Raw genomic sequence first — 88,229 nt, 5'->3', positions numbered from 1 at the left:
GGCCGCCCGCGCGTGCCCCCCCCCGCCCCCCCCGCGGGTCGGGACGTGTCGCCGCTGCGGGGCTGCTGTCGGCTCCGGGCAGGTCCCGGGCCGCCTCCCCTCGCCCCCGAGGGGAGGCGGCCTCCGTCACGTCATCCGGGCGACTCCTCCGGCACGGGGTGGTCGGGGTTCGGCGAACCCGTGTGCGGCGCGCCCCGGCGCCCCGTTCCGGCCTCGTCCGTGTCGGGGACGTCGTCGTCGGCGCCGGTGCCGGTGCCGGTGCCGGAAGCGGTGTCCGCTTCCGTGTCGGCTCCGGTTCCCTCGGCCGGGGCGTCGTCGTCGGCTCCGGCGGCCGCCTCCGATCCCGAGTCGTCCGCGCTGTGCGTGCGGGCGTTCTCCTCCCCCGCTTCGCGCTCACTGCCGGTGCGCTCGTCGTCGGCGGCCTGCTGGGCCGCGCCGGGGGCGACCTCCCAGGGGTCCTCGCCCGCCCCTGCCTGCTGGTCGGGCAGGTCGCGCGGGACGCCCACGCCGTTCTCACCCGGCCCTTCGAGACGGTGGTCGCTCACCGGACTCTCCCTCCGTACGGGGTCGGTTCGTGGACGCCCGTACACGTACGGGCGTGCGGCGAGTACCACCGCCGCGACCTGCGAAACCTCGGCGCGGGGCCCGCCCCCGCACGGTCCCGCCGGGGTGCGGCCGGACCCGGCCGGGGCAGCGGAAAACCGTTCGCTCCCCGTCCCGGCCGCTCCCTACGCTGGCGCGGGACCTGGGACGTTCAGGCCCCGTGATCACGGAGAAGGACCCATGAGACCGCTCACCGAGCAGGACATCCGCAGCTCGTTCATCAACTGTTCCAAGGGCGAGGCCAAGCGCCTGACGGTCCCCCGGGACCTGGCCGACCGGCCCTGGGCGGACCTCGACTTCCTCGGGTGGCGGGACCCGGGGGCGCCCGACCGCGCCCATCTGGTCGCCGAGCGCGACGGCCGGCCGGTCGGGGTCGCCCTGCGCTTCCAGCCCGCGCGGCGCGGGTTCCTGCACCGCAGCATGTGCTCGCTGTGCCTGACCACCCATCCGCGCGGCGGGGTCTCCCTGATGACCGCCCGCAAGGCCGGCGCGGCCGGCCGGGAGGGCAACGCGGTCGGCGCGTACATGTGCACCGATCTGGCCTGCTCGCTGTATCTGCGCGGGCTGCGGGTGCCGGAGTCCGGGGGCCGGTTCGAGGAGAGCCTGACCCTGGAGGAACAGATCGCCCGTACCACGGGACACCTGTTCGCCTTCCTGGACCAGCTGCGCGCCTGACCCGTCCGCCGCGCTCCGCTCCCCCGCCCGGCTGCCCTCACCGGCCGGAACGTTCGAGGCGGGTGGGGAGGGGGAACCGTCCGAGGATGCGAGAGGTACGTGAGATGGCGGCGCCGGCCGTGCAGTTCGTCAAGCGGCGCCGGGACCCGGTGGCCGTGCAGACGTTGCGTTCGACCGCCGCCGCGACCGTCGCCTACGTCATCGCCGTGCGGCTCAGTCCGGAGGCCGCGCCCCTGACCGCGCCGCTGACCGCGCTGCTGGTGGTGCAGGTGACCCTGTTCTCCACCCTCACCACGGGCGTGCGCCGGGTCAACGCCGTCGTGGCCGGCGTGGTCGTGGCGATCCTGTTCAGCCTGCTGGTCGGTCTGACCTGGTGGAGTCTCGGCCTGCTGATCCTGGCGTCGCTGCTGGTGGGGCACCTGGTGCGGGTCGACGAGTTCGTGCCCGAGGTCGCGATCAGCGCGATGCTGGTGCTCGGGGTGACACACCACGGCGACACGGCCTGGGCGCGGATCGTGGAGACCCTGATCGGCGCGGTCGTCGGCATGGCCTTCAACCTGCTGCTCGCGCCACCCGTGTGGGTGGAGGAGGCCGGGGGGTCCGTCGAGGACCTGGCGCGGCGGGTGCGGCAGCTGATGCTGCGCATGGGCGAGGAGGCCGCCGGCCGGACGCCGGTGGACCGGGCGGTGGCCCGGCTGCACGAGGCGCGCCGCCTGGACCACGACATCGTCGAGGTGGACGCGGCGCTGCGGCAGGCCGAGGACAGCCTCAAGCTCAACCCCAGGGTCCGTGAGGGCCTGCTGCACCGGGTGGTGCTGCGCACCGGTCTGGACACGCTGGAGATCTGCACGGTGGTGCTCCGGGTGCTGGCGCGGACCCTGACCGACCTCGCCAAGGAACGCGAGACGGAACCGCTGTTCGACCCGGAGACCGGCGCGACGCTTGCGCAGCTGCTGTCCGAGATCGCCGACGCCGTGGTCAGCTTCGCGGTGCTGGTGACCACCAGCGTGACTTCCAGCGCCGAGTCCGCGGAGGAACGTCTCGCCGCCGAGCTGCGGCAGGCCGCCGCGACCCGGGACAAGCTGGCCGAGCTGCTGCTGGACGGGGTGCAGCGCGACCCCCGCCAGTGGCAGCTGCACGGGGCGGTGCTGACCGAGGTGAACCGCATCCTGGACGAGATGGACACCGAGCACCGGACGCGCCGGCTGTTCGAGGAGCTGGACCGGCACTCCCGCGAGCGGCGCGAGCGGGCCCCGCGCCTCACCCGGCTGTGGGACCGGCTGTGGGGGAACCGCGGGGGCGGTGGCCGTCGTTCTTCCTGAGGAGACCGGCACGGGCGGGCGCCCGGGCCGAGGGGCGACGAAGGGGGCGTGCGGATGACCGACGGCACCGTGCGGATCGACGGGAACACCTTGCGGCTGCCGGGCGGCGTGGTGGTGCGGTTCATCCGCACGCTGCGCCTGCCGGAGACGGGCACGCATCCGCTGCCGCCCGGGCTGGGCGAGTTCCCGGTGCGGCGGGTCGAGGACCACGCGGACACCGTGCCGCGGGAGTGGCTGTCCCGGGGCGGGGTGATGCTGCCGGTGTACCTGCGGGAGGCCATGTGGCTGAGCTTCGCCGGGACGAGCGAACCGGCCGCGTTGCAGGTCGGCGTGGGCAAGGTGTGCGCCGTCTCCGGCCGCCCGTGGAGCGGCCGGCTGGCACGCGACCCGCAGAACTACGTCGTGCTGCCCCGCCAGCCGTGGCTGGACGGCATCAACTCGGGCAAGGGCACGGTCCGCCAGTTCGTGGCGGTGCCGCTGGGACTGGGAGCCACCGTGGAGGGCCAGGTCACCGGCGAGGAGGTGTGGGGCGGCGTCCAGTTGCAGTCCTTCCCGCTGAACGACGGGGAGCTGGCCCGCTACCGGGAGGCGGAGCGGCGGCGTTCGTCGGCCGGGTACGGCTACGGGATGATGGCCGCGGCTCCCGCTCCGGGGGCCGTGGGAGCACCGATGGCGGCGCCCGGCGCGGCCCCGGGGGGCGTGCGGCGGCGCGCCGCGACCATGGGGCTGGGCGTCGGCGGCTCGATGCGCCAGGAGGTGTACCGGGACGAGCGGCGCCTGGCGGACTGGGCCGAGCGGCCCTCGGGGCGGGTGTTCGTGCACCTGGTGACGCCTCCGGAGTGGCGCCGCATCACCGGTGAGACGCCGCCGCCGTCCCCGGTGGACCGGGCCGCCTACACCAGGGCCGGGCTGCCCTGGTTCGACTACTACGACGAGGACGCCCGGGACCTCGACCCGGCCGACGCCCTGGAGGGGGTGAAGCCGGTCGGTGACTGGATCGGGGACGACCACGAGCCCTGGCACCCGCCCGCTCCCCACCAGGTGAAGCCGCTGGGGGACACTCCGGGGGCACCGGTGCGGGACGGGGACTGGTAGCAGGGACCGCGACCGGCGAACGGACCCGTGGCGGTCTGGCACCGTGGCGGACGGGACCGTGGCGGGCGGACGGGGCGGCGGACGGCGGAGGGCGGAGGGAGCGGCGGTTCGTGACCGGGGCGCCGGGACGGATGGCAGGGGCCCAGGCGCTCGGTCGGCCGCGCCGGTCCCGTCTCCCTCTCCTCCCCCTCACCCTCCCCCTGGTCCGGGTCCGCGTCAGCCCTCGCGGTCGGTGCGCTGCCGTTGGAGCGGCCGGGGGCACGAGGCCGCGGCGGCCTGGCTGAGCAGGACGTGCACCCGTTCGGTGAGTTGGGCGACGTCGTCGGCCGGCGCGTGGAAGGGCAGGCGTACGTCCCCGTCGGAGCGCACCCGCTCGATGCGCAGCGTCAGCCCGTGCCGGTCGAGGGCGAGCGGCTGGACCCGGACGGCGCCGTGCAGGCTCGCCGGGTCGACCAGCCGGGTCAGCCGTTCGACGGCGTCCGGGTGGCAGTCGGCGAGGTGGGTGAGCAGCCTCGGCTCGGCGGTGGCCAGCGGGTCCGGCGCGGCCTCGGCGAACTCGGCCGGGTCGACGAGCACGGTGCCGGAGAGCTGCCGCAGGACGATCCGGGTGGGTTCGAGGGTGAGCCGGTCGTCCTCGGTGGAGAGGCGGCCCGCGAGCCACAGCCGGGCGCGGATCCGGCCCCGGACCGGGACGGGCGCCGCGTCGGCGAACTCCAGGACCGCGGACGGTTCCCCCCGGGGCGCACACACGGCGGCGGCCGCCAGGACGCTGTCCGCCGGCGCCTCCAGCAGCAGCCGCCCGTCGTCGGTCACGCTGTGCGCGCCGACCAGCTCCTCCCGGGCGGCCTCCGCGGTCACCGTGCAGGACCACGCGGCGGCGAGCACCGAGCGGGCCCGCTGGGCCGCGCCGGGAGCGGCCGTCCAGCCGTGCGTGTCGTCACCCATCCTCGAACCTCCTCTTAGGTAAGCCTTGCCTAACCTACCCAAGATCGAGGTGAGCGCCAACCACCGGGGCCGGTTCTTCCGCCAGGACCACCGGAGGCCCGTTCTTCCGGGAAGCGGTCAGGGCGTCAGCACCCCGAGCAGGGCACGGGCGCACAACTGCTGCACCTGTTCCCGGCCCAGTTCCGCACCGCGCAGCCACTCCAGGCACACCGCCGTGGTGAAGGCCAGCCAGCCGCGTACGGCCAGCCGCGTCTCGGGGCGCCGCCGGAGCATCGGCCCGAACTCCGGGTCCGCGGCGAGCGCGGCGAGGATCTGCCGCTCCTGCGCGGCCAGGGCCCGCCGGTAGACCCGGCGCACCGCCTGGTCCCCGGCCGCGTCCGCGCGGTGGAAGGCGCGGTAGCCGTGCGCGTGCTCCTGGACGTACTCGAGGTAGGTGCCGAGGCCGGCGGCGAGTTGCTCGCGGACGGGGACCCCGGGGACCGCCGCCGTCATGCGCAGCATCCGTTCGCTCTCGCGTTCCACGACCGCGGCGAAGAAGTCCCGCTTGGTCGGGAAGTAGTGGTAGAGCAGGCCCCGCGAGACACCGGCGATCTCCGCGACCTGCTCGATCCACACCTCGTCGTACGGACGGTCGGAGAACAGCCGCGCGCCGACCGCCAGCAACTGCTCCCGGCGCTCCGTGGTGGAGAGCCGTCGGCGGGTGCGCCCACCCTCGTTCGCGGCCATCCCCGCACTCTACTTGACGCCCGTTCAGCGACCGGACCAGACTGAACCGGCCTATTGAACTCGCGTACAACACGATCCACGGACGCTCGCCCGGTCGAAGGAGATCGCGTCATGGCGGAGACGACTGAGGGGGCCCGGCCGCTGCCGAAGGGGTTCCGCAGCGCCGAGCACGGCTGGCCCGGACTGCACCGCATCCCCCATCCGCCGTACCGCCTCCCCCTGGTCGGCGACGTCGTCGGCGCGAGCCGCCGCACCCCGTTGCAGGACACCCTGCGCTACGCCCACCGCCTCGGTCCGATCTTCCGGCGCAACGCCTTCGGCAAGGAGTTCGTGTTCACCTGGGGGGCCCGGCTGGTGGCCGACCTGGCGGACGAGACGCGGTTCGCCAAGCACGTCGGGCTGGGCGTGGCCAACCTGCGGCCGGTGGCGGGCGACGGTCTGTTCACCGCCTACAACCACGAACCCAACTGGCAGCTCGCCCACGACGTGCTCGCCCCGGGCTTCCACCGGGAGGCGATGGCCGGCTACCACCCGATGATGATCGACGTGGCGGAACGCCTCATCGACCACTGGGACCGCGCGGCGGCCGGTGGCCGGACGGTGGACGTGCCCGGCGACATGACGAAGCTGACGTTGGAGACCATCGCCCGGACCGGCTTCGGGCACGACTTCGGGTCCTTCGAGCGGCCCCGTCCCCACCCGTTCGTCACCTCGATGGTCGGCACCCTCACCCACGCCCAGCGGCTCAACAGCGTGCCCGGGCCGCTGGTGCCCCTGCTGCTGCGCCGGGCGGGTCGCCGCAACGCGGCCGACATCGCCCGGCTGAACCGGATCGTCGACGAGGTGGTCCGCACACGGCGGGCGGAGGGCGGGGGCGACGGCGACCTGCTCGACCGGATGCTGGACACCGCGCACCCGGACACCGGCGAGCGCCTGTCGGCCGAGAACGTGCGCCGCCAGGTGATCACCTTCCTCGTCGCCGGCCACGAGACGACCTCCGGCGCGCTGTCCTTCGCCCTGCACCACCTCGCCCGGCACCCGGAGGTCGCGGCCCGCGCCCGTGCCGAGGTGGACACGGTCTGGGGCGGGACCGGGGTCCCCGGGTACGCACAGGTGGCCCGCCTGCGCTACGTCCGCCGGGTCCTGGACGAGTCGCTGCGCCTGTGGCCGACGGCGCCCGCCTACGCCCGGGAGGCGGTGGCGGACACCGTGCTGGCCGGGGAACACCCGATGCGGCGGGGCGCCTGGACACTGGTGCTCACGCCGATGCTGCACCGGGACCCCGAGGTGTGGGGCGCGGACGCCGACCGGTTCGACCCGGACCGCTTCGAGCCCCGGGCGGTGCGCTCCCGGGCCCCGCACGCCTACAAGCCGTTCGGGACGGGGGCGCGCGCCTGCATCGGGCGGCAGTTCGCGCTCCACGAGGCGACGCTGGTCCTCGGCCTGCTGTTGCGCCGCTACACGCTGCACCCCGATCCGGACTACCGGCTGAAGGTCACCGAGCGGCTCACCCTGATGCCGGACGGCCTGCGGCTGCGCCCGGAGCGGCGGACGGCACCCGCCGTGCCCCGGGCCCGGGACGGAGCCGGCGCCCCGTCAGACGCCGGCTGTCCAGTGCGCGGGGCGGGTGACTGAGCCCGGCAGCTTCGTTCCCGCACTCCCCCGGGCCGCCCGCACCTGCGGCTGGGTCAGGAAGAGCGCGCCGGTCAGGTCGGCGTCGGTGAGGTCGGCGTCGCGCAGGTCGGCACCGATCAGGTCGGCCCCCCGCAGGTCCGCGCCGGTGAGGTCGGCGGCGATCAGCAGGGCCCCGCGCAGGCTGACGCCCCGCAGGTCGGCGCCCTTCAGGCGGGCGCCCACCAGATCCGCGCCCCTGCGGTCCCTGCGGCGTCCGCGCACGCCCTTCCGGGCCAGTTCGCTGGCCCGCAGCAGCAGGACGTCGACCTCCCGGCGGTGGGCGCCGACATCGAGGGCGGCGAGGTCCTCGGGGGTGCCCAGGGTGAGACGTTCGATCTCCGCCCGCGCCCGGCGCAGCGCTTCGTGCACCGGGCGGGCCGCGGGCAGGGCCAGGGCCTCGGTCAGGTACCACAGCAGTTCGTGCAGCCGGCGGACGACGGGGAACACGTCGAACATCCGGCGGGCCCGCTCCGGCGGACCGGCGCGCCAGTCCTCGCCGCCGAAGGTGACCAGGGAGACCTTCTGGCCCGCGCCGAAGCAGTCGTAGACCGTGCAGCCGGGGAACCCCTCCTGGCGGAGCCGGTCATGGATGCCGCAGCGGTGGTCGGTGCGCAGGTGGCCGCAGGGCGTCCCGGCCGCCTTGTCCACGGCGAAGTCGGCCGAGGCGGTGAACGGCAGGGCCACGCAGCACAACCCGAAGCACCGGGCGCAGTCCCCGCGCAGTTCCGGCACGTCGGCCGCCTGTTCTCGCATGACCCCCAGCATACGGAGGAGGGAGAAGGCGGCGGCCGGGCGCCGGCCCTTGGCTCACCCCGCTCGTTCCGGCAGCGCGAGCCGGGCCGTGCGGTCCGGGTCGGCCAGGATGTACAGGCCGGTGACACGGCCGTCGGCGACGGTGACGGACAGGACCGAACGGATCGTTCCGTCGTCGTCCACGCTGACCAGGCCGAGCCCGTCGTTGACCCGGACCGTCCGGGCCGCCGCGTTGAAGCGGGCGAACAGCAGCGCCGACTCGGCCACCGCCTTCGCGCCCCGCAGGACCTTCGACCCGGCCGCGCCCCGGACCAGGGCACCCGCGTCGGCCCGCAGCACCACGTCCGGGTGGAGCACGGCGAGCAGGGCCTCGAAGTCGCCGTCGCGCGAGGCGGCCACGAAGGCGTCGAGCGCCTGCCGCTGCCGTCCGGGGTCCGGGTCGGCGGCCGGTCGGGCCCGCGCGACCCGGCGGCGGGCCCGGGAGGCGAGCTGCCGGGTGGCGGCGGCGTTGCGCCCCACGACGGGGGCGATGGCGTCGAGGGGCACGGCGAACAGGTCGTGCAGGACGAACACCAGCCGCTCGTCGGGCGCCAGCCGGTCCAGGACCACGAGCAGGGCCACGCCGACCGCGTCGGCGTTCAGTGCCGCCGCCTCCGGGTCCTCGGGACCGGCCAGGGGCCGCAGCACCGGGTCGGGCACGAACGTCTCCTCCATGGACCGCTCCCGGCGCGCGGCGCGTGAGCGCAGCAGGTCCAGGCAGATGCGCCCGGTCACGGTGGTCAGCCAGCCGCCGAGGTGGGTGATGGAGTCCGGCCGGTCCGTGCGGGCCAGCCGGAGCCAGGTCTCCTGGACGGCGTCCTCCGCCTCGGCGAGGGAGCCGAGCATCCGGTAGGCGACCGCGCGGAGATGTCCGCGGTGTTCCTCGAAGCGGCGGGCCAGCACGTCCGGGCCGTCGTCCGCCGATGTCACAGCTGTCACCCTTGCCACCCCTGTCATCTCTGGCGCCTCTGGCACCTCTCGCACCTCTGGCACCTCTGTAGCGCTGTCACCGGTGTCACCGCGTCACCGCCGTCACCGCCGTCACCGGCGTCACCGGGGGAAGAGTTCGAAGGCGACCGCGGGACGGCCGCCGAACCGTTTGCCGGTCTCCTCGGCGAAGGACAGCAGGAAACCGCGCACGTACGTCTCCGGGTCGTCGTCGGTCAGCGCCTCGAGGTAGGCCCGGTGTTCCAGCAGGGAGGCCACCGCGCGTTCCATCCCGTCGGTGGCGTCCACCGCGTGCGTCGGCGTGCCCGACCCGGCGACGGCGACGGCGACCCAGCGGACCCCGTCCCAGGGTTCGAGGCCCTGCTCGGCCAGCTCGGGGAAGATCCACCGGTTGCCCGCGTCCCCGGCCGCGTCCAGCACGGCGCGTCCGACGGCCACGTGGTCGGGGGTGTTCCAGTGGTTGCCGCCCCAGGTGTCCCGGTGGTTGAGGGTGACGACCAGCTCGGGCCGGTGGCGGCGGACGGCGGCCGCGATGTCCCGGCGCAGCGCCGGGCCGTACTCGATGGTGCCGTCCCGGTGGTCCAGGAACTCCACCTCCGACACGCCCACCACCCGGGCACTTGCCCGCTGCTCGCGCTCCCGCAGCGGGCCGCAGCGCTCCGGGTCGAGCGTGTCGATGCCCGCCTCGCCCCGGGTGGCGAGCACGTAGGTCACCTCGCGGCCGGCGTCGGTCCAGGCGGCGACGGCCGCCGCGCAGCCGTACTCCAGGTCGTCCGGGTGGGCGACCACGGCGAGGGCACGCTGCCAGTCGTCGGGCATGGGCTGCAGTTGACGGGTCGTCGGCTCTGTCATGCTCCGCAGACTAGGGGGTGTCGTCCTGTCCGTCTGCCGTGCGACGCCGTGCACGCGCTCTCGCCGCACCGGGGCCACGAGGGCAGGCCTTCCGGCCGCTCAGACGTCGTCGCGGGCCAGCGCGAGCAGCCGGTCCAGCACGCGCGGCCCGCCCGCGCGGACGCCGTCGTGCTCGAACTCGTCGGTGACCCAGGTGCGCAGACCGCGCACGGCGCGTGCGGTGGCGAGCGAGTGGGCGGTGTCGACGTACAGGTCGTCGTGGTAGACGGCCGCGGCGACGGGGACCTCGTTGGCGGCGAGCCGGGCCGGGTCGTACAGGGGCGTCCAACCGGTGCGTGCGGCGAGGAGTTCGGCGGTCTCGCGCAGCGGGCGCAGGGCCGGGTCGCAGTCGAACATCCAGGGGTGCACGGTCTCCCCGGTGAACAGCAGCGGCTCGTCGCCGGCGAGCGTCTTGGCCGCGTCGAACCGCGGGAACTCGGCCCGTACCCGCTCCGCCGACCAGGCCGTGGGCCGGTCGTCCTGGGCGTAGATCGACTCGTGGATCAGCGCGTAGAGGGGGTGCGCGGCATAGGACAGCAGGCCCTGGACCTGCTCCTGGAAGGCGTCGGAGAGGGCGGGGCCGGCGGGCGTGCGGACGAAGGCGTGCTCGAGCAGGTAGTGCAGGCGGTGGCTGCCGTCGCCGCTGCCCAGGAGGACGCCGAGGGTCTGGAACGCCTCGACGGTGAGGCGGTAGCCGGACGGCAGGACCACGTCGTGGGTGAGGAGGTGGTCGGCGATGCGCCGGGCCCGTTCGACGTCCTGGGGGTAGCGGGCGTAGTGGGCGGCGACCTTGCGCTCCACGCGGGGGTAGGCCGCCCGGTACACGTCGTCGGCGTGGGCGTCGAGGGAGGGCAGCCCACCGGTGATCAGTGCGGCATCGAGGCCCTCCGGCGCGGTGGAGAGGTAGGCGACGGTGCAGAAGCCGCCGAAGCTCTGCCCGAGGACGGTCCACGGGGCGCCGCCGGTGACCCGCGGCCGGATCGCCTCGCAGTCGCGGACGATGGCGTCGGCGCGGAAGCGGGCGAGGTAGTCGGCCTGCTCGGCGGGGCCGCCGCGCAGCGGGAGCGTCTGCCGGTTGGCGGGGGTGGAGTGGCCGGTGCCGCGCTGGTCGAGAAGCAGGACGCGGTAGTCCTGCAGGGCCCGGCCCAGCCACGCCTGCCGGCCGATGAAACGGTTCGCCCCGAAGCCGGGGCCGCCCTGGAGGTACAGCAGCCACGGCAGGTCCCGGCCCACCCGGTCACGGGCGACGACCTCCCGCGCGTACAGCTCGATCGTCTCCCCGGCGGGGTCGTCGTGGTCGAGGGGCACGGTGAAGCGGTGGTCGGTGAGGACGACACCGGGCTGACGGTAGGTGACGGTCAACGTTGCTCCAGGGACGGACGAATGAGCGGGCCGCGCCCCAGTCCAGCACATGTTCCTGCGGCCAACGAGCCCGGATCATGACATTCTTCCGGCCGCCAGGCCGACGGGGCCTGGTGGCCGTCGCGGGGCAGGGCGTCGCGGACCCAGGAGGCGGCGGCCGTGTCGGCGGTCCGCCACCGGGCCGGGGCGGCATCGTGTCGGGGCTGCACCGTGCCCGGGGCAGCATCGTGCCGGGGCTGCACCGTGTCGGGGGCGGCACCGTCCCGGAGCGCGGCAGGGTGCCGTGGCGGCACCGTGGCGGAGCGGCGTGGTAGCAGAGGGGGGCAGGGTGCCGGGGGCTGTGCCGCCCCGGACCCGGTGCGGCGGACCGTTGTCATGGCCGCCCTGCGGCCCGTTGCCGTGCCCCGCCGCCCTCCCGGCCGGTACGGGCCGGGAGGGCGGTGGGGAGAGCGGCGGCGGGCCCCGGCGGGCCCGCCCGCTGCCGCCTCGCCCAGGGCGCACGCGGTCTGCCCCCGCCACGCGCCCGGGGACTACCCTGCAGGCGCCCGCCGATCGACCCGCGACGATCGAACCGTGAGGAGCCGCGATGCGTGTCGCCCTGTTCCTGACCTGCGTCAACGACACGCTCTGTCCCGGGACCGGCCGGGCCGTGGTGAAACTGCTGTCCCGGCTCGGCGTCGACGTGGACTTCCCGCTGGGGCAGACCTGCTGCGGGCAGGCCCACTACAACACCGGTTACCGGCACGAGGCGGAGCCGCTGGCCCTGCGGTTCGCCGAGGTCTTCCGTGACTACGAGGCGGTCGTGACACCGTCGGCGTCGTGCGGGGCGATGGTGCGGGAGCTGTATCCGCGGATGGGCGAGCGGGCCCGCGCTGAGGGCCGCGGGGACGTCCTGGCGGCGGCGCTGGCACCGGTGGTGCCCCGGACGTACGAGCTGACCGAGTTCCTGGTGGACGTGCTCGGCGTCACGGACGTCGGCGCCTGGTACCCGCACACCGTCACCTACCACCCGACCTGTCACGGCCTGCGTTCCCTGGGGCTGGGTGAGCGGCCCCGCCGACTGCTGGAGGCCGTGAAGGGGCTGGAGCTGGTGGAGCTGCCGGGCGCCGAGGAGTGCTGCGGGTTCGGCGGCACCTTCGCGGTGAAGAACGCCGACCTGTCGGCGGCGATGGGCGTGGACAAGGTGCGCCACGCCGAGTCGACGGGCGCCGAGGTGCTGTCCGCGGCGGACAACTCGTGCCTGGTGCACCTGGGCGGCACCATGACCAGGCTGCGGTCCGGGATGCGGCCGGTGCACCTGGCGGAGATCCTGGCGAGCACGGAGGAGGACCCGGTCGTATGAGCCGCACGTTCCTGGGCATGCCGACGGGCTCCCCGCACGCCGGTCCCCCCGCGTTCCCGGAGGCCGCCCGGGCCGCCCTGCGCGACAGCGGGCTGCGGGGCAACCTCCGGCACGCCACGCACACCATCCGCGCCAAGCGCGCGACGGCCGTCGCCGAGCTCCCGGACTGGGCGGAACTGCGCGAGGCGGGACGACGGATCAAGGACCACACCCTCCGTCATCTCGACCACTATCTGGTCGAGTTGGAGGACGCGGTCACCGCGGCCGGCGGCACCGTCCACTGGGCCGCCGACGCCGAGGAGGCCAACCGGATCGTGACCGGGCTCGTACGGGAGACCGGCGAGAGGGAGGTCGTCAAGGTCAAGTCGATGGCCACCCAGGAGATCGGACTGAACAAGGCGCTGGAGGCGGCCGGCATCCGCGCCTACGAGACCGATCTGGCCGAGCTGATCGTGCAGTTGGGCCGGGACCGGCCCTCCCACATCCTCGTCCCGGCCATCCACCGCAACCGCGGCGAGATCCGGGACGTCTTCGCCCGCGAGATGGCCGCCTGGGGACGCCCGGCCCCCGACGGCCTGACCGACTCCCCCGCCGAACTCGCCGAGGCGGCCCGGCTGCACCTGCGGGAGAAGTTCCTGCGCGCCAAGGTCGGCATCTCGGGAGCCAACTTCGCCGTCGCGGAGACCGGCACCCTGGTGGTGGTCGAGTCCGAGGGGAACGGGCGGATGTGCCTGACCCTGCCGGAGACGCTGATCTCGGTGGTCGGCATCGAGAAGGTGGTCCCGACCTGGCGGGACCTGGAGGTGTTCCTGCAGACGCTGCCCCGCTCGTCGACCGCCGAGCGCATGAACCCCTACACGTCGACGTGGACGGGGGTCGCGGACGACGACGGCCCGCGCGTCTTCCACCTGGTCCTGCTGGACAACGGCCGCACCGACGCCCTCGCCGACGAGGTGGGCCGCCAGGCGCTGCGCTGCATCCGCTGCTCCGCCTGCCTCAACGTCTGCCCGGTGTACGAGCGGGCGGGCGGTCACGCCTACGGGTCGGTGTACCCGGGCCCCATCGGTGCCATCCTCGGCCCGCAGCTGCGCGGCACCGCCGGTGAGCTCGACGCCTCGCTGCCGTACGCCTCGTCGCTGTGCGGGGCGTGCTACGACGTGTGCCCGGTCGCCATCGACATCCCCGAGGTGCTGGTGCACCTGCGGGAGCGAGTGGTGCAGGGCGGGACGGCCACCCGGGACGGCAACACGGTGGTGCTGCGGCCCGCCAAGAGGCATGCGGCCGAGCGGGCCGCGATGCGGGCGGCCCGCTGGGCGCTCGACCGTCCGGGTGTCCTGCGCACCGGCCAGCGTCTCGCCTCCCGCACCCGCCGCTTCCATCCGCGCACCCTGCCGGGGCCCGGCCGCGCCTGGAGCGGGACGCGGGACCTGCCCCCGGTGCCGGAGGAACCGTTCCGGGACTGGTGGCAGCGCACGCGCGGCGGGCAGGAGGGGGCACGGTGAGCAGCAGGGAGCTGATCCTGGGCCGGGTGCGGCGCGCCCTGGCGGACGTCCCGGCGGACGACGCACCGCCCGGGGACCCCGCCCGGTACGAGCGGGCGGTGCGCCGTGCCTATCGGCGCGGGCCCGGGGAGCGCACCACCGGGCGGACGGTCGACCTGCTCGCGGAGCACCTGGCCGACTACCGGGCGCTGGTGCACCGGTGCGGGGCCGATGCCCTGCCCGGTGTCGTCGCGGGTCTGCTCGCGGCGCGCGGGGCGCGGTCGGTGCTGGTCCCGCCCGGGCTGGACGAGCGCTGGCTCGCGTCCGCCGACGGGGTGAGCCGGGTGGCGGACCGGGCGGAGAGCACGGCGGCGGACCTCGACCGGGTCGACAGCGTGGTGACGGCGTGCGCGGTCGCCGTCGCCGGGACCGGCACCATCGTGCTGGACGGCTCCCCCGACCAGGGGCGACGACGGATCACCCTGGTCCCCGACCACCACATCTGTGTCGTCCGGGTCCCCGACCAGGTCGTCCCGTCCGTGCCGCTGGCCCTGGAACGCCTCGACCCGGCCCGGCCGCTGACCTGGATCTCCGGTCCGTCGGCGACCAGTGACATCGAGCTCGACCGGGTGGAGGGCGTGCACGGACCGCGCACGCTGGAGGTCGTGCTGGTGGGGTGATGCGCACGCGCCGGCCGCGCGGCGGTGTCGGTCGGCCGCCGGGTCGGCCCGCTCGAGATCCGGTGGGCCGGGGTCGGGTCGGCCCGGGCGGTCGCCCGCCCGGTCTCAGCCGGTCCTGCGGGCGGTGAGCAGCAGGTACTCCCAGTCCAGGACGGTGCGGCCGTCCTCGCCTCCCCGGTCGTGCCGCCGGCCGAGGTCGGCCAGGTCGCGGTCGAGGGCGGCGGCCCGGTCCGGGGTGTCTGCGAGGGACGCGTACACGCTGATCACCGGCCCGTAGCGGGACTTGAAGAAGTCCCGGAATTCCTCGGGGGAGGTGAAGCGGTCCACCACGACCGTGCGGCGCTCCGCCGTCACGTCGGTGACCCGGTCGCCCAGCAGCTCGCGCACGTGGTTCTCGTCCCCCCACAGGGGAGGCGGCTGCGCCCCGGGCGGGGGCGGTGGGGCGTACGGCTTCAGCGTCCCGAGCATCCGGCCGATGAACCCTTCGGGTGTCCAGCTCACCAGGCCGAGGGTGCCGCCGGGCCGGCAGACCCTCGTCAACTCGTCGGCGGCGGCCCGGTGGTGCGGGGCGAACATGACGCCCACGCAGGACAGGACGGTGTCGAAGGACGCGTCGTCGTAGGGCAGCGCCTCGGCGTCGGCGGTCTCCCAGCGCAGCCGGGCACCCCGTTCCTCCGCCGCCTTCCTGCCGGCCTCCAGCAGTTCGGGGGTCAGGTCGGACGCCACGACGTCGGCACCCGCCAGCGCCGCCGGGATCGCCGCGTTGCCCGTGCCCGCCGCGACGTCGAGCACCCGGTCGCCCGGGCCGACGCCGCACGCCTCCACGAGCGTCGCCCCGAGCCCGGGGATGAGTTCGGCGGCCACCGAGGGGTAGTCGCCCCGGGCCCACATCGCCCGATGCTTGGCCTTGAGCGCACGGTCGGCCTCGGTCGTGTCCATCACGTTCGTCATGAGTGTTCTCCTGCGGACGTTCTCGGCGTGGTCCGGGGGCGGGCCGAGGACCGGGCCGGCATCGACCGGAGCGGCCGTCGGACCGGTGCCCGACGAGCGGCGGACGGCATCCGCCCAGTAACGGAACCAGTTCCGGCCCCGGCCGCTCACCCACGGCGCGCGGGCGTGTGAGCGCGTCGTACGGGTCGCACGGGTCGGCACGGACCGTGAACGGGCGCCTGCGGGCGCCCGCGGACACTTGCGGACCGGGAACGCCGCTCGCGCGCCCGGCAGCCCGCACGGGGCAGGGCCGCTCAGTCCGCCTTGGCGTACGTCTGGGCCATGCCGCCGGCGAAGTCGTACACGACCACCTGCTCGTCGCCCACGACCCACGCGTCGTGTCCCGGCGGGCAGACGAAGACGTCGCCGGGGCCCACCTCACCCTCGGCTCCGTCGTCCATCCGGATGTGCAGACGGCCCCGCACCACGTAACCGTTGTGGTGGACCTCGCAGCTGTCGGTGCCGGCGATGGGTCCCACCGACTCCGACCAGCGCCACCCCGGTTCGAAGGTCGCCACGGCGAAGTCGAGTCCCGTCATGTGGACCGCTTCGAGGTGCCCGCGGGGAAAGTCACGCCGCTCGTCCGGCTTGTCCAGCGTCTTGACCTCCATCATGGCCCTTCTCCTTCCGGCCGTCGCTCCGCGCGGCCGGGTCCGGCCTCCGTACGCGCCACGTCGGCACCGGCACGGCCGGGCCCATCACCCCATCGTCCGCCTGTCCACCGGGGGCCGCCATTCGGGTGAAGCGCCCCACCGGACCACCGACCCACCCCGCCGTACCGCCGCACCGCCGCACCACCGCACGGCCACGGCCCCGACCGACCGGCCCCGCGGGCGGGGCGTGCCCGTCAGGCGCGCGGGCCGCAGAGCCGGGCGAACCGTTCGGCGTCCACGTTGCCGCCGGAGAGGATGACCCCCACCCGTTCCGGCAGCGGCCCGACGCGGCCGGTGAGCAGGGCGGCCAGGGGGGTGGCACCGCTCGGTTCCAGGACGATCTTCAGCCGTTCGAAGGCGAATCGCATCGCGTCCCGGATCTCGTCGTCGCCGACCAGGACCACGTCGTCGAGGAGCCGTCGGTTGACGGCGAACGTCAACTCGCCGGGGGTGTGCAGTGCCTGGCCGTCGGCGATGGTGTGCGGGACCGGGATGCCGACGCGCCGGCCCGCCCGCAGGGACCGCAGCGTGTCGTCCCCGGCCTCCGGTTCGACACCGATCACCCGGGCCTGCGGGTGCCGGCCCTTGACGGCGGTGGCCGATCCGGCGATGAGTCCGCCACCGCCGACCGGCGCGATCAGCACGTCCAGGCCGCCCGTCTCGTCGAGCAGTTCGAGGGCTGCCGTCCCCTGGCCGGCGATGACGTCGGGGTGCTCGTACGGGGGGACGACCGTCAGCCCGCGCTCGGTGGCGAGGGACTCGGCCAGCGCGACGCGGTCGCCGGTGTAGCGGTCGTAGGTGACCACCTCGGCCCCGTACGCCTCGGTGGCCGTGCGCTTGGAGCGCGGGGCGTCCTCCGGCATGACGATGACGGCCCGGGTGCCGAGTTCCCGGGCGGCCAGCGCGACGGCCTGGGCGTGGTTGCCGGACGAGTAGGCGGCGATGCCCCGGGACAGCTGCTCGGGGCTGAGGCGGGAGGCCGCGTGGTAGGCGCCGCGGAACTTGAAGGCACCGCCCCGCTGGAAGTTCTCGGCCTTCAGGTGCACCTCGGCGCCCACGATCGCGTCCAGGGTGCGGGAGCGCAGGACGGGGGTGCGGTGGGCGACGCCCCACAGGCGCTCCGCGGCGGCCTGGACGTCGTCGAGGGTCACGGGCGGGGCGGTGGTCGTCACGCGGTACCTCCGGGTGGGGTCGGGCCGGGTTCCCCGGCCGTGCCGCGGGCCCGGGAGAGGTAGGTGTAGGCGGAGGCACGGGAGATGCCGAGCCGGGCGGCGACCTGTTCGACCGCCCGGCGGACGGTGAAGACGCCGCGCTCGTCGAGATCGCGGAACAGCCGTACCCGTTCGGTGCCGTCCAGTTCGGCCCAGTCGCGGTGTCCGCGGGCCGCCCGGGCGTCGACGACGGCCTCCACGACGGCGTCGATGCCGTGGGCGAAGACGGTCGTGGGCGGCTCGGCCCGGTCGTTCGGGCCACCGGTCAGCGCACCGAGCATGCGCTGCACCCGGTCGAGCGCGGTGACGTCGACGTTGACGCACAGGGCGCAGAACACCGCGCCACCGGAGTCCCGCAGCAGCATCGTGGAGGACTTCAGGAGCCGGCCGGACGGGGTGCGGGTGCGGTAGTTGAGGTCGTCGGCCGCCTCGTCCCCGCGGGCGAGCAGCCGCATGCCGATCTCGCTCATCGCCCCGCCCACGGCCCGTCCGGTGACCGAACCGGCCACGGCGACCACCGAGGCGTCGGGGCGGCGGTAGTCGTGCAGCACCACCTCGCAGACCGGCCCGAAGGTGGCGGCCAGGCCGTGGACGACGGGGGTCAGCGCGGCGAGGACGGCGTCCCGTTCGGCAGCCCGGCCCTCCCCGGGACCGGGGGTGCCAGGGGCGTCGGGAGTACCCGGAGCGTCCCGCGCGCCCCGGTCCCCCGGTGCGTCATCGGCGTCCGGCGTTTCCGGGGCGTCCGGGCGTTCGGACACGCGCACCGCGTGCTCCGCGCCCATCTCGTCGGCGGAACGCATCGGCATGTCCTCCCTCCGCACGGGCACCCGGCGGCTCCCGGCCGTACGGCCAGACTAACCGTCCAACCGCTGGACGGACAGTCCAGCGACGAGCCGGGCGCGCGAATTGTTGCGCGGAGTGATGCTTACCTCGTCCTTACACGGGCACGCGGAGTGGTGCCCGAACCGGGCATCCGAACGGAAGGAGTTGCCGTGTCGTTCCTCTGGGCCATCATCGCGGGGCTGATCATCGGTCTGCTGGCCAAGCTGGTCGTCCCTGGGCGTCAGCCGATCCCGCTGTGGCTGACCGTCATCCTGGGCATCGTCGGAGCCGTGGCCGGCAACGGACTGGCCAGCGCGTTCGGCGTGCGGGACACCGGCGGCATCGACTGGATCCGCCACATCTTCCAGATCGGCATCGCGGCCGTGCTCATCGCGCTCATCACCCCCATGTGGGCCCGGCGACGCGCCTGACCCCGTCCCGACCACAGCCCCGTCCGGCACATCGGACGGGGCTGTCGCCGTTCCCGGCCGGCCCGGCCGGCCCGGCCGGGCCGTTCCCGCTCCTGCTCCCGCTCCCGACCAACGTCCGTACCGTTCCCGACCAGGTCGGTCCCGTCCGCGAGGTGCCGGTCCCGCCCCTCCCCCCTCCCTCGTCCCCCGTCCCCCACAAGCCGTTTCCTCCTGCGGGCGGCGGACGATCCGGGCTCCGTCCCATCGCGACGCCGGCCGGGCCGTCCCGGCCCCCGCCTGCCGGTCTCCGGCACTCCTCGTGCATGATCGGTGCGGCCCCTCGACCCCGCAGGGCGGGGAGGCGTCCATGCGATCGTGAAGGAGATGGCCGTGTCCGTCTGGGAGTCACTGGCGGTCCTCGCCGCCGGAGTCGGGGCCGGCACCATCAACACCATCGTCGGGTCGGGAACCCTGATCACCTTCCCGGTGCTGCTCGCCACCGGACTCCCGCCGGTGACCGCCACGGTGTCCAACGCCCTGGGCCTCATCCCCGGCTCCGTCAGCGGCGCCATCGGCTACCGGGCGGAGCTGAAGGGCCAGCGCCGTCTGGTCCTGCGGCTCGGGGTCGCCGCCGCGGTCGGCGGCCTCGCCGGGGCGATGCTGCTGCTCACCCTCCCGTCGACCGCCTTCGAGACGATCGTCCCCGTGCTCGTCGCGCTCGCCCTCGTCCTGGTCGTGCTCCAGCCCCGCATCTCCGCCCGCGTGCAGCGGCACCGGGCCCGCACGGGTACGTCCGCCCGCACCGACGGTGGTCCGGTGCTCTTCGGCGGGCTCCTCCTCGCGAGTGTCTACGGCGGCTACTTCACCGCCGCCCAGGGGATCATCTACCTGTCCCTGATGGGCATGCTGCTCGACGACACCCTCCAGCGCCTGAACGCCGTGAAGAACGTCCTGGCCGCCGTCGTCAACACCATCGCGGCCCTGTTCTTCCTGTTCGTCGCCGACTTCGACTGGACGGCCGTCCTGCTGATCGCGGTGGGGTCCGCGATCGGCGGCCAGCTGGGCGCGAAGGTCGGACGGCGGCTGCCGCCGTTCGCCCTGCGGGTGTTCATCGTCGTCGTGGGTTCGCTCGCCATCGTCCAGCTGCTCCTGCGCTGACCCGCTGCGAACCCAGGGACCGACAGGCCGACAGGCCGACAGGCCGAGAGTCCGCCCCACGTCCGGCCCCGGAGGCCCCGGCTCCACGGTCGAGGGCCGCCCGACCGGCCCGGACCGCACTCCGCACTCCGCACCTCGGCCGTCCCGGCCGCACCCGGGGGTGCCCCGCCCGGCTCACCCCGCGCCGCGGGCCGGAAGCGCCCCCTCCCACCGAAGACGCCCGGCCCGGCCCGAGGTCGTGGACCTCGGGCCGGGCCGGGCTGGGGCGCCGGCAGAGCCGGGTGCCGAGCCGGTCAGACCCGCTCGCCGTCGGCGACCGGTGCGGCCGTCTTCCGCGCGGGCACCGCCTCGGTGAGCGAGACGGTCAGGTCACGGCCGCGGGTCTCCCGGACGACGAGGACCGTGACGGCGGTGACGACGGCCGCGGCGGAGAGGTACAGGGAGATGGGCGTCGAGGAGCCGAAGCGCCGCAGCAGTTCGACGGCGATGATCGGGGCGAGCGCGCCCGCCAGGATCGAGGCGAGCTGCGAGCCCACCGACGCCCCCGAGTACCGGACCTTGGTGTCGAACATCTCGGAGATGAAGGCGGCCTGCGGCCCGTACATGGCGCCGTGGAGCAGCATGCCCACGGTGACCGAGAAGGTGATGACGAGGAACGACTCGGAGTCGACCAGGGTGAAGAAGGCGAAGGCCCACAGCGCCATGCCGACCGCGCCGATCAGTGTCACCGGCCTCCGTCCGATCCGGTCGGAGAGCGCCCCCCACAGCGGGATGGTGACGAAGTGGACGGCGGAGGCGATCAGGACGGCGTTGAGGGCGGTGCTCTTGGGCAGGTCGAGGTGGGTGGTGACGTAGACCAGCAGGAAGGAGGTCACGATGTAGTAGGAGATGTTCTCGCCGAACCGGACGCCGATGGCTCCGAGCACCTCGCGCCAGCTGCGCCGGAACACCTCGACGACGGGCGGGGCCTCCTTGGCGCCCCGGGCCGCCTCGGCCTCCGCCTTCGCCTGGGCGGCGAGGAAGACGGGCGACTCGGAGACCGAGACGCGGATCCACAGGCCGATCACGACCAGCACGCCGGACAGCAGGAACGGGATGCGCCAGCCCCAGGACTGGAACGCGGCCTCGGACTGGACGGAGGCCAGCACCGCGAGGACGGCCGTGGCCAGCAGGTTGCCGGCGGGCACGCCGCACTGCGGCCAGGAGGCCCAGAAGCCGCGGTGCTTGTCGCCCCCGTGCTCGGAGACGATCAGCACGGCGCCGCCCCACTCGCCGCCCAGCGCGAAGCCCTGGATGAGCCGCAGCACGGTGAGCAGGATGGGGGCGCCGACGCCGATGGTGCCGTAGGTGGGCAGCAGGCCCATGGCGAAGGTGGCGCCGCCCATCATCAGCAGGCTGAGCACCAGCAGCTTCTTGCGGCCGATCTTGTCGCCGTAGTGCCCGAAGACCATGCCGCCGATCGGCCGGGCGAGGAAGCCGATCGCGTAGGTCATGAAGGCGAGCAGGGTTCCCACCAGCGGGTCGCTGCTGGGGAAGAAGAGGGTGTTGAACACCAGCGCGGCGGCGGATCCGTAGAGGAAGAAGTCGTACCACTCGACGGTGGTGCCGATCAGGCTGGCGCCGACGATGCGGGCGATGCCTGAGCGGGGCTTGCCCTGCTGGGCGGGTGTGGTCTCGGTCATGGGTTCACCGATTCTCGGACGAAGGGCGGGGACGGCCCGGGGGCGCGTTCTGGGGGGACGGTGCGGCGGACGGGGTGCGGGCGACGGGGCACGGGCCTTGGGGGGCCCGCGGCGGGGAGTCGGGTGGGGTCAGGTGGCTCCCCAGCCGCCGTCGAGCGGCAGGGAGATCCCGGTGACGCAACTGCTGTGGTCGCCGCAGAGCCACAGCGCGGCGGCGGCGACCTCGTCCGCCTCCAGCAGTCGCTTCACGGGGGAACGGGTGAGCAGCACCGTGGTCAGGACGTCGCCGGGGCTGATGCCGTGCGCCGCCGCCTGGTCGCGGATCTGGTTCTCCACCAGGGGGGTGCGGACGTAGCCGGGGTTGATGCAGTTGCTGGTCACGCCGTGCGGGGCGCCCTCGATCGCGGCGACCTTGCTCAGCCCCTCCAGCGCGTGCTTGGCGGCGACGTAGGCCGACTTGTAGGCGCTGGCCCGGATGCCGTGCACGCTGGAGATGTTGACGAGCCGGCCCCAGCCGCGCGCGTACATGTGCGGCAGGCTGCGGCGCATCAGCAGGAAGGGGGCGGTGACCATCACCTGCTGGATGAGATCGAACCGGTCCGGCGGGAACTCGGTCAGCGGCGCGACGTGCTGGAGCCCGGCGTTGTTGACCAGGATGTCGATCTCGGCGGGGAGGGCGTCGAGCGCCGCCGGGTCGGCCAGGTCGACGACGTGCGCCTCCCCGCCGATGTCGGCGGCGACCGCTTTGGCCGCGTCGGCGTCCCGGTCGACCACGTGCACCGTGGCACCCGCCGCCGCCAGAGCCGTGGCGCACGCCTTGCCGATGCCGCTGCCGCCGCCGGTGACCAGGGCGGTCCGGGACGTCAGATCGACCCCTGCGCCGCGCGGCTCCGCGTGGGCGTGGGGAGGGGGGAGTTCGCTTGTCATGGCCGGAAACAGTACGGACACCTCGCTCGCACACCTATGTATGGGAACTACACAGTGATGACTGGTCCTGTGGGCGATAGGACCACGTGGGAGGTGATCCGGGGGTGACGGGGGCCACACGCCGGCCCGGCTCGCACCAGTCGTCCCGTAACGGGGGCACCGGTACCTTCTCGGGTGTCCGAGCAGGATCGCCCCGCCGCGCCGGGCGGGCCCCGGCGGCGAGGAGCAGCCGGTGTCCGGGCGACTGTCCGGGCGACGGTGGACACCGCGCGCCCGGCCCGTCCCCAGGGGCAGCCCGGTCCGACGACCGGCCGGGCCGGCGACCGCGGCGGGCCCCCGCACCGGGGTACCCGTCCGACGAACCACCGCAGCCGGGACACCGCAGCCCGCCGATCGAGGAGCCCCATGACCAGGCCCGCCCCCACCCCGTCGTCCGCCCTCACCCCGTCGTCCGCCCGCACCGTGCACGCCGGGCTCCCCGCCGTCCGCCCCCACGTGGAGGAGCTGTACCGGGACCTGCACCGCCACCCGGAACTGGGCCTGCGGGAGCACCGCACGGCGGGACGGGCCGCCCAGGCCCTGCGCTCCGCCGGCTACGAGGTCACGGAGGGCGTGGGCGGCACGGGGGTGATCGGCGTCCTGGCGAACGGGGACGGCCCGGTCGTCATGGCCCGCGCGGACATGGACGCCCTGCCGGTCCTGGAACGGACCGGCCTGCCGTACGCCTCCACGCGGACCGCGACCGACCGGGACGGAACCGAACGACCGGTGATGCACGCCTGCGGGCACGACGTGCATGTGGCCTGCCTGACCGGGTGCGCACGCCTGCTGGCCGGGGACCGGGCCTCCTGGCGGGGTACCTTCGTGGCCCTCTTCCAGCCCTCGGAGGAGAACGGGGACGGCGCCGACGCCATGATCGCCGACGGGCTGGTGACGAGGGCGCCGCGCCCCGACGTCGTGCTCGCCCAGCACGTCCTGCCCTACCCCGCGGGCTACGTCGGCACCCGCCCGGGCTCCTTCCTGTCCGCTGCGGACAGTCTGCGCATCACCGTCCACGGGCGCGGAGCGCACGGCTCGATGCCCCATGCCGCGGTCGACCCCGTGGTGACGGCCGCCGCGATCGTGCTGCGCCTGCAGACGATCGTGTCCCGTGAGGTGGCCGCCACCACCCCCGCCGTGCTGACGGTCGGCAGCATCCATGCCGGGAGCGGCCCCAACGTCATCCCGGACCGGGCCGTCCTGGAGGTCAACGTCCGCACCTACGACGAGACCACCCGCTCCCGGGTGCTGGAGGCCGTCCGGCGCATCGTCGAGGCGGAGTGCCGGGCGTCCCGCTGCCCCGAGGCGCCGGTGATCGAGCAGATCGCCGCCTTCCCGCCGACCGTCAACGACGAGGAGACCACGCGGCGGGTCGCCGACGCGTTCGCGGCGTACTTCGGGGACGACGCGCACACCGTGGACCCGCAGACGGCCAGCGAGGACATGAACCGGATCCCGGCCGCCTTCGGGGCGCCGTACACCTACTGGGCGATCGGCGGCACGGACCCGGCGCTGCACGCCGAGGCGGTGCGCCGCGGCACCGTCGGCGAGGACGTGCCGGTCAACCACAGCGCGCTGTTCGCCCCCGTCCTCCAGCCGACCCTGGACACCGGTGTCGCCGCCCTGGCGGTGGCCGCGCTCGCCTGGCTGGGCCACTGACACGGGCGGTGCCGTCGGTCCACGCCACGGCCCGTCCGGACCGGCACACTGGAGGGGGCGCACGGATCCGGGTACCCGCCCGTCGCCCGAGCGCAGGGAGCGGCGGGTGCCGTGCGGCCCGCCCGGTGGTTCCGGGACGACGAGGGGACGACACCATGAACACCCCGCTGACGGTGCCCGGGTCCGAGGTCCCGCACGCGGTGCTGCGGGACGCGGGCGTCGGCGTCCTCACCACCGACACCTCCGGCCGCATCACCTACGCCAACCCGTGGGCGGAGCGCCTGCTGGACCGGCCCGCGCACCGGATGACCGGCCAGGACGTGCACGACCTGCTGCACCGCCGCGCCGACGGCAGCCCGCTGCCGCGCTCGCAGTGTCCGCTGCTCGCCCCGCTCGACGGTGCGGAGGCCGCCGCGACCGGGAACGGGGACCACTTCCTGCGCGCCGACGGCTCGGTCATGCCCATCCACTGGGCGACCACCCCGCTGCGGGTGGCCGGCCGCACCGTGGGCCTGGTGGTGACCTTCAGCGACTACAGCGCGGAGCGCGAGGCCGAGGAGCGTGCGGCGGCGCACACCGCCGGACTGGAGGCGCTGACCGGTCGGCTGCACCTGATGGAGGGCGCCTCCGAGGTGCTGATGTCCTCGGACGACACACAGGGCCGGATCCGCCGCCTGCTGCGGCTGCTGGTGCCGGAGCTGGGCGAGTGGGCCGCCGTCGACCTGTATCCCGAGGAGGACGGTTCCCTCGAACGCGTCGCGGTGCGCAGCCGTACGCATCCCGGCCGTGCGAGCCGGCTGGAGGGGCCGCTGCCGCCGGGGACGTGCCCGGCGCCGGGCGGAGGCCGGCAGGACGAACCCGTGAGGATCGCCGCGGACGAGCTGCGCGCCGCGCCGGACGGACCGCTCGCCGTCGCCTGCCTTCCGCTGTTCGACGGGCTCGGTGGCCGTACCGCGGTCTGCGTGCCGCTGCGGGCCCGGCGCCGTTCCTACGGCCTGCTGACCGTGGCCCGCACCGCACAGGAACCCGCCCCGGGCGACGAGGAGGTGCGGCTGCTCACCGACCTCGGCCGGCGCCTGGCCCTGGTGCTGGACAACGTGCGGCTCTACCACGAGCAGCGCGACGTCGCCGAGACCATGCAGCGCCAGCTGCTCACCCCGCTCCCCCAGGTGGACCACCTGCGGATGGCCGCCCGGTACCTGCCCGCGCAGAGCGCGCTGGAGGTGGGGGGCGACTGGTACGACGCCTTCCTGCTGAAGAACGGCGTGATGGCGCTGGTCATCGGGGACGTGGTCGGCCACGACCTGGAGGCGGCCTCCCACATGGCGGAGGTGCGCAACATGCTGCGCGCCCTGGCCTGGGACCGGCAGGCACCCCCGAGCCGGATCGTGCACGGGGTGGACGACGCGGTGACCAACACCAGCGACGCGCCCATGGCCACCCTGGTGTTCGCCCGGATCGAGGGCCCGGAGGGGGGACCCTGGCAGCTGCACTGGTCCAACGCCGGGCACCCTCCCCCGCTGCTGATCGCCCCCGACGGGGGGACGCGGTACCTCACCGGTGGGCACGGTCCCCTGATCGGCATGAACGCCGCCCTCCACCTGGGACTGAGGTGGCCCGACGCGCGCCAGGACCTCCCGCCGGGGTCCACGCTGCTGCTGTACACCGACGGCCTGGTGGAGAGCAGGGGCCGCCCGATCGACCTCGGCATGGCGACCCTGCGCCACCACGCCTCGATGCTGGCCCGCCACACCGTGGACGACTTCTGCGACGCGTTGCTGGACCGCATCGCCCCGAGCGGCGACGACACCGCCCTGCTCGCCGTCCGCGTCCCCGAGGCCGGCATGGGCACTCCCGGCGACCACCGTCCGCCCCCTCCCCCGCAGTCCCCGTACAGCCCCGCCGCCCCGCACCGCGCCGCGCCGGGCTCCACCCAGGAACATCCGCGCGTGCAGGACCCGACGCACAGGACCGATGACGGGCGGCCGGGGGTGGACTAGCACGCAGACGGAAGGTCACGAGGCGGAGGCACGGAGGCGCGTGCCGGGCCCGGCCGGCCGGGGACGTCGCGCCGCCGCGGGCCGTCGACCTCCCCGTGCACCGTGCGGGCCGCCAGGACGGCTGCGTCCGGCGATCGCGGACCGTTACCGACCGTGACCGGCCGAGGTCGGCCGAGGTCGGCACCGGTCCTGACCGGGCACCCGCCCCGATCGGCGCATCGGGGCCCGGGTGCGGGGTACTGGGCCTGTGCTGCCCGCCCCTGGGCCTGCTCCGCCCGCCCGCTGGGGACCCGGACCGGGCGGCTGGAGGCGTCATGCGGCTCGAGGTCTTCGATCCCGCCCCCATCGGCGTGATGATCACGCGGGGGCCGGAACACCGGCTCGGGTACTTCAACGAGCGCTACCGGGAGACCTTCGGCGACCGTCCCCTGGGCCGTCCCCTGCGGGAGGCGTTCCCGGACCTGGCCCAGTCCGGCTACTTCGCGATCTACGACCGGGTCTACGCCACCGGCACACCCGAGGTCCTCACGGCGGTGCCCATCGACATCGCGTTCCCGGAGCCGTCACGGGAGCAGGTCCGCTTCTTCACCTTCAGCATCTCCCGCACCACGTTCAGCGACGGTGTCCAGGGCGTCCTCGGCGTGATCGCGGAGGTCACCGAGCAGGTCACCGCGGCCGAGCGGATCCGCGTGCTGTCCGAGGAACGGCGCCGCGCGCTGCTGCGCTACCGGAGCCTGGTGAACGCGGGCACGCAGATCGTGTGGGTGACGGACCCCGACGGCGAGGTCGTCGAGCCCAGTCCCGGCTGGCAGCGGGTGACCGGGCAGAGCTGGGCGGAGTTCCGGGGCGGCGGCTGGATCGACGCGGTCCATCCCGAGGACCGGGAGGCCGTCCTCAAGGAGTGGGGACGGGCCCTCGCCGAGGTGTGGCCGCGCTTCACCCACACCTACCGGCTGCGCACGGCCACCTCCGGCTACCGCCACTTCGCCGTCGAGGCGGCACCGGTCCGCGACGGGGAGACGGTGATCGAATGGATGGGCACCTGCACGGACGTGGAGCAGGAGTGGCGTGAGGCCCGCCGCGAGGACCTGCTGGCGCGGGCCGCCGCCGTCACCGCGGACACGGCGCGCCTCGACGACATGCTCACCGCTCTCGCCGGGGTGATCGTGCCCGACCTCGCCGACGCGTGCGCCGTCTACCTCCTCCCCCAGGCCCTGCTCCGTCCGCCGGGCTCCCCGCTCACCGCCGAACGGATCGCCGCCGCCACGCGCGAGGGTCTGCCCTCCCTGCCGCCGCCCCACTCCGACCACCTCGGGCCCGACAGTCCGCTCACCCGCGCCGCCGACGAACGGCGCACCGTCCACGCCGTGTTCCCGCCCGGCTCCCCGCCGCCCGACCTGGTCCCGCCCGGCACCGAGCCGTGGACGGCGCCCGGGGCCAACAGTGCCGTCCTGCTCCCCGTCGTGGTCGACGGCACCACCGCCGCTCTGGTGACCGCCTCCGCGTGCGGCGACCGGCCGCCCTTGGGGCCGTCCGACATCGGTCTGCTGCGGACGCTGCTGGAACGCGCCGACGCGCCGCTCAGCAAGGCGTTCGAGTACCAGCGCACCCGGCAGGTGGCGCTGGCCCTCCAGCGGAGTCTGCTCACGGAGCCGCCGGAGGTGCCGGACCTCGGCATCGCCGTCCGGTACCGGCCCAGCAGCGCGGCGGCCGAGGTCGGCGGCGACTGGTACGACTCCTTCGTGCTGCGGGACGGGGCCACTGTCCTGACCATCGGTGACGTCGCCGGACACGATCTGCCCGCCGCCGTGACCATGAGCCAGATGCGGAACATGCTCCGGGGCCTCGCCCTCGACCGCCAGGAGCCCCCCGGGGAGATCCTGGGCCGGCTGGACGTCGCCGTGCAGACCCTCCACCCGGAGTTCACCGGGACCTGCGTCCTGGCCCGGGTGGAGCGCCCGGAACCGGGCCGCTTCCGGCTCCACTACGCCGTGGCGGGGCATCCCCCGCCGCTGCTGATCGGGGCGGACGGAGCGGCCCGCTTCCTGACCGGCGGCCGGTCCCCGATGCTGGGGGTCGATCCCGACCCCCGGCCCGGGAGCGCCGTCGAGCCGCTGCCGCCCGGCGCGACCCTGCTGCTGTACACCGACGGCCTGGTGGAGCGGCGCGCGGAGGATCTCACCGCGGGGCTGGAGCGGTTGCGCCGTCAGGCCTCGGACCTCGCCGGGGCGCCCCTGGACGTCTGCTGCGACACGCTGCTGGACCGGCTGCCGGCCGACGACGGCGACGACGACGTGGCCATGGTCGGCGTGCGCCTGCCGGCGGCCGGCTGAGGCGGGCGCGCACCCCGTCGGCAGCGGCGGGCCGCGGGACCGGGACGTGGCCGACCACGTGGCCCGGGTCCCGGGACCGTGCCGTCCGGCCGCGGGGCGGGCGGCCCGGTGCAGCTTGGGGGGACGGCCCGGTGCAACGTGGGGGGCCGCGCAGATACCCACCGGGTGGAGAGCGCCGATCCCGACCGGGCGGAACGCGTCGATCCCGACCGGCAGGTTCACGGCGATCCCCACGGGCCGACAGGCAGGTTCACGGCGATCCCCACGGGCCGACAGGCAGGTTCACGGCGATCCCCCCGGGCAGCCCGCGCCGGATTCTCACGGCCAGGCCGCGCCGATGCCGTACGGACGCCGCTCCGACGCGCCCCGCGGAGCGCGTCCGGGCTCCGGGCGACGCGGCACGGGAACACACCGACCCTCCCCGCCTTCCTGGTGCCGGCCGACACGCCCCCGACACTGTCCGGAAATCTCCTGTCCGAGAACCGTTGACTATGGACATCCCTGTACCTACGCTCTCGCATGTACATAGTTGTCCATACACAAAGTGGTGTGCCGATGAAGATCGCGGTTGTCGGAAGCTATGGAGCCGGGCTCACCATGCGGGTGCCGAAGGCGCCCTCCGCGGGAGAGACCGTCTCGGGCGGCCTGTTCGACTCGGGCGCCGGGGGCAAGGGAAGCAATCAGGCCATCGGCGCCGCCCGGCTGGGCGCCGAGGTCTCGCTCCTCACCGCCGTCGGTGACGACGAGTTCGGCCGCTCCGCACGGGAGTTGTGGCAGCGCGAAGGGGTCGCCGCCGAGCACGTGGTGACCGCCCAGGCGCCCACCATGGTCGGCTTCATCCTGGTCGAGCCGTCCGGCGAGAACCGCATCGCCATCGCACCGGGCGCCCTGGACGAACTGGACGCCGCCGCCGTCGACGCGTTCCGCGCGGAGATCGCCTCCGCCGACGTGCTCGTCGTCTCCATGGAGATCCCCGAGGAGGCCGTGGTCGCCGCACTCCGCGCCGGCCGCGAGACCGGCACCCGCACCCTGCTCAACCCGGCCCCCGCACGGCCACTCCCCGACGAGTGCTGGCCGCTGATCGACGTCCTGACGCCCAACCAGACGGAGGCGCCCGTCCTCCTCGGCCTCGGCGACCGGCACGGCCTCGGTGACGAGGAACTGGCCGAGGCCCTCCGCGCACGCACCGGCGGCGTCGTCGTCATCACACGGGGCGGCGCGGGCGCGCTCGTCGCCCAGGACAGCGGTACCGGCACGGTGCCCCCGCACCCGGCACCGGCCGTCGTCGACACCACGGGCGCCGGCGACTCCTTCACCGCGGCCTTCGCGGTCGCCCTGGCCGAGGGCCAACCCGTCGAGCGCGCCGCCGAGTTCGCCGCGGTGGCGGGTTCCCACACCGTGTCGATCGCGGGCGTCGTCCCCGCCCTCCCCACCAGAGCCCAGCTGAACGCCCTGATTGGAAACGCCTCGTGACCTCGACCCTCTCCAAGCCTCCGGTCCCCACCCCGCCGCCGTCCTCCGCCGCCGCGGCCGACGGCACCGGACGGTTCCCCGCCGCCCTGCGCAGGCTGCTGCATGCCCGGGAGTCGGGCGTCTTCGCCGCGCTCGTCGCCCTGTTCGTCCTCGGCACCGTGCTCTCGCCGACGTTCGCCCAGTCGGACAACCTGCTCTCGGTGGGCCAGCAGATCGCGCAGATCGGCATCATGGCCATCGGGGTGACCTTCGTCATCCTCAACGGCGAGATCGACCTGTCGGTCGGCTCCATCTACGCGCTGTCCGCGATCTCCACCGGCATGCTGATCTCGGACGGCTGGAGCTGGCCCCTGGCCATGGGCGTGGGCCTGGCCGTCGGGGTCGTCGCCGGGCTTCTCAACGGCCTGGCCGTGGTGATGCTGGGCGTGCCGTCGTTCATCGTCACCCTGGGCACGCTGAGCGTGTTCCGTGGCATCGCGCTGCTCATCTCCGACGGCGCCCCGATCTCCCTCAGCTCCTCCCAGCCCGGCGTCGCGGAGTTCAACCTCCTCGGCCAGGGACGGCTGTTCGGCCTGATCCCGATGCAGTTCGTCTTCTTCGCCGCGGTCGCCGCCATCGGCGTGATCCTGCTGGCCCGGTCCCGCTTCGGCTTCAACACCTACGCGGTCGGCGGCAACCCGGAGGCCGCCCGGCTCGTCGGCGTCGACGTCAAGCGGGTCAAGCTCACCGCCTTCGTCCTGTCCGGCTTCACCGCGGGCCTGGCCGGCGTCCTCGGTCTGTCCTTCCTCTCCTACGTGCAGGGCGTGACCGGGCAGGGTCTGGAACTCACCGTCATCTCCGCCGTCATCATCGGCGGCGCCGCCCTCTTCGGCGGGTCGGGCACGATGTGGGGCACCGTCATCGGTGTCGCGTTCATCGGCCTGCTCCAGAACATCCTCAACATCAAGGGCATCTCGTCCTTCTGGCAGACCGTCGTCACCGGCCTCGTCATCGTCGCCGCCGTCGCCGCCGACACCTGGCAGCGCAAGCGCAAGTCCCGCGCCTGACCGCCACCACCCCTCTCCGCCTCCTTCCCCCGCCACCCGTACGGGCCGCGCCCGCGGTGCTCGCCGCCCCGCGCCGCCCACGGGCGCCCGTCAGGGAACCCCTCGCACACCAAGGAGCCCCGATGTCCTCGTCCCCGCGCACCCTCCGCAGAGCCCTCACCGCCGCGACGGCCGCCGCCGCGGCCCTGTCCCTCACCGCGTGCGGCGCCGTCACCGCGGCCGACGCCGGCAGCACCGCCGACGGCGGCTTCGAACTCGCCCCGTACATCCAGGAGCGGCTCGACGACGACAAGCCGATGCGCATCAAGCTGAGCTACCACGACCCGTCGCTGGCCTTCGCCACCCCGATCACTGCGGGCATGAAGAAGGCGGGCAAGGAGTTCGGCGCCGACGTCTCCCTCATCGGTCCGACCGGCGGGGACGCGGCCAAGCAGGTCTCCGAGATCCAGACGCTCATCCAGCAGAAGGCGGTCGACGGACTCGCCGTCTCCTCCGCCTCCAGCGACGCCCTGAAGCCGGTCATCAGCCAGGCCCACAAGGCGGGCATACCGATCATCTCCTTCAACACCGACAACCCCGACTCCGAGCAGATGGGCTTCGTCGGCCAGGACCTCAAGGGCTCCGGCAAGGCGCAGGCCGAGGAGCTGCGCAAGAACCTCGACGGCGACGTCAACGGCAAGTCCGTCGTGGTCTTCTCCGTCGACACCGGCGCCGGCTGGTCGCACGACCGGTTCAACGGCTTCAAGGAAGGGCTGGACGGCAGCGGCCTGAAGATCGTCGGCCCGGTCAACGTCGGCAACGAGCCCAACAGCGCCTACAACACCGTGGAGTCCACCATGTCCGGCCAGTCCGGCGTGGTCGCCGTCGCCGGCCTGGACTGCTGCTCGACCACGGCCGCCGCCAAGTGGGTCGCCCAGTCCGGCAAGACGGACGACATCACGATGGGCGGCTTCGACCTGCTGACCCAGACCTCCGAGTACATCGAACGCGGCGTCCTGGACTTCACCATCAGCCAGAACCCGGCCGAGCAGGGCTACCAGGCCGTCAAGGTGCTCAACGACTTCCTCACCAAGGGCACCGAGATCAAGGGCGTGGACACCGGGGCGCAGTTCATCACCCGCGACAACCTCGCCGACGCCACCGTGGAGGACTGATGACCACCGCACCCCGCGACGCCGCCCCGGGCGCGCCGGACCGCACGACGGCCCCCGGCGCCGCCGGACCGGCCGTCCGCATCCGGGGCCTGACCCGCAACTTCGGCCCGGTCCGCGCCCTGCGGGACGTCTCCTTCGACGTGCCGGCGGGTGAGGTCACCGCGCTGCTGGGGGAGAACGGCGCCGGGAAGTCGACCCTGCTGAAGATCCTCGCCGGGCTCCAGCCGCCCAGCGAGGGCGGGGTCACCGTCTTCGGCGAGGAGGTCACCTCCTACGAGCCGAGCACCATGCTGGGCCGGCACGGCGTGGCCATCGTCCCCCAGGAGCTGTCGCTGCTGCTCGACCGGACCGTGGCGGAGAACGTCCTCAGCGGTGTCGAACCCGGCAACCGCTGGTTCCCCTCCCGGCGCCGGATGCTGGACCGGACGGCCGAACTCCTCACCGAACTCGATCTCGACCTGGACCCGAACGCCTCCGTGCGGTCCCTGGATCTGGCCACGCAGCAGCTCATCGTGGTGGCCCGGTCCATCGCCCGGGGCTGCCGCGTGCTGATCCTGGACGAGCCGACGGCGATGCTCACGCCCGCCGAGGCCGACCGGCTGTTCGCCCTGATGGCCCGGCTGAAGGCGGCCGGGACGACGATGCTCTACGTCTCCCACCGCATGCCCGAGGTGTTCCAGCTCGCCGACCACATCCAGGTGCTGCGGGACGGCGCCCACGTGGCGTCCTGGCGGGCCGAGGAGACCGACCCGGACCGGGCGGTCGCCGCGATGGTCGGCCGTGAGCTGGGCGGCTTCACCCGCCGCGCGGAGCAGGCGTCCCGCCCGCCGGCGTCCGTGGCGCCGGCCCTGAAGGTGCGGGACCTGAGCGGACGGCGTCACCAAGGCGTCTCCTTCGAGCTGCGCCCGGGCGAGATCCTCGGGGTGGCCGGGCTGCCGGACTCCGGCCGGGTGGAACTGCTGCACAACCTCTTCGGCGGGGACCCCGGCACCGGGGGCACCGTGGAGCTGCTGGGCCGGCCCTACGAGCGGCGCAACCCGATCGCGAGCGTGGAGCGCCGGCTGGCGTTCGTGCCCGGCGAGCGCCGCGCCCAGGGCCTGCTGACCACGATGAGCGTCGGCGACAACATCGGCGCGCTCACCGCGAGGACGTTCAGCCGCCTCGGCCTCGTCCGGCGCCGCGCCTTCGACGGGGCGGCCGCCGAGCAGGCGCGGCGGCTGCGGGTGAAGACGGCCGGCCTCGGCCAGCCCATCACCTCGCTGTCCGGCGGCAACCAGCAGAAGGCCGTACTGGGCCGCTGGCTGGCTATCGACCCCGGGGTGCTGATCCTCGACGAGCCCACCCGGGGTGTGGACATCGGCGCCAAGGCGGAGATCTACGCCCAGCTGTCCGCGCTCGCGGACCAGGGCCTGGCGATCCTCTGCTCGTCGTCCGACCTGCCCGAACTCCTCACCCTGACCGACCGCATCGCGGTGATGAGCGAGGGCCGCCTGGTGGCCGTCGTCGACACCGCCGAGGCCACCGAGGAGTCCGTGATGACCCTCGCCACCGGGGCGGCCCCGGCCGCCGCGTAGGCGCCGCCCGCCCCAGCCGGGCCCCGACCGGCACCGGGGCCCGCCAGATCCGAGCCGGCTCCTCGAAGAGCCGCGGAAGAAAGGCAGAACGACCATGAAGCGCTCCGGCATCCTCCATGCCGAACTGAGCGGTGTCCTGGCCACCCTCGGCCACACCGACCTGCTGCTCGTCGTCGACGCGGGGTTCCCCGTGCCGCGCGACGCCCACCGCATCGACCTGGCCATCGCCGAGAACCTGCCCGACCTGCGGACCGTCCTCGACCTGATCGCCGACGAGCTGGTCGTCGAGGGCGTCGTCCGCGCGGAGAACGTCCCGACGCACCACCCCCGTCTCGACGCGTGGCTCCAGGGACGTTTCCAGGGCGCCGAGTTCACCGCCCGGCCGCACGCCGAGATGCTCGGCGAACTCGCCCGCGAGGCGAAGGCCGTCGTGCGCACCGGGGCCTTCGAGCCCTGGGGCAACATCGGCCTGTACTGCGGTGTGGACGCCCCCCGGTGGTTCGGCGGCGAGGACGTCGTCGTGCCCGAGGAGTACGCGTCCAAGGTCTGATCCGCCCGCACGTTCCTCCGGAGCCGGGCCGCCCGCCCGCTCCGGCAACCCGGCGGCCCCCTCCACGGAGGTCCCCCGGCGGTCCGCCCGCCGGGGCCCCCGGCCGCACCTCACTTCCCAGGGAGAACCCCATGTCCAGCACCACCACCGCCGACGCCGCCGACCTCGACCTCACCCCGGCCGAGCTGGCGTCCTACATCCAGCACACCAAGATCGACCCGGACGCCACCCGCGAGGAGATGGCCGCCCACGCCCGCGAGGCCGTCACCCACGGCTTCAACGCGGCGATGGTGCCCGCCTCCTGGCTGCCCCTCGTGGTCTCCGAGCTCAAGGGCACCGGGGTCGAGGTCGCCACCGCGCTCGACTTCCCGACCGTCGGGGTCATGACCAGCGCCGGCAAGGCGGCCGAGGCCGAGGAGATCGCCCGGCTCGGGGCGGACCAGCTGGACATCGGCGTCCAGATCGGCTGGCTCAAGAGCGGCCGCTACGACGACTTCCGTGAGGACATCGCGGGCGTCGTGCGGGCGTCGGGCCTGCCGGTGAAGGTCATGCTGGAACTGCCGTTGCTCACCGACGCGGAGAAGGAGGCGGCGGTCGAGCTGGCCATGGAGGCCGGCGCCGCGTTCCTGAAGAACGCCAGCAGCGGGCAGATCGAGACTGCGAATCCGACCAGTGTTCGTTACCTTGTTGACCGGGCGCGGGACGGAGTCCGGGTCAAGGCCTCCGGTTCAATCAAGAGCTACGGTCAGGGCCTCGAACTGCTGCGGGCGGGTGCCTCCCTGCTGGGGACGAGTGCCGGACTGGCCATCATCACGGACAGCGGGAACGAGTCCACCGTCAGCTACTGAGCGGGCCACCACCGCCGTCCCCGGCCGCGCACCGCGGCCGGGGACGGCCCTGACGTCCGGAGGGACAGGTGTCCTTCCGGTGACAACGGAGAAGGAGTTGCGACCACGGTGACGGCCGACGAACGGACATCCCCGGGCATCAAACGGGACGTCCCCACGGCGATCCACGTGCAGATCTCGGAACACATCCGGCTGCGCATCGCCAGTGGCGAGTGGCCCGCGCACTACCGCCTCAAGAGCGAGCCGGAACTGGCCCAGGAGTTCGGCGTCAGCCGCGGCACCCTGCGGCGGGCCCTGACCACGCTGATCGAGGAGGGCCTGCTGCGGCAGGTGCGCGGCCGGGGCACCTTCGTCACCTCCACGACCATCGAACCCGCGATCGCCCAGAAGTTGAGCACTCTCTCCGAGGACTTCGCCAGCCAGGGCATCGTGACCACGACGTCGGTGCGCGAGTGCTCCCTGATCGTGCCGCCGCGACCGGTGGCCGCCCTGCTGGACGTCACCCCCGGCACCCAGGTCCTGCGCCTGGTCCGGGTCCGGCGGACCGAACAGGGGCCGGTCGCGCTGCTGTTCAACTTCGTCCGCACCGACCTCGCGCCCGGGATCGAGGAGGTGGACTTCACCTCCTCCAGCCTCTTCGGCACCCTGGAGGGCACGTACGGCCTGAAGATCGCCACCGCCCGCCGGACCTTCAGCGCCGAGGCCGCCACCAGCGACGTCGCCACCGCGCTGGACCTGGCCGAGGGCGCCCCGGTGCAGTACCTCCAGCAGGTCACCTACCTCTCCGACGACCGGCCGGTGGAGTACTCCGACGTGTGGATCCACAGCGGCCGCCTGCGGGTCACCTCGCTGCTGCTGCGCCGCTGAGGCGCCGGGGGCGTCGGTCGCGGCCGTCCGTCGCCCCCGGCAGCGGAGACCGGGACGCGACGGCACCGGACCCGGCCGGCCTCTGCGCCGCCGGCCGGCGCCACCGCGCTCCACCCCGCGCCACCGCGCTCCGCCGGGGACGCGGCGCTCAGGGCCGGTCACGACCGGCTCAGAGCCTGGTCAATGCCCGCTCAGTGCCTCGTCGGTGCCTGGTCGGTGTCCGCTCAGGGCCTGGTCGGTGCTGGTCAGTGTCCGCTCAGGGCCCGCGAGTTGGACCAGGAGCGGGTGGACAGCACCAGCGGGTAGCCATCGGGGTCCCGCACCGTCACGCCCCAGGTGTCCCAGTACGGGTTGTGGGCCGGCACCCGCGTGCCGCCGTGCCGCTCCAACCGCGCCACCAGCGCGTCGGGCACCGGTTCGCCGAGGTAGACGACGAGGAGGTCCTCGGGGGTCGGCCGCGGCTCCATCGGCGCCGCCGGGTCGTGCACGAGTTCCAGGTGCCAGGCGGCGTCCGGCCAGCCGACCATGAGGAGCGAACCGTCGCCGGGCGTGCCGTCCGCCGCGCGGCGGAACAGGACGTCGAGTCCGAGTCCGGAGACCCAGAACTCCTCGGCGGCCCACAGGTCACGCGAGGGCCGGGCGATGCGGATGTGGGCGGCGGCGTCGGCCGGCACTGCGTACCTCCTGCGTGCGGGAACGGCCGGCGTACGCCATGGCCGTCCGTGGACATCGACGGCGACGAGCCTAGGGACCGTCGGACGGCCGGTGCCATCGGGCGCTGGTCCTAGGCCACCGCCGAGCGGCCGATCGCGTCCGGGGACGCCGGGGGTGCACACGGGACGTACGGGCGCTTGCCACCCGGCTCGGTGCAGCAGTGCAACGGCCTCGGGGAGTACGGCCGTCGGGCCCGTCATCGGCGCTTCGGGCGTGTCGGTGCACGCCGCCCCCGGCCGCCCCGTCCGCGCCACCCCCGGCCGGCTCCGCCGTCGGTCCGCCGCGGGCGGCGGCCCCGGTGCGGGTGTCGGCGCAGTCGTCGTCGGGCCCGGTGACGCGGGGCCCGGTGACGCGGGGCTCGGTGACGCGGGGCGAGGGCCGCCGCCCAAGACTCCGCCCACCCGGCCGGGGTCCGGGGCACGGATGATCGACCATCTGCCAGACTGCGCACCGATTGTCGTACGGACTGGATCGAGTGCGGGGCCCATGAGCGACCACAGTGTCACCGACCGGACGCCGCGGCGGGGCGGCCACCGCCACCGCCGCCGCGTCACCGCCGCCGGTGACGTGCACACCGACGCGCAGTTGACGGCCCTTCTGCGGGACGGCGGGGACGCGGACGCGGCCGCGGAGCTCTACCGGCGCCACGCCGGCGCCGTGCTCGCCTACGCCCGCACCTGCTCCCGTGATCCGCACACCGCGGAGGACCTGGCCTCGGAGGCGTTCACGCGCACGGTGCGGGCGGTCCGGGAGGGCAAGGGGCCCGCCGAGGCGTGGCGCCCGTATCTGCTGGCCGTCGTCCGGCACACCGCGGCCGAGTGGGCGGACCGGGCGCGCCGGGTCGACCTGGCGCCCGAGTTCGACGAGTGGCTGGAGACGACGGCCCGGCCCCCGGGCACGGACCCGGCGGCCGGAGGGCCGAGCGGTGAGGACGTCGTGGTGCGCGCGGTGGACGGCGGGCTGGTCGCGGCGGCCTTCCGTTCCCTGCCGGAACGGTGGCGGGCGGTGCTCTGGCACTCCGTCGTCGAGGAGGAGCCCGCGACGCGGGTGGGATCGCTGCTGGGCCTGACGCCCAGCGGCGTGACGTCGTTGACCGCGCGGGCCCGCGAGGGGCTGCGGGAGGCGTATCTGGCGGCGTACGCGGAGCAGGGCGCGGCGGACGAGGAGTGCCGCCGGTGCAGCGGGCGGCTGGCCGCGGCGGTACGCCGGTCCCGGCCGCGCCGGGACGTCGCGCTGGACCGGCACCTGGAGCGGTGCGGTCGGTGCCGCCGCGCGGTCCGGGACCTGACCGACCTCAACCAGAGGCTGCGTACGGTGCTTCCGGCCGCGGTGCTGCTGTTCGGCGGGCCCGCCTACCTGCAGGCCCGTGCCGCCGCGGCGACGGCTGCCGCGCCGGCGGCGGGCGGCGGGATCGCCGGGGCGAAGGCCGGTGCGCTGGCCGCGGGCGCGGTGGCGGTGCTGCTGGGCGGCTGGGCGCTGTGGCCCGGCGGCGGCGCGGAACCGGACGCGTCCCCGCCGGCGGTGGGCGCGGCTCCGTCGTCCGCCGTCCCGAAGGCCGCGTCGGAGTCCCCGGCCCGGCGGGCCCCGTCCACGTCGGCGAGCCCGTCGCCCGCCCCGTCGGCCTCCCCGGCCCCGACGGCCTCCGTCCCTCCCCCGCCGCCGGCGCTGGGCGCCCCCGGCACCCTGAGCTTCGTGTCGACCGGCGGCTGCCTGGCGATCCCGGGCGGTGCCGCCGCCGGGGCCGGGGTCCGGCCGGTGGAGGCCGCCTGCGACGGCGGTGCGGGTCAGCGGTGGGTGCTGCTGGAGCCGTTCCCCGGAGACCGGGCGCGCACGCAGGTGCGCAACGAGGCGACGGGGATGTGCCTGACGCGGTCGGGCAGCACCAGGGACCACGCGCCGGTGGACCAGCGGCCCTGTGACGCGGAGCGGGCAGCCCAGTTGTGGAACCTGTGGACGTCCGCGGCCGAGGGCGAGGCGGCCCTGCGCACCGCCGACGGCACCCGCTACCTGGGGCTGGTGGAGTGGGCGAAGGCGGACCGGGACCAGTCCCACGGTCCGGCGGTCGGGACCACCCGTTACTACTACGGATCCGCCTCCATGAGGTTCCGCGTCGAGCCCCGCATGCTCGGCGGATGAACCGGAAGGCAAAGAACACGTAAAGTCGCGGGACGGTGCGCGGGCGCCGGACTCCTCCCCCTCGGAAGCATGTCCAACCCTTCCGAAGGAAACGGACCCATGAAGACATCCACCCTGGGCCGGATCGCCCTGGCCACCGGCATCACCGCGCTGGCCGCCGGCCTCCTCCCCGCCACGGCGCACGCGGACGACGCCGTGGTGGAGCGCAGGACGCTCCCCGTCCTGGTCGAGTTCACCGACAGCGCCTTCCAGCACCCGGACGAGGTGAAGGCGAGCACGCCGGACACCTACTTCGGCGCGAAGAAGGACTCCCTCGCCTCCTTCTTCTCCGAACTCTCCCGTGACCGCTACCGCGTGGTCCCGGTCGTGGACGAGCAGTTCGTCGGACCGATCACGCTGCCGATGGCCGCGAGCTGCGAACACGGCCGGATCAACACCGAGACCCAGAAGGCGCTCGCCGAGCGGGGCCTGGTGCGGGGTGAGGACTACGACAGCCTGTCCATGGTCTTCCCCGCGCAGAAGACCGGGTGCGCCTGGGCCGGCCTGGGCAGCGTCCCCGGCCCGTACACGTGGATCAACCTGCACGGCACCGTCAGCGGACTGGGCGTGGTCGGCCACGAGTTCGGCCACAACCTGGGGCTCGGCCACCAGTCCCGCACCATGTGCGACGACGGCGACCTGGTCGACTGCGAGTCCAACGGCACCAGCGCCAAGTCCATGATGGGCGGCGGCGGTCCGGCCACCGGCCTGTCCGCCCCCGAGATGATCCGGACGGAGTGGCTCTCCTCCGACGAAGTGGTCCGGGTCACCGAGTCCGGTACGTACAGGCTGCGTCCGCTGCACGGCGAGGGCAGCGGCAAGCGCGCCCTGGACATCCCGATGGGCAAGGACCGGCTGGTCGTGGAGTACCGGCACGCGGCCGGCTCCTTCGACCAGGACCTCGAGGGCGTGCACGCCTACCGGGTGCCGGAGGGCAACTACGGTTCCTCCGCGCTGATCGACATGACCGAGGCCAACAAGACGTCCAACAACGACGCCCCCGCCGACGCCGACGCCGTCACCGCCCTCTCGGACCGGGCGAGCAAGGTCTCGGTGGCCGTCGTGTCCTCCGGCGACGGGCGCGCCGAGGTGAAGGTCGCCCTCGACGGCGAGGACCTCTCCGCCGTCGCCGACGCCCCGGAGAAGACCGCCGACCCCGCCCCGGAGCACACCGGCACGGACACCGACGCGGGCGACGGACGGTCCGAGGGAGCCGAGGCCAACAGCGGCGGCCGGAAGGAGGTCGCGGGCGACGGCCCGTCCGAGGACCTCGCGGCCACCGGCGGTGACGCCTCCACCCTGCCCCTGGCCGCGGGCGGCGCCGCCCTGGTCGCCCTCGGCGCCGGAGCCCTGTTCCTGCTGCGCCGCCGCCGGCAGGGCTGACCCGGCCGCCGTGGTCCCGGGTCCCTGCCCCACGGCGGGGCCCGGGACCCCGGCGCCGCCGCCCCTCGGGCTCCCGCGGGGCCGGCGCCTTCACCGCCGTCGCGCGGGCGGGGGCGCCGGACCTGCACGGGCGCGGCGCGGGGGTGCCTGCCCGGCCGGAGGACCGCGCACGGCGTGCGGCGCGCCTCCGGCCCGGGGCCGGTCGGCCGGTCAGCCGGACAGCCGGTCAGCCGGTCTGCCGGTCAGCCGGTCAGCCGGTCAGCGGGTTCTTCCCCGGGGCTTCAGCGGCGTCGCGGGACGTTCGGGGGCGGGCAGCGGGTCCCCGTCGTAGCCCTTGACCTCGCCGAACGGGGTCCCCTCCATCCAGTCGCGGCGGGCCTGTTCGATCTCCTCCTGGGTGCGGCCGATCTCCTCCCGGCCGTCCCACCCTCGTGCGGGTCGGTCCGGTTCCCCGGCCGCCGCCGGCCGCTAGCCGATCAGGCGGCGGCGCCAGTCCAGAGGGGTGACGGTGACGACCTTGCCGGGGTCGCCGTCCCACTCGGTGCCCAGACCGGCCGCCGCGAGGGCGGCCACGACCTCCTGGCCGACGGCCGCCGCGGTCGCGGGTGCGCCGTCGAAACCGCCGTACAGGAGCGGCAGTCCATGGCCGGCCGCGGCGGAGTCCGTGCCCTGGGAGTGGAAGTAGACGAAGCCGCGGGCGTCCGGCCGGCCCACTCCGCCGATCTCGGAATCGCCGCAGTTCCGGCAGCAGGTGAAGTTCTCGCGGGCCGTGATCCCGGCGGCCTCCAGCGCGGAGAACGCGCGGGTCAGCCGCTCGGGGTCCGTCTCCCCCTGCCAGCCGGCCTGCTCGGCGACCCGTTCCAGCCACAGCCGGTCGGCCAGCGCCCGTGCCTGCTCCCGGGAGACGGGCCGGCGGTCGCCGGTGACCAGGTGGTCCTCGGCGATCTCCGCCAGGTCGGCGCGGGTGACGTAGCCGCCGGCCAGCGCCTCACGGACCCGTGTCTCCAGCTGCTCGCGCTCCTCCGCGCCGAGGTCGGGCGGCGGCACCTCGCGGGCGGGGCCCAGGTCCAGCGGCGTCCACCGCGGTCCGCTGTCCCACCCGGCCTCCTGGCGGGCCCAGCCGGTGAGCACCGCGATGACGGCCCCGGGCCCGTCGGCCGTCGTCCGCCAGTGCCGGTCCGGGGCGCCGTCGCGGTGCTCCAGCGTGTAGTCGCCGCCGGCCTCGTGCCACACCTGGGCGAAGACGTCGGGCAGGTCGGGTATCCGCTGCAGGACCAGGAACCGGTCGCCCGGCCCGCCGATGCACCGGACCAGCCCGGCCAGCGCCTCCGCGGACACACGGACGTGCCGCTCCCGGTTCTCCGTCTCCACCACCGTCTCCAGCATGCGCAGACTCTGGCACACCCCACTGACAGCGGGCACGCGCGCACCGGTCGGCGACAGCGGCGCATCGACCACCACCGACCAGCGCCGTGTCTCCCGCCTCGGCCCCCGGCTAGTCCTGGTGGTCGTCCTCGAGCCTGCGGCGACGTTCCTGTTCACGCTTGGAGTAGGCGGCTGCTCGGATCGCCTCGTCACTCTCCAAGCCTGATCCCAGTGCACCGCCCACGGTGGCGACCGAAGCGACGAACCAGGCGAGCGTCAGGTACTCCGTGAGGTGCAACGGGCTTCGCGTCATGAAAGCGAACACCTGGTCGTTGAGGATGAAAAGCGCCCACACCAGGTTGATGACCAGCAGCCCCGCGTAGCAGACGAGCACCCCGATACCCACGGTCACGACCGTCGAGGCGTTGTACAGAGCCGCCCTCTTCCTCTCTTCCGGCGAGATCTCCGCCGTTCTGTACCACAGGTGCGCGTCCACGATCAGCCAGCCGATCATGAGCGCGATGGATCCGACCATGGCGATCACGAGACGGGGGGTGCTCAGGGACGCGGCAAGGCTCCAGACGGTGGCGTTCACGGTGGCGATCGCTCCCGTGGCGAGTGCGGCCGCCAGGGCCTTCGACAAGCCCGGCACCAGCCGCCACGGCCGGTTGGCCCGGACCATGCCGGCGAGCACCCTGAGGTAGCCGCGGGGCCCGCCGGTGGGTGTACCGGAGATCGGCGGGTTCGTCCTCATCGACCGGGCCCGGACGGACCGGCGCGAGAGGATCGTCGAAGGGGCGCGGCGGCGCGTCCCGCCGACCCGTCAGGCTGAGGACGGCCTCCTCCACCGCCCGCTGGGCCCTCGTCTGCAGCCGCCGGCCCCCCAGTGAGGGCAGGGAGAGCAGCGCCAGGCCGTATTCGTGATTCAGATCCACCACGAGTTTGCGTCCGTGCGAGTGCAGCGGAAGGTCGGTGAGGGCCACGACGACGTCCCAGTCCTCCGCGTCCGCGCGTTCCTTGATCCGGCGCATCACGGTGGGCGGGTCCTCGCTCCCCGCGGTGACCGGCTCACTGACCACCCTGACGTCGAACCGTCGCCCCTTGCCCGATTTTCCGGAGAGCCGGCGGGGAAGTCTCCGCGCCATACGCTCAGCGATCTCCGTCGGCGTGTCCGGATCTGCCAGGAGAGCCACGACCGTGACGCCCTGCGACGGCTTCGGCATGGCTGGACCCTTCGCGTCGGCTGCCCCACGAAACCGCAAGTGCCCACAGGATGCCCCTGGACTGCCGTCGTCGCCACGTGAACACGTCGGATCCCTGCCACCGGGGCGCCTCCTGGTCCTGACGGGGCAATCCGGGGTGGGTCGGTTGGGCCCGGCATGCGCACGTGTTCCCGTGCTCCATCGGTCAAGCTGGGCCTGAACGACAGGGGGCTGGGAGCCGCCCGGCGCCCGCAGCCGGAGGTTGCCATCATGACCGTGATGTCCATCGCCAGGTTCGAGAGGTTCTTCCGTACGGCCGCAGGGCTGAACGTCGACAAGAACGACCTCAAGCGATACAGCGACTTCGTCGACGCCAAGCTCTACGATCTGCTGACCGTCGCCCAGGCCACAGCCAAGGCCAACGACCGCGACATCATCCGGACGTGCGACCTGCCGATCACGAAGGGCCTGCAGGAGAGCATCCATCGCTTCCGGGCGATCGACGAGGAAGTGGAACTCAAGCCGATCCTCGAACAGCTCGCCACCCACCCCCCGCTCGACCGCACACCCGACCAGGACACCGAGGCGTCCTATCCGGACATCATCGGCGGACTCAGCCTCGCCCTTGCCCAGAGCTTCAAGATCCTCCAGCCCGACCTGAAGAACCCCCAGACCCAGCACTGGGACGAAGCCCGAGCCGTCTTCGACCTGCTCCTGTAGGACGCCCGGATTGTGGGGGACCGTCGTCGCGGGGACCATCGGACGCATGGACACAGACGCGTCCGTCGGGTCGGGGGAGCTGTTGCTGGAGGAATTCCTCAGGGCGGCCCAACTGGCATCGCCCGAGGAACTGCCCGTCGTCCTGAACCGGTACGCAGAGGCCATGGGCCTGGGGAGAGCAGCGATCTACCTGGTCGACATCCAGCAGAGACTGCTCGTGCCGTTCGTCGAGGACGGGCCGGATCTGGACCTCGACACGTCGCTGGCAGGGTGGACCTACCGCACCGACTCACTGCGAGTGGAGGAAACCCCCTCCGGTGAGCTGAACGTATGGCTGCCCCTGGCCGACGGAGCGGAACGCCTGGGCGTGCTGGGACTGACCATGGGCACCCTGGACGGGCTCAGACTACGGCGCTGCCGGACGGCGGCGTCGCTCCTCGCGCTGATCATCACATCCAAGCGCACCCACAGCGACACCATCGCCCAGCGCATGCGCACCAGGCCGATGCATCTGCCCACGGAAATGGTGAGCGCCTTCCTCCCTCCCCGCTCCATCGGCACCGGGCGGGTCGTCTCGACGGCGGCTCTGGAGCCTGCGTACGAACTGGGTGGCGATGCGTTCGACCACGTATTCACCGAGGACCTTCTGCACACCACGATCCTCGACGGCATGGGGCACGATCTGGCGTCCGGACTGACCACCGCTGTCGCCATGGCAGGCTGCCGCAATGCCCGGCGCAGCGGGGCAGGCCTCAGCGAACTCGTGGCCACCGTGGACGATGCGCTGGCGACGTGGCTCCCGGAGCAGTTCTGCACGGGTGTCTTCGCTCAACTGCACATGCCCACAGGTGTGCTGAGATGGTGCAACTGCGGTCACCCCGCTCCGCTGCTCATCCGTCGCCACCGTCTGCTCCCCAAGGCGTTCGAGCGGCCGCCCGAGCCTCCGCTGGGCCTGCCCGCGCGTCTCGCCGAGACCGCCCGTCAGGTGCACGAGGTCGGCCTCGAACCCGGTGACCGCGTCCTGCTCTACTCGGACGGCGTTGTCGAGTCCCGCAACGAGGCGGGCGAGGAGTTCGGCCTGGAGCGCTTCACCGACTACATCATCCGGTCGACCGCCGCGGGGCAGAACGCCCCGGAGGTGCTGCGCCTGCTCATCCATGCCGTCCTGGACCACCGGCACAACTCGCTCAGCGACGACGCCACGATCGTGATGTTCGAGTGGCAGCCCCCTGATCCGTGACCGGAGGAGCCGGAGGGCACCTGGGCCCCGGCCCCTCGTCGCCGGGTCACGGCAGGAGCGCGGCGAACGAGTTCGGCACCCGGGATTTGAGGTGCTCCCATTCGCCGGCGCTCACATGAAGCGCCAGAGTTTTCAGGACGGTGCGCACCAGCCTCTCGGCGCCGCCCTCGACGGCGTAGGGGAATTCGCTCCGGACCCGTGCCAGGAACTCCTCGTTGCTCATCCTCACCGGCGTCTCGGCCGGTTTCCAGCCGTCGTAGTAGACGCCCCTGACGATGGTCGGCAACTGGGCGCCGAACTGCACGGCCGTCTCGACCGGGAGACGATCCCGGAGCGGATGCAGCACTGCCCGCAGCGCCGCGTAGGACTGCTTACGCCGTTCCTTGGGCCATCCGAAGGCCTCCTCGACCTCCTTGAGGAGGCGATTGGCTTTGTCCACCATGGTGTCGAACGAGGAGAAACCTGTTTCAACCATGTGTGCGGGCCTTTCGTTCCGGTGTGCCTCGAGGGCTCAGTCCGCGAGGTCGGCCTTGCCGAACAGGACCGCGTAGCTCGAGGGAAGCTGGCTGATGATCTGATTCAGTTCGCCGCCGGTGACGGCGTCGGCAACGGTGCTCAGGACCGCGCTGGCGTCCCACTGCGCCGTACGGGGCCGGGCGTTGGTGCGTTCGGCGACCCGGCGGTGGAATTCCTCGATCCCGAAGCTCTGCGCCCGTTGTGGCGTGGCATCGTGGAGGAACTGTCCCAGCGGGCCGGGCAGCTGGGATGCCAGATCCCTGACCTCTCCGGGGCTGATCCGCTGGGCCAGCACTTCGAGCACGGCCTTGGTGACATGCTCGGCTTCGTCCTGATCCTTGTACTCGCCTCGCTCGCGTACCCGGGCGAGGAATGCGTCGTACTTCATTGCTGCCTCCTTCTGTACGGGTCACCGCTGGTCATGGGGGTCGTCCGGCGCGCTGCCGGACCGGCCGCGTCCGTCCGCCGGCGCATAGCTGCCCTTGCCGACGCCCTTGATCCTGGCCTCCCGCTCGGACTCACGCAGGGCACGGCGGAATCGTCCGGGGCCCCAGGAGCGGCCGGCCACGGCCTGTTCGAGTTGGTCGCGGCTCGTGGGACCGGATTCCTGGAGCGCCTGGGTGATCTGTTCGACCTCGTCGTCGAGGCGTTGTTCGGCCATGGCGGACGTACGGCTCGCCGTTCCCGCGGTGCCGGCCATCCCCGGCGAGTACATCCGGCTGCCCTGCCCGGTGCCCGGGCGGTAGCGGCGGGCTCCGGTGCGCTCCCGCTCCCGGCGGCGCGCGGTGCGGTCGGCGATCCGCTGTTGCCGCTCGTCCGCGGCCCGCCGGTCGCGCTCGGGCAGGCGGCGGTCCCGGGCGTCCTGCGGCGCGGGCTCGTCACGCCAGGCCGCCTCGGCTTCCTCAGCGGTGAGGGGCCGGGCGATGTTCTCCAGAGACTGCTGTTCGGCCCGGACACCGAAGAAGACCTCGGCCAGCCCGCCCAGCGCCATGGCTGCCGCCCCGACCAGGAATCCGATGGCCACCAGGTCCGCGTCGCCACTGTGGATCAGATGACCGAACAGCAGCGGGCCGGTGATTCCGCCCACGGCCGTGCCGATCGCGAAGAACAGCGAGATGGACAGGGCCCGGGTCTCCATGGGGAAGACCTCGCTCACCGTCAGGTAGGCGGAGCTCGCTCCCGCGGAGGCCACGAAGAAGGTCAGCGAGACCAGCAGGAAGAACCACCATGCCGTCAGGGCGCCGTTGACCAGCAGGACGGCGAGGACGGCTGCCACGACGGCGGAGCCGAAGTAGGTGCCCGCGATCATCGGCTTTCTGCCCACGGTGTCGAACAGCCGGCCGAGGAGGAGTGGTCCGAGGAAGTTGGCGATGGCGAAGAGGGCCAGGAAGTAGGGGACCGAGCCCGATCCGACGTCGAAGAAGCCGTTCAGAATCGTGCCCAGGTCGAAGACGATCGCGTTGTACAGGAACGCCTGTCCGACGAAGAGCGCCAGACCGAGAACGGCGCGCCGCGGGTACCGCCGCACGGCCACGCCGGCGATCTCCCTGAACGGGATGACGTCGCGCTGCCGTACGGTCACCGCTTCGCCCGGTTCCGGCAGCTCGCGCTGGATCTCTTGGCGCACCTCAGCCTCGATCCGGTCGACGATGCGTTCCGCCTCGGCTTCTTTCCCGTGGATGAACAGCCAGCGTGGACTCTCCGGTACATGCCGGCGTACCAGCATGACGCCCAGGCCCAGGATGCCGCCCAGGCCGAAGGCCAGCCGCCAGCCGAGGTCGGCCGACAGCAGATTCTCGTTGAGAAGCAGCACGGCGACCAGGCTGCCGAGCGCCGCACCGATCCAATAGCTGCCGTTGATGGCCAGATCCGTCTGCCCGCGGTTGCGGGCCGGAATCAGCTCGTCGATGGCCGAGTTGATCGCGGCGTACTCTCCGCCGATGCCCATACCGGTGACGAAGCGGGCGAGGTAGAGGAACCAGGCGTCGTGCGCGAACGCGGTCGCGACGGTGGCGAGGATGTAGATGCCGAGCGTGAGCATGAACAGCTTCTTGCGCCCGTAGCGGTCGGTGAGCCTCCCGAACAGGAGAGCACCCGCGCATGCGCCGGCCACGTAGATGGCGGCGGCAGTCCCGATGTCGGCACTGGTCAGGTTGATGCCGCTGCCCGGCTCGGTCATCCGGACGGCGACCGCCCCGACGATCGTCACTTCGAGTCCGTCCAGGATCCAGACGGTTCCCAGGCCGATGACGATCCGCCAATGGAACCGGGACCATGGCAGCCGGTCGAGCCGGGCGGGGACCTTGGTGGTGACGACACCGAGGTCGGCGGTGGTGGTCATGCCGCGCCTCCTCGTTCAGGACCATGGTCCGTTCCGTGAGGGACAGAACAGGCCGGAGTGGGCCGGTCCGCCTAATGTGGTCTTCTGTGCTGCGCTGCCACCTCCTCGGACACCGTTATCGCTTTCTTCATGAGGGCGACACGATGCTCTGGCGCTGCGCGCGCGAGTGCGGAGCGAAGGGAAGCAAGCGATATCCGACACCTCAGGACGCCGAGCGTTACGCACGGGCGTTCGACCGCGAGGACCTGGCGGACATGGGCCGACGGACACCGCTGGGCCTGCTCCCTCTCCGGCTGCTGCGCACCTGGCGCCTGCGGCGCCGCAAGGAGGCCGGCGGCGGGTCCCCACCGCGTGAGGGGTGACACGGGACGCACCTGATGACCGACCCCGGAGGTCGCAGCTCGGCAGCCGAGCCGCGGTGCCGGACGGGCGTCCGGAACCGCGGCGTTCGCGTCAGCCGCCGCTTCCGGTGTCTTCACTCGACTCGCTGATCTCGACGCGCCGGGGCTTGGCTACCTCGGCCTTGGGGACGGTGATGGTGAGCACGCCGTCCGACATCTGCGCGCTGATCTTCTCGGTGTCGACCTCTCCGGGCAGCCGCAGCCGGTACTCGAAGGCCCCGGTGCGGCGGGTGCTCCGGCGCAGGACGCCCTTGCGTTCCTTCTCCTTGATCTCTCCGGTGACCACCAGCTCCTGGCCGCTCGCCTCGACGTCGACGTCCTTGCTCTTGACGCCGGGGAGTTCGATCTCGACGTGGAAGGCGTCGTCGGACTCCGTGACGTCAGCCAGGGGTGTCCACGCGACTGCGGTCGCCGCGCCTCCCACCGTCGATTCGATCAGCCCGCTCATCTCGCTGAGCAGCTGGTCGAACTCCGTCAGCGGATTGCGGGCCCAGCCGAGCGGCCTGGCCTGTGCTGTGGCACCTCGGTGGTGCCGGACGGGCGTGGCCATTCCCATCGCCTCCTTCTCCTTCTCGTGATCTCGTCGCCCCCTTGGTGTCAAGCGAGCCAAGCGGACTCCTTCGGACGGGTCTGCGGGGAGTCGTCGGTGCCGCCCGGCTCGACCGTGTGGCCCAGGTAGCGGTGCACGAAGTGGATGCTCATCGCGCCGTCGCCGACGGCGGAGGCCACGCGTTTCACCGAGCCGCTGCGGACGTCGCCGGCGGCGAAGACGCCGGGCAGGCTGGTCTCCAGCGTCAGGCAGTCGCGGCCCTGGCTCTGCCACAGTTCGGGGACCGAGCAGGCCTGAGCGTCCGCGCCGGTGAGCACGAAGCCGCGCGCGTCGAGGGCGAGCGCGCCGGACAGCCACTCGGTGTGCGGGTCGGCGCCGGTGAAGACGAACAGGGCCCGCACGGCGAGCCGGCGGTGCGTGCCCGCACGGTGGTCGACCACGGTGACCGCCTCCAGGACCTTGTCGCCGCGCGCCTCGGTGATCTCGGTCTGCAGGAGCACGCGTACCCGCGGGTGACGCTCGATGTGATCGATCAGGTAGCGGGACATGTGCTCGTCGAGGCTCTGCCCGCGGACGAGCAGGTACACCTCGGGCGCGTACTCGGCCAGGAAGAGCACGGCCTGGCCCGCGGAGTTGCCGCCGCCCACCACCGCCACCGGGTCGGTACGGCATTGCTGGGCCTCATAGACGGTCGCCGAGTAGTGCACGCTCGCGGATTCCAGCGGTTCGATGCCGGGCACGCGGAGGCGGCGGTAGCGGGCGCCGGTGGCCAGGACGAGGGCACGGGCGGTGATCTCGCTGCCGTCGGTGAACCCGACGGCGTAGTGGCTGCCCCGCCGTTCGAGCCGGGCAGCCTCCGCCGGCATGCCGATCCGGGCGCCGAACTTCTCCGCCTGGAGCACAGCGCGCTCGGTGAGCTCGGCGCCGGAGATGCCGGACGGGAAGCCGAGCAGATTCTCGATGCGGGAGGACGTCCCCGCCTGGCCGCCGGTGGCCAGCGCCTCGACCACGGTTGTTCCGAGGCCTTCCGAGGCGGCGTTCACTGCGGCCGCGAGACCGGCCGGACCGGCCCCGACGATGAGGAGGTCGAGGTGGCTGTCGCCCGACGGCAGGGGCGGGAGGCCGATCAGCCGGGCCAGTTCGGCGTTGCCGGGATTGCGCAGCAGGGTCGTGTCCCGCCAGAGCACCAGGGGTGTCTCCTCCGGACCGACCCCGAAGCGGCGCAGCAGCGCCTCGGCTTCCTGGTCCGTCTCCAGATCGATCCAGCGGTGCGGCAGGCGGTTGCGGGCGGCGAACTCGCGCATCCGCCTGGTGTCGGGCGAGTAGCGTGAGCCGATGATGCGGAAACCGGCGCCCTGCCCGACGAGCAGGGCACGGCGGCCGAGGCAGGCGCGCAGCACCACATCGCCCAGTGCGGAGTCCCGGGTCACCAGGTCACGCAGTTGGTCCATGGACAGGACCAGGATCTCGCCGGGGTCCCTGACCACGGCGGTGTAGAAGGCCACCTGTCCGTTCAGGAGGCCGAGTTCGCCGATGAAGCGGCCGGGGCCGTGCACCCGTAGCAGCCGTTCGTCAGGCGTGCCGTAGCCCTCCACGATGGCGAGCGCCCCGCTGAGGACGACGTAGAACGACTCGCACCGCTCCCCCTCCCGGATCAGCACGTCACCGGCGTCCACCGTGCGCCGCCGGCCTCGCTGTGCCAGGAGGGCCAGCTGGTCGTCCGAAAGGCGCGGATAGGCGCCGTAGACGTCAGGAGTCTCGAAGGGGACGCTCTCCTTCTGCTCGCCCGGCGCAGGTGCTGCGCCCGGCTGCGTCTCGTGGCCGGGCATCACACGAACGCCTCGTGGGCGAAGCACCACCGCCAGTTCTCGCCGGGCTCCAGCGACGCCGCGATCGGATGGCCGTCGGCGGCGGCGTGACGGCGGGCGTGCCGGTTCGGCGAGGAGTCGCAGCAGCCGACGTGGCCACAGGTCAGGCAGAGCCTGAGGTGGAGCCAGGGGGAATGCGTGGCCAGGCATTCCTCGCATCCCGCGGTGCGCGGGGTCACGGGGCGTACGAGGGCGAGGTGGGGGTCGGTCCGTACGGTCATGGCCGGTCATCCTTTCCCGGCCGGTCCGCGGCCGGCGATCGACTGCTCCACCCATCGCCGCAGGGCAGGGGCAGGTGCGGCCCCCGCCTGCCGGGCGATGGTCTGTCCCTTGTCGAGGATCAGCAGCGTCGGTACTGCCTGGACCTCGAAGCGCTGCGCCAGGCGCGGGTTCTGATCGATGTCGACCTTGACCAGTTTGATCCTTCCCGCGAGATCGGCGGCGACCTTCTCCAGCGCCGGGCTCACCATGCGGCAGGGGCCGCACCAGGTGGCCCACAGGTCGACCACGACAGGAACGGTGGCCTGCTCGACGACCTCGGCGAAGTCGTCGTCACCCGCCTCGGCCGTCCACGGCAGAGGCTGCTTGCAGTTGGCGCATTTGGGGCGGCCCTCGGCGGCCGCGGGCACCCGGTTGGTGCGCCCGCAGTGCGGGCAGGTGACGTGGGTGGCGTGCGGGGTACTCATGCCGCCCGCGCTCCCTTCTCGTCCTCGGGCGGGTCGTAGGTGACCACCAGCTCTCCGTGCGCGGCGTCGACGCGGACCTGCGCACCGTCCTGTACGTCGCCGCGCAGCAGGGCGCGCCCGACCAGCGTCTCGACCTCGTGGGAGATGTAGCGCCGCAGCGGCCGCGCCCCGTACACCGGGTCGTAGCCCTGGTGGGCGATCAGCTCCCGTGCCTCGTCGGTGAGTTCGACGGCGATGCGGCGTTCGGCGAGGCGCTGCCTCAGCTCGTCGAACTGCAGCTCCACGATCCGCTCGATCTGCCGCTCACCGAGCGGCTTGAACAGCACGATGTCGTCGACGCGGTTGAGGAACTCCGGGCGGAAGTGCCCGCGCAGTTCGCCCATCACCAGGGCGCGGGCGTCCGGCTTGACCTCACCGTCGGCGGTGGCGCCGTCGAGGAGGTACTGGGAGCCGATGTTGGACGTCATGATGATCACGGTGTTGCGGAAGTCGACCGTACGGCCCTGGGCGTCGGTGATGCGGCCGTCATCGAGGACCTGCAGCAGGGTGTTGAAGACTTCGGTGTGGGCCTTCTCGATCTCGTCGAACAGCACCACCGAGTACGGCTTGCGGCGTACGGCCTCGGTGAGCTGACCGCCCTCCTCGTAGCCGACGTATCCGGGCGGCGCGCCCATGAGCCGGCTGACGGTGTGCCGCTCCTGGTACTCGCTCATGTCGAGCCGGACCATGTTGTCCTCGGAGTCGAACAGGGCCCGGGCGAGGGTCTTGGCCAGCTCGGTCTTCCCCACGCCGGTGGGGCCGAGGAAGATGAACGAGCCGATCGGGCGGCGCGGGTCGCGGATGCCGGAGCGGGCGCGGATGATGGCGTCGGCAACGAGTTGGACGGCCTCGTCCTGGCCGATGACGCGCTCGCGCAGGATTTCGTCGAGGCGCAGCAGCTTCTCGCGTTCGCCCTCCTTCAGGCGGCTGACGGGGATGCCGGTCCAGGCAGCGACGATGTCGGCGATCTCCTCCTCGGTGACGACCTCGCGGAGCAGCCGTTTCTGCCCCTGCTTCGCGGCGAGTTGCTCCTCCTCGGCCGCCAGCCGGCGTTCCAGGTCCTGGAGGCGGCCGTAGCGGAGTTCGGCGGCGCGGTTGAGGTCGTAGGCGCGTTCTGCCTCCTCCGCCTCGTGGCGGACCTGTTCCAGTTCCTGGCGCAGCCCCTGCACGCGGCGGATCGCCTGCCGTTCCGCCTCCCACTGGGCGTGCTTGGCGTCGGCCTCGCCGCGCAGGTCGGCCAGTTCCCTGCGCAGCTCCTCCAGGCGGGCCTTGCTGGCGGGATCGGTCTCCTTGGACAGTGCCGCCTCCTCGATCTCCAGTCGCGTGACGCGGCGGGTGATCTCGTCGAGTTCGGCGGGCATGGAGTCGATCTCGGTACGCAGCCGGGCGCAGGCCTCGTCGACGAGGTCGATGGCCTTGTCGGGCAGGAACCGGTCGGTGATGTAGCGGTGGCTGAGGGTGGCCGCGGACACCAGCGCGGTGTCCTGGATCTTCACGCCGTGGAAGATCTCCAGGCGTTCGCGCAGTCCGCGCAGGATGGAGATGGTGTCCTCCACGCTCGGCTCTTCGACCAGGACCTGCTGGAAGCGGCGTTCGAGGGCGGCGTCCTTCTCGATGTGCTTGCGGTACTCGTCGAGGGTGGTGGCGCCGATCATGTGGAGTTCGCCGCGGGCGAGCATCGGCTTGAGCATGTTGCCCGCGTCCATGGCTCCTTCGGCGGCGCCGGCGCCCACGACGGTGTGGAGTTCGTCGACGAAGAGCAGGATGTGGCCCTGGGCGGCCTTCACCTCGGACAGCACGGCCTTGAGGCGTTCCTCGAACTCGCCCCGGTACTTCGCCCCGGCCACCAGGGAGCCCATGTCGAGTGCGAACACGGTCTTGTCGCGCAGTCCTTCGGGCACGTCGCCGCGGACGATGCGCTGGGCGAGGCCCTCGACGATGGCGGTCTTGCCGACGCCGGGGTCGCCGATGAGGACGGGGTTGTTCTTGGACTTGCGGCTGAGGATCTGGGTGACGCGACGGATTTCGGCGTCGCGGCCGATGACCGGGTCCAGCTTGCCGTCCCTGGCCTCGGCCACCAGGTCGCGGCCGTACTTCTCCAGGGCCTCGTACGCCACTTCGGGGTTGGCCGAGGTGACGCGCTGGTTACCGCGGATCTGGGTGAGCGCGCTCAGGAACGAGTCCCGGGTGATGCCGTGCTCCTTGAGCAGCCGTCCGGCGGAGGTGGACGAGCCCTCCTCGGCCAGGGCCAGCAGGAGGTGTTCCACGGACACGTACTCGTCCTTGAGGCGTTTGGCCTCCCGCTCGGCCGCGTCCAGCAGCCGGGACAGGCGCTGGGTGACGAACACCTGGCCCGGCGCGGCGCCCGGGCCGGTCGCCTTGGGCCGGCGGGAAAGTTCCTCCCGCACGGCCGCGCGGAGTTCCTGGGGCTCCCTGCCCGCCTGTTGCAGCAGCCGCGGGATCAGACCGTCCTCCTGGTCGAGGAGCGCGAGCAGCAGATGCTCACCGTCCACCTCGGTCTGTCCCATGCGGACGGCGGCGGTCTGCGCCTCCTGCAGGGCTTCCTGTGACTTCTGGGTGAGACGGTTCATGTCCATGGCGGTATGTCACTCCTCGTACCGGCGCGGCGCAGTGCGGCTTCGAGCAGGGTGATGCGGTCCAGCAGATCGAGCACCAGGCCGATGGATGCGTAGTTGAGACACAGACCGGAGCGCAGCCGCTGGATGCGGGCGAGAACCGCCGGGGCGCCCGAGTCGAACACCAGGCGCCCCGCGGCGTCGCGCTCGGCGTCGACCAGGCCCAGGGCGACGAACCGGCGGACCAGGTCGGGATGGACGCCGGCGTGGCGGGCCACCGTGTCCAGGGAGAGCCTGGGCACGGGGACGAGTGCGTACCGCACGGCCGTGGAGCCGGCGCTCGTCCGTACGGGAGGCCCGCCCGCGTCGGCCCGGGCCGTCCTGCCACCGGTCACCCCCCGTGAGGGTCGGTCGCTCATCACGTCCTCCTGGGATCGTACGAAGAGGTGGCGGCGAGCTCCTCGAACAGCTCGCGCTCCCGGTCGTCGAGCTCGGGCGGCACCATCACGCGGAGTTCGGCGTAGAGGTTGCCGTCGGCACCGCGCGGGTTCGGCATGCCCTCGCCGCGCAGCCGCAGCCGCCGGCCACTGGACGAGCCCGCGGGCACCGTGACCTTGGCCGTGCCGCCGCCGGGGGTGGGCACCGGAACCGTGGCGCCCAGCGCGGCCTCCCAGGGGGTGACCGGAAGCTGCACGTACACGTCCCGGCCGTCCAGCCGGAACCGGGGGTGCGGCTGGATGCGGACCCGCAGATACAGGTCTCCCGCGGCGGCGTCACCACTGCCCCGTCCGCCCTCGCCCGCCAGCCGGATGCGCTGTCCGGCGGTGACGCCGGGCGGTACATCGACCTCGTACCGCCGCGGCTGCCCGGTGGGACCGGCGAGCGTGACGGTGCGGCGGCCGCCCCGGTACGCCTCCTCGACGGTGAGCGGCAGTTCGGCCTCCTGGTCCGCTCCGGGGACGCCGCCCGGGGCCCCGCCGGCTCCGAACATGGAACCGAGCAGGTCCTCGATGTCGATGCCCTCCGCTCCGAAGCCGTCGCCGAAGCCGGTGGTGTACCGGACACGGGGGCCGCCCGCGCCCGCGGTCCTGCGAGCGCGGAAACCGCCGCCCGCTCCGGCCGCGACCCGTTCGTCGAAGTCCTCGGGGATCTTGCGGAAGTCCTCGCCGAAGCGGTCGTAGCGGGCCCGGGTCCTGGGGTCCGACAGGACGGTGTACGCCTCGTTGAGGTCCTTGAAGCGTTCCTCCGCCCCCGGGTCCTTGTTGACGTCGGGGTGGTACTTGCGGGCGAGTTTGCGGTACGCCTGCTGGATCTCGTCCTGGCTCGCGGTCCGTGACACGCCCAGCACCTGGTAGAAGTCCTGTGCCATGACGGGTCACTCCCGCTTCGCGACCGTGACGGCGGCGGGGCGGAGCTGGCGTTCGCCGTCCCCGTAGCCCGGGCGCAGCACCTCGACGACGGTGCCCGGTGGGGCGTCCGGGTCGTTGACGACGCCGACCACCTCGTGCCAGGCCGGGTCGAAGGCGACGCCGGTCTCGGCGTGCCGCGGGTAGCCGAGCAGTTCGAGGACGTTCACCGCCTGGTCGCGGACCGCCCGGACGCCCTCGACGATGGCGTCGGGGTCGGATCCGGCGTGGGACAGCGCGAGTTCGAGGTTGTCCAGGACGGGCAGGAAGGCGGCCGCCGTGCGGGACCGCTCGCCCGCCCGCTCGCGCTCCAGTTCCCGGGCGTGGCGCTTGCGGAGGTTGTCGAGGTCGGCGAGCGCACGCCGCCAGCGGTCCTCGAGTTCCCTCAGCTCGGCCGTGTGCTGCTCCTCCTCGGAGGGTGCGGAGCCACCGCGGGACGCGTCGGGGCCGGGTCCCTCGTCCGTGTCGGACCCCGGCCCGTCCGGCGGGCCCGAGGGCGGAAGCTCCCCTCCCGGCGAGCGTACGGCGCTCTCCGGAGCCTGGCCGGCCGGGTCCGGCACGGCCGGGTCGGACTCCCTGGGGTGGATCGGCATGACGGTTCCTCAGTCCTTGTCGAACTCGGCATCGATGACGTCGTCGTCCCCGCCGCCGCTCGGGCCGCCGCCGTCCGGGCCGCCGCCGGTGGTGCCCTGGTCGGGACCGCCCGTGGTGGCGCCGCCGTGATGGGCCGCCAGTCCGGAGAGGACCTGCTGGAGTTCGGAGGTCAGGGGCCGCACCCGTTCCACGCCTGCCTCCTCCTTGACTGCCGCCCGGGCATCCGACACCAGCATCTCGGCGCGTGCCTTCTCGTGCGCGGGTGCGGCGTCGCCCAGCTCGGCGAGGCGCTTCTCGACCTGGTACGCCACGGCGTCGAGCTCGTTGCGGGCATCGACGGCCTCGCGCAGAGCCCGGTCCTGGCCCTGGTTGCGCTCGGCCTCCTGGACCATGCGCTCGACCTCGCTGCGGTCCAGGTTGGAGCTCTCGGTGATGGTGATGCCCTGTTCCTTGCCGGTGTCCCGGTCCCGGGCCCTGACGTTGAGAATGCCGTTCGCGTCGATGTCGAAGGTGACCTCGATCTGTGGCTCGCCGCGCGGCGCCTGGCGGATGTCGGTGAGCTGGAAACGGCCGAGCACCCGGTTGTCGGCGGCCAGTTCGCGCTCGCCCTGGAGGACGACGATGTCGACGGCGGGCTGGTTGTCGTCGGCGGTGGAGAAGGTCTCGGTGCGACGCACCGGAATGGTGGTGTTCCGCTCGATGATCTTCGTCATCACGCCGCCGCGCGTCTCGACACCCAGCGACAGGGGCGTGACATCGAGCAGCAGGACGTCCTTGACCTCGCCCTTGAGCACCCCGGCCTGGATCGCGGCGCCCAGGGCCACGACCTCGTCGGGGTTGACGCTCATGTTGGGTTCCTTGCCGCCGGTCAGCCGGCGCACCAGCGCCTGGACGGCGGGGACGCGGGTGGAACCGCCGACGAGGATGACCTCGTCGATGTCGCTCTCGCCCACCTTGGCGTCGGACATGGCCTGCTGCACCGGTCCCAGGCATCGCTCCACCAGGTCACCGGTGATCTGCTCGAAGGTGGACCGCATGACGGAGTCGGTGAGGTGTTTCGGGCCGGAGGCGTCGGCGGTGATGAACGGCAGGCTGACCTGCGTCTGCGTCACCGAACTGAGCTCGGTCTTGGCCTTCTCGGCCGCCTCGAACAGGCGTTGCAGCGCCTGCGGGTCCTTGCGCAGGTCGATGCCGTTCTCCTTCTGGAAGCCGTCCGCGAGGTGATCCACGAGCCGCCGGTCGAAGTCGTCGCCGCCCAGATGGCTGTCACCGGCCGTGGAGCGCACCTCCACGACGCCGTCGCCGACGTCGAGAATGCTCACGTCGAAGGTGCCGCCGCCCAGGTCGAAGACGAGGACGGTCTCGTGCTCCTTCTTGTCCATGCCGTACGCGAGGGCGGCCGCGGTCGGCTCGTTGATGATGCGCAGTACCTCCAGTCCCGCGATCCGTCCGGCGTCCTTGGTGGCGGTGCGCTGAGCGTCGTTGAAGTAGGCGGGTACGGTGATGACCGCCTCCGTGACCCGCTCCCCCAGCTGCTTGGAAGCATCGTCGGCGAGCTTGCGCAGCACCTGGGCGCTGATCTCCTCCGGCGCGTAGAGCTTGTCGCGCACCTTGAAGCGGGCTGCCCCGCCGTCGCCCTCGACGACGTCGTAGGCCACCGCCCTGGCCTCGTCGGAGATCTCGTCGAAATGCCGGCCGATGAACCGTTTGGCCGAGTAGATGGTGCCCTTGGGGTTGAGGATCGCCTGGCGCCGGGCCAGCTGGCCCACCAGCCGCTCCCCGGTGTCGGTGAAGGCCACCACCGACGGTGTCGTGCGGTTGCCTTCGGTGTTGGGTACGACGGATGACTCGCCGCCCTCCCACACGGCGATCACCGAGTTCGTGGTGCCCAGGTCGATGCCCACTGCCTTGGCCATGAGGAACTCCTCCCGGTGCGGCGACATGCGCCGGCACTGATCGTTCAGGTATGGGCGGGACGCCCGCCGGCACCGGTGGGCCGCAAGCCGCCGAGCAGCCGTACGGCCTCGTCGGCGACCGCTTCGTCCACGACGACGACGTACCGGCTGGGCTCCATCGAGCGGACGGAGGCGAAGTCCCGGCGGCCACGCTGCAGGGCGTACAGCAGCAGGCCGAACAGCGCGCCCACGACCGCCCCGAACACCAGGCCGTAGAGGGCGACGAGCAACGCGGACACGAGGGGGTCCACCCAGTCGACCAAGCCGAAGAGCCAGCCGATCAGCGCGCCGGGAAGCGCCCCGCTGACCGCACCGTGCAGGGCGGCCCGGCCGTAATCCATCCGCCCGACGACCTGCTCGACGAGGCGGACGTCCTGGCCGATGATGGCCACCCTCTCCACGGGAAACCCCTGGTCCGAGAGGTGTTCGACGGTGCGTTCGGCCTCCTGGTACGTCTCGTACGCGGCAACGGGCCTGCGAGGCTGCTCGGTCATTGCCCAGTCCTTCCTGCCGGTGTGCACAGCGGCACCCGACACGCCCCAGACTCCCGAACCGGGCGGCTCCACGCCTCCACCCGGCAGATCAAAGAACGACGGAGCCCGTCCCCCCGCGAGCACGAAACGAACATTTCGGGCATCGTGGTACTCGCTCCGGGACGTCGTCGAGGAGGGTCAATGTCACCGCTCCAGGCCACAGGGACAGGAGTGATCACATGGCAGGCAGCCGGGTCAGGAACACGTACCGGCGCCGTTCCGACCAGGAAGGCCGTCTTCCGTCGGTCCGTCTGGGACAGCACCCCACGATCTTGCGGAGAAGCTCCCGCCCGCCCCTTTCCGCCCTCGCATACCGCAAGCTGCCGGCACTCTCCCGTGCCCTGTTCGACACCCGGGACGAGAGTGAGATCCTGCGCCTTGCCATGGATCACGTGTCGGCCGTCGGCCCGTACAGGGCTGAGGCCGGATACCTCCGAGGGCACGGCCGGCTGATGTTCGGCCCGCAGGCCGGGCAGGACCGCGCGTCGGCCATCGACCGGGCGGTGCGAGAGCTGACGGGGGAAGACAGCCCGGTGTCCGTTCCCGGCCGGTCACGGGGCCGGGCACTGGCCCTGCACGGGCCCGGTGGACTGCACGGCTACCTCGTGGTGACCTCTCGCTCCCGGCCCACCCACGCCCAGCACTTCCTGCTCACCACGCTGGTGCGCCTCGCCGCCGCGGCCCTGTCGGTCGCCGTCGCGCACCGCCGCAGGCAGGACGAGGCGCTGGAGCTGCACCGACTGCGACGGGAACGAACAACCCTCCAGCGGCGGCTGATCTCCCAGCTCGTGGAGGGGGGATACCAGCGAGCCGTGCACGAGGCCCTCGCCGGGGTCGCGGCCGCGGGCGGCGGCGAGGAGGCCATCACCGGCGCACTGCATGCGCTCACCGGTCTTCCCGTGCTGGTCGAGGACCGCTTCGGCCGACTGCGCTCCTGGACCGGTCCCGGCCGACCCGACCCCTGTCCGGAACCGGACCCCGCCCGCCATGAGGAGATGCTCCAGGGGGTCGCCAGAAGAGACGGACCGGTGCGGATCAAGGACCGGCTCATCTCCCTGATACGCCCACGCGGTGAGGTGCTCGGGGTGCTGGCCCTGCTCGACCCCGGGGGCGAGGCCGACGAGTACACCGTGTTCGCTCTGGAGCACGCCGCCACATCACTCGCCCTGGAACTGTCGCACCAGCGCCGGCTGGCGGAGGTCGAACTGCGGCTGCGCCGCGAGTTGGTCGACGATCTTCTGGAGGGCACGGACGAGAAGAGCGCCTACGCCCGGTCCGAGGCGTTCGGACACGACCTTCACCGCACCCAGTACGTGATCGTCGTGCAGTGGAGGGGACGGTCCGCGGACGACGCCTTCGCGCGGACCGTGGGCCGGACGGCTTCGGCCGTGGGCATGCCGTCGCTGGTGACTCAGCGCTCCGACCACGTGGTGCTGGTCGCCGAGGGCAGGCCGCACGACCACGCCCTGTACGAGGCGCTCGCCCGGGAGACCGGCACCCGGGACGGGACGATCGGGGTGAGCGCCCGTTGCAACACCCCGGACGGCATCCCCGGCCGGTACCAAGAGGCACTGCGTGCCCTGGAGGTACGCCGCCGGTCCCGACAGCGGTACGGCACGTCGTTCTTCGACGACCTGGGCCTCTACCGAATCCTGGGGCCCGGCAACGAGTACCGGGAGCTGGAGGCGTTCGTTCACGAATGGCTCGGACAGCTCGTCGACTACGACGGCCGGCACCGTACGGCGCTCGTGGAGACCCTGTCCCGGTATTTCGACTGCGGCGGCAACTACGCCGAGACCGCCGCGTCCCTCGCGATCCACCGCAGCACGCTCCGCTACCGGCTCCAGCGCATCCGCGAGCTCAGCGGCCATGACCTCACGAACGTGGAGGAGCGCCTCAACCTGCAGGTGGCGACCCGGGTGTGGAAGATCATGCTGGGCGGACCCGGTTGAGGCGCCCATACCCTCGACGGGCGCTGCACAGCCCATCCGGCTCACACCACACCCACCCGCACAGCACTCGCAAGAAACCTGTGAGGGACGACGCAGGACGGCCGGCCGACTGACTGTCACCAGCCTGTCCGTCATTCCTGCGGGTCAGCGAACCCTTCCGCGCGGCTTGAGCGGCACTGGAGGCAGCGCAGGAGCAGGCAGCGGGTCCCCGTCGTAGCCCTTGACCTCGCCGAACCGCGTCCCCTCCATCCAGTCGCGGCGGGCCTGCTCGATCTCCTCCTGGGTGCGGCCGATCCAGTTCCAGAACATGATCAGCTCCTCCTCGAACGGCTCGCCGCCGAGCAGCATCAGGCCGGCGTCGGACGCGGCCCGCAGGGGCAGTTCGGTGCGTCCGCAACCGAGGTAGAGCATGGAGCCGGGGACGACCGGGACGCCGTCCACATGGACCTCGCCGGACATGGAGAGCACGGCGTACTCGAAGTCCGGCTCCAACGGCAGGCGCACGTCCGCGCCGTCGGCCAGGGCGAGGTCGGCGCCGACGATCGGGGTGTAGGCGGTGCCGGGCGAGGTGGCGCCGTCGAGGGTGCCCAGGATGAGGGTGGCCTCGATCCCGGGCGCGGTGACGAGGGGCAGGTCGGCGTGGTGCTCGAAACGGGGGTCGGTGTGCCGGTGGGCGTCCGGGAGGGCGACCCAGAGCTGGGCTCCGTGGAGGAAACGGGCGTGCGGGCGGGGGCTCTCCTCCGAGTGGCTGATCGCCCGGCCGGAGGTCATCAGGCCGAGTTCGCGGGGGCGGATCGTCCGGAGGCTGCCCGTGGAGTCGCGGTGCAGCACCTCGCCCTCGTGCAGCCAGCTCACCGTCTGCAGGCCCATGTGCGGGTGCGGGGGCACCTGCATGCCGGGCTCGTCGGCGATGTCGTCGGGTCCGTAGTGGTCGACGAAGCACCAGGCTCCCACCATGCGGCGGCCCAGGTTCGGCAGCAGGCGCCGGACCTCGGTGGACTCGCCCAGCGGGACGCGCCGGGGGCTCAGGAGTTCACGCACGGGCTCCGCCACCACGAAGCCGCGGCCACCGCACAGGGCGGGCGCCGGCTCCCGATCGAGATTGCTCATGGCGTCAACCTAGCCCGGCCGGAGTGCCGGCGTCAGGCCTCGGACGCCATCCCGCACCGGAGGAGTGACCCGGCGAGGACCGCGACCGCGAACGGCCGGCGACCGTGACGAGCGCGTCAGCCACAGCGATCCGGAGTGGTGGAATTTTCAACCACTCGGCCCGGTTGACGCCCGCGAAGGAGGTCACGCGTGAAGACCAAGTACTACGACCACGGGACACCCGCCGAGCGCTGGGAGCGCGCCGGGATGTTCTTCGACGCCAAGGACTACACCCGCGCGGCATACGTCCTGGGCCGGCTGGTCGAGGAGGTGCCCGAGCAGACCGGTCCCCGGCTGCTGCTGGCGCGTGCCTACTACCACTCGGCTCAACTGCGTCGCGCCGAGGCCGAGTTGCGGACCATCGTGGAGCGCGACCCGGTCGAGGGCTACGCCCGGCTGCTCCTCGGCCGCACCCTCCAGCGGCAGGGGCGCGACGAGGAGGCCGAGTCCCACCTGCGCATCGCCTCGGCGCTCGCGGGCGAGTTCGACGGCATGGACGTCGACGCAGCGAGCCCGGGGAGCGCAGAGAGCCCGGCGAACGGCAGGGGCGGGGGCAGCGGCCCCGCCTGATCCGCTCGGGCCGACGCGCGGCACCGCGCTCGGAGGCCGGTGGCCGGCGAGCCGCCGCCCGCGGGGCCGGTGACACCCGCCAGGCCGGTGCCCGGCTCCCCCCACGGGGAGCCGGGCACCGGCCCGTTCGGGGTGGGCACCGGCCCGTTCGGGGTGGGCGCCCGTCGGTGTCACGCCACCGCGCCGGGGCCGCGCCGCGCGCGGCGGTGGGCGATCTCCCCGAGGGCGACGTCCACGGCCAGGAAGGCCGCGAGGGGGATGCCGAACAGGGGGACGAAGTAGCCGAGGACGGCGACCGCCGCGGCCAGTGGGACGAGGACGGCGGGAGGCACCTGCCGCCAGGCTCCGCGGGGCAGGGGGCGGCCGAAGGACGCACCCCGGCCGCGCTGCCACCACATCCGGTAGCCCCAGACGATCAGCAGGACCAGCGCGGCGGCGAGCAGCATCAGCGCGATCTGGTTGGGCAGGCCGAACAGGCTGCCGGTGTGCAGGTCGATGCCCCACCGGGTGAGCTTGGCGAGGACCGGGTAGTCGGCGAAGCGCAGGACGTCGGTGACCTCGCCGGTGGCCGGGTCCACGGCGACCGAGTCCTGCTGGACGGGCCACGCCCGCTGGATCTGCTGGACGACGTAGGCGGATTCCGCGTCGGCCGGGGGGACGATCTCCACCGGGTCGCCCAGGCCCTCGGCGCGCGCGGCGGACAGCACCTCGTCGAGGCCGACACCGTGCGCGGCGTCCCCGCCCGCTCCTCCGGCCGCGTCGTGACCGGCGTGCTCGCCGCCCGCCGCCGCCGACACCGACGGCGTCTGCTGGCCCAGCGCGGCCCGCAGGTCGCCGATGCTCGCGCCCGCATGGGTGGACCAGGTCAGGCCGGTCGCCGAGAGGAAGACGAGCCCGACGGCGGCCCACGCGCCGACGGTGCCGTGCAGGCCCAGGGTGCGGCGGCGGCCCGTGGTGCCGCGCACCGCGCGCCGGGCCCTGCGGCGGGAGAACCAGAGCGCCAGACCGCCCAGCGCGATCACCCCGAGCCAGCTGGCGGCGAGTTCGCTGTAGAGGCGGCCGGGCTCCCCCAGATGCAGGTCCCGGTGGAACTCGTCGATCCAGGTGCGCAGGGGCAGCGCGCCGGTGGAGCCGTACTGTTCCAGCGCCCCACGCACCGTCCCGGTGTACGGGTCGACGAACACGGCCAGCGTGCGGGGGGACTCGACGCCGGGGACGCCGGTCAGCAACACCCGTGTGGTGGCGCCCGGTTCGGGTGAGGGCCGGACGGCGGAGACGGTGCCCTCGGGGTGGGCCTCGCGGGCGGCGGCGACCTGCTGGGACACGGGCAGTTCGCGGTCGCCGACGGGGACGGTGAGTTCGTGGTCGTAGACGATCTTCTCGGCCTGGAAGGAGGCCGCGTACAGCAGGCCGCTGAGGGCGGCGACGAGGACGAAGGGCGCGACCAGGACTCCGGCGTAGAAGTGCAGCCGCAGGACGAGGGGGCGCAGGGTGGCCCACGGGCTCTTCCTGGCCGCGGGCGGGGCGGGTTGCGGGGCCTCGTCCGTGGTGGGTGAGGGGGTGGCGGTCATCGGTGGGGTTCTCCGGGGCGTGTCGGCGGCCGTGGTCGTGCAGTGGTCGGCGCGGCGGGCCGCCGGGTTCCCGCGGGGCGGGTGTGATCCGCGCCATACCGCCGGGACGGGCCGGGGGCGGGCGCGTGGGATCCTGGCGCCATGGAAACGTCGAGTGAGCGCGCGCCGTTGGCGGAGCGGGTGGAGGAACTCCTCGCCCCGGGCGGGCCGTTGCCCATCGTCGCGGCCGGCGATCCCGTGCTGCGGCGGGCCGCGGTCCCGTTCGACGGCCAGTTGGCGCCCGGACTGCTGGCCCGGTTCGTGGCGGCGCTGCGCGTCACCATGCGGGCGGCGCCCGGGGTCGGTCTGGCCGCTCCGCAGGTCGGGGTGGGTCTGCGGATCGCGGTGATCGAGGACCCGGCGCCGGTCCCCGAGGAGGTGCGCCGGGTCCGGGGGCGGGTGGCGCAGCCGTTCCGGGTCCTGGTCAACCCGTCGTACACGCCGGTGGGCACGGCGCGGGCCGCCTTCTTCGAGGGCTGTCTCAGCGTGCCCGGCTACCAGGCGGTGGTGTCCCGGCCCGCCGAGGTGCGGCTGACCGGTCAGGACGAGCGGGGGCGGGCGCTGGACGAGGAGTTCTCCGGGTGGCCGGCGCGGATCGTGCAGCACGAGACGGACCACCTCGACGGCACGCTGTACCTGGACCGTGCCGAACTCCGGTCGCTGAGCACCCAGCAGGCGGTGGCGGCCCGCTGGGCGCAGCCCTCGCCGGAGCGGGCGGCGCGGGCTCTGGGCTTCGGGTTGCCGTGACGCCGAACGGGGGCGGAGGCCCGGTCACGTTCCGGCCCTCGTGACGGCCCCGCCCGGGCACCGCCGGGTCCGCCGCGGGGCGGGCCGAGGCCCGGGGACCCTCGACCCCCTCCTCACCGTCCCGGCGTCGTCCGCCCTGCGGAACCGTCGACCGGGCGGGCCGGCGGCTCAGGCGTCCCGGTACGCCTCCAGCAGGCGCAGCCACACCTCGCTGATCGTCGGGTAGGACGGCACCACGTGCCAGAGCCGGGCGACCGGGACCCGGGCGGCGACGGCGACGGTCGCCGCGTGGACGAGTTCGCCGACGCCGGGGCCCACGAGGGTGAGGCCGCGCAGGATCTCGTCCTCGAGGTCGACGATCATGCGCGCGCGGCCCGTGTAGCCGTCGCCGTACAGGGCGGCCCCGGCGATCGAGCCCAGGTCGACGTCGACGGCCCGTACGCGGTGCCCGGCCCGTTCGGCCTCCGCGAGGGTGAGTCCGACGGAGGCCGCCTCCGGGTCGGTGAAGACGACCTGGGGGACGGTGGCGTGGTCGGCGGTGGCGGCGTGTGCGCCCCACGCCTCCGTGTCGACGGCACCGCCGGAGGCCCGGGCGGCGATGGCGGCACCCGCGATGCGGGCCTGGTACTTGCCCTGGTGGGTGAGCAGGGCACGCCCGTTGACGTCGCCGACGCCGTAGAGCCAGTCGTGGCCGCTCACCCGGAGGCTGTCGTCCACGTCGAGCCACGCACCGGGTTCCAGCCCGATCGTCTCCAGGCCGATGTCGTCGGTGCGCGGGGCGCGGCCGGTGGCGAAGAGGATCTCGTCGGCCTCGATGCGGTCGCCGCCGTCGGTGCCGACGACGACGGTGCCGTCCTCCCGGTGGACGGACGTCACGGAGGTGCCGGTGCGGATGTCGGCGCCGGCCCGGGTGAGCGCCTCGGCGACCAGTTCCCCGGCGAACGGCTCCATGCGGGACAGCAGGCCGTCGCCGCGCACCAGGACGGTGACGCGGGAGCCGAGCGCCTGCCAGGCGGTCGCCATCTCGGTGGCGACCACACCGCCGCCAACGACGACGAGCCGCCCGGGGGCGGCCTTGGCGCTGGTGGCCTCCCGGCTGGTCCACGGTTTGACGTCGGCCAGTCCCGGCAGGCCGGGCAGCGAGGCGCGGCTGCCGGTGCAGACGGCGACGGCGTGCCGTGCCGTGAGGACCTGCCGCTGTCCGTCGGGGCCGGTGACGGTCACGGTGCGTTCCCCGGTGAGACGTCCCCGTCCGCGGTACAGGTCGGCCCCGGTGCTCCGCAGCCAGTCGACCTGCCCGTCGTCCTTCCAATCGCTGGTGAACCCGTCCCGGCGGGCGAGAACCGCTTCCACGTCCAGGGCGTCCTGCACCGCCCGGCTCAGCCCGGGCAGCCTGCGGGCGTCGGCCCGGGCGAGAACCGGCCGCAGGAGGGCCTTGCTGGGCATGCACGCCCAGTAGGAGCACTCGCCGCCGACCAGTTCGCTCTCCACGACCGCCGTGGAGAGGCCCGCGGCGCGGGTGCGGTCGGCGACGTTCTCCCCCACGGGCCCGGCACCGAGGACCACGACGTCGTACGTGTCGGTCTGTGCTGGCGATTGCGTCATGACGTCAGTGTGGCGGGTGGTGTGCGCGTGGGCCACATGGGTAGGGGCGCGGAATACCCGGCCGGGCGGCCGTGTTGTGCCGAGACCGCGCCCGGGCACCCCCGACCCCAGAAAGAGGGACAGACCCATGAGCAGCACCGTGGAGCTCACCAAGGAGAACTTCGACCAGATGGTGACGGACAACGAGTTCGTCCTGATCGACTTCTGGGCGTCCTGGTGCGGGCCGTGCCGTCAGTTCGCGCCGGTGTACGAGAAGGCGGCCGAGGAGAACCCCGACCTGGTGTTCGGCAAGGTGGACACGGAGGCGCAGCCGGAACTGGCCGCCGCCTTCGGCATCCAGTCGATTCCGACGCTGATGATCGTCCGTGACCAGGTGGCGGTGTTCGCCCAGCCGGGTGCCCTCCCGGAGGCGGCCCTGACCGACGTCATCGGACAGGCGCGCAGGCTGGACATGGACGAGGTCCGCAAGTCGATCGCCGAGCAGCAGGCCAAGGGCGGCGAGGGCCAGGACCAGAGCCCGGGGCAGGGGCAGAGCACGGACCAGGGCGCCTGAGCGTCGTCCGAGCCCTTACTCATTCCGGCCGGCGCCGACGCCGGGCGGGCACCGGCGTGAGGCCGGGCGGGCGGACACCGGCGCCGGCTCCGTGACGGACGCCGGGGTGGACGCCGGGCGGTTCGCCCTCCTGATCCGGTACGGACGTGTCCGACCCGGCCCGGGCCGGGCCCGTACCCCCGTCCGGCGGCCGGTCCTTCACCGGTGGCGGTCCCGCCGTGGAGCGGGCGGCAGTGTCAGCTGGACTCCCGGTGGATCACCGTCGCCCCGAGCACCTTGTGCGCCTCCGGAGGCGCGGACGGGTCCCGCACCGCGCGGTCGACCCAGTCGGCCAGTTCCCGGCCGGACGGCAGATCCAGGTGCACGGTGCTCAGCCGGGGCCGCAGCAGCCGGCTCAGCATGAGGTTGTCGGCGCCGACGACGGCCGTGTCCTCCGGGACGCGGACGCCCGCGTCCTGCAGGGCCCGCAGGAGCACCATCGCGTATTCGTCGTTGTAGGTGAACACGCTGTCGAGACCGAGGTCCCGCCAGCGGGCGGCCAGCCGCGCCGCGTCGTCCTCGTCCAGGGCGAGGGGCAGCGGCGTGACGGTGGCGTCCGATCCGCGCAGGGCCTCCCGCACTCCGCTCAGGCGCGGCCCGGAGAAGGTCTCCAGCCCGGCTTCGCGCGGGAGCACGACGCCGACGCGTCGCCGGCCGCGGTCGAAGAGGTGGGCGCCGGCGCTGTGTCCGACGACGTCGTGGTCCATGAGCAGGGCGTGCGCGCCCTCCACGGTGTCCGGCCCGAGCGTGACGACGGCGTGGGCACCGGAGCGTTTGAGGACCTCGACGCCGCGCGGCCCCAGACCCGAGCCGGGGACCAGGACCGCCACGGGCCGCAACTCGGCCCAGGCGCGGGCGGCCTCGTCGTCGTGGGCACCGACGGTGCCGTACTGCACGACGGTGTAGTCGAGGCGGCCCAGCGCGACCTGGAGGTCGGTGATGAAGCGGCTGTAGAGGGGCCCGACGGGGAAGTCGGGCGCCGGCATCAGCACCATGCGGCTGTGGCCGGCCCGCAGACTGCGGGCGGCGGCGTGCGGCACGTATCCGAGCTCCTTCGCGGCCTCGCGCACGCGACGCCGGGTGGGATCACTGATCCGTACCGCACCGGTGTTGTTCAGGACGTAGGAGACGGTGGCACGCGAGACACCCGCGAGGCGGGCCACATCGGCGCTCGTGGGCACGGAGCGCACGGGTCCGCCGGGTGCGGGCGTGGGCGTCGGGGGAATCTTCACCATGACGTACGGCATCCTTGCAGAAGCCCGAACGCGGCCTGCGGCGGGGTGAGTTGAAGGCCGCCGACGGGCCGGGCGGACGGCCCGCCGGCCAGCCGGGCGCCCCCTCTCGCGCCGGGGGAACGGCCCCGCGGGCCGGGCGGACGGGTTGCTCCCGAGCTCGGCGGACGGGTCCCTCGCGAGCTGGACCGACGGGTGCCGCGCGGGCGGACGGACGGGACCCTCGCTGGCCGGACGAGCCCGGTCAGGCCCGGCCGGCCACTCCGAGGCTTCCCGGTGTCACCTGCCCGCGACAGCCGGCCCGGTCCTCCCGGCACCCGGATCGGCCGGAAAGGGCTCGACGGGAGCCGCATCCATGGCGGTCGCAGCACCCTTGGCGGTCGCCGCGTCCGTGGCGTTCGCATCACCCATGGCGTTCGCCGTATCCGTGGCACTCGGAGCACCCATGGCGGTCGCCGCGTCCGTGACGCTCGAGGCGTCCGTGACGCTCTTCGCGTCCGTGGCGGCCCCGGCGCCGGTCGCCCCAGTGGTGCCCGTGACCCGGTCGACCAGATCCCCCCAGGCTGCTTCGAGACGTTCCAGGGGCATCCCGCACTGGCGGGTGAGGTGGTGGATCAGGGCGGCGTCCAGCTGGGCCAGCAGGGTGTGGGCCAGGAGTTCGCAGTCCGCCCCGGGGACCGCCTCGCGCAGCAGCAGCGTCACGTGGTGGTGCAGGAACCGGCGCGCCGGGTGCACGAAGCGGCGGCCGGCGTCCGCCTCGGCGGCCAGTTGCAGCTCCAGTTCGTCGACCCCGCGGCGCAGCACGGCACGGCCGAACGCCCTCAGCCGGTCGGCGGGCGGGGCGCCGGGGCCGAGCGGGGGCGGGCCGGTGAGGAAGGCGGTCTGGAGCTTCTTCTCCGAGTGGTCGAGCAGCGCCGACAGCAGGCCGGTGCGGTCGCCGAACCGGCGGAAGACCGTGCCCTTGCCGACCTGGGCGGCGACGGCCACCGCCTCCATGGTGAGACCGTCCGCACCGCGCTCGGCGACCAGCCGGGCGGCGGCCTCCAGCAGCCGGGCCCGGTTGCGCGCGGCGTCGGCCCGCAGGCACGGCTCCTCCCCGTCGAGGACGGGGTGCAGCAACTCCTGCGGCTCAATGGGCTCCTGTGGCATCGGGCCGGGCGGTCGGGCGAGGGACATGAAGCCAGGGTAAAGCATCGGGAAGAAACTGGACCGCGGTCCGGTTAGAGTGCTAGAACTTCAACCGGACCCCGGTCCGGTTCGTGGCACCCATGCTGCGACCCCTGTCCTGAAGACCACCCCCTGGGAGTACCTCATGTCCGCTCGCATCCTCGCTCTCGTCGGCAGCCTGCGCGCCGGTTCGCACAACCGTCAGCTGGCCGAGACCGCCGTGAAGCTGGCTCCGGCCGGCGCCGAGGTCGCGCTCTACGAGGGGCTCGCCGAGATCCCCTTCTACAACGAGGACATCGACGCGGAAGGGACTGTTCCGGCCGCCGCCGTCCGCCTCCGCGAGGCGGCTGCCTCGGCGGACGCCCTGCTGCTGTTCACCCCCGAGTACAACGGCACCATCCCCGCCGTCCTGAAGAACGCCATCGACTGGCTGTCCCGTCCGTTCGGCGCCGGCGCGATCGGTGGCAAGCCGGTCGCGGTGATCGGCACCTCCTTCGGCCAGTACGGCGGCGTCTGGGCGCAGGACGAGGCCCGCAAGGCCGTCGGCATCGCGGGCGGCAAGGTGGTCGAGGACATCAAGCTCTCCATCCCCGGCTCCGTCACCCGCTTCGCCGAGCTGCACCCCGCCGACGACACCGAGGTCGTCGAGCAGCTGACCCAGGTCGTCACCCGGCTCCAGGAGCAGGCCGCCGCGCCGTCGGCTGCCGCCTGATCGCGCCGGGTTCACCCGATCCGCACAGGGGCCCGGTTCGCTCGATCCGGGCACCTTGTGCCGCCCGCTCCTCACCTTGTGCCGCCCGCTCCTCGACGGGCAACGCTGCCTGTCGCGGCGCCGGCGACACCCGGCACGAACCGTCCGGGCACCCCGCCGTGACGGGCACGGCCCGGGCACCCCGCGACGAGGGGCGACCCGACGACCCGAAGGGCCGGAGCACCACGCTCCGGCCCTTCGGCCGTCTCCGGCCACCCACCCCGAGAGCGTGCGCTCCCACCTCGCCCCGAACGCCGAACCCCGAACCCCCGACGCCGAGGCCGGCGTCGGCGTCGGCGTCGGCGTTGGGGGCTGAACGCCCGGTCAGGCCACCGCCTCGGCCGCGAGTTCCCGCAACTCCGCCAGCGCCACGGCCACCGCCGGCCGTGTGTGGTCGCCACCGCGCGTGCAGGTGAGCAGCTTGCGGTGCGGGTCGCCGGCGCAGCGCACCCGCGTGATCGGCAGGTGGTCCGTCAGCCGGGCCAGCCGAGGGATCAGGGCGACGCCGAGTCCGTGGGCGACGAGGTGGGCGGTGACGTTCCAGTCCAGGGCGTGATGGACCACGTCGGGGGTGAAACCGGCCGCCCCGCAGGCCGACATCACGTGCGGCCGGCACGGGCTCTCCGGCACCGGTGCGATCCACTGCTCGCGCGCGGCCTCCGCGAGGTCCACCCGCTCCCGGCCGGCCAGGGCGTGGCCGTCCGGGACGACCAGGTCGAAGGGGTCGTCCAGCAGCGGCTGCTGGTCGAAACGCTCGTCCCCCGGGGGCGGGTTGCGCGGGGTGGACTCCACGACCGCCAGATCGGTGGCCCCCTCGAAGAGCAGGTCGAAGCACTCCGGCACTCCCGCCTCCAGGATCCGCACCGCGAGCCGCGGATGCCGTGCGCCCAGCCGCGCGGCCATCGGGGCCAGCAGCACCGACACGGCGACCGGGAACCCCGTCACCCGCAGGGGTCCGGCGGGCGCCCCGTGATCGGCCCGCAGGTCGCGTTCGGCCTGCTCCCAACGCGCCTGGATGGCGTCGGCATGCGCCAGCAGGCTCTCGGCGGCCGGCGTGAGCCGCACCCCGCGCCCCTGCGGCTCCAGCAGCACCACGTCGAGCTCCCGCGCCAGTTGCCGGATCTGCTGGGACGCGGCGGACGGGGTGAAGTGCAGCGCCCGGGCGGCCGCGGTGACGGTGCCGTAGTGGGCGACCGCTCTCAGGACGTGCAGCCTGCGCAGGTCAATCATGAAGGTCATGCTTCACGGTCACGTCCACAAAATCAACCTGGACGTGAACGGACCGGACGGCGCACGGTGGCTGTGTCGCGAGGGACGGCACCACGACGGACGACCGACCTCGGCGCGCCCGGAGACGAAGCCGGATCAATCAGCCCAGGGACGGGACCCGGAGGACCGGACCGGGACAGGCAGTCCGGACCGAGACGGGAAGTCCGGACCGGGACAGGAAGACACGACCCGGACCGGAAGACGGGACCGGGAAGACGGAGACGAGAGGGAGCCGACATGAGCGGCAGGACTGACAGGACCGACAGGACCGGCAGGACGGACGGCGGCACGACCGGCAGGGCGACGGGCGGCCCGGTCCCCGGCGGGGACGGCGGCGGGGGCGGCACGCCCGCTCCCGGCACCGCCGCCTGCCCGTACTGCGGATGGCCGGACGGCGCCGAGCCGTTCCACGTGGTGTCGCGCCACCCCACCGGTGCCGGCAGCACCCTGTGGACCCGCTGTGGCTGTGGCTCGCTCCAGGTCAGGGTCGTCGACGGGCGCGGCACGCGTATCGTCTCCCGCAGCAGGCCCGCGGAGACGGGAACGGCCGTCCGGCGGTGAGCGCCTCGCGCCGGCGACGCGGCCGTACGGCCGGACCGGCCGCCCGGCAGCACGCCATCAGCGGGGGCGCGTCCTGGCTCCCGGGTGTCCGGGCGCAGCAGGCGACGGCGTCCGCGGGGTGGCGGAAGCGAAGGCGGGCCGCTCCCCCGCGAGCGGGTCCGGGTGGGGCGGTCGTCCCGGCCGCGTGCACGCCGCACGGACCGGATCGGAACGAAACACAGCGGGGGCCGCCGGCCCTCGGGAGGGAGCGGGAGGCACATGGGAGCGCAGCGGTATCCCCTGTCGGGGGTCACGGTGGTCAGTCTGGAGCAGGCCGTGGCCGCGCCCTACGCCACCCGCCAACTGGCCGATCTCGGGGCCCGGGTGATCAAGGTGGAGCGTCCGGGCGAGGGCGACTTCGCCCGCCGTTACGACACGACCGTGCACGGCCACTCCAGCTACTTCGTGTGGCTCAACCGGTCGAAGGAGTCCCTCACCCTCGACCTCAAGGACCCGCGCGGGCTGGAGATCCTGCGGCACCTGCTCGACGACGCCGACGTCTTCGTCCACAACCTGGCCCCCGGGGCCGTCGACCGTCTGGGGCTGGGCACCGCGGAGGTCACCCGCCACCGCCCCCGACTGATCCCCTGCACCATCTCCGGCTACGGCACCACCGGGCCGTGGGCCGACCGCAAGGCGTACGACCTGCTGGTGCAGTGCCAGACCGGGCTGGTGTCGCTGACCGGGACCGGGGAGGAGACCGCGCGGACCGGCATCTCCGTCGCCGACATCGCCGCCGGGATGTACGCCTACAGCGGTGTCCTCACCGCTCTCTACACCCGCGCCACCACGGGCGAGGCGCACCCCGTGGAGGTGTCCCTGTTCGAGGCGCTCGCGGAGTGGATGGGCCAGCCCGCCTACTACACCCGTCACGGCGGCACCCAGCCGCCCCGGCTCGGTACGCAGCACGCCACCATCGCCCCCTACGGCACGTTCCGCGCCGCCGACGGCCGCGAGGTGCTGTTCTCCATCCAGAACGAGCGCGAGTGGGCGGTGCTGTGCGCCGGTTTCCTGGGGCGCCCCGACCTGACCGACGACCCCCGCTTCGCCACCGGCTCGGACCGGGTCGCGCACCGGGACGAACTGAACTCCCTGGTCGCCGAGCGCTGCGCCCGTTCCGGCGCCGACGACCTGCTGCGGGAGCTGGAGTCCCTGGGCATCGCGTGCGCGGGCGTCAACGACGTCGCCGCCTTCCTGGACCACCCGGTGCTCGCCGCCCGGGACCGCTGGCGCGAGGTCGCGGTGCCGGGCGCCACGGTCCAGGCCCTCCTGCCGCCCGCCGACCTCGCGGGAACCCAAGCCCGCATGGACCCGGTCCCAGCGGTGGGCGCCCACACGGAGGAGATCCTGACGGGGCTCGGGCACTCGCCCGAGTCGATCGCGCGGCTCCGCGCCGACGGGGTCGTCTGACCGGGCCGACCCGGCCCTCCGGTCTGGAAGGAGGGGGCCGACCGGCCCCGCCCTCCGACCGGTGGGCGCCGACCGGCTCGAACGGCACCCCGGCGCCCACCGGGCCGTGGACGCCTCAGGACCGGGGACCGTTTCCGGGCGAGCCGTCCGTGGCACCGTCTCAGGCGTCCCCGGCCGAGCGGTCGAGTGCGGCCAGGACGTCCTCGTCGGTCAGCTGGCCGAAGTCGTCGTACCACTCGCCGACCGCCATGAACCCGGCGGGCCGGTGCAGGCAGACGACCTCGTCCGCCTCCCCCCGCAGCGACCCGGCGCCCTCCGGCGAGCAGACCGGCACCGCCAGCAGCACGCGCGCGGGTGACCGGCGTCGTACGGAGCGCAGGGCGACACGGGCGGTGGCCCCGGTCGCCAGTCCGTCGTCGACGACGATCACGGTACGGCCCGCCAGCGCGGGAGCGGTCCTGCCCCGGCGGTACACCCGTTCCCGGCGGCGCAGTTCGGCGCGTTCCCGCTCGACCACGGCGGTGAGGTCGCCCTCGTCGAGGCCGAGGTGGGCCAGGGTGTGCGGGTCGAACAGCGGGACGCCGTCGCCGGCCAGCGCGCCCACCGCGAACTCCTCGTGCGACGGCGCACCGATCTTGCGGACGACGAGCACGTCGAGCGGCGCGCCGAGCGCTTCGGCGACCTCCCGGGCCACGGCCACGCCGCCGCGGGGCAGCGCCAGGACCACCGGGTCGGGCAGCAGGCCCGCGTCGCCCCGGGTGCGCAGCTCCCGGGCCAGCGCGCGTCCGGCCTGCCGGCGATCCGTGAACCGCATGGGTGCGTCCCGGCGATCGGTGAACCGCATGGGTGCGTCAGCGGGTCGGTTCGGCTCGGCCGATGCCCGCCAGGGCGGAGTGCGGGCGGTCGGCGGTGGCCAGGTCGCCGATGCTGACCACGCCCACGGGGCAGCCGCCGCGTTCGACGACGGGAAGGCGGCGCACGGCGTGCCGACGCATGAGATCCGCCGCGTGCTCGGTGGTGTCGTCGGGGTCGAGCGTCACCAGGGGCGGGCGGGTGCAGACGGAGCCGACCGCCGTCCGGCGCGGGTCGTGCCCCGCGGCGACGGTCCGCAGCACGATGTCGCGGTCGGTGAGGAGGCCGAAGAGGTCGCAGTCGTAGGCCACCAGGACGTCCCCGACGTCGCGCTCGCGCATCAGCTCGGCGGCCCGCGCCACCGTCGTCATGGGTTCCACGGACGCGGTGTCCCGGGACATCACGTCCCGTATCCGGCGGGTCATGGGCACCTCCGGGGGCGGGTGGGACGGCGGGTGTTCCGTCGCCGCCGCTGTCCGCGTAGCCCGCTGGGCGCCGGGTAAACAGTGGGGCCCGCAGGCCCTGCGTGTCGTGCCTGTCCTGCGTGTCCTGCATGTCCTGCGTGTCGTGCGGGACGACGGATGCGGGCGGGCGGCGGCCGACGGGCGGACCCGACGGCCGCCGCCCCCACCGGGGTTACCCCACCGCTCCCGGGACCTCCTCGGTGACACCGTTGAGCGGTGACGCCGGGTCGGTGCCGTACGGGCGGGTCAGCACTTCCAGGCCGTGCCCCGCCGGGTCGCGGAAGTACACCCCGCGCCCGCCGTCGTTGCGGTTGATCCGCCCCGGGTGCCGGCCCTGCGGGTCGGCCTGGACGGGGACTTCGGCGGCCACGAGCCGGGCGAGCACGGCGTCGAACTCGTCCTCCGTGACGAGGAAGGCGTAGTGCTGCACGGGGATGTCGTGGTCCACGGCGGCGAAGTCCAGGGTGACGCCGTTGGCGGTGGTGACGGGCAGGAAGGGTCCGGCCGGTTCCCCGACCTCGAGCCCCAGGACGTGCGCCAGGAAACGGGCGGACTTCTCCCGGTCTCGGGTCAGAACAATGGTGTGGTTGAACTCGACTGGCATACGGCAATGCCTCCATGGGCATCCACGGCGCCTCCATGCCTCACCCGGTCGGTGACCGGCACGCGATGCCGCACGGGGAGCATAGACAACCCGTCGGACGGCGGTCGATCGCCTTTCCGGCGGCGACGCCCGGGCGGTGGGTACTACATGGGCCTGACACCGCCCCGGCTCGGTCACGCAGTCCTCTAGGTCTCCCGTGGGCCGGCCGGAGGAGGGTCCTCGGCCCGAGCTGCCGCCGCCACGCGGTCGGCTGCCCAGGTCAGGAAGTCGTGCACGGTCTCCGGGGGCAGCGGGCGGGCCGCGCGGCGCGGCCGGTCGAAACTGCTCAGCGCCTCGTCGATCAGCGGCCGGAAGGCGGGCTCGGAGCCGGCGACGGCACGCCCCGCCTCCCGTTTGGCGGACCAGTGGCCCGTGCGGCAGAACACCACGGAGCGGCAGCCGTTGAGCACCCGGTTGTCGGCCAGGTGGCCGTCGCCGTCGGCGTGTTCGCGGACCGAGGCCACGAGCGCCCCCAGCACCGCGCGGCGCTCTGGCTCGGCAACGGCCTCCCGGGCCGGCCTGCCGTGCAGCGAGCGCCCGGCGCGGGCGGCGACGGATCGGTCGAGGACGTACCAGAAGGCGGGCGACTCCGCGGCGTCGAAGCTCACCTTCCCGGGCAGCTCCGGGCCGGTGTTCAGGTCGAGCAGGTAGCCCGCCTCGGCGGACGGCCGGCCGGCGAAGTCGGCGTCGTACACGGTCAGTTCGAGCCCGGCGGCCGGGCAGGGCAACGCGGGGTGGGCGAGGGCGGCCGCCAGTTCCGGGAGGGCGGTCCGGGGCAGCGAAGGGTCCACGACCAGGGTGACGTCGACGTCGCTGCGTCCGTGGCGGTAGTCACCGAGCGCGACGGAGCCGACGGCGAGGACACTGACCGGGTGGGTGCCGCACACGGCTCGGGTGCGGTGGACCAGTTCCGACAGGTAGGACTCCAGTTCCGGCGGCAGCGGTGCCGGGCCGGGTCCGGAACCCGACGGAGGCGACTCGGGCTCCGCCCCGGACGGCGGGACGGCAGCGGGCGTAGCGCTCGCCGGGTCGTTCCCCGCGGACTTCACGGGGCGTCCGCGCCGGCGCGGTTGTCGGGGCCGTCCGCGTCGGCGCCTTTGTCGGGGCCGTCCGCGTCGGCGCCTTTGTCGTTGCCGTCGGCGTTGTCGGGGACGGCATCGGCATCATCGGCCCAGAGGTCGTCGCTGTCGCACACCTGGGCGCCCATGTTGCGTTCCATCATCCGCAGGGCGGCGTCCGCGAGATCGGCGTGGATGTGGGCGACGGCGTCGCGGGGCACGATCACCTGGAAGTGGCGGATGTGCGCGTCGAGCGACGAGTAGAGCACGCACTGTTCGGTCACCTGCCCGCAGAGCACCAGCCGTTCGATGCCCTGCTGGTTGAGGAGGTAGCCGAGGGGGGTCTCGAAGAAGATCGAGTGCCTGGCCTTCACGACGAACAGGGAGGAGTCGTCGGGGCGCAACGGCTCCACCAGCCGGGCGTGCGGCCCGGACAGCGCACTGTCGAGCAACTCCCCTTGGTGCGAACGCCATTGCCCGAAGTTGTCGTTCACGTAGATGACGGGCACGTCCCGCTTCCTGGCGCGGTCGATCAGGCCGGAGACGACCGGTACGACGGTCTCCGCGGAGGGCAGCAGCAGTTCCGCATCCGGGTGGTCGTACGTGTTGATCATGTCGATGACGATGAGAGCGGTTTTGGCCATGTGACCAGGGTTCCCCGTCCGGAGGAATCGAGCGACCCCGGCCGATCGGACCGGCCGGGGTCGACGAGACGGAGACGGAGACGGAGAGGGAGAGGGAGACGGCAGCGGGCCCGGTTGTCCCGGACCCGGTCAGCCGCCCGCGGCCGCCGGGGTGCGCGGGGCGGAGTCGGCGCGGCGGGCGAGAGCGCGGCGGACGCCGGTGCCGGTGTAGGCGAGGGCGGCGGCGGACACCAGGCCGAGCAGGATCAGACCGATCGCGTAGTCGTGGTGGATGCCGTAGAGCGATCCCATCACCAGCGGCGGGAGGAAGCCGCCCAGCCCGCCCGCGGCGCCCACGACCCCGGTGACGGAGCCGACCTGGCCCGCCGGGGTCACCAGGGCCACCAGGGCGAACACCGCGCCGCTGCCCGCGCCGAGCGCGGCGGCCATGGCCAGGAAGGCGAGGGTGCCGACCGGGGCGAGCGAGGGGGTGGCCGCCTGGACCAGGGCGGCGGCCATGACGACACCGAAGACGCCTACGAGGACGCGAACGGGGCCCATCCGGTCCGACAGCCAGCCGCCCACGGGCCGCATGGCCACCGCCAGCAGCACGAAGCCGGCCATCCGGTTCGCCGCGTCGGCGTGGCTCAACCCGTAGCCGGTCTTGAGGTAGGTCGGCAGGTACACGGAGAAGGCGACGTAACCGCCGAAGGCGACGGCGTACAGGGCGGATGCCTGCCAGGTGATCGGGAGCCGTGCGGTGCCCGCGAGTCGGCGCAGGAGCGGCTCGGACGGTACCGCGCGTCCCGGCGCGTCCCTGAGCAGCAGCCAGGCGGCGACCGCGTACACCGCGAGTATCACGGCGGTCAGGACGAACGGGGTCGCCATGCCGTTCGCGTCCACCAGCTTGACCGTGGTCAGCGCGCTGATCGCGGTGCCGCCCATGCCCATGCCGAAGACACCGATCGCCAGGCCGCGCCGCTCGGGCGGGAACCAGGCGTTAACGAAGGGGACGCCGACCGCGAACGCGGTGCCGCCGACGCCGAGGAGGAAGCCGCCGATCAGCAGGGCGGGGAGCGAGGAGTGTCCGGCGAGCCCCAGGTACAGGACCGGCACGATGGTCACCGCCGAGACCAGCGGGAACATGGTCCGCCCGCCGAACCGGTCGGTGAGGGCCCCCACCGGGATGCGGCCCACGGAACCGACCACCACGGGCACCGCCACCAGCAGGGACGACTCGAAGGAGGACAGGGCGAGTTCGTCGTGGAACCGCGGGCCCAGCGGGCTCAGCAGCGCCCACGCCCAGAAGTTCACCGCGAAGCCGAGGGTCGCCAGGGCCAGCATGAGCCAGGCACGGGCGGGGACGGGGGGCGGGGCGGTCTTCCTGTTCGCGGTGGTCGACGGCTTCGGCATGCCGTCCTTCCCTTCGTCTGCGGTAGTCAGTCCGCTGCGGTGGTCCGCCGCATCCCGTCACGCGGTCGCGGCGGCGGCCGTCGGGTCGGCCGGCGAGGTGCTCACGCCCCTCCCTCACACGATGACCCGCCGGCCCCGTTCGCACCATGGGGCCGTCGGTCCCGTGCGTCCGCCGCAAGGGTCCCGGGGACGGGGTCCGACCGTCCCCGTCGAACCCCGCCGGTTCCCGGGTCACCCGCCGTGACGGGTTCATGCGCCGGGGGTGGTGCCCGGGGTGGTGCCGGCCGACGGAAGCGCGTGCGCGTGCCGGGTGGGTGCCGGAGGAGCGAGCGCACCTCTTCGGGTGACGGAGGGGCGCGGACCCTCGGCCGGTGGGCCGGACGGCGCACGGGCAGCGCACGGCTGGGCCGGCGCACGGGCCACGCCCGGACGGGCCGCCCGTCGCGTGCGGTGGCCGAGCCGACGGAACCGCGGTCCCGCCTCGGAGCGGGTAACCGGCCTGGTCGGCGCGAGCAACCAGTCTGGTCGGCGCGAACAACCGGCCCGGTCGGCCGGCACGAGCAACCAGCCCGATCGGCGCGACCAACCAGCCCCCATCGGCGCGAGCGGCGGGCCAGCGGTGGGCACCGGACCCGAGCCGGCGGGTCCGGCCGGGGTCAGCGGGTCCGGCCGGAGTCGGCGGGTGCGGCCGAGGTCGGCGGGTCCGACCCGTCGGAAGGATCCGCCCCGCCGGTTGTGCGCCGCCGTCCGTGCGGTCAGTTCGCGACCGGGCGAGCCCGCGGCGTCAGAGCTGCGCGCGGGGTGCGGCCGCCCTCCGGGCCGTAGCCGAAGCGGACCAGGAGGTGCGGGCTGCAACGCCGCCGGGAGCCGGCGACGGCCGCCCGGAGGTCGGGCCACTCCATGGCCTGGTGGAGGATCGACGTGCGCACCCCGTGGACGGTGGCCACCAGCAGGGTGCGCTCCAGCGCCTGCCCCGCCCGCAGCCAGTCCTCCCGCCGGTCCCGGGACGTCCACAGCAGCGCCACCTGGGCGTGCCGTTCGAACCGCAGGGCGGGCAGCGTCAGGCCCGGCGGCAGCGGGCCCGTGAAGTCGCGCATCGGCATGCGCCCGCCCGTCTCCCGGGGACCCACCGCGGTCAGTGGGACGCCGTAGGGGGTGTCCGTTCCTGGTGCGGTGACCCAGGCCCGGGATTCGGCGGTACGGCCGGGGTGGGCGCGGTTGCGGGCCTCCCCCGCGCCGGTCAGCCGCAGCAGACGGCGGGTTCCCGGGATGCCGGGCACGTCGAGGTGGGCACCCTCCGCACGGGCGGCGGCGACCATCTCGGCGACGATCGCGTCCGGCACCGGGCGCCCGGTGAAGGGCATCCGGCTGGTGTGCCGGCGTCCCACCGCGTCGTGGAGGGAGGCCAGGCCGGCGGGTACCCCGGCGATCGGAGCAGCGAGCAGCACGGTGGCCAGGAGATCCGGCTCGTGCGGGTCGGGCAGCAGCCGCACGACGGGGTCCCAGCCGCCGTGGGCCGCGGCCACCCGGAGGTTGAGTACGGCCGCCCCCACGGACAGGTACTGCGCCCGCGCGTGCGGGTCGGTCAGCGGCAGGATCCGGCGCCGGTCGGCGCGCACTTCCACGGTGCCGGTGGTCGCGTCCAGGCCGAACCGCCAGGGCTGGGTGTTGTGGATCGAGGGCGCCGCGACCGCGGCGGTGAGCAGGGCCTCCACGGCCGTCGCGTCCACGGGTCGACTCTGCTGCATATCGGCTCCTTCTCCTGAACTCCCCCCGTACGCCCAGCCTGCGCCGTCGTCTCGCCCCGGGAGGAGGGTCGACCGGGGCCGCCGCCGGGGCCATGTGGCCCGGGCCCCGCCCCGGTGAGGGCGGGGCCCGGGCAGCACGTACGAACGGGTCGTTCGGAGGGCGGACGGTCACCGTCCGGGCCCGGCGGCCCCGTCGCAGCCGGCGGCAACGGCAGGAACGCCTGCGCGACGCGGTGGGCGACGGTGTCCCACCCCGCACGCGCGTCGGCCTGGCCCACGGCACCGCCGTCGCCGTCCTGCCCGGCGCGGAGGGACGCCCCGGTGCCCCGGTGCCACGGGCCGAGGTCGCGGGGACCGGACGGAAGGGCGTGACGCGTAGGTGCCCGGACCGGGCTGAGGTCCCCCGGTTCCGAGGACCTCAGGCCGCCCTCGGGCGAAGGCGGCCTGAGCTGCCCGTACGGCACCCGGCACGCGGGCCGACCCCCGCGCGGGGTGCCGTACGGTACGCCTGTGACCGAGTACAGCCCCGACAGCGCCCCGGGCCGCCACGGCCCCTCCGCCACCACCGAGGCCGCACCCCACGAGGTGGGCCCGGTCCGCACCGCGTACGCGCCCGTGCACGACGGCGACCCGGATCCCGGGGAGATCGTCTGGACGTGGGTGCCCTACGAGGAGGCCGACGGGCGGGGCAAGGACCGGCCGGTGCTCGTCGTCGCGCGGGAGACGGGCGGGACCGTCCTGGCAGTGCAGTTGTCGAGCAGGCCGCGCAACGGCGACCGGGACTGGGTGCCGATCGGCGCCGGACCGTGGGACCGGACGGGCCGCGATTCCTGGGTCGGCATCGACCGCGTGCTCCGGCTGCACGAGGAGGGCATGCGCCGGGAGGCCTGCGCCCTGGACCGGATGCGCTTCGACCTCGTCCGCCACCGGCTGCGGGAGCGGTACGGCTGGACCTGACGGCGCGGCCGGGTCCGAGCGGCCTGGTGCCCGAACCGGTCCGGAGTCCCGGGCCGGTGCTGACCTCCCGAACCGGTCCCGGACGCCCCAGCCGGTGCTGACCTCCCGGATCGGTCCCGGTCCCGAAGGGACACCCGAGCCGGCCCCGGAGGGACACCCGAGCCGTTCCCGGACACCCGGGCCGGTCGCGGGTGCCCGCTCCGGTCAGGGACGACCGGGCCGGAGGTGACCAGAGGCTGTGGGCTGCGGACGTGGCCCGGTGCCCGGGCCGTCGTCCCGCCGTGCCGCCGGTCAGGGACCGGCCACGGCCTCCGGCCGGGTCGCGAGGTCCGCGAACGCCTGCTCGAACGCCGCGCGGGTCGCGCCCCCCGCCGTGCGGTCCAGCACGGCGAAGACCACGTGGCCGAACGTCCCGGCGAAGCGTCCCCCGGGCCCGATCAGGGACCGGAACGCCCCTGCCACCACGGCCGGGTCGTTGCGGAAGACACCGCAGCCCCAGGCACCGAGCACCAGGCGCCGGTGGCCGACGGCCGCCGCCGTCTCCAGCACACGCCCGGCGCGCTCCGTGACCGCGCCGGGGATCTCGGCGGCCCGTTCGGGCAGCCGGCGCAGGATCACCCCGGCGTTGGGCGCGGGCGAGGTGAGGAAGTGGGCGGTGAAGGGCTCGTCGAGCAGGCGGCCGCGGTCGTCGCGGAAGACGGGCACCGCCGGTGAGTGGATCACGCGGTCGGTGTAGAACGGGTCCCGGTGGGTGCGGTGGTGCTCGTAGAAGGCGGGGGCCCGCAGCAGGCAGGTGTGCAGCGCGGAGGCGCGGCACAGGGCCTCCTCCTGGGCCTGGGCCCCGTTGAGGTAACCGCCCCCGGGGTTGCGGGCGGAGGCGAAGTTCAGCACGGCGGGCGCGTCGGCCGTCCCGTCCGGTCCGCCGTCAGGACGTACCGGGCCGCCGTCAGGACGTACCGGGCCGGCGTCGGGACGTAGGACGTCACCGTCGGAAGGTGTCGGATCACCGTCGGAAGATGTCGGGTCACCGTCGGGACGTACCGGTGCGGCGTCCGCGAGGCTGGGCCCTTCGGTCCGGCCGGACGGGTGGCCGGCGGGGGCCGCCGGTGTGGTGACCAGGCGCCGGGCGGCCTCCAGGCTGCTCTCGCCGGTGACCTCGATCCGGGTGGCCGTCGGCCGGAGGTCCGGTACCGGCACCGGTTGCGGCCCGAACATCCGGGTGCCCTCCCGCGCGGCCCGGACGGCGGCCGCGAGGTCGTGCTCGCGTCCGTCCGGGGCGCGGTACCGGCCCGCCGCGACGATGCTCTCGGTCTCGCGGGCGAGGCCGCGCAGCCGCGCGCTCACGCCGCGACCCCCGTACGCGCCGTGACCGCGCGCCGCGCGATCTCCCCCGTGTTCCCCATACCGGGATCCTGGCCGATCACGGTCGGGCCGTGCAACGGGATTTCCTGTTGCCCGCGGGCCGCGGAACCGGCGGAAAAGCACCGGCGAACGGGCGGAACGGGAGGATGACGGGCGCGCGACGCCCGTCCTCGCACTCTTGTGTCCCGGCACCACGAGGGTTTTGAGTGGACGGGGTCGTGACCGGTTCGGGGGGCTCGGATCCCGGACCGGTGGCATCGTGGACCCTCAGGAGGAGTCCGACATGTCCGATACGAAGGATGCCCCCGGTGCTCCGGAGGCCGTGGTCACGGAAGCCGACGCGGAAGCCCTGGTGCGGGGCATCTGCTTCAAGACGGGACCGCCGCGCCGTCTCGGTGTCGAGGTGGAATGGCTGGTCCACGAGCTGCGGGAACCGCGGCTCCCCGTCACAGCCGAACGACTCGAAGCGGCCTACGCCGCCCTGCGGCCCGTTCCCCTGAGGTCCGCACTCACCGTGGAACCCGGTGGTCAGCTGGAGCTGAGCTCGCCGCCCGCCGCCACGCTGATGGAGTGCGTCGCCACCGTCTCCGCCGACCTGGACGCCGTCCGCGCGGTCCTGCGCCGGGACGGTCTGTGCCTCGTCGGACTGGGCCACGCCCCCTGGCACACGCCCCGCCGGTTCCTGCGCGCGCCCCGCTACGACGCGATGGAGGCGTGCCTGGACCGCACCGGTCCCGCCGGCCGCTCCATGATGTGCGCGTCCGCGTCCGTGCAGGTGTGCGTCGACGCCGGACACGAGGAGCCGGGTCCGCTCGGCCACGTCCGTCGCTGGTGGCTGGCCCACCTGCTGGGCGCGGTACTGGTGGCCGTGTTCGCGAACTCGCCGCTGGCCGGTGACCGGCCGACCGGCTGGCGGTCGACGCGGCAGCTGCGCTGGGAGCAGATCGGCCCGGACCGGGCCGGCGGCCCTCCCCAGGACGCGGATCCTCGCGGCGCGTGGGCCCGGCACGTTCTCGACGCGCCGGTGATGTGCGTGCGGCAGGACGACGGGCGGGCATGGGAGGTGCCGGACGGGCTCACGTTCCGCGCGTGGGCGCGTTCCGGTGTCCCCCGGGCGCCGACCCGGGACGACCTGGCCTACCACGCCACGACGCTGTTCCCGCCGGTACGGCCGCGCGGTCACCTGGAGCTGCGGATGATGGACGCGCAGCCGGGCGACGACGGCTGGATCGTGCCGCTCGCGGTGACGGCGGCACTGTTCGACGACCCTGAGGCGAGCGAGACCGCCTACCGGGCGGTGAAACCCCTGGCCGAGCGCGCGCTGGGCCTGCCCGCACCGCACAACGCGCTGTGGCGGGACGCCGCCCGCGCGGGCCTGGCCGACGCGGAGCTGCGCGAGGCGGCCACGGTCTGTTTCGCGGCGGCGCTGGAGGCGCTGCCCCGGCTGGGCGCCACGGCGGAGGTGGTCGACGCCGTCGACGCCTTCCGGGAGCGCTACGTGGCCCGCGGCCGGTGCCCCGCCGACGACCTGCTCGACGCCGCGCTCCCGACACCGTCCGGCGGCCCGCCGAGGCGTGCGCCGCTTCCGCACGGGAAGGACTTCCCCTCATGACCGACCCCGCACTGGACGCCGACGCGCTGCGGGAACGCGCGGTCGCCTCACTCGTCGCCGCCCGGGACCGCACCACGCTGCTGACGAGCTGTGTCGACGAACCGGACCTCACCGCGCAGCACTCGCCCCTGATGTCGCCGCTGGTGTGGGACCTCGCCCACATCGGCAACCAGGAGGAGCAGTGGCTGCTGCGGGCCGTGGCCGGCCAGGAGGCGCTGCGCCCCGAGATCGACGGCATCTACGACGCCTTCGAGCATCCCCGCGCCGAACGTCCGAGCCTTCCGCTGCTGCCGCCCGAGGAGGCCCGCAGGTACGCGGCCGAGGTGCGCGGCCGGGCCCTGGACGTGCTGGAGGCCGCCGCCTTCACCGGAGCGCGGCTGACGGAGGCCGGGTTCGCGTTCGGGATGATCGCGCAGCACGAACAGCAGCACGACGAGACGATGCTGATCACCCATCAGCTGAGGCGGGGACCGCAGGCGCTGACCGCACCGGACCCGGAGCCGGTCCCGCTGTTCACCGGGCCTTCCGAAGTCCTGGTGCCCGGTGGGCCGTTCACCATGGGCACGTCCACCGAACCGTGGGCGCTGGACAACGAACGGCCCGCGCACCGGCGGGAGGTGACGCCGTTCTTCATCGACACGACGCCGGTCACCAACGGCGCCTACCAGGCGTTCGTCGAGGACGGCGGCTACGACGACCCGCGCTGGTGGACGACGGCAGGATGGGACCACGTCCGCGGGGCCGGCCTCGTCGCGCCGCTGTTCTGGCGGCGGGACGGCCGGCAGTGGCTGCGGCGCCGGTTCGGGGTCACCGAGGTGGTGCCGCCGGACGAGCCGGTGCTGCACGTGAGCTGGTACGAGGCCGACGCCTACGCGCGCTGGGCCGGGCGGCGGCTGCCCACCGAGGCCGAGTGGGAGAAGGCGGCGCGGCACGATCCGGTGGCCGACCGCTCGACGCGCTACCCGTGGGGCGACGCCGAACCGGGGCCCGGCCACGCCAACCTCGGCCAGCGCCACCTGCGTCCGGCGCCGGCCGGCAGCTATCCGGCCGGGGCGTCGCCGCTCGGGGTGCGCCAGCTGATCGGTGACGTGTGGGAGTGGACGGCGAGCGATTTCCTGCCGTACCCGGGGTTCCGGGCGTTCCCGTACAAGGAGTACTCGGAGGTGTTCTTCGGGCCGGAGTACAAGGTGCTGCGGGGTGGCTCGTTCGCCGTGGACCCGGTGGCCTGCCGGGGGACGTTCCGCAACTGGGACCTCCCGGTGCGGCGGCAGATCTTCTCCGGGTTCCGCACCGCGCGTTCGGCGGAGGCTTCCTGATGTGCCGTCACCTGGCGTACACGGGGCCCGAGCTGCCGATCGGTGCGCTCCTGGTGGAGCCGCCGCACGGCCTGTACCGCCAGTCCTGGGCGCCGCGGCGGCAGCGTTACGGGACGGTCAACGCCGACGGGTTCGGGGTCGGCTGGTACGCGGACGGCGACCCGGTGCCGGCCCGCTACCGGCGGGCGGGGCCCGTGTGGGCCGACCTGTCGTTCGCGGATCTGGCCCGGGTGGTGCGCACCCGGGCGCTGCTCGCGGCCGTGCGGGACGCGACGCTGGCCGGTGCCGACGCGGAGGCCGCCGCCGCGCCGTTCGCCGCGGGGACCTGGCTGTTCAGCCACAACGGCGCGGTGCCGGGCTGGCCGGGCTCGCTCGCGCCGCTGGTGCCGACCCTGCCCGCCGCGGAGGTGCTGGCGATGGAGGCCCGCACCGACTCCGCGTTCGTGTGGGCGCTGGTGCTGGCCCGGCTGCGCGCCGGGGACGCCGAGGGGCAGGCTCTCGCCGACACGGTCGTGGAGGTCGCCGAGGCGGCGCCGGACGCCCGGCTCAACCTGCTGCTCACCAACGGTGACACGATCACGGCGACGGCCTGGGGCGACAGTCTGTGGTACCGGTCGCGGACGGGCGGCGGCACGGTGGTCGCCTCCGAGCCCTACGACGACGATCCGCACTGGCGGGAGGTCCCCGACCGCACCCTGCTCGCGGCGAGCGGCACCGACGTGCTGCTGACGCCCCTCAAGGACCCGGCCGCCCCTCCCGCCGCTCCCGACCGTTCCGCCGCCCGCCCTGCCGGTCCCGCCCCGCACGCATCCGACGCCCCCACCGAGGAGCCCTCCCCGTGAGCCCGTTCCAGCTGACCCGCACCCTGCCCGAGGACGCCACGGACGCCGCCCTGCGCTCCGACGTCCGTCACGGCCTGACCCGCGAGCCGCGGACCCTGCCGCCGAAGTGGTTCTACGACGCACACGGCAGCGAGCTGTTCGAGCGGATCACCGAGCTGCCCGAGTACTACCCGACCCGTGCCGAACGGGAGATCCTGCTAGCCCGGGCCGACGAGATCGCAGCCGTCTCCGGCGCCCGCACCCTGGTCGAACTGGGCTCGGGGTCGTCGGAGAAGACCCGGCACCTGCTCGACGCACTCACCGGCCTGCACACCTACGTGCCCGTCGACGTCAGCGGGAGCGCCCTCACCCGGGCCGGACAGGCCATCGCCGACGAGCGGCCGGGACTGCGGGTGCACGCGCTGATCGCCGACTTCACCTCCTCCCTGACGCTGCCCGACTCCCCCGGCCCCCGGCTGGTGGCGTTCCTCGGCGGCACCATCGGCAACCTGCTGCCCGACGAGCGGGCCGGCTTCCTGGCGTCCGTCCGCGGACTGCTGGCCCCGGGCGACACACTGCTGCTCGGCACGGACCTGGTCAAGGACGAGGAGGTGCTGGTCCGGGCCTACGACGACGCGACCGGAGTGACGGCCGCCTTCAACAAGAACGTGCTGACGGTGATCAACCGCGAGCTGGGCGCCGACTTCGACCCGGACGCGTTCGCGCACGTGGCGGTCTGGGACGCGGACCGGGAGTGGATCGAGATGCGGCTGCGCTCCCGTACGGCACAGACGGTGAAGATCCCGGGCGTGGGTCTCGTCGTCGACTTCGCGGAGGGCGAGGAGCTGCGCACGGAGGTGTCCGCCAAGTTCCGTGAGGAGGGAGTGCGGGCCGACCTGGCCGCCGCCGGGTTCGAGTTGACCCGGTGGTGGACCGACGGGGCGGACCGGTTCGCGCTGTCGCTGAGCGTGGCCCGCGAGGAGTGAGCGCCCCTCCGGGCGCCCGGGCAGGACCAGGGCGGGAGACCCGCCGGGCGCCCGGCCGGTCCGGCGTGTGCGCCGGACCGGGCGGCGCGGGCCGGAGGTCCGCCCTCCGGGATCCGCCTCCGGCACCGGTTGTCCGGATCCGCCTTCCCGGCCGGGCCGCCCGGTCCCCCGGCGCCCGGGCGGTCAGTGGATGTCGACCTCCAGCGCCTCGGTGATGCGCCGGGAGGCGCGCCTGCCCTCCTCGGCCGGGTCGGCGCCCTTGAGGACCTTCGTCATGAAGTCCTTGATCGGGTTGTCCGCCTCGACGCGGCCCCACTCCGGTGTGCTCGGGGTCGCCCGGCCCCGGGCGGCACCGGCCGCCATGGCCGCGACGGCCTCCTCGCCCCCCACGGTGTCGGCGAGGGTCGTCTTGTTGGGCACGTAGTTCATGGTGCGGGCCAGGTCGGTGTTCCACTTGGTCCCGACGAGTTCGGAGACCACCGTGACGGCGGCCTTGCGCTGGTCGGTGACCGCCGGGATCACCAGGTCCGAGCCGCCGGTGAAGACGGCACCGGGCCGGCCCTCCTTACGGCCGGGGACGGGGAAGTAGCCCAACTCGCCCTCCAGGTCCGGGTTCTCCTTGAGGACGGCGCTCACCACGCCGGGGACCGCCACGATCTGGGCCACCTTTCCCTCGGCGAACACGCCCGCCTGGGGCGGGTGTTCCTCGTCGGCGTCGACCGGGCCGTCGCCGAGGGCCTGCAACCGGCGGTAGAAGTCCATGCCGCGCAGCGCGGCGGGGCTGTCCAGCGCGCCGTGCCAGACCCCGTCGCGTTCCTCGGCGAGTTCGCCGCCCTCCTCCCAGATGAACCCGGCGAGGGTGTACCAGTCCTGCCCGGCGAGGTAGATGCCCTGGGTGCCGCCGGTGTTGAGCTGTTCGGTGACGGCGAGCCACTCGTCGCGGGTCTTCGGCAGCTCGGTGATGCCCGCCTGCCGGAAGAGGTCCTTGCGGTAGATGACCACGCGGTTGGCCGCGTACCAGGGGATCCCGTACTGGCGGGAGCCCCACTTGCCCGGTTCGGCGAGGCCGGGCAGCCAGTCGTTGCCGTCCCAGTCGCGCAGGGACTCCAGGGTGAGGTCGAGGAGTTTCTGGCCCTCGGCGTACTGGGTGACCTGGGTGTTGCCCACCTCGATCACGTCGGGGCCGTCGGACTCCTCGTCCCCCAGGGCCCGTTGGACCTTCTCGCCGATGCCGGTCCAGTCCTGGATGCGGATGTCGACGTCGATGTCGGGGTGCCGGCGTTCGAAGTCCTCGGTGAAGCGGTCCAGATAGTCCTGCGACGCGCTGTGCCGCATGAGCCACACCGTCACGGTCTGCCGCTCGGCGGAACCGCCGGGCAGGAGGCCACAGCCACCGAGGAGGGTGGCGGAGACACAGACGAGGGCGAGCAGACGAGGTCTCACGAGGGGTCCTGTTCTGTCTGACGGGACAGTGCGGGGCCCGGCGTGGGGGGACGAGCGGGCGCTCGGACGGGTACCCGCATC

At 73.8% G+C, this 88,229-nt stretch carries 75 protein-coding genes and 6 pseudogenes; 36 read left to right on the top strand and 45 right to left on the bottom strand.

Features of this window, described 5'->3' with window-relative positions:
• Positions 1-131: 131 nt before the first annotated feature.
• Positions 132-545 carry a hypothetical protein gene (locus AB0F01_RS25490; protein ID WP_362100095.1) on the bottom strand — a complete coding sequence of 138 codons (414 nt, stop codon included), beginning with the start codon at positions 543-545 and terminating at the stop codon, positions 132-134.
• A gap of 238 nt (positions 546-783) precedes the next feature.
• Between AB0F01_RS25490 and AB0F01_RS25485 the strand changes: the two genes are divergently transcribed.
• From AB0F01_RS25485 to AB0F01_RS25475, 3 genes are all read left to right on the top strand, one after another.
• Positions 784-1,278 (top strand): FBP domain-containing protein, encoded by a 495-nt coding sequence (locus AB0F01_RS25485; RefSeq protein ID WP_362100093.1) that lies wholly within the window; start codon positions 784-786, stop codon positions 1,276-1,278.
• An 86-nt stretch (positions 1,279-1,364) separates the two neighbouring features.
• Positions 1,365-2,600 (top strand): aromatic acid exporter family protein, encoded by a 1,236-nt coding sequence (locus AB0F01_RS25480; protein WP_362100090.1) that lies wholly within the window; start codon positions 1,365-1,367, stop codon positions 2,598-2,600.
• A 54-nt stretch (positions 2,601-2,654) separates the two neighbouring features.
• Positions 2,655-3,695, top strand: a complete 1,041-nt coding sequence (locus AB0F01_RS25475) for a hypothetical protein (protein ID WP_362100088.1) — start codon at positions 2,655-2,657, stop codon at positions 3,693-3,695.
• A 216-nt stretch (positions 3,696-3,911) separates the two neighbouring features.
• Here the strand turns inward: AB0F01_RS25475 and AB0F01_RS25470 are convergent, their stop codons facing one another.
• Together AB0F01_RS25470 and AB0F01_RS25465 are read right to left on the bottom strand one after the other, a co-directional pair.
• The gene (locus AB0F01_RS25470) at positions 3,912-4,640 is read right to left on the bottom strand and encodes a DUF2470 domain-containing protein (protein ID WP_362100086.1); all 729 of its coding nucleotides are present in this window, start codon (positions 4,638-4,640) and stop codon (positions 3,912-3,914) included.
• Positions 4,641-4,757: 117 nt separating this feature from the next.
• Positions 4,758-5,366 carry a helix-turn-helix domain-containing protein gene (locus AB0F01_RS25465; RefSeq protein ID WP_362100083.1) on the bottom strand — a complete coding sequence of 203 codons (609 nt, stop codon included), beginning with the start codon at positions 5,364-5,366 and terminating at the stop codon, positions 4,758-4,760.
• A 111-nt stretch (positions 5,367-5,477) separates the two neighbouring features.
• On the opposite strand from AB0F01_RS25465, the gene AB0F01_RS25460 reads away from it, so the two are divergent.
• The gene (locus AB0F01_RS25460) at positions 5,478-7,001 is read left to right on the top strand and encodes a cytochrome P450 (protein WP_362100080.1); all 1,524 of its coding nucleotides are present in this window, start codon (positions 5,478-5,480) and stop codon (positions 6,999-7,001) included.
• Here the strand turns inward: AB0F01_RS25460 and AB0F01_RS25455 are convergent.
• From AB0F01_RS25455 to AB0F01_RS25440, 4 genes are all read right to left on the bottom strand, one after another.
• Complete coding sequence (locus AB0F01_RS25455; RefSeq protein WP_362100077.1) at positions 6,963-7,793, bottom strand: pentapeptide repeat-containing protein; 831 nt, start codon at positions 7,791-7,793, stop codon at positions 6,963-6,965. The genes AB0F01_RS25460 and AB0F01_RS25455 overlap by 39 nt on opposite strands.
• A gap of 54 nt (positions 7,794-7,847) precedes the next feature.
• Positions 7,848-8,762 carry a sigma-70 family RNA polymerase sigma factor gene (locus AB0F01_RS25450; RefSeq protein ID WP_362100110.1) on the bottom strand — a complete coding sequence of 305 codons (915 nt, stop codon included), beginning with the start codon at positions 8,760-8,762 and terminating at the stop codon, positions 7,848-7,850.
• 120 nt (positions 8,763-8,882) lie between these two features.
• The gene (locus AB0F01_RS25445) at positions 8,883-9,632 is read right to left on the bottom strand and encodes a PIG-L deacetylase family protein (RefSeq protein WP_362100074.1); all 750 of its coding nucleotides are present in this window, start codon (positions 9,630-9,632) and stop codon (positions 8,883-8,885) included.
• Positions 9,633-9,731: 99 nt separating this feature from the next.
• Entirely contained in the window at positions 9,732-11,033 is a 1,302-nt protein-coding gene (locus AB0F01_RS25440) for an alpha/beta fold hydrolase (protein ID WP_362100071.1), read from the bottom strand.
• A 586-nt stretch (positions 11,034-11,619) separates the two neighbouring features.
• On the opposite strand from AB0F01_RS25440, the gene AB0F01_RS25435 reads away from it, so the two are divergent.
• From AB0F01_RS25435 to AB0F01_RS25425, 3 genes are read left to right on the top strand one after another with little or no spacing between them, the layout of a single operon-like run.
• Positions 11,620-12,375 (top strand): (Fe-S)-binding protein, encoded by a 756-nt coding sequence (locus tag AB0F01_RS25435; RefSeq protein ID WP_362100069.1) that lies wholly within the window; start codon positions 11,620-11,622, stop codon positions 12,373-12,375.
• Positions 12,372-13,877 (top strand): lactate utilization protein B, encoded by a 1,506-nt coding sequence (locus AB0F01_RS25430; protein ID WP_362100066.1) that lies wholly within the window; start codon positions 12,372-12,374, stop codon positions 13,875-13,877. Before AB0F01_RS25435 ends, AB0F01_RS25430 begins: the two co-directional genes overlap by 4 nt.
• Complete coding sequence (locus AB0F01_RS25425) at positions 13,874-14,536, top strand: LUD domain-containing protein (RefSeq protein ID WP_362100064.1); 663 nt, start codon at positions 13,874-13,876, stop codon at positions 14,534-14,536. Before AB0F01_RS25430 ends, AB0F01_RS25425 begins: the two co-directional genes overlap by 4 nt.
• 105 nt (positions 14,537-14,641) lie before the next feature.
• Here AB0F01_RS25425 and AB0F01_RS25420 read toward each other — a convergent pair whose 3' ends face one another.
• From AB0F01_RS25420 to AB0F01_RS25405, 4 genes are all read right to left on the bottom strand, one after another.
• Positions 14,642-15,487 carry a methyltransferase domain-containing protein gene (locus AB0F01_RS25420; RefSeq protein WP_362100061.1) on the bottom strand — a complete coding sequence of 282 codons (846 nt, stop codon included), beginning with the start codon at positions 15,485-15,487 and terminating at the stop codon, positions 14,642-14,644.
• Between the two features lie 293 nt (positions 15,488-15,780).
• A complete protein-coding gene (locus AB0F01_RS25415) occupies positions 15,781-16,140 on the bottom strand; it encodes a cupin domain-containing protein (RefSeq protein ID WP_362100059.1) in 360 nt (119 codons plus the stop codon).
• 233 nt (positions 16,141-16,373) lie between these two features.
• A complete protein-coding gene (locus AB0F01_RS25410; protein WP_362100056.1) occupies positions 16,374-17,351 on the bottom strand; it encodes a pyridoxal-phosphate dependent enzyme in 978 nt (325 codons plus the stop codon).
• The gene (locus AB0F01_RS25405) at positions 17,348-18,196 is read right to left on the bottom strand and encodes a PAS domain-containing protein (RefSeq protein ID WP_362100053.1); all 849 of its coding nucleotides are present in this window, start codon (positions 18,194-18,196) and stop codon (positions 17,348-17,350) included. The genes AB0F01_RS25410 and AB0F01_RS25405 overlap by 4 nt, the downstream gene beginning before the upstream one ends.
• Positions 18,197-18,382: 186 nt before the next feature.
• Between AB0F01_RS25405 and AB0F01_RS25400 the strand changes: the two genes are divergently transcribed.
• Positions 18,383-18,643, top strand: a complete 261-nt coding sequence (locus AB0F01_RS25400) for a GlsB/YeaQ/YmgE family stress response membrane protein (protein ID WP_362100051.1) — start codon at positions 18,383-18,385, stop codon at positions 18,641-18,643.
• 363 nt (positions 18,644-19,006) lie between these two features.
• Positions 19,007-19,780, top strand: a complete 774-nt coding sequence (locus AB0F01_RS25395; protein WP_362100107.1) for a sulfite exporter TauE/SafE family protein — start codon at positions 19,007-19,009, stop codon at positions 19,778-19,780.
• Positions 19,781-20,073: 293 nt separating this feature from the next.
• Here the strand turns inward: AB0F01_RS25395 and AB0F01_RS25390 are convergent, their stop codons facing one another.
• Together AB0F01_RS25390 and AB0F01_RS25385 are read right to left on the bottom strand one after the other, a co-directional pair.
• Positions 20,074-21,462: an MFS transporter gene (locus AB0F01_RS25390; RefSeq protein ID WP_362100048.1), complete on the bottom strand. Its 1,389-nt coding sequence runs from the start codon at positions 21,460-21,462 to the stop codon at positions 20,074-20,076.
• Between the two features lie 129 nt (positions 21,463-21,591).
• Positions 21,592-22,389, bottom strand: a complete 798-nt coding sequence (locus AB0F01_RS25385) for a 3-hydroxybutyrate dehydrogenase (RefSeq protein WP_362100045.1) — start codon at positions 22,387-22,389, stop codon at positions 21,592-21,594.
• A gap of 405 nt (positions 22,390-22,794) precedes the next feature.
• Between AB0F01_RS25385 and AB0F01_RS25380 the strand changes: the two genes are divergently transcribed.
• The 10 genes from AB0F01_RS25380 (at position 22,795) to AB0F01_RS25335 (ending at position 35,932) form a co-directional block, all read left to right on the top strand.
• Positions 22,795-24,087, top strand: a complete 1,293-nt coding sequence (locus AB0F01_RS25380; RefSeq protein WP_362100042.1) for an amidohydrolase — start codon at positions 22,795-22,797, stop codon at positions 24,085-24,087.
• 155 nt (positions 24,088-24,242) lie between these two features.
• Complete coding sequence (locus AB0F01_RS25375) at positions 24,243-26,087, top strand: SpoIIE family protein phosphatase (RefSeq protein WP_362100040.1); 1,845 nt, start codon at positions 24,243-24,245, stop codon at positions 26,085-26,087.
• Positions 26,088-26,401: 314 nt separating this feature from the next.
• The gene (locus AB0F01_RS25370) at positions 26,402-28,420 is read left to right on the top strand and encodes a SpoIIE family protein phosphatase (RefSeq protein ID WP_362100038.1); all 2,019 of its coding nucleotides are present in this window, start codon (positions 26,402-26,404) and stop codon (positions 28,418-28,420) included.
• A gap of 555 nt (positions 28,421-28,975) precedes the next feature.
• On the top strand, positions 28,976-29,893 hold the full coding sequence (locus AB0F01_RS25365; RefSeq protein ID WP_362100035.1) for a ribokinase: 918 nt from the start codon (positions 28,976-28,978) through the stop codon (positions 29,891-29,893).
• Positions 29,890-30,939 carry an ABC transporter permease gene (locus AB0F01_RS25360; RefSeq protein ID WP_362100032.1) on the top strand — a complete coding sequence of 350 codons (1,050 nt, stop codon included), beginning with the start codon at positions 29,890-29,892 and terminating at the stop codon, positions 30,937-30,939. The genes AB0F01_RS25365 and AB0F01_RS25360 overlap by 4 nt, the downstream gene beginning before the upstream one ends.
• 122 nt (positions 30,940-31,061) lie before the next feature.
• Positions 31,062-32,093: a substrate-binding domain-containing protein gene (locus AB0F01_RS25355; protein WP_362100029.1), complete on the top strand. Its 1,032-nt coding sequence runs from the start codon at positions 31,062-31,064 to the stop codon at positions 32,091-32,093.
• Positions 32,093-33,667 (top strand): sugar ABC transporter ATP-binding protein, encoded by a 1,575-nt coding sequence (locus tag AB0F01_RS25350; RefSeq protein ID WP_362100027.1) that lies wholly within the window; start codon positions 32,093-32,095, stop codon positions 33,665-33,667. The genes AB0F01_RS25355 and AB0F01_RS25350 overlap by 1 nt, the downstream gene beginning before the upstream one ends.
• Before the next feature lie 94 nt (positions 33,668-33,761).
• A complete protein-coding gene (gene rbsD / locus AB0F01_RS25345; RefSeq protein WP_362100024.1) occupies positions 33,762-34,217 on the top strand; it encodes a D-ribose pyranase in 456 nt (151 codons plus the stop codon).
• 131 nt (positions 34,218-34,348) lie between these two features.
• Positions 34,349-35,065, top strand: a complete 717-nt coding sequence (deoC, locus tag AB0F01_RS25340) for a deoxyribose-phosphate aldolase (RefSeq protein ID WP_362100021.1) — start codon at positions 34,349-34,351, stop codon at positions 35,063-35,065.
• A 108-nt stretch (positions 35,066-35,173) separates the two neighbouring features.
• Positions 35,174-35,932, top strand: coding sequence for a GntR family transcriptional regulator (locus AB0F01_RS25335; protein ID WP_362100019.1), 759 nt, complete (start codon positions 35,174-35,176; stop codon positions 35,930-35,932).
• 245 nt (positions 35,933-36,177) lie between these two features.
• Here AB0F01_RS25335 and AB0F01_RS25330 read toward each other — a convergent pair whose 3' ends face one another.
• On the bottom strand, positions 36,178-36,606 hold the full coding sequence (locus tag AB0F01_RS25330; protein WP_362100017.1) for a VOC family protein: 429 nt from the start codon (positions 36,604-36,606) through the stop codon (positions 36,178-36,180).
• Between the two features lie 526 nt (positions 36,607-37,132).
• On the opposite strand from AB0F01_RS25330, the gene AB0F01_RS25325 reads away from it, so the two are divergent.
• Both AB0F01_RS25325 and AB0F01_RS25320 read left to right on the top strand, forming a co-directional pair.
• Positions 37,133-38,782 carry a sigma-70 family RNA polymerase sigma factor gene (locus AB0F01_RS25325; protein ID WP_362100015.1) on the top strand — a complete coding sequence of 550 codons (1,650 nt, stop codon included), beginning with the start codon at positions 37,133-37,135 and terminating at the stop codon, positions 38,780-38,782.
• Positions 38,783-38,881: 99 nt separating this feature from the next.
• On the top strand, positions 38,882-40,204 hold the full coding sequence (locus tag AB0F01_RS25320; protein WP_362100012.1) for an LAETG motif-containing sortase-dependent surface protein: 1,323 nt from the start codon (positions 38,882-38,884) through the stop codon (positions 40,202-40,204).
• Positions 40,205-40,462: 258 nt separating this feature from the next.
• On the opposite strand, the pseudogene AB0F01_RS25315 reads toward AB0F01_RS25320, so the two are convergent.
• The 3 genes and pseudogenes from AB0F01_RS25315 to AB0F01_RS25305 all read right to left on the bottom strand — a co-directional run.
• A pseudogene (locus AB0F01_RS25315) lies at positions 40,463-40,612 on the bottom strand (pirin family protein); the annotation flags it as partial.
• Between the two features lie 60 nt (positions 40,613-40,672).
• Positions 40,673-41,590 (bottom strand): hypothetical protein, encoded by a 918-nt coding sequence (locus tag AB0F01_RS25310; RefSeq protein WP_362100010.1) that lies wholly within the window; start codon positions 41,588-41,590, stop codon positions 40,673-40,675.
• A 109-nt stretch (positions 41,591-41,699) separates the two neighbouring features.
• Positions 41,700-42,792 (bottom strand): annotated as a pseudogene (locus AB0F01_RS25305) (hypothetical protein).
• A 249-nt stretch (positions 42,793-43,041) separates the two neighbouring features.
• On the opposite strand from AB0F01_RS25305, the gene AB0F01_RS25300 reads away from it, so the two are divergent.
• On the top strand, positions 43,042-43,491 hold the full coding sequence (locus tag AB0F01_RS25300) for a DUF1931 family protein (RefSeq protein ID WP_362100007.1): 450 nt from the start codon (positions 43,042-43,044) through the stop codon (positions 43,489-43,491).
• Between the two features lie 46 nt (positions 43,492-43,537).
• Positions 43,538-44,731: a PP2C family protein-serine/threonine phosphatase gene (locus AB0F01_RS25295; RefSeq protein WP_362100004.1), complete on the top strand. Its 1,194-nt coding sequence runs from the start codon at positions 43,538-43,540 to the stop codon at positions 44,729-44,731.
• 46 nt (positions 44,732-44,777) lie between these two features.
• Here AB0F01_RS25295 and AB0F01_RS25290 read toward each other — a convergent pair whose 3' ends face one another.
• The 3 genes from AB0F01_RS25290 to AB0F01_RS25280 are packed head-to-tail and all read right to left on the bottom strand — an operon-like array spanning position 44,778 to position 47,588.
• Positions 44,778-45,206, bottom strand: coding sequence for a DUF2267 domain-containing protein (locus AB0F01_RS25290; protein WP_362100002.1), 429 nt, complete (start codon positions 45,204-45,206; stop codon positions 44,778-44,780).
• Positions 45,207-45,242: 36 nt separating this feature from the next.
• Positions 45,243-45,635, bottom strand: coding sequence for a DUF2267 domain-containing protein (locus AB0F01_RS25285; protein ID WP_362099999.1), 393 nt, complete (start codon positions 45,633-45,635; stop codon positions 45,243-45,245).
• Between the two features lie 21 nt (positions 45,636-45,656).
• A complete protein-coding gene (locus tag AB0F01_RS25280) occupies positions 45,657-47,588 on the bottom strand; it encodes an MFS transporter (protein WP_362099996.1) in 1,932 nt (643 codons plus the stop codon).
• A gap of 143 nt (positions 47,589-47,731) precedes the next feature.
• On the opposite strand from AB0F01_RS25280, the gene AB0F01_RS25275 reads away from it, so the two are divergent.
• A complete protein-coding gene (locus AB0F01_RS25275) occupies positions 47,732-47,950 on the top strand; it encodes a hypothetical protein (RefSeq protein ID WP_362099993.1) in 219 nt (72 codons plus the stop codon).
• 91 nt (positions 47,951-48,041) lie between these two features.
• On the opposite strand, the gene AB0F01_RS25270 is transcribed toward AB0F01_RS25275, so the two are convergent.
• From AB0F01_RS25270 to AB0F01_RS25225, 10 genes are read right to left on the bottom strand one after another with little or no spacing between them, the layout of a single operon-like run.
• Positions 48,042-48,539: an Hsp20/alpha crystallin family protein gene (locus AB0F01_RS25270; protein ID WP_362099991.1), complete on the bottom strand. Its 498-nt coding sequence runs from the start codon at positions 48,537-48,539 to the stop codon at positions 48,042-48,044.
• 47 nt (positions 48,540-48,586) lie between these two features.
• Positions 48,587-50,368 (bottom strand): FAD-dependent oxidoreductase, encoded by a 1,782-nt coding sequence (locus AB0F01_RS25265; RefSeq protein ID WP_362099989.1) that lies wholly within the window; start codon positions 50,366-50,368, stop codon positions 48,587-48,589.
• Positions 50,368-50,628, bottom strand: coding sequence for a UBP-type zinc finger domain-containing protein (locus AB0F01_RS25260; RefSeq protein WP_362099986.1), 261 nt, complete (start codon positions 50,626-50,628; stop codon positions 50,368-50,370). The genes AB0F01_RS25265 and AB0F01_RS25260 overlap by 1 nt, the downstream gene beginning before the upstream one ends.
• Positions 50,629-50,634: 6 nt before the next feature.
• Complete coding sequence (gene trxA / locus AB0F01_RS25255) at positions 50,635-51,093, bottom strand: thioredoxin (protein ID WP_362099983.1); 459 nt, start codon at positions 51,091-51,093, stop codon at positions 50,635-50,637.
• Positions 51,090-53,729, bottom strand: a complete 2,640-nt coding sequence (gene clpB, locus AB0F01_RS25250; protein ID WP_362099980.1) for an ATP-dependent chaperone ClpB — start codon at positions 53,727-53,729, stop codon at positions 51,090-51,092. The genes trxA (AB0F01_RS25255) and clpB overlap by 4 nt, the downstream gene beginning before the upstream one ends.
• On the bottom strand, positions 53,720-54,127 hold the full coding sequence (locus tag AB0F01_RS25245; protein ID WP_362099978.1) for a chaperone modulator CbpM: 408 nt from the start codon (positions 54,125-54,127) through the stop codon (positions 53,720-53,722). Before AB0F01_RS25245 ends, clpB begins: the two co-directional genes overlap by 10 nt.
• Positions 54,127-55,077: a J domain-containing protein gene (locus AB0F01_RS25240; RefSeq protein WP_362099975.1), complete on the bottom strand. Its 951-nt coding sequence runs from the start codon at positions 55,075-55,077 to the stop codon at positions 54,127-54,129. Before AB0F01_RS25240 ends, AB0F01_RS25245 begins: the two co-directional genes overlap by 1 nt.
• 6 nt (positions 55,078-55,083) lie before the next feature.
• Positions 55,084-55,707: a nucleotide exchange factor GrpE gene (locus AB0F01_RS25235; protein ID WP_362099972.1), complete on the bottom strand. Its 624-nt coding sequence runs from the start codon at positions 55,705-55,707 to the stop codon at positions 55,084-55,086.
• 9 nt (positions 55,708-55,716) lie between these two features.
• Complete coding sequence (gene dnaK, locus AB0F01_RS25230; RefSeq protein WP_362099970.1) at positions 55,717-57,624, bottom strand: molecular chaperone DnaK; 1,908 nt, start codon at positions 57,622-57,624, stop codon at positions 55,717-55,719.
• Positions 57,625-57,668: 44 nt separating this feature from the next.
• Positions 57,669-58,157, bottom strand: a complete 489-nt coding sequence (locus tag AB0F01_RS25225; protein ID WP_164441458.1) for a general stress protein — start codon at positions 58,155-58,157, stop codon at positions 57,669-57,671.
• 218 nt (positions 58,158-58,375) lie between these two features.
• Here AB0F01_RS25225 and AB0F01_RS25220 point away from each other — a divergent pair, with 218 nt between their 5' ends.
• Positions 58,376-60,148, top strand: coding sequence for a helix-turn-helix domain-containing protein (locus tag AB0F01_RS25220; protein WP_362099966.1), 1,773 nt, complete (start codon positions 58,376-58,378; stop codon positions 60,146-60,148).
• A gap of 144 nt (positions 60,149-60,292) precedes the next feature.
• On the opposite strand, the gene AB0F01_RS25215 is transcribed toward AB0F01_RS25220, so the two are convergent.
• Positions 60,293-61,258, bottom strand: a complete 966-nt coding sequence (locus AB0F01_RS25215) for a pirin family protein (protein WP_362099964.1) — start codon at positions 61,256-61,258, stop codon at positions 60,293-60,295.
• 189 nt (positions 61,259-61,447) lie between these two features.
• On the opposite strand from AB0F01_RS25215, the pseudogene AB0F01_RS25210 reads away from it, so the two are divergent.
• Positions 61,448-61,786 (top strand): annotated as a pseudogene (locus tag AB0F01_RS25210) (tetratricopeptide repeat protein); the annotation flags it as partial.
• Between the two features lie 251 nt (positions 61,787-62,037).
• On the opposite strand, the gene AB0F01_RS25205 reads toward AB0F01_RS25210, so the two are convergent.
• Positions 62,038-63,438 carry a PepSY domain-containing protein gene (locus AB0F01_RS25205; protein WP_362099962.1) on the bottom strand — a complete coding sequence of 467 codons (1,401 nt, stop codon included), beginning with the start codon at positions 63,436-63,438 and terminating at the stop codon, positions 62,038-62,040.
• Between the two features lie 141 nt (positions 63,439-63,579).
• Here AB0F01_RS25205 and AB0F01_RS25200 point away from each other — a divergent pair, with 141 nt between their 5' ends.
• Positions 63,580-64,224 (top strand): peptide deformylase, encoded by a 645-nt coding sequence (locus AB0F01_RS25200; RefSeq protein ID WP_362099959.1) that lies wholly within the window; start codon positions 63,580-63,582, stop codon positions 64,222-64,224.
• A 168-nt stretch (positions 64,225-64,392) separates the two neighbouring features.
• Here the strand turns inward: AB0F01_RS25200 and AB0F01_RS25195 are convergent, their stop codons facing one another.
• On the bottom strand, positions 64,393-65,829 hold the full coding sequence (locus AB0F01_RS25195) for an NAD(P)/FAD-dependent oxidoreductase (RefSeq protein ID WP_362099957.1): 1,437 nt from the start codon (positions 65,827-65,829) through the stop codon (positions 64,393-64,395).
• Positions 65,830-65,956: 127 nt separating this feature from the next.
• Here AB0F01_RS25195 and trxA (AB0F01_RS25190) point away from each other — a divergent pair, with 127 nt between their 5' ends.
• Entirely contained in the window at positions 65,957-66,382 is a 426-nt protein-coding gene (trxA, locus tag AB0F01_RS25190) for a thioredoxin (RefSeq protein WP_362099954.1), read from the top strand.
• A gap of 236 nt (positions 66,383-66,618) precedes the next feature.
• On the opposite strand, the gene AB0F01_RS25185 is transcribed toward trxA (AB0F01_RS25190), so the two are convergent.
• Both AB0F01_RS25185 and AB0F01_RS25180 read right to left on the bottom strand, forming a co-directional pair.
• On the bottom strand, positions 66,619-67,656 hold the full coding sequence (locus AB0F01_RS25185) for a LacI family DNA-binding transcriptional regulator (RefSeq protein WP_362099951.1): 1,038 nt from the start codon (positions 67,654-67,656) through the stop codon (positions 66,619-66,621).
• A gap of 525 nt (positions 67,657-68,181) precedes the next feature.
• A pseudogene (locus AB0F01_RS25180) lies at positions 68,182-68,829 on the bottom strand (helix-turn-helix domain-containing protein); the annotation flags it as partial.
• A 136-nt stretch (positions 68,830-68,965) separates the two neighbouring features.
• On the opposite strand from AB0F01_RS25180, the gene AB0F01_RS25175 reads away from it, so the two are divergent.
• A complete protein-coding gene (locus AB0F01_RS25175; RefSeq protein WP_362099948.1) occupies positions 68,966-69,532 on the top strand; it encodes an NADPH-dependent FMN reductase in 567 nt (188 codons plus the stop codon).
• Between the two features lie 363 nt (positions 69,533-69,895).
• Here the strand turns inward: AB0F01_RS25175 and AB0F01_RS25170 are convergent, their stop codons facing one another.
• Positions 69,896-70,801, bottom strand: coding sequence for a LysR family transcriptional regulator (locus AB0F01_RS25170; RefSeq protein ID WP_362100104.1), 906 nt, complete (start codon positions 70,799-70,801; stop codon positions 69,896-69,898).
• A 396-nt stretch (positions 70,802-71,197) separates the two neighbouring features.
• Here AB0F01_RS25170 and AB0F01_RS25165 point away from each other — a divergent pair.
• Together AB0F01_RS25165 and AB0F01_RS25160 are read left to right on the top strand one after the other, a co-directional pair.
• Positions 71,198-71,401, top strand: a pseudogene (locus AB0F01_RS25165) (hypothetical protein); the annotation flags it as partial.
• 258 nt (positions 71,402-71,659) lie between these two features.
• Positions 71,660-72,850 (top strand): CaiB/BaiF CoA-transferase family protein, encoded by a 1,191-nt coding sequence (locus AB0F01_RS25160; RefSeq protein WP_362099945.1) that lies wholly within the window; start codon positions 71,660-71,662, stop codon positions 72,848-72,850.
• A gap of 160 nt (positions 72,851-73,010) precedes the next feature.
• Here AB0F01_RS25160 and AB0F01_RS25155 read toward each other — a convergent pair whose 3' ends face one another.
• From AB0F01_RS25155 to AB0F01_RS25125, 7 genes and pseudogenes are all read right to left on the bottom strand, one after another.
• Complete coding sequence (locus AB0F01_RS25155) at positions 73,011-73,664, bottom strand: phosphoribosyltransferase family protein (RefSeq protein WP_362099943.1); 654 nt, start codon at positions 73,662-73,664, stop codon at positions 73,011-73,013.
• Positions 73,665-73,701: 37 nt separating this feature from the next.
• Positions 73,702-74,127, bottom strand: a complete 426-nt coding sequence (locus AB0F01_RS25150; protein WP_362099940.1) for a CBS domain-containing protein — start codon at positions 74,125-74,127, stop codon at positions 73,702-73,704.
• Between the two features lie 211 nt (positions 74,128-74,338).
• A complete protein-coding gene (locus AB0F01_RS25145; protein ID WP_362099938.1) occupies positions 74,339-74,770 on the bottom strand; it encodes a VOC family protein in 432 nt (143 codons plus the stop codon).
• A gap of 185 nt (positions 74,771-74,955) precedes the next feature.
• Complete coding sequence (locus AB0F01_RS25140) at positions 74,956-75,858, bottom strand: translation initiation factor 2 (protein ID WP_362099935.1); 903 nt, start codon at positions 75,856-75,858, stop codon at positions 74,956-74,958.
• Positions 75,859-75,980: 122 nt separating this feature from the next.
• Positions 75,981-76,511, bottom strand: a pseudogene (locus AB0F01_RS25135) (isochorismatase family cysteine hydrolase); the annotation flags it as partial.
• A gap of 129 nt (positions 76,512-76,640) precedes the next feature.
• Positions 76,641-77,903: an MFS transporter gene (locus tag AB0F01_RS25130; RefSeq protein ID WP_362099932.1), complete on the bottom strand. Its 1,263-nt coding sequence runs from the start codon at positions 77,901-77,903 to the stop codon at positions 76,641-76,643.
• 755 nt (positions 77,904-78,658) lie between these two features.
• Positions 78,659-79,651 (bottom strand): hypothetical protein, encoded by a 993-nt coding sequence (locus AB0F01_RS25125; protein WP_362099929.1) that lies wholly within the window; start codon positions 79,649-79,651, stop codon positions 78,659-78,661.
• Positions 79,652-80,161: 510 nt separating this feature from the next.
• On the opposite strand from AB0F01_RS25125, the gene AB0F01_RS25120 reads away from it, so the two are divergent.
• A complete protein-coding gene (locus AB0F01_RS25120; protein ID WP_362099927.1) occupies positions 80,162-80,608 on the top strand; it encodes a type II toxin-antitoxin system PemK/MazF family toxin in 447 nt (148 codons plus the stop codon).
• Between the two features lie 291 nt (positions 80,609-80,899).
• On the opposite strand, the gene AB0F01_RS25115 is transcribed toward AB0F01_RS25120, so the two are convergent.
• Positions 80,900-81,952 carry a TIGR02452 family protein gene (locus AB0F01_RS25115; protein WP_362099925.1) on the bottom strand — a complete coding sequence of 351 codons (1,053 nt, stop codon included), beginning with the start codon at positions 81,950-81,952 and terminating at the stop codon, positions 80,900-80,902.
• Between the two features lie 301 nt (positions 81,953-82,253).
• Here AB0F01_RS25115 and egtA point away from each other — a divergent pair, with 301 nt between their 5' ends.
• The 4 genes from egtA to egtD are packed head-to-tail and all read left to right on the top strand — an operon-like array spanning position 82,254 to position 86,705.
• On the top strand, positions 82,254-83,582 hold the full coding sequence (egtA, locus tag AB0F01_RS25110; RefSeq protein WP_362099922.1) for an ergothioneine biosynthesis glutamate--cysteine ligase EgtA: 1,329 nt from the start codon (positions 82,254-82,256) through the stop codon (positions 83,580-83,582).
• A complete protein-coding gene (gene egtB / locus AB0F01_RS25105) occupies positions 83,579-84,898 on the top strand; it encodes an ergothioneine biosynthesis protein EgtB (protein ID WP_362099919.1) in 1,320 nt (439 codons plus the stop codon). The genes egtA and egtB overlap by 4 nt, the downstream gene beginning before the upstream one ends.
• A complete protein-coding gene (gene egtC / locus AB0F01_RS25100; RefSeq protein ID WP_362099916.1) occupies positions 84,898-85,740 on the top strand; it encodes an ergothioneine biosynthesis protein EgtC in 843 nt (280 codons plus the stop codon). Before egtB ends, egtC begins: the two co-directional genes overlap by 1 nt.
• A complete protein-coding gene (egtD, locus tag AB0F01_RS25095) occupies positions 85,737-86,705 on the top strand; it encodes an L-histidine N(alpha)-methyltransferase (protein WP_362099914.1) in 969 nt (322 codons plus the stop codon). The genes egtC and egtD overlap by 4 nt, the downstream gene beginning before the upstream one ends.
• 183 nt (positions 86,706-86,888) lie before the next feature.
• Here egtD and AB0F01_RS25090 read toward each other — a convergent pair whose 3' ends face one another.
• A complete protein-coding gene (locus tag AB0F01_RS25090) occupies positions 86,889-88,148 on the bottom strand; it encodes an extracellular solute-binding protein (RefSeq protein ID WP_362099911.1) in 1,260 nt (419 codons plus the stop codon).
• Between the last annotated feature and the right edge of the window lie 81 nt (positions 88,149-88,229).

Source organism: Streptomyces sp. NPDC029526, from assembly GCF_040637405.1.
GTDB lineage: Bacteria > Actinomycetota > Actinomycetes > Streptomycetales > Streptomycetaceae > Streptomyces.
Note: the sequence above shows the minus strand (reverse complement) of the source record. Positions and strands in the feature narration are given on the sequence as shown.

Excerpts from the sequence above, each read along its gene's own strand:
- AB0F01_RS25485 (WP_362100093.1), top strand. The coding sequence starts at position 784 with ATGAGACCGCTCACCGAGCAGGACATCCGCAGCTCGTTCATCAACTGT.
- AB0F01_RS25480 (WP_362100090.1), top strand. The coding sequence starts at position 1,365 with ATGCGAGAGGTACGTGAGATGGCGGCGCCGGCCGTGCAGTTCGTCAAG.
- AB0F01_RS25475 (WP_362100088.1), top strand. The coding sequence starts at position 2,655 with ATGACCGACGGCACCGTGCGGATCGACGGGAACACCTTGCGGCTGCCG.
- AB0F01_RS25470 (WP_362100086.1), bottom strand. The coding sequence starts at position 4,640 with ATGGGTGACGACACGCACGGCTGGACGGCCGCTCCCGGCGCGGCCCAG.
- AB0F01_RS25465 (WP_362100083.1), bottom strand. The coding sequence starts at position 5,366 with ATGGCCGCGAACGAGGGTGGGCGCACCCGCCGACGGCTCTCCACCACG.
- AB0F01_RS25460 (WP_362100080.1), top strand. The coding sequence starts at position 5,478 with ATGGCGGAGACGACTGAGGGGGCCCGGCCGCTGCCGAAGGGGTTCCGC.
- AB0F01_RS25455 (WP_362100077.1), bottom strand. The coding sequence starts at position 7,793 with ATGCGAGAACAGGCGGCCGACGTGCCGGAACTGCGCGGGGACTGCGCC.
- AB0F01_RS25445 (WP_362100074.1), bottom strand. The coding sequence starts at position 9,632 with ATGACAGAGCCGACGACCCGTCAACTGCAGCCCATGCCCGACGACTGG.
- AB0F01_RS25435 (WP_362100069.1), top strand. The coding sequence starts at position 11,620 with ATGCGTGTCGCCCTGTTCCTGACCTGCGTCAACGACACGCTCTGTCCC.
- AB0F01_RS25430 (WP_362100066.1), top strand. The coding sequence starts at position 12,372 with ATGAGCCGCACGTTCCTGGGCATGCCGACGGGCTCCCCGCACGCCGGT.
- AB0F01_RS25420 (WP_362100061.1), bottom strand. The coding sequence starts at position 15,487 with ATGACGAACGTGATGGACACGACCGAGGCCGACCGTGCGCTCAAGGCC.
- AB0F01_RS25415 (WP_362100059.1), bottom strand. The coding sequence starts at position 16,140 with ATGATGGAGGTCAAGACGCTGGACAAGCCGGACGAGCGGCGTGACTTT.
- AB0F01_RS25405 (WP_362100053.1), bottom strand. The coding sequence starts at position 18,196 with ATGCCGATGCGTTCCGCCGACGAGATGGGCGCGGAGCACGCGGTGCGC.
- AB0F01_RS25395 (WP_362100107.1), top strand. The coding sequence starts at position 19,007 with ATGGCCGTGTCCGTCTGGGAGTCACTGGCGGTCCTCGCCGCCGGAGTC.
- AB0F01_RS25390 (WP_362100048.1), bottom strand. The coding sequence starts at position 21,462 with ATGACCGAGACCACACCCGCCCAGCAGGGCAAGCCCCGCTCAGGCATC.
- AB0F01_RS25385 (WP_362100045.1), bottom strand. The coding sequence starts at position 22,389 with ATGACAAGCGAACTCCCCCCTCCCCACGCCCACGCGGAGCCGCGCGGC.
- AB0F01_RS25380 (WP_362100042.1), top strand. The coding sequence starts at position 22,795 with ATGACCAGGCCCGCCCCCACCCCGTCGTCCGCCCTCACCCCGTCGTCC.
- AB0F01_RS25375 (WP_362100040.1), top strand. The coding sequence starts at position 24,243 with ATGAACACCCCGCTGACGGTGCCCGGGTCCGAGGTCCCGCACGCGGTG.
- AB0F01_RS25370 (WP_362100038.1), top strand. The coding sequence starts at position 26,402 with ATGCGGCTCGAGGTCTTCGATCCCGCCCCCATCGGCGTGATGATCACG.
- AB0F01_RS25365 (WP_362100035.1), top strand. The coding sequence starts at position 28,976 with ATGAAGATCGCGGTTGTCGGAAGCTATGGAGCCGGGCTCACCATGCGG.
- AB0F01_RS25355 (WP_362100029.1), top strand. The coding sequence starts at position 31,062 with ATGTCCTCGTCCCCGCGCACCCTCCGCAGAGCCCTCACCGCCGCGACG.
- AB0F01_RS25350 (WP_362100027.1), top strand. The coding sequence starts at position 32,093 with ATGACCACCGCACCCCGCGACGCCGCCCCGGGCGCGCCGGACCGCACG.
- rbsD (WP_362100024.1), top strand. The coding sequence starts at position 33,762 with ATGAAGCGCTCCGGCATCCTCCATGCCGAACTGAGCGGTGTCCTGGCC.
- deoC (WP_362100021.1), top strand. The coding sequence starts at position 34,349 with ATGTCCAGCACCACCACCGCCGACGCCGCCGACCTCGACCTCACCCCG.
- AB0F01_RS25325 (WP_362100015.1), top strand. The coding sequence starts at position 37,133 with ATGAGCGACCACAGTGTCACCGACCGGACGCCGCGGCGGGGCGGCCAC.
- AB0F01_RS25320 (WP_362100012.1), top strand. The coding sequence starts at position 38,882 with ATGAAGACATCCACCCTGGGCCGGATCGCCCTGGCCACCGGCATCACC.
- AB0F01_RS25310 (WP_362100010.1), bottom strand. The coding sequence starts at position 41,590 with ATGCTGGAGACGGTGGTGGAGACGGAGAACCGGGAGCGGCACGTCCGT.
- AB0F01_RS25300 (WP_362100007.1), top strand. The coding sequence starts at position 43,042 with ATGACCGTGATGTCCATCGCCAGGTTCGAGAGGTTCTTCCGTACGGCC.
- AB0F01_RS25295 (WP_362100004.1), top strand. The coding sequence starts at position 43,538 with ATGGACACAGACGCGTCCGTCGGGTCGGGGGAGCTGTTGCTGGAGGAA.
- AB0F01_RS25290 (WP_362100002.1), bottom strand. The coding sequence starts at position 45,206 with ATGGTTGAAACAGGTTTCTCCTCGTTCGACACCATGGTGGACAAAGCC.
- AB0F01_RS25285 (WP_362099999.1), bottom strand. The coding sequence starts at position 45,635 with ATGAAGTACGACGCATTCCTCGCCCGGGTACGCGAGCGAGGCGAGTAC.
- AB0F01_RS25280 (WP_362099996.1), bottom strand. The coding sequence starts at position 47,588 with ATGACCACCACCGCCGACCTCGGTGTCGTCACCACCAAGGTCCCCGCC.
- AB0F01_RS25275 (WP_362099993.1), top strand. The coding sequence starts at position 47,732 with ATGCTCTGGCGCTGCGCGCGCGAGTGCGGAGCGAAGGGAAGCAAGCGA.
- AB0F01_RS25270 (WP_362099991.1), bottom strand. The coding sequence starts at position 48,539 with ATGGCCACGCCCGTCCGGCACCACCGAGGTGCCACAGCACAGGCCAGG.
- AB0F01_RS25265 (WP_362099989.1), bottom strand. The coding sequence starts at position 50,368 with ATGCCCGGCCACGAGACGCAGCCGGGCGCAGCACCTGCGCCGGGCGAG.
- AB0F01_RS25260 (WP_362099986.1), bottom strand. The coding sequence starts at position 50,628 with ATGACCGTACGGACCGACCCCCACCTCGCCCTCGTACGCCCCGTGACC.
- trxA (WP_362099983.1), bottom strand. The coding sequence starts at position 51,093 with ATGAGTACCCCGCACGCCACCCACGTCACCTGCCCGCACTGCGGGCGC.
- clpB (WP_362099980.1), bottom strand. The coding sequence starts at position 53,729 with ATGGACATGAACCGTCTCACCCAGAAGTCACAGGAAGCCCTGCAGGAG.
- AB0F01_RS25245 (WP_362099978.1), bottom strand. The coding sequence starts at position 54,127 with ATGAGCGACCGACCCTCACGGGGGGTGACCGGTGGCAGGACGGCCCGG.
- AB0F01_RS25240 (WP_362099975.1), bottom strand. The coding sequence starts at position 55,077 with ATGGCACAGGACTTCTACCAGGTGCTGGGCGTGTCACGGACCGCGAGC.
- AB0F01_RS25235 (WP_362099972.1), bottom strand. The coding sequence starts at position 55,707 with ATGCCGATCCACCCCAGGGAGTCCGACCCGGCCGTGCCGGACCCGGCC.
- dnaK (WP_362099970.1), bottom strand. The coding sequence starts at position 57,624 with ATGGCCAAGGCAGTGGGCATCGACCTGGGCACCACGAACTCGGTGATC.
- AB0F01_RS25225 (WP_164441458.1), bottom strand. The coding sequence starts at position 58,157 with ATGACCGAGCAGCCTCGCAGGCCCGTTGCCGCGTACGAGACGTACCAG.
- AB0F01_RS25220 (WP_362099966.1), top strand. The coding sequence starts at position 58,376 with ATGGCAGGCAGCCGGGTCAGGAACACGTACCGGCGCCGTTCCGACCAG.
- AB0F01_RS25215 (WP_362099964.1), bottom strand. The coding sequence starts at position 61,258 with ATGAGCAATCTCGATCGGGAGCCGGCGCCCGCCCTGTGCGGTGGCCGC.
- AB0F01_RS25205 (WP_362099962.1), bottom strand. The coding sequence starts at position 63,438 with ATGACCGCCACCCCCTCACCCACCACGGACGAGGCCCCGCAACCCGCC.
- AB0F01_RS25200 (WP_362099959.1), top strand. The coding sequence starts at position 63,580 with ATGGAAACGTCGAGTGAGCGCGCGCCGTTGGCGGAGCGGGTGGAGGAA.
- AB0F01_RS25195 (WP_362099957.1), bottom strand. The coding sequence starts at position 65,829 with ATGACGCAATCGCCAGCACAGACCGACACGTACGACGTCGTGGTCCTC.
- trxA (WP_362099954.1), top strand. The coding sequence starts at position 65,957 with ATGAGCAGCACCGTGGAGCTCACCAAGGAGAACTTCGACCAGATGGTG.
- AB0F01_RS25185 (WP_362099951.1), bottom strand. The coding sequence starts at position 67,656 with ATGGTGAAGATTCCCCCGACGCCCACGCCCGCACCCGGCGGACCCGTG.
- AB0F01_RS25175 (WP_362099948.1), top strand. The coding sequence starts at position 68,966 with ATGTCCGCTCGCATCCTCGCTCTCGTCGGCAGCCTGCGCGCCGGTTCG.
- AB0F01_RS25170 (WP_362100104.1), bottom strand. The coding sequence starts at position 70,801 with ATGATTGACCTGCGCAGGCTGCACGTCCTGAGAGCGGTCGCCCACTAC.
- AB0F01_RS25160 (WP_362099945.1), top strand. The coding sequence starts at position 71,660 with ATGGGAGCGCAGCGGTATCCCCTGTCGGGGGTCACGGTGGTCAGTCTG.
- AB0F01_RS25155 (WP_362099943.1), bottom strand. The coding sequence starts at position 73,664 with ATGCGGTTCACGGATCGCCGGCAGGCCGGACGCGCGCTGGCCCGGGAG.
- AB0F01_RS25150 (WP_362099940.1), bottom strand. The coding sequence starts at position 74,127 with ATGACCCGCCGGATACGGGACGTGATGTCCCGGGACACCGCGTCCGTG.
- AB0F01_RS25145 (WP_362099938.1), bottom strand. The coding sequence starts at position 74,770 with ATGCCAGTCGAGTTCAACCACACCATTGTTCTGACCCGAGACCGGGAG.
- AB0F01_RS25130 (WP_362099932.1), bottom strand. The coding sequence starts at position 77,903 with ATGCCGAAGCCGTCGACCACCGCGAACAGGAAGACCGCCCCGCCCCCC.
- AB0F01_RS25125 (WP_362099929.1), bottom strand. The coding sequence starts at position 79,651 with ATGCAGCAGAGTCGACCCGTGGACGCGACGGCCGTGGAGGCCCTGCTC.
- egtA (WP_362099922.1), top strand. The coding sequence starts at position 82,254 with ATGTCCGATACGAAGGATGCCCCCGGTGCTCCGGAGGCCGTGGTCACG.
- egtB (WP_362099919.1), top strand. The coding sequence starts at position 83,579 with ATGACCGACCCCGCACTGGACGCCGACGCGCTGCGGGAACGCGCGGTC.
- egtC (WP_362099916.1), top strand. The coding sequence starts at position 84,898 with ATGTGCCGTCACCTGGCGTACACGGGGCCCGAGCTGCCGATCGGTGCG.